Annotated in this window: 118 protein-coding genes, 1 tRNA gene and 2 pseudogenes (2 of these 121 cut by a window edge); 60 read left to right on the top strand and 61 right to left on the bottom strand. The window is 66.7% G+C overall.

Annotated features, from left to right (window positions below; genetic code table 11):
* The 8 genes and pseudogenes from AWC31_RS02725 to AWC31_RS02690 all read right to left on the bottom strand — a co-directional run.
* Nucleotides 1-1,187, bottom strand: partial view of a site-specific integrase gene (locus AWC31_RS02725; protein ID WP_085142440.1) — the 5' portion only. It extends 952 nt beyond the left edge of the window; 1,187 of the gene's 2,139 nt are visible here — the first part of the coding sequence; its start codon is at nt 1,185-1,187; its stop codon lies beyond the left edge, outside the window.
* Entirely contained in the window at nt 1,184-2,752 is a 1,569-nt protein-coding gene (locus AWC31_RS02720; RefSeq protein ID WP_234816687.1) for a hypothetical protein, read from the bottom strand. Before AWC31_RS02720 ends, AWC31_RS02725 begins: the two co-directional genes overlap by 4 nt.
* Nucleotides 2,753-3,042: 290 nt before the next feature.
* On the bottom strand, nt 3,043-4,494 hold the full coding sequence (locus tag AWC31_RS02715; RefSeq protein WP_085142438.1) for a site-specific integrase: 1,452 nt from the start codon (nt 4,492-4,494) through the stop codon (nt 3,043-3,045).
* Nucleotides 4,495-4,563: 69 nt separating this feature from the next.
* Nucleotides 4,564-5,187 (bottom strand): annotated as a pseudogene (gene pstA / locus AWC31_RS02710) (phosphate ABC transporter permease PstA); the annotation flags it as partial.
* Nucleotides 5,184-6,242, bottom strand: coding sequence for a phosphate ABC transporter permease subunit PstC (gene pstC / locus AWC31_RS02705; protein ID WP_085142436.1), 1,059 nt, complete (start codon nt 6,240-6,242; stop codon nt 5,184-5,186). The gene pstC and the pseudogene pstA, both read right to left, overlap by 4 nt.
* 48 nt (nt 6,243-6,290) lie before the next feature.
* Entirely contained in the window at nt 6,291-7,415 is a 1,125-nt protein-coding gene (pstS, locus tag AWC31_RS02700) for a phosphate ABC transporter substrate-binding protein PstS (protein ID WP_085142434.1), read from the bottom strand.
* A 121-nt stretch (nt 7,416-7,536) separates the two neighbouring features.
* Complete coding sequence (mshD, locus tag AWC31_RS02695; protein WP_085142432.1) at nt 7,537-8,427, bottom strand: mycothiol synthase; 891 nt, start codon at nt 8,425-8,427, stop codon at nt 7,537-7,539.
* Entirely contained in the window at nt 8,424-9,230 is an 807-nt protein-coding gene (locus tag AWC31_RS02690) for a winged helix-turn-helix transcriptional regulator (protein WP_085142817.1), read from the bottom strand. Before AWC31_RS02690 ends, mshD begins: the two co-directional genes overlap by 4 nt.
* Before the next feature lie 164 nt (nt 9,231-9,394).
* Between AWC31_RS02690 and lmeA the strand changes: the two genes are divergently transcribed.
* From lmeA to AWC31_RS02650, 9 genes are all read left to right on the top strand, one after another.
* Complete coding sequence (gene lmeA / locus AWC31_RS02685) at nt 9,395-10,210, top strand: mannan chain length control protein LmeA (RefSeq protein ID WP_067846500.1); 816 nt, start codon at nt 9,395-9,397, stop codon at nt 10,208-10,210.
* A complete protein-coding gene (locus AWC31_RS02680) occupies nt 10,207-10,629 on the top strand; it encodes a thioredoxin family protein (protein WP_067846503.1) in 423 nt (140 codons plus the stop codon). The genes lmeA and AWC31_RS02680 overlap by 4 nt, the downstream gene beginning before the upstream one ends.
* A 29-nt stretch (nt 10,630-10,658) precedes the next feature.
* On the top strand, nt 10,659-10,748 hold the full coding sequence (locus AWC31_RS38235) for an Ms5788A family Cys-rich leader peptide (protein WP_350222965.1): 90 nt from the start codon (nt 10,659-10,661) through the stop codon (nt 10,746-10,748).
* A gap of 91 nt (nt 10,749-10,839) precedes the next feature.
* Nucleotides 10,840-11,322 (top strand): DUF4395 domain-containing protein, encoded by a 483-nt coding sequence (locus tag AWC31_RS02675; RefSeq protein WP_067846506.1) that lies wholly within the window; start codon nt 10,840-10,842, stop codon nt 11,320-11,322.
* Nucleotides 11,323-11,370: 48 nt separating this feature from the next.
* Entirely contained in the window at nt 11,371-12,204 is an 834-nt protein-coding gene (locus AWC31_RS02670) for a sulfurtransferase (RefSeq protein WP_067846509.1), read from the top strand.
* Between the two features lies 1 nt (nt 12,205).
* Nucleotides 12,206-12,508 carry a DUF1416 domain-containing protein gene (locus AWC31_RS02665; protein ID WP_003884652.1) on the top strand — a complete coding sequence of 101 codons (303 nt, stop codon included), beginning with the start codon at nt 12,206-12,208 and terminating at the stop codon, nt 12,506-12,508.
* A 184-nt stretch (nt 12,509-12,692) separates the two neighbouring features.
* Nucleotides 12,693-13,040, top strand: a complete 348-nt coding sequence (locus AWC31_RS02660) for a DUF732 domain-containing protein (protein WP_165765887.1) — start codon at nt 12,693-12,695, stop codon at nt 13,038-13,040.
* Nucleotides 13,041-13,145: 105 nt separating this feature from the next.
* A complete protein-coding gene (locus AWC31_RS02655) occupies nt 13,146-13,802 on the top strand; it encodes a heme-binding beta-barrel domain-containing protein (RefSeq protein ID WP_067846512.1) in 657 nt (218 codons plus the stop codon).
* Nucleotides 13,802-14,053 (top strand): hypothetical protein, encoded by a 252-nt coding sequence (locus AWC31_RS02650; RefSeq protein WP_085142428.1) that lies wholly within the window; start codon nt 13,802-13,804, stop codon nt 14,051-14,053. The genes AWC31_RS02655 and AWC31_RS02650 overlap by 1 nt, the downstream gene beginning before the upstream one ends.
* A 296-nt stretch (nt 14,054-14,349) precedes the next feature.
* On the opposite strand, the gene AWC31_RS02645 is transcribed toward AWC31_RS02650, so the two are convergent.
* Nucleotides 14,350-15,225, bottom strand: a complete 876-nt coding sequence (locus tag AWC31_RS02645; RefSeq protein WP_085142426.1) for an aminodeoxychorismate lyase — start codon at nt 15,223-15,225, stop codon at nt 14,350-14,352.
* A 33-nt stretch (nt 15,226-15,258) separates the two neighbouring features.
* Between AWC31_RS02645 and ygfZ the strand changes: the two genes are divergently transcribed.
* On the top strand, nt 15,259-16,326 hold the full coding sequence (gene ygfZ, locus AWC31_RS02640) for a CAF17-like 4Fe-4S cluster assembly/insertion protein YgfZ (protein WP_085142424.1): 1,068 nt from the start codon (nt 15,259-15,261) through the stop codon (nt 16,324-16,326).
* A gap of 307 nt (nt 16,327-16,633) precedes the next feature.
* Nucleotides 16,634-16,807: a DUF3073 domain-containing protein gene (locus AWC31_RS02635; protein WP_084356514.1), complete on the top strand. Its 174-nt coding sequence runs from the start codon at nt 16,634-16,636 to the stop codon at nt 16,805-16,807.
* 30 nt (nt 16,808-16,837) lie between these two features.
* On the opposite strand, the gene purM is transcribed toward AWC31_RS02635, so the two are convergent.
* Nucleotides 16,838-17,911, bottom strand: a complete 1,074-nt coding sequence (purM, locus tag AWC31_RS02630) for a phosphoribosylformylglycinamidine cyclo-ligase (RefSeq protein WP_067846522.1) — start codon at nt 17,909-17,911, stop codon at nt 16,838-16,840.
* Nucleotides 17,912-18,008: 97 nt separating this feature from the next.
* Here purM and AWC31_RS02625 point away from each other — a divergent pair, with 97 nt between their 5' ends.
* The gene (locus AWC31_RS02625; protein ID WP_085142422.1) at nt 18,009-18,989 is read left to right on the top strand and encodes an NAD(P)H-binding protein; all 981 of its coding nucleotides are present in this window, start codon (nt 18,009-18,011) and stop codon (nt 18,987-18,989) included.
* 6 nt (nt 18,990-18,995) lie between these two features.
* On the opposite strand, the gene purF is transcribed toward AWC31_RS02625, so the two are convergent.
* Complete coding sequence (gene purF, locus AWC31_RS02620) at nt 18,996-20,528, bottom strand: amidophosphoribosyltransferase (RefSeq protein ID WP_067846528.1); 1,533 nt, start codon at nt 20,526-20,528, stop codon at nt 18,996-18,998.
* 207 nt (nt 20,529-20,735) lie between these two features.
* On the opposite strand from purF, the gene AWC31_RS02615 reads away from it, so the two are divergent.
* Nucleotides 20,736-22,070 carry a DoxX family protein gene (locus tag AWC31_RS02615; protein ID WP_085142815.1) on the top strand — a complete coding sequence of 445 codons (1,335 nt, stop codon included), beginning with the start codon at nt 20,736-20,738 and terminating at the stop codon, nt 22,068-22,070.
* Between the two features lies 1 nt (nt 22,071).
* On the opposite strand, the gene AWC31_RS02610 is transcribed toward AWC31_RS02615, so the two are convergent.
* Nucleotides 22,072-22,458, bottom strand: coding sequence for a sterol carrier family protein (locus AWC31_RS02610; protein WP_067846531.1), 387 nt, complete (start codon nt 22,456-22,458; stop codon nt 22,072-22,074).
* Between the two features lie 16 nt (nt 22,459-22,474).
* On the opposite strand from AWC31_RS02610, the gene AWC31_RS02605 reads away from it, so the two are divergent.
* From AWC31_RS02605 to AWC31_RS02590, 4 genes are read left to right on the top strand one after another with little or no spacing between them, the layout of a single operon-like run.
* On the top strand, nt 22,475-23,677 hold the full coding sequence (locus AWC31_RS02605; RefSeq protein WP_085142420.1) for an MCE family protein: 1,203 nt from the start codon (nt 22,475-22,477) through the stop codon (nt 23,675-23,677).
* Between the two features lie 39 nt (nt 23,678-23,716).
* The gene (locus AWC31_RS02600) at nt 23,717-24,139 is read left to right on the top strand and encodes a PPOX class F420-dependent oxidoreductase (RefSeq protein WP_085142418.1); all 423 of its coding nucleotides are present in this window, start codon (nt 23,717-23,719) and stop codon (nt 24,137-24,139) included.
* Nucleotides 24,140-24,159: 20 nt separating this feature from the next.
* Nucleotides 24,160-24,591 carry a hypothetical protein gene (locus AWC31_RS02595; RefSeq protein ID WP_085142417.1) on the top strand — a complete coding sequence of 144 codons (432 nt, stop codon included), beginning with the start codon at nt 24,160-24,162 and terminating at the stop codon, nt 24,589-24,591.
* On the top strand, nt 24,584-25,846 hold the full coding sequence (locus AWC31_RS02590; protein WP_085142415.1) for a hypothetical protein: 1,263 nt from the start codon (nt 24,584-24,586) through the stop codon (nt 25,844-25,846). Before AWC31_RS02595 ends, AWC31_RS02590 begins: the two co-directional genes overlap by 8 nt.
* On the opposite strand, the gene AWC31_RS02585 is transcribed toward AWC31_RS02590, so the two are convergent.
* The 4 genes from AWC31_RS02585 to AWC31_RS02570 are packed head-to-tail and all read right to left on the bottom strand — an operon-like array spanning nt 25,767 to nt 31,640.
* The gene (locus AWC31_RS02585) at nt 25,767-26,414 is read right to left on the bottom strand and encodes an Rv0804 family intramembrane glutamic endopeptidase (protein WP_085142413.1); all 648 of its coding nucleotides are present in this window, start codon (nt 26,412-26,414) and stop codon (nt 25,767-25,769) included. The genes AWC31_RS02590 and AWC31_RS02585 overlap by 80 nt on opposite strands.
* A complete protein-coding gene (locus AWC31_RS02580; RefSeq protein WP_085142411.1) occupies nt 26,414-28,141 on the bottom strand; it encodes an alpha/beta hydrolase in 1,728 nt (575 codons plus the stop codon). The genes AWC31_RS02585 and AWC31_RS02580 overlap by 1 nt, the downstream gene beginning before the upstream one ends.
* A complete protein-coding gene (gene purL, locus AWC31_RS02575; RefSeq protein ID WP_085142410.1) occupies nt 28,138-30,435 on the bottom strand; it encodes a phosphoribosylformylglycinamidine synthase subunit PurL in 2,298 nt (765 codons plus the stop codon). Before purL ends, AWC31_RS02580 begins: the two co-directional genes overlap by 4 nt.
* Nucleotides 30,432-31,640: a cation:proton antiporter domain-containing protein gene (locus AWC31_RS02570; protein ID WP_085142813.1), complete on the bottom strand. Its 1,209-nt coding sequence runs from the start codon at nt 31,638-31,640 to the stop codon at nt 30,432-30,434. Before AWC31_RS02570 ends, purL begins: the two co-directional genes overlap by 4 nt.
* Before the next feature lie 62 nt (nt 31,641-31,702).
* Here AWC31_RS02570 and AWC31_RS02565 point away from each other — a divergent pair, with 62 nt between their 5' ends.
* Nucleotides 31,703-33,517 (top strand): thiamine pyrophosphate-requiring protein, encoded by a 1,815-nt coding sequence (locus AWC31_RS02565; RefSeq protein WP_085142408.1) that lies wholly within the window; start codon nt 31,703-31,705, stop codon nt 33,515-33,517.
* Nucleotides 33,518-33,567: 50 nt separating this feature from the next.
* Nucleotides 33,568-33,798, top strand: a complete 231-nt coding sequence (locus tag AWC31_RS02560; RefSeq protein ID WP_067846554.1) for a hypothetical protein — start codon at nt 33,568-33,570, stop codon at nt 33,796-33,798.
* Here AWC31_RS02560 and AWC31_RS02555 read toward each other — a convergent pair.
* A complete protein-coding gene (locus AWC31_RS02555) occupies nt 33,791-34,150 on the bottom strand; it encodes a VOC family protein (protein ID WP_067846557.1) in 360 nt (119 codons plus the stop codon). The two genes, AWC31_RS02560 and AWC31_RS02555, sit on opposite strands and share 8 nt — an antisense overlap.
* 15 nt (nt 34,151-34,165) lie before the next feature.
* Nucleotides 34,166-35,413: a M18 family aminopeptidase gene (locus AWC31_RS02550; protein ID WP_085142406.1), complete on the bottom strand. Its 1,248-nt coding sequence runs from the start codon at nt 35,411-35,413 to the stop codon at nt 34,166-34,168.
* Between the two features lie 49 nt (nt 35,414-35,462).
* On the opposite strand from AWC31_RS02550, the gene AWC31_RS02545 reads away from it, so the two are divergent.
* Both AWC31_RS02545 and AWC31_RS02540 read left to right on the top strand, forming a co-directional pair.
* Nucleotides 35,463-36,488 (top strand): Dyp-type peroxidase, encoded by a 1,026-nt coding sequence (locus AWC31_RS02545; protein ID WP_085142404.1) that lies wholly within the window; start codon nt 35,463-35,465, stop codon nt 36,486-36,488.
* Nucleotides 36,488-37,285: a family 1 encapsulin nanocompartment shell protein gene (locus AWC31_RS02540; RefSeq protein ID WP_085142402.1), complete on the top strand. Its 798-nt coding sequence runs from the start codon at nt 36,488-36,490 to the stop codon at nt 37,283-37,285. Before AWC31_RS02545 ends, AWC31_RS02540 begins: the two co-directional genes overlap by 1 nt.
* A gap of 121 nt (nt 37,286-37,406) precedes the next feature.
* On the opposite strand, the gene purQ is transcribed toward AWC31_RS02540, so the two are convergent.
* The 3 genes from purQ to AWC31_RS02525 are packed head-to-tail and all read right to left on the bottom strand — an operon-like array spanning nt 37,407 to nt 38,993.
* On the bottom strand, nt 37,407-38,084 hold the full coding sequence (purQ, locus tag AWC31_RS02535; protein WP_085142400.1) for a phosphoribosylformylglycinamidine synthase subunit PurQ: 678 nt from the start codon (nt 38,082-38,084) through the stop codon (nt 37,407-37,409).
* Nucleotides 38,081-38,320: a phosphoribosylformylglycinamidine synthase subunit PurS gene (purS, locus tag AWC31_RS02530; protein WP_085142811.1), complete on the bottom strand. Its 240-nt coding sequence runs from the start codon at nt 38,318-38,320 to the stop codon at nt 38,081-38,083. The genes purQ and purS overlap by 4 nt, the downstream gene beginning before the upstream one ends.
* 10 nt (nt 38,321-38,330) lie before the next feature.
* On the bottom strand, nt 38,331-38,993 hold the full coding sequence (locus tag AWC31_RS02525) for an ATPase (protein WP_067846979.1): 663 nt from the start codon (nt 38,991-38,993) through the stop codon (nt 38,331-38,333).
* Nucleotides 38,994-39,024: 31 nt separating this feature from the next.
* Between AWC31_RS02525 and AWC31_RS02520 the strand changes: the two genes are divergently transcribed.
* Nucleotides 39,025-39,663, top strand: coding sequence for an MBL fold metallo-hydrolase (locus tag AWC31_RS02520; RefSeq protein WP_085142399.1), 639 nt, complete (start codon nt 39,025-39,027; stop codon nt 39,661-39,663).
* On the opposite strand, the gene AWC31_RS02515 is transcribed toward AWC31_RS02520, so the two are convergent.
* The 4 genes from AWC31_RS02515 to AWC31_RS02500 all read right to left on the bottom strand — a co-directional run bounded on the left by AWC31_RS02515 (nt 39,664) and on the right by AWC31_RS02500 (nt 43,165).
* Nucleotides 39,664-41,307 carry an FAD-binding dehydrogenase gene (locus tag AWC31_RS02515; RefSeq protein ID WP_085142397.1) on the bottom strand — a complete coding sequence of 548 codons (1,644 nt, stop codon included), beginning with the start codon at nt 41,305-41,307 and terminating at the stop codon, nt 39,664-39,666.
* 21 nt (nt 41,308-41,328) lie between these two features.
* Nucleotides 41,329-42,033, bottom strand: coding sequence for a DUF2334 domain-containing protein (locus tag AWC31_RS02510; protein ID WP_067846982.1), 705 nt, complete (start codon nt 42,031-42,033; stop codon nt 41,329-41,331).
* Nucleotides 42,034-42,111: 78 nt separating this feature from the next.
* Nucleotides 42,112-42,600 carry a glutathione peroxidase gene (locus AWC31_RS02505; RefSeq protein ID WP_085142395.1) on the bottom strand — a complete coding sequence of 163 codons (489 nt, stop codon included), beginning with the start codon at nt 42,598-42,600 and terminating at the stop codon, nt 42,112-42,114.
* Between the two features lie 19 nt (nt 42,601-42,619).
* Nucleotides 42,620-43,165, bottom strand: coding sequence for a TetR/AcrR family transcriptional regulator (locus AWC31_RS02500; protein ID WP_085142393.1), 546 nt, complete (start codon nt 43,163-43,165; stop codon nt 42,620-42,622).
* 83 nt (nt 43,166-43,248) lie between these two features.
* On the opposite strand from AWC31_RS02500, the gene AWC31_RS02495 reads away from it, so the two are divergent.
* Nucleotides 43,249-43,698, top strand: coding sequence for a DoxX family protein (locus AWC31_RS02495; protein WP_085142809.1), 450 nt, complete (start codon nt 43,249-43,251; stop codon nt 43,696-43,698).
* On the opposite strand, the gene AWC31_RS02490 is transcribed toward AWC31_RS02495, so the two are convergent.
* Both AWC31_RS02490 and AWC31_RS02485 read right to left on the bottom strand, forming a co-directional pair.
* On the bottom strand, nt 43,624-45,768 hold the full coding sequence (locus AWC31_RS02490) for a S9 family peptidase (RefSeq protein WP_085142391.1): 2,145 nt from the start codon (nt 45,766-45,768) through the stop codon (nt 43,624-43,626). The two genes, AWC31_RS02495 and AWC31_RS02490, sit on opposite strands and share 75 nt — an antisense overlap.
* Complete coding sequence (locus tag AWC31_RS02485) at nt 45,765-46,652, bottom strand: phosphoribosylaminoimidazolesuccinocarboxamide synthase (protein WP_067846585.1); 888 nt, start codon at nt 46,650-46,652, stop codon at nt 45,765-45,767. Before AWC31_RS02485 ends, AWC31_RS02490 begins: the two co-directional genes overlap by 4 nt.
* 30 nt (nt 46,653-46,682) lie before the next feature.
* On the opposite strand from AWC31_RS02485, the gene AWC31_RS02480 reads away from it, so the two are divergent.
* Together AWC31_RS02480 and AWC31_RS02475 are read left to right on the top strand one after the other, a co-directional pair.
* Nucleotides 46,683-47,306, top strand: a complete 624-nt coding sequence (locus tag AWC31_RS02480) for a hypothetical protein (protein ID WP_067846587.1) — start codon at nt 46,683-46,685, stop codon at nt 47,304-47,306.
* 92 nt (nt 47,307-47,398) lie between these two features.
* Nucleotides 47,399-48,298 carry a type IV toxin-antitoxin system AbiEi family antitoxin domain-containing protein gene (locus tag AWC31_RS02475; protein WP_085142389.1) on the top strand — a complete coding sequence of 300 codons (900 nt, stop codon included), beginning with the start codon at nt 47,399-47,401 and terminating at the stop codon, nt 48,296-48,298.
* Here AWC31_RS02475 and AWC31_RS02470 read toward each other — a convergent pair.
* The 3 genes from AWC31_RS02470 to purB all read right to left on the bottom strand — a co-directional run bounded on the left by AWC31_RS02470 (nt 48,243) and on the right by purB (nt 51,558).
* Entirely contained in the window at nt 48,243-48,839 is a 597-nt protein-coding gene (locus AWC31_RS02470; protein ID WP_085142387.1) for a DUF1707 SHOCT-like domain-containing protein, read from the bottom strand. The two genes, AWC31_RS02475 and AWC31_RS02470, sit on opposite strands and share 56 nt — an antisense overlap.
* 87 nt (nt 48,840-48,926) lie before the next feature.
* Complete coding sequence (locus tag AWC31_RS02465; protein WP_085142385.1) at nt 48,927-50,132, bottom strand: cytochrome P450; 1,206 nt, start codon at nt 50,130-50,132, stop codon at nt 48,927-48,929.
* Between the two features lie 7 nt (nt 50,133-50,139).
* A complete protein-coding gene (gene purB, locus AWC31_RS02460; protein WP_085142807.1) occupies nt 50,140-51,558 on the bottom strand; it encodes an adenylosuccinate lyase in 1,419 nt (472 codons plus the stop codon).
* Between the two features lie 41 nt (nt 51,559-51,599).
* Between purB and relZ the strand changes: the two genes are divergently transcribed.
* On the top strand, nt 51,600-53,297 hold the full coding sequence (gene relZ, locus AWC31_RS02455) for a bifunctional ribonuclease/(p)ppGpp synthase (protein WP_085142384.1): 1,698 nt from the start codon (nt 51,600-51,602) through the stop codon (nt 53,295-53,297).
* On the opposite strand, the gene AWC31_RS02450 is transcribed toward relZ, so the two are convergent.
* Both AWC31_RS02450 and AWC31_RS02445 read right to left on the bottom strand, forming a co-directional pair.
* The gene (locus tag AWC31_RS02450; protein WP_085142382.1) at nt 53,294-54,733 is read right to left on the bottom strand and encodes an APC family permease; all 1,440 of its coding nucleotides are present in this window, start codon (nt 54,731-54,733) and stop codon (nt 53,294-53,296) included. The genes relZ and AWC31_RS02450 overlap by 4 nt on opposite strands.
* An 18-nt stretch (nt 54,734-54,751) precedes the next feature.
* Nucleotides 54,752-55,381 (bottom strand): TetR/AcrR family transcriptional regulator, encoded by a 630-nt coding sequence (locus AWC31_RS02445; protein ID WP_085142381.1) that lies wholly within the window; start codon nt 55,379-55,381, stop codon nt 54,752-54,754.
* Nucleotides 55,382-55,492: 111 nt separating this feature from the next.
* On the opposite strand from AWC31_RS02445, the gene AWC31_RS02440 reads away from it, so the two are divergent.
* Entirely contained in the window at nt 55,493-56,311 is an 819-nt protein-coding gene (locus AWC31_RS02440; protein ID WP_067846608.1) for an alpha/beta hydrolase, read from the top strand.
* On the opposite strand, the gene purD is transcribed toward AWC31_RS02440, so the two are convergent.
* Nucleotides 56,308-57,576, bottom strand: a complete 1,269-nt coding sequence (gene purD, locus AWC31_RS02435; protein WP_085142379.1) for a phosphoribosylamine--glycine ligase — start codon at nt 57,574-57,576, stop codon at nt 56,308-56,310. The two genes, AWC31_RS02440 and purD, sit on opposite strands and share 4 nt — an antisense overlap.
* Before the next feature lie 62 nt (nt 57,577-57,638).
* Here purD and AWC31_RS02430 point away from each other — a divergent pair, with 62 nt between their 5' ends.
* From AWC31_RS02430 to AWC31_RS02415, 4 genes are all read left to right on the top strand, one after another.
* A complete protein-coding gene (locus AWC31_RS02430) occupies nt 57,639-58,868 on the top strand; it encodes a cytochrome P450 (protein ID WP_085142377.1) in 1,230 nt (409 codons plus the stop codon).
* Between the two features lie 18 nt (nt 58,869-58,886).
* Nucleotides 58,887-59,501, top strand: a complete 615-nt coding sequence (locus tag AWC31_RS02425; RefSeq protein ID WP_085142375.1) for a TetR/AcrR family transcriptional regulator — start codon at nt 58,887-58,889, stop codon at nt 59,499-59,501.
* Nucleotides 59,502-59,579: 78 nt separating this feature from the next.
* Nucleotides 59,580-60,797 carry a DUF6973 domain-containing protein gene (locus AWC31_RS02420; RefSeq protein WP_085142373.1) on the top strand — a complete coding sequence of 406 codons (1,218 nt, stop codon included), beginning with the start codon at nt 59,580-59,582 and terminating at the stop codon, nt 60,795-60,797.
* Nucleotides 60,798-60,892: 95 nt separating this feature from the next.
* Nucleotides 60,893-61,249 carry a hypothetical protein gene (locus AWC31_RS02415; RefSeq protein WP_067846619.1) on the top strand — a complete coding sequence of 119 codons (357 nt, stop codon included), beginning with the start codon at nt 60,893-60,895 and terminating at the stop codon, nt 61,247-61,249.
* A gap of 91 nt (nt 61,250-61,340) precedes the next feature.
* On the opposite strand, the gene AWC31_RS02410 is transcribed toward AWC31_RS02415, so the two are convergent.
* Genes AWC31_RS02410 through AWC31_RS02390 form a run of 5 tightly spaced genes read right to left on the bottom strand, consistent with a single transcriptional unit; the run spans nt 61,341 to nt 66,117 of the window.
* Nucleotides 61,341-62,567, bottom strand: a complete 1,227-nt coding sequence (locus AWC31_RS02410) for a hypothetical protein (protein ID WP_067846622.1) — start codon at nt 62,565-62,567, stop codon at nt 61,341-61,343.
* On the bottom strand, nt 62,557-63,000 hold the full coding sequence (locus tag AWC31_RS02405; protein ID WP_067846625.1) for a carboxymuconolactone decarboxylase family protein: 444 nt from the start codon (nt 62,998-63,000) through the stop codon (nt 62,557-62,559). Before AWC31_RS02405 ends, AWC31_RS02410 begins: the two co-directional genes overlap by 11 nt.
* Before the next feature lie 6 nt (nt 63,001-63,006).
* Complete coding sequence (locus tag AWC31_RS02400) at nt 63,007-63,855, bottom strand: NAD(P)-dependent oxidoreductase (RefSeq protein WP_067846628.1); 849 nt, start codon at nt 63,853-63,855, stop codon at nt 63,007-63,009.
* 31 nt (nt 63,856-63,886) lie between these two features.
* On the bottom strand, nt 63,887-64,636 hold the full coding sequence (locus tag AWC31_RS02395; protein ID WP_085142372.1) for an SDR family oxidoreductase: 750 nt from the start codon (nt 64,634-64,636) through the stop codon (nt 63,887-63,889).
* A gap of 11 nt (nt 64,637-64,647) precedes the next feature.
* Nucleotides 64,648-66,117 (bottom strand): aldehyde dehydrogenase, encoded by a 1,470-nt coding sequence (locus AWC31_RS02390; RefSeq protein WP_085142370.1) that lies wholly within the window; start codon nt 66,115-66,117, stop codon nt 64,648-64,650.
* Between the two features lie 189 nt (nt 66,118-66,306).
* On the opposite strand from AWC31_RS02390, the gene AWC31_RS02385 reads away from it, so the two are divergent.
* From AWC31_RS02385 to AWC31_RS02345, 9 genes are all read left to right on the top strand, one after another.
* Nucleotides 66,307-66,912: a TetR family transcriptional regulator gene (locus tag AWC31_RS02385; RefSeq protein WP_085142368.1), complete on the top strand. Its 606-nt coding sequence runs from the start codon at nt 66,307-66,309 to the stop codon at nt 66,910-66,912.
* Between the two features lie 16 nt (nt 66,913-66,928).
* Nucleotides 66,929-68,131 carry a cytochrome P450 gene (locus AWC31_RS02380; RefSeq protein ID WP_085142366.1) on the top strand — a complete coding sequence of 401 codons (1,203 nt, stop codon included), beginning with the start codon at nt 66,929-66,931 and terminating at the stop codon, nt 68,129-68,131.
* Nucleotides 68,132-68,959, top strand: a complete 828-nt coding sequence (locus AWC31_RS02375; RefSeq protein WP_067846642.1) for an SDR family oxidoreductase — start codon at nt 68,132-68,134, stop codon at nt 68,957-68,959.
* Entirely contained in the window at nt 68,956-70,314 is a 1,359-nt protein-coding gene (locus AWC31_RS02370; protein ID WP_067846645.1) for a lanosterol 14-alpha demethylase, read from the top strand. The genes AWC31_RS02375 and AWC31_RS02370 overlap by 4 nt, the downstream gene beginning before the upstream one ends.
* Nucleotides 70,315-70,319: 5 nt before the next feature.
* Nucleotides 70,320-70,526 carry a ferredoxin gene (locus AWC31_RS02365; protein WP_085142364.1) on the top strand — a complete coding sequence of 69 codons (207 nt, stop codon included), beginning with the start codon at nt 70,320-70,322 and terminating at the stop codon, nt 70,524-70,526.
* A 2-nt stretch (nt 70,527-70,528) separates the two neighbouring features.
* Nucleotides 70,529-71,104, top strand: coding sequence for a Cif family virulence factor (locus AWC31_RS02360; protein ID WP_085142362.1), 576 nt, complete (start codon nt 70,529-70,531; stop codon nt 71,102-71,104).
* Between the two features lie 92 nt (nt 71,105-71,196).
* Nucleotides 71,197-72,324: an NDMA-dependent alcohol dehydrogenase gene (locus AWC31_RS02355; RefSeq protein WP_085142360.1), complete on the top strand. Its 1,128-nt coding sequence runs from the start codon at nt 71,197-71,199 to the stop codon at nt 72,322-72,324.
* Nucleotides 72,325-72,330: 6 nt separating this feature from the next.
* Nucleotides 72,331-72,759: a nuclear transport factor 2 family protein gene (locus AWC31_RS02350; RefSeq protein ID WP_085142358.1), complete on the top strand. Its 429-nt coding sequence runs from the start codon at nt 72,331-72,333 to the stop codon at nt 72,757-72,759.
* 4 nt (nt 72,760-72,763) lie between these two features.
* Nucleotides 72,764-73,606 (top strand): SDR family NAD(P)-dependent oxidoreductase, encoded by an 843-nt coding sequence (locus AWC31_RS02345; RefSeq protein WP_085142356.1) that lies wholly within the window; start codon nt 72,764-72,766, stop codon nt 73,604-73,606.
* A gap of 7 nt (nt 73,607-73,613) precedes the next feature.
* Here the strand turns inward: AWC31_RS02345 and AWC31_RS02340 are convergent, their stop codons facing one another.
* Nucleotides 73,614-73,919 (bottom strand): hypothetical protein, encoded by a 306-nt coding sequence (locus AWC31_RS02340; RefSeq protein WP_067846664.1) that lies wholly within the window; start codon nt 73,917-73,919, stop codon nt 73,614-73,616.
* A gap of 110 nt (nt 73,920-74,029) precedes the next feature.
* On the opposite strand from AWC31_RS02340, the gene AWC31_RS02335 reads away from it, so the two are divergent.
* Entirely contained in the window at nt 74,030-74,446 is a 417-nt protein-coding gene (locus AWC31_RS02335; RefSeq protein ID WP_067846993.1) for an HIT family protein, read from the top strand.
* On the opposite strand, the gene AWC31_RS02330 is transcribed toward AWC31_RS02335, so the two are convergent.
* Both AWC31_RS02330 and AWC31_RS02325 read right to left on the bottom strand, forming a co-directional pair.
* On the bottom strand, nt 74,406-75,845 hold the full coding sequence (locus AWC31_RS02330) for a sensor histidine kinase (RefSeq protein ID WP_234790783.1): 1,440 nt from the start codon (nt 75,843-75,845) through the stop codon (nt 74,406-74,408). The genes AWC31_RS02335 and AWC31_RS02330 overlap by 41 nt on opposite strands.
* Before the next feature lie 30 nt (nt 75,846-75,875).
* Nucleotides 75,876-76,595 carry a response regulator transcription factor gene (locus AWC31_RS02325; RefSeq protein WP_067846670.1) on the bottom strand — a complete coding sequence of 240 codons (720 nt, stop codon included), beginning with the start codon at nt 76,593-76,595 and terminating at the stop codon, nt 75,876-75,878.
* A gap of 96 nt (nt 76,596-76,691) precedes the next feature.
* On the opposite strand from AWC31_RS02325, the gene AWC31_RS02320 reads away from it, so the two are divergent.
* The 3 genes from AWC31_RS02320 (at nt 76,692) to AWC31_RS02310 (ending at nt 78,055) form a co-directional block, all read left to right on the top strand.
* Nucleotides 76,692-77,507 carry a hypothetical protein gene (locus AWC31_RS02320; RefSeq protein ID WP_085142354.1) on the top strand — a complete coding sequence of 272 codons (816 nt, stop codon included), beginning with the start codon at nt 76,692-76,694 and terminating at the stop codon, nt 77,505-77,507.
* A 27-nt stretch (nt 77,508-77,534) separates the two neighbouring features.
* Nucleotides 77,535-77,609 (top strand) — tRNA-Thr (locus tag AWC31_RS02315).
* A gap of 41 nt (nt 77,610-77,650) precedes the next feature.
* On the top strand, nt 77,651-78,055 hold the full coding sequence (locus AWC31_RS02310; RefSeq protein WP_085142353.1) for an HNH endonuclease: 405 nt from the start codon (nt 77,651-77,653) through the stop codon (nt 78,053-78,055).
* A 10-nt stretch (nt 78,056-78,065) separates the two neighbouring features.
* On the opposite strand, the gene AWC31_RS37255 is transcribed toward AWC31_RS02310, so the two are convergent.
* The 3 genes from AWC31_RS37255 to AWC31_RS02300 form a co-directional block, all read right to left on the bottom strand.
* Nucleotides 78,066-78,221 carry a hypothetical protein gene (locus AWC31_RS37255; RefSeq protein WP_165765886.1) on the bottom strand — a complete coding sequence of 52 codons (156 nt, stop codon included), beginning with the start codon at nt 78,219-78,221 and terminating at the stop codon, nt 78,066-78,068.
* A 29-nt stretch (nt 78,222-78,250) separates the two neighbouring features.
* Nucleotides 78,251-79,387, bottom strand: a complete 1,137-nt coding sequence (locus tag AWC31_RS02305; protein WP_067846676.1) for a glycoside hydrolase 5 family protein — start codon at nt 79,385-79,387, stop codon at nt 78,251-78,253.
* Nucleotides 79,388-79,475: 88 nt separating this feature from the next.
* Nucleotides 79,476-80,177, bottom strand: a complete 702-nt coding sequence (locus AWC31_RS02300; RefSeq protein WP_085142351.1) for a cutinase family protein — start codon at nt 80,175-80,177, stop codon at nt 79,476-79,478.
* 267 nt (nt 80,178-80,444) lie between these two features.
* Between AWC31_RS02300 and AWC31_RS02295 the strand changes: the two genes are divergently transcribed.
* From AWC31_RS02295 to AWC31_RS02275, 5 genes are read left to right on the top strand one after another with little or no spacing between them, the layout of a single operon-like run.
* Complete coding sequence (locus AWC31_RS02295) at nt 80,445-82,829, top strand: xanthine dehydrogenase family protein molybdopterin-binding subunit (protein WP_085142349.1); 2,385 nt, start codon at nt 80,445-80,447, stop codon at nt 82,827-82,829.
* A 2-nt stretch (nt 82,830-82,831) separates the two neighbouring features.
* Nucleotides 82,832-83,524 carry an SRPBCC family protein gene (locus AWC31_RS02290; protein WP_085142347.1) on the top strand — a complete coding sequence of 231 codons (693 nt, stop codon included), beginning with the start codon at nt 82,832-82,834 and terminating at the stop codon, nt 83,522-83,524.
* Nucleotides 83,521-84,396, top strand: a complete 876-nt coding sequence (locus AWC31_RS02285; protein WP_067846690.1) for an FAD binding domain-containing protein — start codon at nt 83,521-83,523, stop codon at nt 84,394-84,396. Before AWC31_RS02290 ends, AWC31_RS02285 begins: the two co-directional genes overlap by 4 nt.
* On the top strand, nt 84,389-84,880 hold the full coding sequence (locus tag AWC31_RS02280) for a (2Fe-2S)-binding protein (RefSeq protein WP_067846693.1): 492 nt from the start codon (nt 84,389-84,391) through the stop codon (nt 84,878-84,880). Before AWC31_RS02285 ends, AWC31_RS02280 begins: the two co-directional genes overlap by 8 nt.
* Nucleotides 84,877-85,767 carry an NAD(P)-dependent oxidoreductase gene (locus AWC31_RS02275; RefSeq protein ID WP_085142346.1) on the top strand — a complete coding sequence of 297 codons (891 nt, stop codon included), beginning with the start codon at nt 84,877-84,879 and terminating at the stop codon, nt 85,765-85,767. The genes AWC31_RS02280 and AWC31_RS02275 overlap by 4 nt, the downstream gene beginning before the upstream one ends.
* A 14-nt stretch (nt 85,768-85,781) precedes the next feature.
* Here AWC31_RS02275 and AWC31_RS02270 read toward each other — a convergent pair whose 3' ends face one another.
* On the bottom strand, nt 85,782-86,618 hold the full coding sequence (locus tag AWC31_RS02270; protein WP_067846699.1) for an SDR family oxidoreductase: 837 nt from the start codon (nt 86,616-86,618) through the stop codon (nt 85,782-85,784).
* A 44-nt stretch (nt 86,619-86,662) separates the two neighbouring features.
* Nucleotides 86,663-87,571, bottom strand: coding sequence for an enoyl-CoA hydratase (locus tag AWC31_RS02265; protein ID WP_085142345.1), 909 nt, complete (start codon nt 87,569-87,571; stop codon nt 86,663-86,665).
* Nucleotides 87,572-87,837: 266 nt separating this feature from the next.
* Here AWC31_RS02265 and AWC31_RS02260 point away from each other — a divergent pair, with 266 nt between their 5' ends.
* The 5 genes from AWC31_RS02260 to AWC31_RS02245 all read left to right on the top strand — a co-directional run bounded on the left by AWC31_RS02260 (nt 87,838) and on the right by AWC31_RS02245 (nt 90,736).
* On the top strand, nt 87,838-88,194 hold the full coding sequence (locus tag AWC31_RS02260; RefSeq protein ID WP_085142344.1) for an intersectin-EH binding protein Ibp1: 357 nt from the start codon (nt 87,838-87,840) through the stop codon (nt 88,192-88,194).
* Nucleotides 88,195-88,259: 65 nt separating this feature from the next.
* Nucleotides 88,260-88,589: a hypothetical protein gene (locus tag AWC31_RS02255; RefSeq protein WP_085142342.1), complete on the top strand. Its 330-nt coding sequence runs from the start codon at nt 88,260-88,262 to the stop codon at nt 88,587-88,589.
* A 94-nt stretch (nt 88,590-88,683) separates the two neighbouring features.
* Entirely contained in the window at nt 88,684-89,073 is a 390-nt protein-coding gene (locus AWC31_RS02250; protein WP_084356517.1) for an intersectin-EH binding protein Ibp1, read from the top strand.
* 46 nt (nt 89,074-89,119) lie between these two features.
* Nucleotides 89,120-89,284 carry a hypothetical protein gene (locus AWC31_RS36675; protein ID WP_110774878.1) on the top strand — a complete coding sequence of 55 codons (165 nt, stop codon included), beginning with the start codon at nt 89,120-89,122 and terminating at the stop codon, nt 89,282-89,284.
* A complete protein-coding gene (locus AWC31_RS02245) occupies nt 89,285-90,736 on the top strand; it encodes an alpha,alpha-trehalose-phosphate synthase (UDP-forming) (RefSeq protein ID WP_067846708.1) in 1,452 nt (483 codons plus the stop codon).
* Here AWC31_RS02245 and AWC31_RS02240 read toward each other — a convergent pair.
* The 12 genes and pseudogenes from AWC31_RS02240 to AWC31_RS02185 form a co-directional block, all read right to left on the bottom strand.
* Nucleotides 90,723-91,208 (bottom strand): mammalian cell entry protein, encoded by a 486-nt coding sequence (locus AWC31_RS02240; protein WP_067846711.1) that lies wholly within the window; start codon nt 91,206-91,208, stop codon nt 90,723-90,725. The genes AWC31_RS02245 and AWC31_RS02240 overlap by 14 nt on opposite strands.
* Nucleotides 91,208-91,897, bottom strand: coding sequence for an Rv1363c family protein (locus AWC31_RS02235; protein ID WP_067846715.1), 690 nt, complete (start codon nt 91,895-91,897; stop codon nt 91,208-91,210). The genes AWC31_RS02240 and AWC31_RS02235 overlap by 1 nt, the downstream gene beginning before the upstream one ends.
* A complete protein-coding gene (locus AWC31_RS02230) occupies nt 91,897-93,621 on the bottom strand; it encodes an MCE family protein (RefSeq protein ID WP_085142340.1) in 1,725 nt (574 codons plus the stop codon). Before AWC31_RS02230 ends, AWC31_RS02235 begins: the two co-directional genes overlap by 1 nt.
* The gene (locus AWC31_RS02225; RefSeq protein ID WP_085142805.1) at nt 93,621-94,742 is read right to left on the bottom strand and encodes an MCE family protein; all 1,122 of its coding nucleotides are present in this window, start codon (nt 94,740-94,742) and stop codon (nt 93,621-93,623) included. The genes AWC31_RS02230 and AWC31_RS02225 overlap by 1 nt, the downstream gene beginning before the upstream one ends.
* 83 nt (nt 94,743-94,825) lie before the next feature.
* The gene (locus AWC31_RS02220; RefSeq protein WP_085142338.1) at nt 94,826-96,250 is read right to left on the bottom strand and encodes an MCE family protein; all 1,425 of its coding nucleotides are present in this window, start codon (nt 96,248-96,250) and stop codon (nt 94,826-94,828) included.
* Nucleotides 96,247-97,305 carry a virulence factor Mce family protein gene (locus AWC31_RS02215; RefSeq protein ID WP_085142336.1) on the bottom strand — a complete coding sequence of 353 codons (1,059 nt, stop codon included), beginning with the start codon at nt 97,303-97,305 and terminating at the stop codon, nt 96,247-96,249. The genes AWC31_RS02220 and AWC31_RS02215 overlap by 4 nt, the downstream gene beginning before the upstream one ends.
* A complete protein-coding gene (locus AWC31_RS02210; protein WP_067846727.1) occupies nt 97,298-98,335 on the bottom strand; it encodes an MCE family protein in 1,038 nt (345 codons plus the stop codon). The genes AWC31_RS02215 and AWC31_RS02210 overlap by 8 nt, the downstream gene beginning before the upstream one ends.
* Entirely contained in the window at nt 98,335-99,537 is a 1,203-nt protein-coding gene (locus AWC31_RS02205) for an MCE family protein (RefSeq protein WP_085142334.1), read from the bottom strand. The genes AWC31_RS02210 and AWC31_RS02205 overlap by 1 nt, the downstream gene beginning before the upstream one ends.
* 6 nt (nt 99,538-99,543) lie before the next feature.
* Nucleotides 99,544-100,369, bottom strand: a pseudogene (locus tag AWC31_RS02200) (MlaE family ABC transporter permease).
* Between the two features lie 28 nt (nt 100,370-100,397).
* Nucleotides 100,398-101,162, bottom strand: a complete 765-nt coding sequence (locus AWC31_RS02195) for an MlaE family ABC transporter permease (protein ID WP_067846736.1) — start codon at nt 101,160-101,162, stop codon at nt 100,398-100,400.
* 285 nt (nt 101,163-101,447) lie between these two features.
* The gene (locus tag AWC31_RS02190) at nt 101,448-102,377 is read right to left on the bottom strand and encodes a 3-oxoacyl-ACP reductase (RefSeq protein WP_085142332.1); all 930 of its coding nucleotides are present in this window, start codon (nt 102,375-102,377) and stop codon (nt 101,448-101,450) included.
* A gap of 13 nt (nt 102,378-102,390) precedes the next feature.
* The gene (locus AWC31_RS02185) at nt 102,391-102,582 is read right to left on the bottom strand and encodes a ferredoxin (protein WP_067846743.1); all 192 of its coding nucleotides are present in this window, start codon (nt 102,580-102,582) and stop codon (nt 102,391-102,393) included.
* A gap of 164 nt (nt 102,583-102,746) precedes the next feature.
* Here AWC31_RS02185 and AWC31_RS02180 point away from each other — a divergent pair, with 164 nt between their 5' ends.
* Genes AWC31_RS02180 through fadD17 form a run of 3 tightly spaced genes read left to right on the top strand, consistent with a single transcriptional unit; the run spans nt 102,747 to nt 106,555 of the window.
* Complete coding sequence (locus tag AWC31_RS02180) at nt 102,747-103,928, top strand: acyl-CoA dehydrogenase family protein (protein ID WP_067846747.1); 1,182 nt, start codon at nt 102,747-102,749, stop codon at nt 103,926-103,928.
* A gap of 13 nt (nt 103,929-103,941) precedes the next feature.
* Nucleotides 103,942-105,027: an acyl-CoA dehydrogenase family protein gene (locus AWC31_RS02175; RefSeq protein ID WP_085142330.1), complete on the top strand. Its 1,086-nt coding sequence runs from the start codon at nt 103,942-103,944 to the stop codon at nt 105,025-105,027.
* Nucleotides 105,002-106,555 carry a long-chain-fatty-acid--CoA ligase FadD17 gene (gene fadD17 / locus AWC31_RS02170; RefSeq protein ID WP_234816686.1) on the top strand — a complete coding sequence of 518 codons (1,554 nt, stop codon included), beginning with the start codon at nt 105,002-105,004 and terminating at the stop codon, nt 106,553-106,555. The genes AWC31_RS02175 and fadD17 overlap by 26 nt, the downstream gene beginning before the upstream one ends.
* On the opposite strand, the gene AWC31_RS02165 is transcribed toward fadD17, so the two are convergent.
* Complete coding sequence (locus tag AWC31_RS02165; protein ID WP_110774875.1) at nt 106,552-107,745, bottom strand: NADH:flavin oxidoreductase; 1,194 nt, start codon at nt 107,743-107,745, stop codon at nt 106,552-106,554. The genes fadD17 and AWC31_RS02165 overlap by 4 nt on opposite strands.
* Before the next feature lie 33 nt (nt 107,746-107,778).
* Here AWC31_RS02165 and AWC31_RS02160 point away from each other — a divergent pair, with 33 nt between their 5' ends.
* The gene (locus AWC31_RS02160) at nt 107,779-108,750 is read left to right on the top strand and encodes an NAD-dependent epimerase/dehydratase family protein (RefSeq protein WP_234816685.1); all 972 of its coding nucleotides are present in this window, start codon (nt 107,779-107,781) and stop codon (nt 108,748-108,750) included.
* Here AWC31_RS02160 and AWC31_RS02155 read toward each other — a convergent pair.
* Nucleotides 108,736-109,290 (bottom strand): TetR/AcrR family transcriptional regulator, encoded by a 555-nt coding sequence (locus AWC31_RS02155; protein WP_084356518.1) that lies wholly within the window; start codon nt 109,288-109,290, stop codon nt 108,736-108,738. The genes AWC31_RS02160 and AWC31_RS02155 overlap by 15 nt on opposite strands.
* 42 nt (nt 109,291-109,332) lie before the next feature.
* On the opposite strand from AWC31_RS02155, the gene AWC31_RS02150 reads away from it, so the two are divergent.
* Entirely contained in the window at nt 109,333-110,049 is a 717-nt protein-coding gene (locus tag AWC31_RS02150) for a helix-turn-helix domain-containing protein (RefSeq protein WP_085142326.1), read from the top strand.
* Here the strand turns inward: AWC31_RS02150 and AWC31_RS02145 are convergent.
* A complete protein-coding gene (locus tag AWC31_RS02145; RefSeq protein ID WP_085142324.1) occupies nt 109,986-110,381 on the bottom strand; it encodes a VOC family protein in 396 nt (131 codons plus the stop codon). The genes AWC31_RS02150 and AWC31_RS02145 overlap by 64 nt on opposite strands.
* 127 nt (nt 110,382-110,508) lie before the next feature.
* Here AWC31_RS02145 and AWC31_RS02140 point away from each other — a divergent pair, with 127 nt between their 5' ends.
* Nucleotides 110,509-111,551, top strand: partial view of a succinic semialdehyde dehydrogenase gene (locus tag AWC31_RS02140; RefSeq protein ID WP_085142322.1) — the 5' portion only. 511 nt of this gene lie beyond the right edge of the window; the window shows 1,043 of its 1,554 coding nt (coding positions 1-1,043); its start codon is at nt 110,509-110,511; its stop codon lies beyond the right edge, outside the window.

Raw genomic sequence — 111,551 nt, 5'->3', positions numbered from 1 at the left:
GCTGTGCCGTCGCGATCTATGCATCCGCGCCGAAGATTGAGGACTTCACCTGGCCGGGCGCCCGAAAGGTAGGTGATCACGATCATGGCCGCAGTGCTGAGGTGGTTGGCCAACGTGCGCGCTTCTTCGTAGGCGATGGGGCGGTCCCGCCAGGGACGTCCGTCGAGGGTTGCGGTGATCGGGGTGTCGAGATAGGCGGCGTCGGCAATTGGGAGGTCTGACTGCACAATCAGCGCACCGGCGGGGTAGGTCAATGTTTTCTGATTGATGACCATCTCCAGCTGCCTCTGCAGATGTTGCAGGTCAAGCTGTATCGTGCCAGTCGCATCGACTTTCCCAGGTAGGGCTCCGCCGATTTCCTGCAGACGGGCCAGGTAGGTCTCTACCCGGCGCTCCATCTCGTCGCCGCGGCTTCGCCCGAGACGTCCGCCGTTGCGATCGCGCCGGGCTTGCGGGGAAAGACCTTTGAGGCGTAGGTGTTCGTCGTGCGCACTGACGATGTCGACTGAGAATTCCTCTACGAATCGCAACGCCCAGTGCAGCAGGGCCTGCATGCTGGCTTCCGCGATGCGGGGCGTGCGGTTTTCCCTGCGCGACAGCGACTTCCCCAGAAGCTCGTGCAGGGGATCATCATTCCAGGGCGGCGGGAGGGGAAGTCGCATCGATTCGGGCAGGATTGAGCGGTAGCTCCACAGTCGTCGTACCTCGAGCGCACGGCGATGCTTGATGTCGAGGGTGGTTTCGGAGTCCGCAAGATGGGACAGATAGCGGTCGAGGACATCGTCGTCGACCGCACCGAAAGACTCGATGTTTCGCTGGTTTAACCACACGGTGAAGGCTTTGAAGCTCGGCCAGGCACTCATCACGGTACGTATCGATGCCTTCCCCACCGCCTGTTGGTGGAACGGCGTGGGGACGTCGTGGTTGATCAGCTGCCAGATGTAGTGCTTGGACGCCGTTCGTAGTGGCGCCGGTATCGCAGTAAAGTTGAGCTTGAGCGTATATGCGTGTTCTTCGAAGACGGCCTCGGTCAAACTCCAGTGATCATCGCCAAAACGGCTCAGCGCGGCGATGTCTACCCCTGAGACAAGCTCGCGGTTGATCAGGACCAGCGTGTGATCGTGCGGCCAGTGCACACCGACTGGTAGGGGGCAATCCCATGCAACGGAAGGTTGCGGCGCGGTCATCGAATGTCCATTTCCCGGTTGACGAACCGGTCCACCATCGCGTGTTGCTGCGACGTGGCATCCGCACGCGCCTGTGCGACATCGGCGGCGTCGTGGCGACTGAGTAAGTCAGTCAGCTGAGTGTGGGCGCGCGCGAACCGCTGCGCCCAGGCCAGCGGAGTCATATCGGCTTTTCGTGCTTGCAGCCGGTCGAAGACGAGGACTTGGACCGGCAGATGGTGGGGCAACGCGCGGGCGCACGGGCACTCCAGGCACTTCATGAACGACGCACGGCACGGTTGCCCCGGCGTCCCGAACGGACTGTTGTCGTTATCGATACAGGCGCTCATCACCGTATCGAGTTCGCCCGCGAGCATGCGTTTGAAGATTGCCAGCTCGATGCCGTGTTTGGCGGCAAGCTCGCCGGCATCGGACTGGACAAGCTCCTCGCGACTCAGGGATTCCATGACACTGCGACTTCGGGCTTTGGCGACCTCCTCGGTGAGCGCGGCCGCAACGACCTGGCGGTACTGGCCGAGATTGCCTCGATCACGACTGAGATAGTCCCTGACCAACGTGGCCTCGGTGTGCGCGACGGGTTTCTGGTGCAACGTGACGTAGGTCAGACGGATCCGGTCCAATGTCACCGACAGGTACCCGTGCGCGTTGATCTCGGAGACATCGGGCTGAATCTTGTGGCGAGCCGACCACATGCGGAACGGTTCAGTGCCGCCAAGCGCCCGAATACCGCGACTGTTTGGTCCGTTGGCGTGATAGCCGATCAGGAGCCGGTCAGTATCGGCGAGTTCGCGCGAGCGTGACGTCAGGTCAAGCAACAAGGCATACAGACCGAACGGGGTGTGCAGCTCGTCGCGAGCTGTCGGCGAAGCCAACGTCGAGGGGACGGTGATCCAGTCGGGGATCTCGGCCAACGCCAGGTTCATGTAGGCCCGGGATCCTCGACGCGCCTTGTACGTGTCGAGGATGGCGATGGACTTCTGTCCATCGATGTAGCCATCGGCTCGATGGTGGGCGGTCGTGAGGCTCAGGATGACGCTGCGATTCTGGCCTGCCATGATTCCCAGCAGCAGTGCTGCGGCCACGAGCTCGGTACAGGTTAGGTGCAACCAGCCGACGACCTCGGCAACCGAGCCGAATCCCGAGTCTCGCACCCAGGTCTTGGGCGCGAATTTTCCATTAGGTGTCTGGCGAGAGTAGCGGGGCACGTCAGCGTGCTGGTCAACGAACTCCAGGAGTTCGAAACGACGGTCGGGGTCAGTCAGCTTCCCGGCTCGGTACTGGCGCAACAGCTCGCGGTTCTTGCGGATTCTGGAGGCCGCGGCACGCAAGTCCGACCGTGCTAGTCGAGCGATCTGGGTGAACTCGGCGCGACTGTAACTAGTCTTCCTGCTGGCTGCTGGGGTTTGCGGAGTCAGTTCGCAAGCCTTGGCAAGTGTGGCGGGAGTAAGTTCACTGCTGTTGCGCAGCAACGACTTTAGTTCCGACACTTCGCGATGTGCCGATGTTGTGGTGGCGCGGCGATGCTCATGAAAGTCTTCGATGTGGACATCGGCCAGATCGGCCATGGAAGTCGGTGGGTTCATGAGTCCGCCAAGAAAACCACCGAAGACTTGCGCAGCGCGGAATGCGTACTTGAATCCCTCCATCCTGGTCAGCCTGCTGCCTGGCGCCGTTCGTCGCGCAAAGGCCCTCGCCAATCCTCGCTGGAGCTCCGGGTCAACCGGAATTCGGGAGAAATCGAAGTCGTGAACCGAGTCCCCGCCCTGGTCAAAGCAGCGCACCGTCAAGCCGTCTGGCTGCAATCCATGCGAAGTCTGCCCATCGCTGGGCAACGTTGCCCGCCGGCCGCGAGGGCTCACGAACCAGTCCCGACCGGGTCACTGGCGACGTTAGGATGCTGACGAAACACTTGGGCAAGAAACTCTTTCAACGGAAAGCCGTCGGCATGAGCCAGCAAAATCTCGACGTCGAGGTTCCGGAATGGTTCCAGGTACACGTTTTTCGTCGTCTCCACGCGTGCGTGACCAAGCATCGTTTGAACGAGATGCCAGGTATCTCCGAACTGAGAGCGAAAGTCGTTCGCGCTCTCCTCACCGACAGAACCAAGCCGGGCCATATACACCAACTTGCCGATCGAAAACCATTTGAGAGCAAACGAGTGCCGGTGCATGTGTGGAGTGCAGCTGAAGTTGGACAGACCGAGAGCTTCGATCCGTCGGTTGGCATTTTCGAAAGTGTGGTGCCATCCATGTGGATCTCGTGGCATTCCAGTCTCATTCAGCCACAACACCATGGGCTCAAGACCTTGGGCGGTCGAGTAGAAGAGCCGTCGCCGCAGCTCTGGATCGATGAGATTCCATGGCCGCTGCACATCCTGGCCATTCTCTGACACAAGGACAACGTGGCTCCCACGTCCGGCCGGACGCGCAATCTGGCGTGCGTCGATCGTGTCATAGCGATGCGCGGCTTGCGCCTCTCGAACCGCCCGTGCGCGGGCACCCTCGATGTAGGCGCGCACCGCTCGCAGGACAGCAACTGGCATCCAGTAGGGATGCCCGTATCCACCTTTGGCGCACTTGTCGGCTAACCGGCACGTATAGAAGGATCTGCCTGATGCAAGGCGCGGGAGCTCTGGCAGGACCACCGAGCCCCACTCGGTGAGGCGTAATCCCGTACCGTACAGTCCGTCGACAAAAGCACTGTCTCGCTGCTCATTTCGCCCTCGCCATGACTGGTCACGCCGGCCATCAAGGCCCCTGCCGCGTAGGCCCACGTCGCGCCACCTCACGATTGCCGCAGGATCCAACCATTTGACACCGGCCGTGCGCTTCGCGCGGGGTGGCCCCACATCTGCGAAGACGTCTACTACATCGGGATAACGAGATGCCGCCCACCGATAGAACTTTTTGCACGCGGCGATATCCTTAGAAAACGTCGATGCAGCAACCTTTTCGGGGTTCGCAGGGTCCGTCAGGCGCCAGAACTGAAACTCCTCAACATCATCGACAGATGCCGTGAACCACTCCTGCCCACGCGTCGACAGAAAGTTCAGCCACAAGGCTAGGGAGGTGGCATAGTCTCGATTGCTCGTCTGCGCCATATTCCTCATCCGCGCAGAACCGAGAAAATCGTTCACACGGAGATCAGGAAAGCCATTCGGGCCCAGCAAGAATCGTTGACCGTCTCGGCCGCCAACTGCCTTGATCAGCTCCGGTAGTGTCTCGGACCTGCTCGCCAACACCGCTGGAACGTCACCATCCGGCAGGTCAAATCTGTATCGGTGGATCCGCCAACGCGCAGCACTCATGATCGGCCCTCATTCTCGGTGGGTCTGATCAGTCAACCACAACAGTTCAGCTGGCTATAGAACGCCGCGCGCCGTCGGGATCACGATGCGCACAATCGTCTTCCACTTCGGCACACCCAGCGCGTAGCTCGCCTCACGCAGATCCATCGGGACGATGCGCAGCATCTCCTCGGTGGCGCGCACGATGACCGGAATCATCAGCAGCACCAACGACAGTGACACCGCGAAGCCGGACCGCTCGAAACCGAGGGTCGCCACCCACAGCGCGTAGATGAACAGCGCCGCCACGATCGAGGGCACACCGGTCAGGATGTCGACCATGAACGTGGTGATCTTGCCCAGCCGCGTACCGCCGCCGTACTCGACGAGGTACACCGCCACCATGACGCCGATCGGAATCGAGATCAGCGAGCAGACGATGCCCTGCAGCAGAGTTCCGACGATCGCGTGGTACACACCGCCGCCGGGTGAGAACGCCGTCATACCGGCCTGCGAGTTGGTGAACCACACCGGTGACGTGATCGCCGCGAATCCCTTGGTGATCACCGAGTACAGCACCCACAGCAGCGGCACGAGCGCAATCAGCACCGACACCGAGACAAGCACCGTTGCGAAGTTGTTGGTCAGCTTGCGGCGTACGCTCACGCCCTGGAATGCGGGCGCCTTGACCGGCTGTTCGAGCGTGGATGTCATGATTTCGCGCCCCTTCCGGCGACCGCGGCGCGGGCCAGCGAGTTCACTATGAAGGTGAGGATGAACAGCACCAGGCCCGCGGCAATGTAGGCGCCTGCCTTGTACTGATCGTTGAATTCGCTTGCGGTGGCCGCGATCTTGCTCGCGAAGGTGTAACCACCGTCGAACAGTGACCAACTGAACGCGGTCTGCGTGCCGCGCAGGATGATCAGCAGCGCGATCGTCTCACCGAGCGCACGGCCCAGGCCGAGCATGGCGCCGCTGATGTAGCCCGACATGCCGAACGGAAGGACCGTGGTGCGTACGACTTCCCAGCGCGTGGCGCCCAGCGCCAGCGCCGCCTCGATCTGGCCGCGCGGCGTCTGGATGAAGACCTCACGGGTCACCGCGGTGATGATCGGAAGGATCATCACGGCGAGCACGATGCCTGCGGTGAAGATTGTGCCGCCACCTGCCACCGAGGCATTGCCCGTCTTGAACAAGAACAGCCACGACATGTTCTCGTTGAGCCACACCGCGAACGGCTTGATCACCGGCGCCAAGACGTACAGGCCCCACACGCCATAGACGATCGACGGCACCGCCGCCAGCAGGTCCACCATGTAGGCCAACGGGCCCGACAGGCGCTTTGGTGCGTACTGCGTCAAGAAGATCGCGATGCCCAGCGCCACCGGCATCGCCAGCAGCAGCGCGAACACCGAGACGAACACCGTCACCTGCAGCAGGTCGAGGATGCCGAAGTGCATCGCCGAGGTGTCGGTGGTGATCCAGTTGCCGCCGTAGAGGAAGAAGTTCTCCTCGTTTCGGGCGAGCGCCGGAATCGCACGCCAGAGCAGGAACACCCCGATCGCCGCGATGAGCGCGACGATCAGGATGCCCGAGCCCTCGGCAAGCCCTCGGAAGATCCGGTCCGCCGGGCGGACCTTGGCTCCTTTGGAGGGGTTGGTGGAGATGGGTTCCGGCTCAGGGAACGGTGAAGCGAGCGCTTCGCCCGACCCTGAGTCGGCTGGGTTAGGTGTGGTCACTGTTATCCCGTCGGGGACCCTGTCGGTCATATGGTCCGAAATCCATCCTCACCAGATTCGTTCTGCTACGCCAGCTGACTAGCTGATTGCATCGACGGAGGTCAGCAGACGCTCCTTGAAGGCGTCCGGCAGCGGCACGTAGCCGGCGGCGGACAGGTTGGCCTGGCCCTCGTTGGCCGCGACCGTCAGGAACGACTTCACCGCGGCGGCGGTGTCGGCGTCGTAACCCTTCGAGCACACGATGTTGTAGGTCGCCAGGACCAGCGGGTAGGCGCCGGCTTCCTTGGTGCCGTACAGCGAGTTCAGGTCCAGCGTCAGGTCGTTGCCCTCGGCGGCGAACTTGGCGGCGTCGATGGCCTTGGCAGCCGACTCGTCGGTCAGCTCGACCGCACCGGCGCCGCTGTCGATCTGGGCGAACGGCAGCTGAGCCTGCTCGGCGAAGCCCTTCTCCACGTAGCCGATGGCACCCGGAGTGGCCTGCACGGCCTGCACAACACCGGACGACTTCTGAGCACCCTCACCCGCACCGCCGTTGAACTCGCTGCCATCACCCTTGGTCCACGCCTGCGGGGCGGCGGCGGCCAGATACTTCTGGAAGTTGTCGGTGGTGCCCGAGGAGTCCGACCGGTAGATCGGTTTGATGTCGGCGTCGGGCAGGTTGGTGCCGGCGTTGAGCGCCGCGATGGCCGGATCGTTCCACTTCGTGATCTGGCCCTGGAAGATCTTCGCGAGGAGGTCGCCGTTGAGCACGAGCTTGTCGACGCCCTCGATGTTGTAGGCCATGGCGACCGGGCCGAACACCAGCGGCAGGTTCCACGCCGGGTTGCCACCGCAGCGGTCGGCGGCGGCCTTGACCTGATCACCCTTGAGCGCCGAGTCGGACCCAGCGAAGTCGACCTGCTTCGCGATGAACTGCTCTCGGCCCGCGCCCGAACCGGTCGGGTTGTAGGACAGGTTCTTGCCGGGGCACGCCTGACCCCAGGCCTTGTTGAACTCCGCGATCGCGTTCTGCTGAGCCGTCGAACCCTCGGCGGTGATGGAGTTCTTGCCACCGCATTCCGCGGACGAGGCCGCGGCATCGCCGTTGGTGGGCGATGAGGTGCCGGCGTTGTTGTCGCTGCCGCATGCGGTCAGCGTGAGCGCCGCGATGGCCGTCGCCGAGAGCGCCGTGCCGATACCCCTGCCGATGCTGTAGAGCTTCACTTGTCCCACTTTCAGTTGACGGCTTCAGACTCCCCGGCAACGTATTCGCCCGCGGTGGACGGCTCGCGGACAGAAGATGAACGAGCGGTGAACAGGTTCAGGGATTTCACAGCTAGCCGGGTTAACCGGCGGCGTACGCGGCGTCTACGCCGAACACCTCGAAACCCAATTTTCGGTACGTGTTGACGGCCGCCGAGTTATCTGCCTCGACGTAAAGCATGACCGTCGGCTGTGAACTTGCTGTCAGACGGTCAGCAAGGTGGTGCAGGCCGACCAACGTCAGTGCCGCGCCGAGACCGCGCCCCTGCGCTTCGGGGTCGACACCGACGACGTAGACCTCGCCGACGTCGGCGTCGTGGACCTTCGTCCAGTGGAAGCCCAGAAGCCGGCCGGTCTGCTCGTCGAACGCCTCGAACAGGCCTTCGGGATCGAACCACGGCTCGTTGCGGCGCTCGTCGATCTCACGCTCGGTCCACCCACCCTGCTCGGGGTGCCAGGAGAACGCGGCGTTGTTCACTCGCAGGATTTCAGCATCGTCGTCCGGCCCGGAGTAGGTGGCGATCCGCACGGCGGGAAGCTCGCGCAGCGGCGGCAGGTCGACGAGCGGGCGGCGCATCTGCAGCAGCTCCCGGACGATCACCAAGCCGAGCGACGATGCCAGCGCCCGCGCCGGTTCCAGATTTCCGTGGGCCCAGATCCTGGCGCCCGCTCCCCCTTCGGCCAGCGCGGTGCGCGCCATCGCCGAGCCGATGCCGCGACGCCTGGCCTGCGGGTGCACCACCAACTCGGCCATCGCCGGATCATCCGCACCGGCCGGAGCGAGATTCAGATACCCGACCACGCGATCGTCTTCGGTGGCCAGTAGGTGCCGCGTGCGGTCGTGGGCGAGTTCTCGCAGCACCTGGTCACCGACGGGCGCGACCCCGTCGTGGGCGGCCGCCCCCGCGATGACCTCACGGACCTGCGCTTGATCGGCACCGGTGAGCCCGGTGCGCCAGTCGGTGGCCGTCACTGGGTGGGGAGCCGGCCGGCCAGCGGACCATCGACGCCGTCGAGCGTCGAGTCGTAGGTGGCGTCGTCGAGGTCGCCGTCGTCGCCCTCGTCGTCGACGGAGTCCTCGGGTCCCGCAGCCGCCGGCGTGCGGCCCCGCGACGGGCGGACCGCCTTGTAGCCGACGTTGCGGACGGTGCCGATCAACGACTCGTATTCGGTGCCGAGCTTGGCGCGCAGCCGTCGGACGTGGACGTCGACGGTACGGGTGCCGCCGAAGAAGTCGTAGCCCCACACCTCCTGCAGGAGCTGGGCCCGCGTGAAGACCCGCCCGGCGTGCTGCGCGAGGTATTTCAGGAGCTCGAACTCCTTGTAGGTGAGGTCGAGCGGGCGGCCGCGAAGCCGTGCGGTGTACGTGCCCTCGTCGATGACCAGTTCACCCAACGTGATCTTGCCGACATTCTCCTGGTTGGCGCTGCCGCCGCGGCGGCCGACCAGCAGCCGCAGCCTCGCGTCGATCTCGGCAGGCCCCGTGCTGGGCAGCAGGATCTCGTCCAGACCCCATTCGTGGTTGACGGCGACCAGGCCGCCCTCGTTGATCACCGCGACCACCGGGACGGAGGTGCCGGTGGTGCCGAGCAGGCGGCAAAGGCCGCGGGCGGCCGCCAGGTCCGTGCGCGCGTCGACGATGGCGACGTCCGCACTACCGGCCTCAAGCAGGGACGACACCTCTGTCGGAGCGGTCCGAACGGTGTGGGCCAGCAGCGACAGGGAGGGCAGGACCGACTCGGGATGCGGGTCGACGGTCAATAGCAGTAGATCCAAGGAGTCCTCCGGCGCGCCGGGAATCACGGCGGGAAACCACGGACGCCGGTGTCTAGTGATGTCCCAGATTCATGACTGACATGTAGCCGTTACCGGCCATTAGTCATCTAACGATAACGCCTCACCTGCTGATTAGCCGCGCCGAGCGGCTCATCCGCTGGGCGGTGGGGAACAATGTGCCGGTGCGCAAACTGCTGATCGGTGTTGTCGCAACCGTTGCCGCGCTCGTTGTGGGTGCGGTGGGCACCGATTTCGGCGCGGCCATCTACGCCGAATATCGGCTGGCCCGCAACGTACGCAGCGCCGCAGGCCTGAACTGGGACCCGGCCGTGGCGATCCTCGGCTTCCCCTTCATCACGCAGGCCCGCAACCATCAGTACAAGGAGATCGAGATCCGGGCCGGTGCCGTCGAGCACCCCGTCGTCGGCAAGGCCTCGCTCGAAGCCACCCTGCACGACATCGACATCACCGAGGCGTCGTGGCTGATCCGGCCGGATGCGCCGATGCACGTCAGCAAGGCCGAGAGCCGCATCATCATCGACTCCACCCACGTCGGTCGATTCATGGGAATCGACGACCTCCTGGTCGAGGCGCCCGCCCGCGAGACCAACGACGCGACAGGTGGCACCACCGAGTCGGGAATCTCGAGTAACAAGGGATTGGTGTTCACCGGCACCCCGAAGGCATCCGGCCTCGACGAGCGCGTCAGCGTCGCCGTGGACCTGTCGATCACCGGGCCGGACCAGACCACGCTCGTCCTGACCGCCACCGGCATCCTCACCGGGCCGGGCACCGCCGACGAGCCGGTGCCCGCCGACAAGACGGCCGCCGTGCTGGCCGAGTTCAGCAGCACGATCACGGGCCAGAAGCTGCCCTTCGGGATCGCGCCGACCAGTGCGGGTGCCCGCGGCTCCGACGTCATCATCGAGGGCATCGCCGAGGGTGTGACGATCGACCTCGAAGGGTTCAGACAGAGATGAGTTCGACGATGGTGGCGGTGATCGCGATCCTCATCGCGGTGCTGGGTCTGGGGTATGTGGTCGGCCGGTTGATGACCCTGCGCGCGGGCATGCTCAAGGCGGCCGCCGAGCCCATCGAGGTCGACACCACCGACCTCGGCCTGTCCACCACCGGACCGACCGTCGTGCACTTCAGCGCCGTCTGGTGCGGGCCATGCGCGGGGGTCCGGCGCGTGGTGAACCAGGTGTGTGCCGAACTGCCCGCGGTCGCGCACGTCGAGATCGACATGGACGCCAATCCGGCGGCGGCGCGGCGCCTTTCGGTCCTTTCGTTGCCGACGACGTTCATCTTCGACGCCGAAGGACGCCAGCGGTACCGCACCAGCGGGGTCCCCAGTGCCGCTGACCTGCGCTCGGCGCTGGAACCGCTGTTGGCTTGAGGCCCCGGTCATTGGGTAAGCTGTGGCACGTGTCAGCCCGCCTTGAGCTTGTGCTCACCAAGCGTCGCGCAGTCGATCTGTGCCGCGTTGCGGGTTGTTGCTGTTGTTGTTGCTGTTGAGCGCAGCCGCGCGTTCTGACGCGTCCGCTCGAGCCATGTGCTTCGAGGCTGCACACCACCAGACCTTCATCAACAACAGGAGTTTGTTCACATGTCATCGACATTCACCAGGTCGCCGGGTCCGACCCGGCCGGACCAGGTGGACGTGCGCGGCCCCCGCTTCACGGCCTGGGTCACCACCGGGGTGCTCGCCGGCATCCTGCTCGTGGCCGGGGTCGACGGCCCGGCCGCAGCGGTCCTGCTAGCCGCACAGGCCGTGGTGTTCGCCGTCGGCGCGGTCGCCGGTCCGCGCCTGCATCCCTACGGCAAGTTGTTCGCCACGTTCGTGGCGCCGCGGCTCGGCCCGGTCACGGAGCGCGAGCCCGTTCCGCCGCTGAAGTTCGCCCAGTTCGTCGGCTTCGTATTCGCCACCGTCGGTGCGGTCGGCTTCGCGTTCGGCATCACCGCACTGGGTCTGGTCGCCACGGCGTTCGCCTTGGCTGCCGCCTTTCTCAACGCGGCCTTCGGCATCTGCCTGGGTTGCCGGCTCTACCCGATCGTGGTGCGGTTACGCCGCACCCCAAGCCCCATCTGAAAACCGCCTTACCCGCTCAAAAAGCAAGCAACCGAAAGGATTTCGTACATGGCACGCTCCGACGTCCTGGTCACCACGGACTGGGCCGAGAGCAATCTCAAAGCGCCGAAGACCGTATTCGTGGAGGTCGACGAGGACACTTCCGCCTACGACACCGGCCACATCGAAGGTGCGGTGAAGCTGGACTGGAAGACCGATCTGCAGGATCCGGTCCGCCGCGACTTCGTCGACGCCCAGCAGTTTTCCAAGCTGCTCTCCGAGCGCGGCATCGCCAACGACGACACCGTGATCCTCTACGGCGGCAACAACAACTGGTTCGCGGCCTACGCCTACTGGTACTTCAAGCTGTACGGCCACAACGACGTCAAGCTGCTCGACGGTGGCCGCAAGAAGTGGGAACTCGACGCCCGCCCGCTGTCGACCGACAAGGTCGAGCGTCCGCAGACCAGCTACACCGCCAAGGACCCCGACAACAGCATCCGGGCGTTCCGCGACGAGGTGATCGCCGCGATCGGCGCCAAGAACCTGGTGGACGTGCGCTCGCCCGACGAGTTCTCCGGCAAGATCCTGGCGCCCGCGCACCTGCCGCAAGAGCAGAGCCAGCGTCCCGGGCATATCCCCGGCGCCATCAACGTTCCCTGGAGCAAGGCGGCCAACGAGGACGGCACCTTCAAGTCGGACGAGGATCTGGCCAAGATCTACGCCGACGCCGGCCTGGACGGCGAGAAGGAAACCATCGCCTACTGCCGGATCGGTGAGCGTTCCTCGCACACCTGGTTCGTGCTGCAGGAGCTGCTGGGACACAAGAACGTCAAGAACTACGACGGCAGTTGGACGGAATACGGCTCCCTCGTTGGGGCCCCGATCGAGTTGGGAAGTTGATATGTGCTCTGCACCCAAGCAAGGGCTGACGTTGCCGGCCGGCGTCGACCTGGAGAAGGAAACCGTGATCACCGGTCGTGTGGTCGACGGTTCGGGCCAGGCGGTCGGCGGCGCGTTCGTGCGTCTGCTGGACTCCAGCGACGAGTTCACCGCCGAGGTGGTGGCGTCGGCGACCGGTGACTTCCGGTTCTTCGCCGCGCCGGGCACCTGGACTCTTCGTGCGCTCTCGCCCGCCGGAAACGGTGACGCGAGCGTCGCGCCGACCGGCGCGGGGATCCACGAGGTCGACGTCAAGGTCGCCTAGCGACGATCAAGGCGAGGCACGAGCCGATGAGGAGCTCGGCCATGGATCGCGCCTAAGTCGACCTTCAGACAAAGCCCGCGGCGTTTTCGCTGTGAAAACGCTGCGGGCTTTGCTGTAGCGGCGAATGATGGACGCATCTCCCGCGCCAACCGGGCGCAGGGAATCTCTTCCATCAGGACCGGCAATGAAGATATCCATCGTCGGATTCGCCGCCACGACATTTGCGGTCGTTGCATTGGCAACGGCTGCTCCTGCGACGGCAGACTCCGACGAGCAATTCCTCGCCACGCTCGAAGCCGGGGGCTTCTCCTGGGCCGACGACGCGGCAGCGCAAACACTCATCGACGTCGCGCGCGGCATATGCGCGGATCTCGGAAACGGCGTTTCGGCGGCCGACGTGATCACCGAGGGAGTCAATGCCACCGGCTGGACTCCCACTCAGACCGGGTTCTTTCTCGGCGCCGCGGCCGCCGAGTATTGCCCGCAGCACTTGGAACGGGCCATAGCGGAAGCGGAGACGCTGGGCGGTTAGAATACGTGCCGTGGTGCTGTTCTTCGAGATCCTGCTTGTCGCGGCCGTCGTGGTCATCACGTGGTTCGCGTTGTACGCGGTGTACCGCCTCGTCACCGACGAGTCGTGACGTCCCCCGAGGACGGTCCTGAACTTGGCTCCGGCGATCGAGCCGTAGCCGCGGCTGCCGAACGCGCGAAAGCCACGGGCGCCCGCAACATCCCGGTGTTCGGCGATCTTCCCTTGCCCGCCGATACGGCGAATCTGCGCGACGGCGTCGGTCTCAACGACGCACTGCTGGCGCTGCTGCCCCTGGTCGGCGTGTGGCGCGGCGAGGGCGAGGGCCGTGACGCACATGGCGATTACCGATTCGGTCAGCAGATCGTGGTGTCCCACGACGGCGGGGACTACCTGAACTGGGAAGCCCGGTCCTGGCGGTTGAACGAATCCGGCGATTACGACTCCCCCGGCCTGCGCGAGACCGGCTTCTGGCGGTTCGTGAGCGATCCCGCCGACCCGTCTGAGACTCAGGCGATCGAGCTGTTGCTCGCCCATTCGGCCGGCTACGTCGAGCTGTTCTACGGCAGGCCGCTCAACCAGTCCTCGTGGGAACTGGTGACCGATGCGCTGGCCCGCAGCAAGTCCGGTGTCCTCGTCGGCGGCGCGAAACGGCTGTACGGCATCGTCGAAGGCGGGGACCTCGGCTACGTGGAGGAACGCGTCGACGCCGACGGCGGCCTCGTGCCACATCTGTCGGCCCGGCTGTCGAGGTTCGTCGGCTGATGCGGCGTATGTGGATGGCGGCTGCCACGCTGGCCGCCGCGGCCGCGCTGGCTTCGTGTTCGTCGGGTGAGCCCGAACCGGCACCGACCTCTGATGCTCCCGCCGAGCACGGCTCCTATGCACATTGTCTGAGTGAGCACGGCGTGCCCGCTCCTCCCGGCCCCGCCGCGGGCGCCCCGCCGGGCGTCGACCCGGGCGTCTGGCAGCAGGCCATGCAGGCGTGCTCGACGTTGGCACCGGGCCCCAGCTAGCCACGCAGGCTCACGGAATGCCTGCCGCACCACAAGGTTTCGGCAATCCACGGTCAGCCGACCCCAGATATGGGGCGGCCCCCGAGCCGTAGTTCCTGGGTGGACAGACCGAGGGGCTCGGGGGCCGGGTGGCTGCGGGGAATTCGCCAGCGCGCGCAGGCAATTCGCCCGGCGCTGCTAGCGGGCAGCCACCTCACATGTCCATAAATCAATCAATTTGTCGGACCACCTCCTTCCCTGTGTAGAGACGAAGCTACCACCGACCCGGAAAGTGCTGCCAGCGATTTTTTCCACGCTCAGCGATCGCTGAGAATCGCGGCGTCGACGAGCCCCGCGACGTCGGCCGCCGCCGTGGCGGCAGGCAACCGCGTGCCGTCGAGAGTGTGCACGCGGGCCGCGAGGGTGATGCTCGACACCAGCCAAATACCTTGTGCGGTAAGCAGATCGCCGGGGCGCAGGGCACGGTAGTCGCAATCCAGCCCCTTGCTGCGGGCCACCTCGAACAGCGCCTGCTGGGTGGTTCCACGCAGAATCGGGTACCAGGGCGGCGGCGTCAGCAGCACCGGTTCGCCGCCCTCCTCGGTCGCGATCACGACCGTCGAGCGCGGCCCTTCGAGCAGATAGCCGTCGGAGCTGACGAAGATTACATCGCCCGCGCCGTTGCGTTCGGCGTGCCGCAGCGCGGCCATGTTCACCGCATAGGACAGCGTCTTCGCGCCTGCCGCCAGCCACGGCATCTCGCTCGCACCAATCGGCAGCCCGCGGTCCAGGGTGATGGCGGCGAGCCCGTCGCGCCGGGCACCGGCCACGCGGTCGGCGAGCGCGCCGATCGTCGCGAACGCCGTGGGCGGTCCCCCGCTTTCGCGGCCCCGGCTGTACACGAGCCGCAGCACGCCTTCGCCGTCGTGGTCGGCCGCCCAGCGCCGCGTGCCGAGCGCGACGGCAGCACGCCAGGCTTCCAGGTCGGGCTCCGGCAGGTCGATCATCTTGGCCGACTGGGCGAGCCTGGCCAGGTGGGCCTCCAGCAGGCATGGCCTGCCGTCGCGAACCAGCAGCGTCTCGAACACCCCGTCGCCCCGCACGGCGGCCAGATCGTCGGCGTGCAGCAGCGGCAGGTTGGGATCGTGCAGTTGCCCGTCAAGGGTGACCAGCACTGCTGGTTGGCTCGCCATGGGCCCAAAGCGTAGCGCCGTAAAGTTGGAGGTATGTCAGCAGTTCCCGCGCCGGAGACGGGCCCGGACGCCGGTGCCGTGTGGCACTACGGCGATCCGCTGGGTGAGCAGCGCGCCGCCGCCGATGATGCCGTTCTCGTCGACCGATCGAACCGCGCAGTACTCACCTTGACGGGCAAGGACCGTCAGACCTGGCTGCACAGCATCTCCACGCAACACGTCAGCGCACTGCCCGACGGCGCGGTCACCGAGAACTTGAGCCTCGATCTGCAGGGCCGCGTCGAGGATCACTGGTTGCAGACCGAGCTCCGCGGCACGACGTATCTGGACACCGAACCGTGGCGGGGCGAGCCGCTGCTGGCATACCTGCGCAAGATGGTGTTCTGGGCGGACGTGCAGGTCGAGCCGGCCGATCTCGGGGTTCTGTCACTGCTCGGGCCGGGAGTCGCCAAAGATCCGGTGCTGAAGGCACTCGGCCTGGCCACACTGCCGGACGAGTTGACGGCTGCGGCACTGCCCGGCGGCGGGTTCGTCCGGCGGCTCGCGGGCGCGAGCACCGAGTTGGACCTGATCGTTCCGCGGGATCAGATCGAGGCGTGGCAGGCCCGGCTGGCCGAGGCCGGAGTCAGATCGGCAGGCGTCTGGGCGTACGAGGCGCACCGGGTCGCGGCGCGCCGGCCGCGGCTCGGAATGGACACCGACGAGCGCACCATCCCGCACGAGGTCGGCTGGATCGGCACGGCCGTCCACCTGGACAAAGGCTGCTACCGCGGCCAGGAGACCGTCGCCCGCGTGCACAACCTGGGCAAGCCACCCCGGATGCTGGTGCTGCTGCAATTGGACGGCGCGTCGGAACGGCCCGCGACCGGCGATCCGGTGCTCGCCGGCGGCCGCACGGTCGGACGGCTCGGCACAGTCGTCGATCACGTCGACGACGGCCCGATCGCCCTCGCACTGCTCAAGCGCGGCCTGCCCGCCGACACCGCACTGGTCACCGGCGGTGCCGTCGAGGTTTCGGCGGCCATCGATCCCGATTCCATGCCCCCGCCGGACACCGCGGGTGCCGGCCGGGTCGCCGTGGAGCGCCTGCGTGGCCGATAGGCCGCAGTTGACCGCGCCGCGACTCGCGGGCGCGTAAACTCACCCGGTCACCAGGCACGTGACGACGGTCACTGCGGAAGTCGACAGCCGATGCCCGCCGACCACGGCAATCCTGGTAATAGTCATGCCGCCGCGCAACGGGGCGCGGTGACAGGGCACATAGCCGATCGCCGCCGCCTACCTTGGGGCAGGGCCTGCCAGCACTTCGCGGGCGGGCACGGTAAAGTGTTGGCAGGACAATAAAGACACACAGATCGGAGCCGCCTAGTAATTGGGCCGCTCCGTTATTGCGCGAGGGGGTCCCCCCATGGGCCGCGGCCGGGCTAAGGCAAAGCAGACCAAGGTTGCACGTGAGCTCAAATACAGCTCACCGCAGACCGATTTCTCTCAGCTCCAGCGTGAGCTGTCGGGAGCTCCCGACGCCGATGATGTCAACGGCGCCGACGACGACTGGGCCAGCGAGGACGACTGGCGGCGCTGAGCCGACCAGTCTCCCCGCACCCCATTTCTCCTAGAACCGCGGGTGCTGGCCGACCAGCTGGGCGCGCACACTGTCCTTGCCGCCCTTCTTGACCGTGCCCAGCGTCCAGCAGTTCAGGTGCCGAGCGGTCAAGATGGCCAGCGCGCGGTCCGTGTCCTCGGGCGCGACGACGGCCACCATGCCGACACCCATGTTGAACGTCTTCTCCATCTCCGCGCGTTCGATACGTCCGCGCTGAGCGATCATCTGGAAGACGGGCGCCGGGGTCCACGTGCCGCGATCGAGTTCTGCGGTGAGCCCGTGCGGGATGACGCGTTCGAGGTTGCCCGCAAGGCCACCGCCGGTGACGTGGCAGAACGTCCGGACCTGGGTCTCGGCGGCCAGCGCCAGGCAGTCCTTGGCGTAGATCAGCGTGGGCTCCAGCAGCTCTTCGCCGAGCGTGCGGCCGAACTCCTCGACATGTCCGGCGAGGTTCATCCGGTCGATCTCCAGCAGCACCTTGCGGGCCAGCGAATAGCCGTTGGAGTGCAGCCCGGACGACGCCATGGCGATGATCACGTCGCCCGGTTTGACGCGGTCCGGCCCGAGCACGTCGTCGGCTTCGACGACGCCGACACCGGTCGCGGAGATGTCGTAGTGGTCGGGCTCCATGAGCCCCGGGTGCTCGGCGGTCTCGCCGCCCAGCAACGCACAGCCGGCCCGAACACAGCCTTCGGCGATGCCGGAGACGATCGCGCTCACACGTTCCGGGACGGTACGCCCGACGGCGATGTAGTCCTGCAGGAACAGCGGCTCGGCACCGCACACCACGAGGTCATCGACCACCATCGCGACCAGGTCCAGCCCGACGGTGTCGTGCTTGTCCATGGCCTGGGCCACCGCCAGCTTGGTACCCACGCCGTCGGTCGACGAAGCCAGGACGGGCTCACGGTAGCCACCGCGTAAGGCGAAGAGTCCGGCAAACCCGCCAAGGCCGCCGCGCACCTCGGGACGGGTCGCTTTCGCGGCGAGTGGTTTGAAGAGTTCGACGGCGCGGTCGCCTGCTTCGATGTCTACCCCGGCCGATGCATAAGAAATGCCGTGTTGTTCGGCGCGCTCGTTCATCGCCTGCAAGGCTACCTCTCCCCTTCCCGGCCGACGTCGCTCACCGTCGGGTTGCGGAGCCGGTTTGCCCGGCCACCGAAACGGTCATCCGTGCCTGGTGCCCGCTGAAACTCTCCGTTGTCTGGTCACCGGCGCCACCGGCTATATCGGGGGTCGGCTCGTACCCGAATTGCTCGAAGCCGGTCATGCCGTCCGGGCGATGGCCCGCACCCCCGCCAAGCTCGACGATGCGACGTGGCGCGACCGCGTCGAGGTGGTCCGCGGGGATCTCACCGAACCGGAGTCGCTGACCTCCGCGTTCGACGGGATGGACGTCGTGTACTACCTCGTGCACTCGATGGGCACGTCCAAGGACTTCGTCGCCGACGAGAAGCGGTCGGCGCGCAACGTGGTCGAGGCTGCCCGCACCGCCGGTGTCGGGCGCCTGGTGTATCTCGGTGGGCTGCACCCGCACGGCGCCGAGCTCTCCCGCCACCTCGAGTCACGCGTCGAGGTCGGCCGCGTCCTGCTGGCATCCGGTATCGAGACCGTCGTGCTGCAGGCGGGCATCGTCGTCGGTTCGGGTTCGGCGTCGTTCGAGATGATCCGCCACCTCACCGATCGACTGCCCGCGATGACGGCGCCCAAGTGGGTGCACAACAGGATCCAGCCGATCGCCGTGGACGATGTGCTGCACTACCTCACCGCGGCGGCCTGTGCATCGGTACCGGGCTCGCGGACCTGGGACGTCGGCGGACCCGACGTGATGGAGTACGGCGAGGCGATGCAGGTGTACGCCGACATCGCCGGTCTGCGCAGGCGGTTGATCGTGGTGCTGCCGTTTCTCACCCCGGCGATCGCGAGCTGGTGGGTCGGGTTGGTGACGCCGATACCGTCCGGGCTCGCGCGGCCGCTCGTCGAATCGCTGGAATGTGACGCGGTCATGGGTGAACACGACATCGACGACGTAATCGCGCCGCCGTCCGGCGGGCCGACCGGCTACCGCGATGCGGTGATGCAGTCACTGCGGGGCGACGGCACCGCGGCAGATTCCGGCCGGCGACGCCTGTTGCGGTTCAGTTCGACTGCACCGCAATGAGTTTCGCTACGGGCGACGCAATGCCGACGCGTTGTCGTTGTCGGCCTGAACCGGGATGCCGCTGCGCGCGGCACTGGCCAGCATGTGCTCGATGACGTTCTTGCCCAGCGCGTTCTCGCCCGGCAGTTCGATCGGGTAGTTGCCGTCGAAGCACGCCGAGCACAGCCGCGTGGCCGGCTGCTCGGTGGCCGCGATCATGCCCTGCTGCGAGATGTAGCCGAGGGTGTCGGCGCCGATGGCGTGCCGCACGGCCTCCAGCATCTCGCCCTCGTGCTCCTGGGGCGCGGCGTTGGCGATCAGCTCGGCCGGGGTGGCGAAGTCGATGCCGTAGAAGCACGGCCATTTCACGGGCGGTGACGCGATCCGGACGTGCACCTCGACGGCGCCCGCCTCGCGCAACATCCGGATCAGCGCACGCTGGGTGTTGCCGCGCACGATCGAATCGTCCACCACGATGAGCCGCTTGCCGCGGATCACCTCTCTGAGCGGGTTGAGCTTGAGCCGGATGCCGAGCTGGCGAATGGTCTGCGACGGCTGAATGAAGGTGCGCCCCACGTAGGCGTTCTTCATCAGGCCCTGCCCGAACGGGATGCCGGACTCCTGCGCATATCCGACCGCGGCCGGGGTGCCCGATTCCGGAACCCCGATCACCAGGTCGGCGTCGATCGGGTGTTCGCGCGCCAGGCGCCTGCCGATGTCGACGCGGGTGGCGTGCACCGAGCGGCCGACAAGGGTGCTGTCGGGCCGGGCCAGGTAGACGTACTCGAAGACACAGCCCTTGGGCTCGGGGTTGGCGAAGCGCGTGGAGCGGACGCCGTCGGCGTCGATCGCGAGCAGCTCGCCGGGCTCGATGTCGCGGACGAACGACGCGCCGACGATGTCGAGCGCCGCGGTCTCGGATGCGACCACCCAGCCGCGGTCCAGGCGGCCGAGCGACAGCGGCCGCACGCCGTGCGGGTCACGAGCCGCGTACAGCGTGTTCTCGTCCATGAAGGTCAGGCAGAACGCGCCGCGCACCGTCGGCAGCAGTTCGAGGGCAGCCTGCTCGAGGGTGGCGTCGGCAGCGCCGTGGGCCAGCAGCGCGCCCAGGATGTCGGAGTCGGTGGTCGCGGCAGGCGCGCCCTTCATGTCGATCAGCCCGGCGTCGCGGGCCCGTGCGGCCAGCTCGGCGGTGTTCACGAGGTTGCCGTTGTGGCCGAGCGCGACGCCCGTGCCCGCGGCGGTGTTGCGGAACACCGGCTGCGCGTTTTCCCAGGTCGTAGAGCCGGTCGTGGAGTAGCGGCAGTGCCCGACGGCGACGTGGCCGGGCATGGCGGCCAAGGTCTGCTCGTCGAACACCTGGCTGACCAGGCCGAGATCTTTGAACACCAGCACCTGCGAACCGTCGGCGACCGCGATGCCCGCGGCTTCCTGCCCGCGGTGTTGCAGTGCGTACAGGCCGTAGTAGGTGAGCTTGGCGACTTCCTCACCCGGCGCCCAGACCCCGAATACGCCGCATTCTTCACGTGGTTCGTTTTCGTCGAGCTGGTGACCAGTCACGATAGGGCTGCTCCCGGGGCGGCGGTTGGTGACATAACCGAGTCTACGGTCAAGGTACGGCTACGACGGAATCGAACGCCCCGTCGCTGCCGAACTTTTGCAACAACCGACAGCGTCATCTCATTTCCGGCGGTAGGGCTGGCCGTACCACGATCCGGCGGGATAACCCCATCGACTCAACACATTCGGCGCGGCAACGATGACGTGGTGACGCGCCAACTCTCGGAGAAACCGACCACCGAACCCCTCGAATCCACCCCGACCGCACCGTGGGGCAGCGTGACCAAGATCGCATTCCGGTTCTGCTTCGTCTACTTCGGGCTGTTCTGTCTACTGTTCGCACAGATCTTGTTCGTGTTCACCGGGATCATCGGCCAGTGGCTGCCCGAGCAGGCGGTGATGGGGCAGATGCTGCTGGCCGACCCGGTGCTCGGCTGGGTGGGCCGCACGGTCTTCGGCGTCGACGCCGAGCTCCGGCGCGATTCGGGCAGCGGCGATCAGGCCGCGATCTGGATTTTCGTGTTCTGTCTGCTGGTGGTCGCGGTGGTCGCGACCGCGGTCTGGTCGGTGGCCGACCGGCGGCGGGCCGAGTACTCGCGGCTGTGGGCGTGGTTCTTGACGGGTCTGCGCCTTTGCGTGGCCGGGCAGATGCTGTTCTACGGGTTTGCGAAACTGATCCCCACCCAGATGCCCGCCCCGCCGCTGGCCGCACTGCTGCGCCCGTACGGCGACTTCAGTCCGGCCTCGGTGCTGTGGTTGCAGGTCGGCACGTCCTACCCGTACGAGATCATGCTCGGCGCGGTCGAGGTGCTCGCCGGCGTGCTGTTGTTCCTGCCGCGCACCGCGACGCTCGGCGCGCTTCTCGGCCTGGCGAGCATGGTGCAGGTGTTCCTGCTGAACATGACGTTCGACGTGCCGGTCAAGATATTGTCCGGGCATCTGCTGTTGATGAGCCTCGTACTACTCACACCACAGGTCAGGCGCCTGGCGAATATCCTTGTGCTGCAACGTCCGTCGGATCCGGCGAGCCAGCCCGAGCTGTTCACCGACGCGCGTGCGAACACGAGGTCGGCCCGCGTACAGGCGCTGCTGGGCGTCTGGGCACTGATCGGCTGCGCCTGGATCAGCTGGCAGGCGTGGGGTGAGTATGGCGGCGGCCGGGTGAAACCCGAGTTGTACGGCATCTGGGCGGTACGCGAGTTCCAGGTCGACGGGACGGCGCTGCCGCCACTGACCACCGATGAAACGCGATGGCAGCGGTTGGTTTTCGACGAGCCAGGGGTGGTCAGCTATCAACGGATGAACGGCGAGCTCGTACCGGCGCAGGCCGAGATGACCGATGGCAGAATCGCCCTGTCGGCCCCCGACGGATCCGCGCTGGCCGATTTCACGGTGTCCCGACCGGATCCCCAGCGGCTGGAACTGGCGGGCCAACTCGACGGTCGTGCGGTGCGGATTGCGCTGGAGCAGGTCGACCTCAACCAGTTCACCCTCCGCAACAGGGGCTTTCACTGGGTGCAGGATTATCCGTACTTCCGCTGAGTCAGCGCTCCAGCGGCACCAGCGGCAGCCACTTGGCGATCTCGGCCGCCCGCGAGCCCGACATCTGCACCGCGCCACCCGCGCCCGCGACATCGAGCAGGCCCGTGGCCAGCAGCAACCAGGTACGCGGGTCGGTTTCGACGACGTTGGGCGGGTTGCCACGGGTGTGCCGGGGGCCCGAGATGCATTGCACGGCAACGAACGGTGGCACGCGGACTTCGACGCTGGCACCGGGCGCGAGCGCCGCGAGGGTGCGGGCCGTCAACCGCACCGCTTCGGCGAGGTCGGTGCGGCTGGGCTCGGGGCTGTCGGCGTCGCGCAACCAGCCGGCCACGGCCGTGACCGCCGCACGCGTCTTCGCCGGATCGGCACTACGACGGGCTGCCATACCTTAGTGTCTCAAAGTGTTTGTCGATCGCCACAATCCGCCGTACAAGGCGGCCGGTGCGGTGTTCCTGGTGGTCGTGACACTCGTTCTGGCGTTCATCGCGCTGCTGTTCCGCGGCACGCTCGAGCCGAAGGTCCAGCTGACCCTGCTGACCGCGCGGGCCGGGCTCGTGCTCGATCCCGGCTCCAAGGTGACGTACAACGGGGTACCGATCGGCCGGGTGGCGTCCGTCGGCACCGTGTCCGACGACAACCTCAAGGCCAGGGTGCTTCTCGACGTCGAGCCGCGCTATCTGAGCCTGCTGCCGGCCAACGTGGAAACCTCGATCCAGGCCACCACGGTGTTCGGCAACAAATACGTGTCCTTCCGGTCGCCGGAAAGGCCGAGTGCACAACGACTTTCGCCGACCACCCCGATCGACGTGTCGACGGTGACGACCGAGTTCAACTCGCTGTTCGAGACCATCACCAAGATCACCGAGCAGGTCGACCCGGTCAAACTCAACCAGACGCTGTCGGCCACCGCGCAGGCGCTGACCGGCCTCGGTGACAAGTTCGGCGCATCGCTCGTCGACGGAAACGCGATTCTCGACGACCTCAACGCACGGATGGCCCCGCTGCGCCGCGATGTCAGCGGGCTTGCCGATCTGGGCGAGATCTATGCCGCGGCCGCGCCCGACCTATTCGCCGGGCTCGACGACGCGGCACGCAGCGCCGCCACGGTGTACGACCAGCGCAGCGACGTCGACGCCGCGCTGATCGCCGCGATCGGGTTCGCCGGCACCGGTTCCGACATCTTCGAACGCGGCGGCCCCTACCTGCAGCGGGGCGCCGAGGACCTGATACCGACGTCGAAGCTGCTCGACGACTACCGCGGCATGATCTTCTGCACCATCCGCAACTATCACGACGCCGCCCCGGGCCTGAAGGCCGCGCTCGGCGGCGACAACGGCTACTCCCTGGAGTCGTACGGAACGCCCATGGGCGCCGGCAACCCGTACGTCTATCCGGACAACCTGCCCCGGGTCAACGCCAAGGGTGGCCCGGAAGGGCGGCCGGGCTGCTGGCAACCGATCACCCGCGATCTGTGGCCCGCGCCGTACCTGGTCATGGACACGGGCCTGTCGATCGCGCCCTACAACCATGTCGAGTTCGGTTCGCCTCTGTTCGTCGACTACGTGTGGGGCCGCCAGATCGGCGAACCGACCATCAATCCGTGACGTTGACATCAACGTTCGTTGAGGTTCTACGTTGGCGGTATGACATTCAAACCGCATGAGATCGCGTTCCTGAACGAGGCCGATCTGGGCCGGCTGGCCACCGTCCAGCCCGACGGCACGCTGCAGAACAGCCCGGTCGGGTTCAGCTACAACGAGCAGCTGGGCACCATCGACGTCGCCGGCTACCGCATGTCGCACAGCCAGAAGTACCGCAACATCGCCCACAACAACCGAGTGGCCTTCGTCGTCGACGACATCACCTCGCGTGACCCGTGGCGGGTCCGCTGCCTGGAGATCCGGGGTACGGCCGAGCAGGCCCAGGTGCCGGTAACCACCGGCAAAGGCGGCGACGAGCTGGATTCCGCCATCATCCGGATCACACCGCAACGCATCATCAGCTTCGGCATCGACGACCAGGAATCCGAACCGCACCAGCTCGTACCTGACATCAGATCGGTCTGATCGGCTCTACCATCACAACCGTGGGGGGAAATCAGCGGTCGGCCGGCGGTATCGCGCTGGTGGCGGCCCTTGCACTGTCCGGCTGCGCATGGTTCGGCGGTGACGGTGAGCGGGACCGTTTCGTCCAACCAGGTTCGCCGAAGGTGTCGCCGTCGGGGCACTACACCGCGGCGGTCGACACCAGGGCCGCCCGGAGCGGCGTCGGTACCTGGGTCGCGGTGATCATCGATGAGTCGGGGGCTGAGGTGTTCCGCGACGACTACGCCTACAGCACGCGGCACGGAGCCGGCATCACCTGGCTGTCGACCGACGACCAATTGTGGTTGCTGTCAGGCGATGTCGGTGTGGCACACGTCGACCGCGGTAGCGATGGCCGGTGGAGCAAGACGGCCGTCACCCCCGAAACACGCGGCAGCGTGCCCGCCGAGATCCGGGAATTGATCGATGCCTAAGCGCGCGGTGTCCGGCCCCGAACAATCAGGATACGTTCCCGCCCCGCTACAACCGTGGCGCGCGACGGGCCTGTCGCTCGCCGTGATCGCGAGCGCGGCCTTCAACGGGATCGGCACGCTGTGCGCAGCGATCGTCGCGGCGGTCGTGATCTGGGCGCTGGTGCGGCTGCACCGCCAGGCACCGCGTTCGGCGTCGACCGGTGACCTGGTCGCGTCGACACTGGGCGCGATGGCCGGGAGGTTCACGAGCCTCATCCAATTGGTCGCCTACGCCGTGCTGGGGGTCGGGGCCGCCGCCGCCCTCGGATTGCAGCCGTTGACCGGTGTGGCCGATCCCGCAACCGCATTGGCGAGCTGGTGGTGGCCGGCCTGGTCGGTCACCGCGGTCATCGCCGCGGCCGCGATCGTGACGCAGGTGCCGACGAGGGCAGTGGGTGCGGTGGCCGCGGTGCTGGCCGGGGCGGGTTTGCTCGTGTATTTCTATCTCGCACTGGCGGTCATGGCGAAGGTGGCGTCGGGTACCTCGCCGAACGTGTACGGGCCGGCCGGCTTCCCGACGCCGTTGCTGATGGTGGGCGCGGTGATCCCGCTGGCACTCGGGCTCGCCGGATTCGAAGCCGCGACGGCGGCCAGCGGCCGGCTGTCGTCGGTCGGCCGTCCGCTCGGCGCGGCGGTGGCCGTGACGGCGTTGGGTGCGGCGACGCTGCTGGTCGCCACGAACATCAGCACGCTGCGCGGATTCCATTACGACGCCGCCTATCTGTCGCTGATCGTCGTCGAACTTTTCGGAGAACTCGGCCGCTACTGCCTGATCGCCGGCAGCGTCTGCCTCAGCGCGGCCGCGGCGCTGGCGGCCATGTGGGCGGCGATGTACGTGAACCGCCGGCTGTTCGGCGCCGGCCTGGTGCCCGCCGTGCTGCTGCCCGCGGCGATGTGCGTGCTCGCCGTCGCCGTCTGCCGATTCCAGACCGCGACCGGCAGCGTCGCGCTGATCACCGCGGCACTCCTGCTGCTGGTGGTCTACCTTCTTGTGGCCGAGGCGAATTCGCGGACCGAGGGCGATGGGCTGGCCACTCAGGCCCCCCGGGTGCTGATGGTGGTCGTCCTGGCCGGCGCGGTGTTGATCCCGCTGCGCGCAGGCGATTTCGAGGCGCCCGCCCTGTGGCCGGTCGCCGTCACGGCTGTCGTCGTAGCCGTTGCAGCGCTGCTGGCCCGCGTTGGCACGCAAACGCAGCGATCGCCCCTGCCTCATTGATCGCCAGATGCGCCAGTATGGGCGCAGCCAGGCTGCCGGACCGCCGTGCGAGCCAACCCAGACCCCACCCGGCCACACCGGTCACCAGCACCGTCCCGATGACGGGTTCGCCGGTCGCGCGGGCATCGGCGATGTGGGACAACCCGAATGCCGTCGCCTGCAGAAGCTGGCCGCCCTCGGGGCCGAACGCCGTTGCGCCCACGGCGCTCAGGGCGGCTCGGAACGCGGCCTCCTCCGACCAGACGGTGCCGACCGGGATCCGCAGCAGCAGCCAAGCAGCGGCGGGTGGCAGTTCGCGGAGCACCATCTCCGCCCGTACCGCGGGGACGGCGGTGGTCGCCGCGACCCCCGCGGTCAGTACACCGGCCGCCGCGACGCCCAGCTGAAGCCCGGACCACAGCGCGGGCGGGCGCAGTCCCGGCCGTGACCCGGTCAGCACCAGCAGCCCGGTTCCGGTCAGCGCCCGCACCCACGGTTGCCAACGGGCCGGCAGGCGCGGATCCACCAGACCGTTCCACGCCACCAGGCCTGCGGCGAGCGCAACCGCCCGTAACTTCCTGCCCCGCATCAGTATTCGGGACCGTCGTTGCCTGCGCTCTTCTGCAGCGCGACGCGGATGCGCTCGGTGTCCTCCGGCGTCCAGCCCGGCGGCGGCGCGACCGCGGCCCATCCGTCGAGAACCCACTCGCCGTAGTTGTGTCCGTGCCCGGCGGGCACGCTCGAGGCGTTCGTCATGTCGGCCGCCACCTGCCAGAAGGTGATGATGGGGTACCACCGCATGGACGCCGTGCGGTCTCCGCCGGGCGGCTCGACCAGCCAATCCGGCTGGGAGAAAAGCAGATCCGTCGACCACCAGACGATCGGATCGGACGGATGCTGCATGAACAGCACGCGCGTGCCCTCCCACGGTTCGGCCGCGTCGCGAGCGATCTCTTCGGCATCGGCGGCTTCGGAGAACCGAACGGTGCGGCCGTTGTCGTAACGCGGCCGGACCTCCGGGGTGCCCGGGTCCCGCCGCACCGTCAGCCCTCGCCACAGCGGGCTGGCGTTCGGTGGGCCGACCCACAGCACCGACGAGAAACCCATTCGGGAGATGTCGGGCAGCCAACCGAAGGCACCCTGTCCGGCCATCGATCCGAGGCTTTCGCCGTACAACACCAGCTTCGGCCGATGCTCGGGCGGCAGCCGCTGCCAACGTGCTTGTATGGCATCGATCATCATCCGGCCCGTGTGCATGGATCTCTGCCGGTCACCCATGAACGAAATCCAGCTCGGCAGATACGAATACTGCATGCCGACCATCGCGGTGTCGCCGTTGTACATCAACTCGATCGCACGGGCCGCGATGGGGTTGACCCAGCCGGTGCCCGTGGTCGGGACGATGACCAGCACCTCGCGATCCCACGCATCGGTGCGTTCGAGTTCGCTCAACAGCACCGCGATCCGCTGCTCATCCGTGTCGGCGGTCTGCAGGCCGGCATAGACCCGGATCGGTTCTCGCGCCGGGCGTCCGTTGACCTGTTCGAGTTCGTCGGGCCGCGGGCCGGTCGCGACGAAGTTGCGTCCTTGGAAGCCGAGCGTGTCCCAGGCGGCGAAAGACTCTGGGCTGCCCGACCTTTCCGGTTCCGTTGGCTGAGCCACGCCCTCACGTGTGGTGGTGTTCTGCGGCTGGAACACCCGGCTGGCTCCGGCGAGAAAACCACGGTAGATCACGCCGTTGACGAGCATGACGACGAGCACCACCACGATGGCGGTGCCGATGAACTGGGCGACTTCGCGGTGCAGATGCCAGCGCCGGATGAGCACCTTGGCGAGCAGGCGAACCGTGTCGCGCAGTACGCGCGCGGTGGCGATCAGCGCACCCGCGACGGCCACGGCGATGATCAGTGTCCGCAGGTACCCGAGAGTGGCCGGGCCCTCGATGCCCATGAGCCGGGACACCTGCCGTTGCCACGCCGCTGCCGGGATCAACATCAGCACACACGCCGCAGCGGCACCGCCGACGACAAGCGTCTTGGCCCACAACAACAACCACTTGCGGGGCGGCCACCATGACCGGTTCCATAACACGAAGCGGTACAGGGCTTTTCCGATAAGAACACCGAGCCCGTAGCCGATGGCCGCGTTGATCCCGCCGATCAGGCCGGCGAACAACCAGTCGCGCGGCAGCAGCGACGGGGTCAGCGAAAGGCAGAAGAACAGCGCGCCGACGGCGATGCCGACGAAGTCGAGTCTGACCAGGCTCCAGGCCCAGAGCAGCAGAGGGTGACGTTCGGTGTGGTTTTCGACCCTCACCCGAACAGCCCGGGCAGCACGCCCTCCGACGTGCTCCGCAGCTCCGAAAGGGTGATGCTGAACTGGCCTTGCACTTCGACCGAATCGCTGCCCTGGTCGACGACGCCGATCCGGGTGACCGGCAGGCCTCTGGCCTCGCACATCGACCGGAACCGGCTCTCCTCGGTGCGGGGCACCGCGACCAGTACGCGGCCCGCCGACTCCGAGAACAGCGTCACGAAGGGATCGGCCCCTTCGGGAATGATGACGCGGCAACCGGTTTCACCGGCCAGGGCGGCCTCGACGACCGCCTGGATCAGTCCGCCCTCCGAGAGGTCGTGTGCGGCGGAGAGCAGCCCGTCGCGCGACGCCGCGGTCAGCACCTCGGCCAGCAGCTTCTCGCGGGCCAGATCCACCTTCGGCGGCACGCCGCCGAGGTGGTCGGCCGTGACCTGCGCCCAGATCGACCCGTCGAACTCGTCGTGGGTGTCACCGAGCAGCAGCAGCGTCTCGCCGGGTTCGGTGCCCAATCCGGTTGGGATGCGGCGCTTCACATCGTCGATGACGCCGAGCACGCCGACCACCGGGGTCGGCAGGATCGCGGTGGTGCCGGTCTGGTTGTAGAAGCTCACGTTGCCGCCGGTCACCGGAATGCCAAGGGCCGCACAGCCATCGGCCAGGCCACGCACGGCCTGGCTGAACTGCCACATCACGCCCGGGTCTTCGGGGGATCCGAAGTTGAGGCAGTTGGTCACCGCGACCGGGGTGGCCCCGGTGACCGCGACGTTGCGGTAGGCCTCGGCCAGTGCCAGCTGTGCACCGGCGTACGGATCGAGCTGGGTGTAGCGACCCGACGCGTCGGTGGAGACCGCGATCCCGCGGCCCGTGGTCTCGTCGATGCGCAGCACCCCACCGTCGGCGTGCTCGGCGAGAACGGTGTTGCCGCGCACGTAGCGGTCGTACTGCTCGGTGATGAACGCCCGGCTGCACAGGTGCGGGCTGCCCACCATGGCGAGCAGGGTCGCTTTGAGCTCGTCGCCGGTCTGCGGTCGCGGCAGCTTGGCGGAGGTGTCGGCGATCAGCGCGTCCTGCGTGTCGGGACGGGCCACGGGCCGCTGGTAGACCGGCCCCTCGTGGGCGACCGTGCGGGGCGGGACGTCGACGACGGTTTCGCCGTGCCACGTGATCTGCAACCGGTCGCCGTCGGTGACCTCACCGATCACGGTGGCCAGCACATCCCACTTACGGCACACCGCCATGAACTTGTCGACGTTGTCCGGGGTGACCACCGCGCACATGCGTTCCTGCGATTCGCTCGACAGGATCTCGGCGGGGGTCATGTTGGCGGCGCGCAGCGGCACGGTGTCGAGCTCGACCCGCATACCGCCGTCCCCGGCGGAGGCGAGTTCGGATGTCGCACAGGACAACCCGGCACCGCCGAGATCCTGGATACCGACCACCAGGCCGGCCGCGTAGAGCTCGAGGCAGCACTCGATGAGGACCTTTTCGGTGAACGGGTCGCCCACCTGAACGCTCGGCAGCTTTTTGCGGCCGGGTCCGGACCCTTCGTCTCCACCGAACGTGTCGGAGGCCAGCACCGAGACACCGCCGATGCCGTCGAGACCGGTGCGGGCGCCGAACAGGATGATCTTGTTACCGGTGCCCGAGGCGAATGCGAGGTGCAGGTCTTCCTTGCGCAGCGCGCCGACACACAGCGCGTTGACCAACGGGTTGCCCGCGTACGACGGGTCGAACACCGTCTCGCCGCCGATGTTGGGCAGGCCCAGCGAGTTGCCGTAGCCGCCGACACCCCGCACGACGCCGTCGAGCACGCGCCGGGTGTCGGGGGCGTCGGCAGCACCGAACCGCAGCTGGTCCATGACCGCCACCGGCCGCGCGCCCATCGCCATGATGTCGCGGACGATGCCGCCGACACCGGTGGCCGCACCCTGGTAGGGCTCGACGTAGGACGGGTGGTTGTGCGATTCGACCTTGAACGTGACTGCCCAGCCGTCGCCGATGTCGACGACGCCGGCGTTCTCGCCGATGCCGGCCAGCATGCCGGCGCGCATCTCATCGGTGGTCGTCTCGCCGAAATAGCGCAGATGCACCTTGGAGGATTTGTAGGAGCAGTGCTCACTCCACATCACCGAGTACATCGCCAGCTCGGCGTCGGTGGGGCGACGGCCGAGAATCTCGCGTATCCGCTGGTACTCGTCGTCTTTGAGACCGAGTTCGCGGTAGGGCTGGGGGTGATCGGGGGTGGCGGCTGCCCGCTGCACCGAGTCGATGTCGTGGGTGAGCTCAGACGTCACGGAGCCAGTTTAGTTTGTGTTCGCTGGTAGGCGCGGGCAGCCGCGGGTGCGCCAACGCCGTGGATGATCACACTGCCCAGAACCGCGACCACCAGGACGAGCGCGACTGTGTGCTCGGCCACTCCACCGAGCGCGTTGAACGCCAGCAACCCGAACACGATCGACGTCACACCCCGCGGGCCCAGCCAGCCCAGCAGCAGCCGCTCGCGCCAGCTCACGCGTGATCCCAGCATCGCCACGAGTACCGGCAGAATCCGCACGACGGTCAGCGCGAGCAGGCAGAACACCACAAGCCCGAGCGGCACGCCCGTGCTCAGCGCGACCACGGCCGTCAGCCCGAACACGAACCACATCACCGCGGCCAGCAGGAATCCGACGTCGTCGACGAGCTCGAGTTCGGCCCGGAACGTCGGCGAAGACCGCAGGTAGTTGAACGCGATGCCGCAGACGAAGGCCGATACGAACCCGTTGCCGTCGACGCCGAGGCTCAGGCCGAACGACAGGAGCGGCGCCACCACCAGGATCAGGCGGTTGGCCTGGTCGGTCATGAGCGCGCGCCGTTCGGCGGCATTGGTCAGAACCGCGAGTGCCGCGCCGACGACGACACCGACGAGCAGCGCCTTGACGGCGGGCGGCACCGCGGCCGCCAGTGCGTCCAGCGGGGTTCTGGCGCGCGTGTGCTCGGCCGCCAGCACCACCGCGAACAGGAAGACGGGTGAGACGATGCCGTCGTTGTAGCCGGCCTCGACGTTGAGCAGCCCGCGCACGCGCTCGGGTATCCGCTCGTCGCGCAGCAAGGTCGACGTCGGCGCGAAGTCGATCGGCACCACGATGCACGCGATCACCAACAGCACCGCCCAGGACAGGCCCGGCAGCAGCCACAGCCCCAGCAGCACCGAGAGCGCCAGGCCGATCGGCATCGCGATGAACAGCATCCGCAGCGCCGATCGCGGGTCGGAGCCGAGGAATCCGCCGCGGACCTCGGTCGCATCGACGAACAACAGCACCGCCAGGATGATCTCGGCGACGTGCTCGGCAGTGTCGGTGTTGAGGGTCTCGGCCAGCACGTCCTGCGTGGTGAACCCGACCGCCACGCCGGCCAGCACGAGGATCATCGCCGCGGTCAGCCGCAGCCGTTCCAGCTTCTGCGACAGCAGCGCCCATGCGACCAGCACAACCGACACCGCGACGAGCGACAGCACCACGGACGTGATCATTCCAGCGTCACGGCCGGTTATTCCGGTGGCGACACGGGTAGCCCCGGCACATGAGCCAAACAGTCGCCGAACATGTTCTTGACCGTCTCCGCCAGTGGCAGGTCGAGCAGGTCTTCGGCTATCCGGGCGACGGAATCAACGGTCTCGTGGCCGCTTTCGGGAAAGACGAGTCGGCCGGGCCGAAATTCGTGCAGACCCGGCACGAGGAGATGGCCGCGCTCGCGGCGACCGGCTATGCCAAGTTCTCCGGCAATGTCGGCGTGTGCCTCGCCACGTCGGGTCCCGGCGCCATCCACCTGCTCAACGGCCTCTACGACGCCAAGCTCGACCACACCCCGGTGGTCGCGATCGTGGGCCAGACCGCCCGCAGCGCGATGGGCGGCAGCTATCAGCAGGAGGTCGACCTGCAGGGGCTGTTCTCCGATGTCGCCAGCGATTACCTCGTCGAGGTCAACGTCGCGAGCCAGCTACCGAACGCGCTCGACCGGGCCTTCCGCACGGCCCGCGCCCGGCGGGCGCCCACCGCGGTCGTGATCCCCTCGGATCTGCAGGAGCAGCCGTACGAGCCGCCCGGCCATGCGTTCAAACAGGTGCCGTCCAGCGGACCGCACGACGCGCAACCTGTGCTCGCCCCGGACCCGACGGCCCTGCAGGCCGCGGCCGACATCCTCAACGACGGGTCGAAAGTGGCGATCCTCGTGAGGCAGGGCGCCCGCGGCGCGGCCGACGAGCTTGCCCAGATCGCCGAGCTCACCGGGGCCGGGATCGCCAAGGCGCTGCTCGGCAAGGACGTGCTGGCCGACGACCTGCCCTATGTCACCGGATCGATCGGGCTGCTCGGGACCCGACCCAGCTACGAGCTCATGCGCGACTGCGACACCCTGCTCATCGTCGGCTCGAATTTCCCGTACAGCCAGTTCCTCCCCGACTACGGCCAGGCCCGTGCGGTCGAGATCGACATCGACGGCGCCAACATCGGCATGCGCTACCCCACCGAGGTCAACATCGTCGCCGATGCGAAAACCACGCTCGCTCAACTCGTGCCGCTACTGACCGCGAAATCCGACCGCGGCTGGCGCGAAACCGTGCAACGCAATGTCGCGCGCTGGTGGGAGACCGTCGAACGGCAGTCCATGCTTTCGGCGAACCCGGTCAACCCGATGCGGGTGGTGTGGGAGCTCTCGGCCCGACTGCCGGACTACGCGATCGTCACCGGCGATTCCGGATCCTCGACCAATTGGTACGCGCGCTGCCTGCGCTTCGGGCCGACGACCAACGGATCGCTGTCGGGCACGCTCGCCACCATGGGCTCGGCCGTGCCCTACGCGATCGGCGCGAAGTTCGCCCAGCCCGACCGCCCGGTGATCGCCCTCGTCGGCGACGGCGCGATGCAGATGAACGGGCTGGCCGAGTTGATGACCATCCGCCGGTATCACCGGTTGTGGGCGGATCCGCGGCTCGTGGTGTGCGTGTTCCACAACAACGATCTCGCGCACGTCACGTGGGAACTGCGCGCGATGGGCGGGGCGCCGAAGTTCGAGGAGTCGCAGAACCTGCCCGAGGTGTCCTACGCCGACGTGGCGACGACGATGGGCATCCGGTCGATCACCGTCGACGATCCCGACCAACTCGGGCCGGCGTGGGATGCGGCACTCGCCGCCGACGAGCCCGTCGTGCTCGACGTGCACACCGACCCGGAGGTGCCGCCGATCCCGCCGCACGCCACGTACGAACAGATGAAGGCCACCGCCGAGGCCGTCGTCAAAGGCGATCCGAACGGCTGGCACCTGTTCGCCGAGATCGCCAAGAACAAAGCGGCCGAACTGCTTACGCATACGGGTTTGCCTTCTCGGAGCCAGGGGTAGGCCCACGACGTCACCCAAAATCAAGGATCGAAGGAGAGTGACCCAAACCCATGAGCGCAACCACTGAAACCGGCCATGTGACCGGAACCAAGGACAAGAACTACAACCTCATCTGGTACACCGAGCAGTGCCTGGAGAACGCCCTGCGGATGGAAACCTTCATCGCCGATGCCGAGCGTGACGGCGACAACGAAGTCGTCGAACTGTTCCGCAAGGCGCAGGCCGACAGCCGCAAGGGTGCCGAGATGGCCAAGCACATGCTGGCCAGCCGGATCAAGTAGAGGCCTGCTCGGCCGCAATACAGAATGCGTTGCCCTCGGGGTCGGCAAGGACCACCCAGCTGAACTCAGGACCGAAGCTGTGCCGTCCGGTTTCGCTGGCCCCGAGCGACACCAACCGTCCCACCTCGGCCTCGACGTCCGCGGCGGCGAGGTCGAGGTGCACCCGATTCTTGCCCGGCGTCGGATCCTCGACTCTCTGGAAACCGAGCCGTGGCCCGTTCGGCCGCACCAGAGCCACGAATTCTCCTGGTGCAAAAGCAGTTACGTCGCCGCCGACGGCTCCCGCCCACCATTGGGCGAGCGCGTCGGGATCGGTGCAGTCGAAGGTGATCATCTCCACGCTGAGGGTCATGGAGCCGACCCTAGATCAAGCCGGTGACAAGAACGCCCGTAAAGCCGACGAGTAGGCCGCCACATCGTGGGCGCCCATGAACTCCCGCGCCGAGTGCATCGCGAGCTGGGCGGCTCCGACGTCGACCGTGGGGATGCCGGTGCGCGCCGAGGTCATCGGCCCGATGGTCGATCCGCACGGCAGGTCGGCGCGGTGCTCGTAGCGTTGCAGCGGCACACCGGCCTGATCGCACGCCAGGGCGAAAGCAGCCGCGGTGCGCCCGTCGGTCGCGTAGCGCAGGTTCGGCTGCACCTTGAGGACCGGCCCGGCGTTCACCGCGATCTGGTGGCCCGGCTCATGGCGGTCGGGATAGTTCGGGTGCGTCGCGTGTGCCATGTCCCCCGAGGCCACCATCGAGCCGGCGACCCGCCGCAGGAAGTCCTCGCGCGTGCCCCCGGCCGACAGCGTGATCCGCTCCAACACCGTCGGCAGCAGCTCCGATTGCGCGCCGTGATCGGAGGTCGACCCGACCTCCTCGTGGTCGAACAGCGCCAGCACCGGGACGTGGCCGTCGGCGTCTGCCGCGAGGAACGCCTCGAGCCCGGCGTAGCACGTCGCCTGGTTGTCGAGGCGCGGCGCACTGACGAACTCGCCGCCGGCGCCCGTGACCGCCGACGGGGCGAGGTCATGCGTCATCAGGTCGAAGCCCAGCACGTCGCCCTCGGCCACACCGGCGCACTCGGCGACGAAGCCGACGAACGAGCGCGGCCGCTCCCCCAGGCCCCACACCGCGTTGACGTGACGCTGCGGGTCGGGGCTGACGCCCTTGCGGTCCTCGGACAGGTGGATGGCCAGCTGGGGAACCCGCAGAATCGGGTCGTCGATCCGGACCAGCTTGTGCTCGATGCCCGTGCCGCGACGGACCGAGAGCCGCCCGCTGATGCCGAGGTCGCGGTCGAGCCACGAGTTCAGCCACGCGCCGCCGTAGGGCTGCAGCGCGACGACCTGCCAGCCCGCGACGACCCGGTCCGGGTGCTGTTTGACCCGCAGGTTGGGGCTGTCGGTGTGACCGCCGACAACCCGGAAGGGGCCGTCGCCGGTCTTCCAGGCCACCAGCGAGCCCGCGCGCACCGTGAAGAAGTTCCCGGTTGCCTGCCAGCGGTCCGTCTCGTCCACTTCGGTGAAACCGGCGTCGAGCAGCCGCCGCGCTGCGGTGGCGCACACATGGAACGGCGACGGTGAGGCGTCGATGAATTCACACAAGCTCTGGGGGCTAGCTGCCATATCTCTATCTTGACCGGGATTTCGGCGCGCTCCGCGTTAGGGTCTCGATGTGCCCGCACCACAACCCCAACCGGTACTCGCCCCGTTGACGCCCGCCGCCGTCTTCATGGTCGCGACGATCGACGAGGGGCAGGAGGCGGCGGTTCACGATGCGTTGCCCGATATCTCGGGCCTGGTACGCGCCATCGGGTTCCGTGACCCGGCCAAACGCCTCTCGGCGATCGTGTCGATCGGCTCCGACGCGTGGGACCGACTGTTCTCCGGACCCCGGCCCGCCGAGCTGCATCCGTTCGTCGAACTGCAGGGCCCGCGCCATCACGCCCCGGCGACGCCCGGCGACTTGTTGTTCCACTTGCGGGCGGAGTCGATGGACGTGTGTTTCGAGCTCGCCACCAAACTCGTCGAGGCGATGTCGGGGGCGATCACGATCGTCGACGAGGTGCACGGGTTCAAGTTCTTCGACAACCGCGACCTGATGGGTTTCGTCGACGGCACCGAGAACCCGGACGGGCCCGTCGCGGTCAACGCGACCCAGATCGCCGATGAGGACCCCGATTTCGCCGGCGGCTGTTATGTGCACGTGCAGAAGTATTTGCACGACATGGGTTCGTGGAACTCGTTGTCCACCGAGGAGCAGGAGCGCGTGATCGGCCGCACCAAGCTCGACGACATCGAGCTCGACGATGCGGTGAAACCCGCCAATTCCCATGTCGCGCTGAACGTCATCGAGGACGAGGACGGCAACGAGCTCAAGATCGTGCGGCACAACATGCCGTTCGGCGAGATCGGCAAGGGCGAATTCGGAACGTACTACATCGGATACTCGCGCACCCCCGCGGTCACCGAGCGGATGCTGGACAACATGTTCATCGGCGATCCGCCCGGCAACACCGACCGCATCCTCGATTTCTCGACCGCGGTCACGGGTGGGCTGTTCTTCACGCCCACCATCGACTTTCTCGATGATCCACCGCCCCTCCCGTCGGAAGACAACCAACGACCCCAGGTGGCGGTGGCCACCCCGGTCAGCTATGACGGCTCGCTCGGCATCGGCAGTCTGAAAGGAACCCGTTGATGAACAACCTGTACCGCGAACTTGCCCCGATCACCGAATCCGCTTGGGCCGAGATCGAATTGGAGGCCACGCGGACGTTCAAGCGCCACATCGCCGGGCGGCGCGTTGTCGACGTCAGCGAGCCCGGCGGCCCCGTCACCGCCGCCGTCAGCACCGGGCACCTGCTCGACGTCAACCCGCCCGGCGACGGCGTGATCGCCCACCTGCGCGACGCCAAACCGCTCGTGCGGCTGCGCGTGCCGTTCACGGTGGCCCGCAGGGACATCGACGACGTCGAACGCGGATCGCAGGACTCCGACTGGGATCCGGTCAAGGACGCCGCCAAGAAGCTCGCGTTCGTCGAGGACCGCGCGATCTTCGAGGGGTACGAGGCCGCGTCGATCGAAGGCATCCGCAGCTCAAGCTCCAACCCCGCGCTCGCCCTGCCCGACGACGCCCGCGAGATTCCCGACGTGATCGCCCAGGCCCTGTCGGAGCTGCGGCTCGCCGGCGTCGACGGTCCGTACTCGGTGCTGCTCTCGGCCGAGACCTACACCAAGGTCAGCGAGACCACCGCACACGGCTATCCGATCCGCGAACACATCAACCGGCTCGTCGACGGTGAGATCATCTGGGCGCCCGCGATCGACGGCGCCTTCGTACTGTCCACCCGCGGTGGCGATTTCGATCTGCAGCTCGGCACCGACGTGTCGATCGGCTACCTGTCCCACGACGCCGAGGTCGTCCACCTGTACATGCAGGAGACCATGACGTTCCTCTGCTACACCGCCGAGGCGTCCGTCGCCCTGACCGCCTGAGTTCCCCGCCCGCACCGCGAGCGACCGTGTCTGTACGCCGACACGCCGTAAGTAGGCGTGCATTCGCGGTCGCTCGTGGCGCAGGCGGCCGTGCAGAAGCGCACCAAACGGACGTCTGGCGTCAGGACACGGACAGCACCGCGTCGAGCGCGGAGTAGAACAACCCGAGCCCGTCGTCGGACGGACCGGTCAGTGCCTCGGTGGCGTGTTCGGGGTGGGGCATGAGTCCGACGACGCGTCGGTTGGCCGAGCAGATGCCTGCGATGTCGCGCATCGACCCGTTGAGGTTCTCGCGGTAGCGGAAGACCACGCGGTCCTCGCCCTCGAGCTCGTCGAGCACGTCTTCGGACGCGACGTAGCGGCCCTCGCCCGATTTCAGCGGCACCAGGAGATCGGCCCCGGCGTCGTAGCGGGTGGTCCATGCCGTGGTGTTGGACGCGACCTGAAGCCACACGTCGCGGCAGATGAAATGCAGCCCGGCGTTGCGGGTCAGCGCGCCCGGCAGCAAACCGGCCTCGCACAGGACCTGAAAGCCGTTGCAGATGCCGAGGACCGGCATGCCCTTGCCGGCCGCCTCGATCACCGAGCCCATCACCGGGGCGAACTTCGCGATCGCGCCGCAGCGCAGGTAGTCACCGTAGGAGAAACCACCGGGGACGACGACCGCGTCCACGCCATGCAGATCCGCGTCGGCATGCCACAGGTTCACCGGCTCGGCTCCGGCCAGGCGAACGGCACGGACGGCGTCGACGTCGTCGAGCGTTCCCGGGAAGGTGATGACCCCGACCCGCGCGGTCATGAGTCCTCCCGGCTCACCGAGAAGTCCTCGATGACCGTGTTGGCCAGCAAGGATTCGGCGATCTCGGCCAACGTTTCGTCAGCTACGGAATCGTCGACCTCGAGCTCGAATCGCTTGCCCTGCCGGACGTCTGAAATACCGGCATGCCCGAGACGACCGAGCGCCCCGACGATGGCCTGACCCTGCGGGTCGAGGATCTCAGCCTTCGGCATGACGTGCACAACCACCTTTGCCACGGCGCTCACTCTACCGGCACGATCCAACGTAAGCGCTGCACAGTGGCCTGGCCATCGCATCGAGCACCTGGCTATCGGCCACTGTGGGCCACGCCACGGCAGGCGGCGTCGTCGACCACATCGCGAGCTCGACCACCGTGCTGTTGTCCGGATCGGCCAGCAAATACTGGCGCAGCACCCGCTCGCCGCCGAAGGTGATCACCGCGGCCAGCCGGCCCGGCTCGTCGGTGGTGATCGACGGTGAGCTTCCCGGTCTTGTCAGCTGGCAGGCGCGCAGCGCCCCGGCTGCCACACTCACAGCCGACATCGCCGTCTCACCGCCCCGCCAGGTCTCCCCGCGCCAGTGCATCACCTGAACCTGCAACTGCCATTGCCCCTCGGGCTGGCTCACCGCGGCGCGGGCGGTCACCGCGTACTCACGGGAGTCGCCCGGCAGCAGCGGCAATCCGCAGTCTTCCTCGAACCGGAACCGCGGCGATGTCGTCGTGACCGCCAGGCCGGCCAAGCCCGGCCAGCGGTATTCGCGGTTCAGCGGGACATCGGACGATGCGATCCAGGCCGACGCGGGAATTCGATCGCACATCGGCGGGCAGTCGATGGGTTCCGACCACGCCAAACCGGGCGCGGCAGCCCATGCGAGGGCTGCGAGCGACATCGCCCAAATCAACCGCAAGAATCCACCCACTGAGCGCCACAATATAGCCATGCAATTGACGCATTTCGGACATTCTTGCCTTCTGGCCAGCATTTCGGACACCACGGTGTTGTTCGACCCGGGCAACTTCTCACACGGATTCGAGGGCATCACGGGGTTGTCGGCGATCCTGATCACCCATCAGCATCCCGATCACGCCGACACCACCCGGCTGCCCGCGCTGCTCGACGCCAACCCACAGGCGGCGCTGTATGCCGACCCGCAGACGGCCGCGCAACTGGGCGATCCGTGGAAAGCCGTCCATGTCGGCGACGAGTTCCGGATCGGCTCCCTCAACGTTCGCGGCGTTGGCGGCAGACATGCCGTGATCCACCCGGAAATCCCTGTCATAGACAATATTTCGTATCTGTTGGGCGATGACGAGCATCCTGCCCGGCTGATGCATCCGGGCGACGCGCTGTTCGTGCCGGGGGAACCGGTCGACGTGCTGGCCACGCCCGCGGCCGCCCCGTGGATGAAAATCTCTGAGGCCGTTGACTTTTTGCGTGCCGTGGCACCGGCGCGCGCCGTACCGATCCACCAGGGCATCATCGACCCGGGTGCGCGCGGCATCTACTACGGCCGCCTCGCGGAGATGACCTCGACCGACTTCCAGGTGCTCGACCCGGAGAACGGCACGGAGTTCTAGCTAGGCGATGTCGGCCGCGGCACCACGTCCGGCCGCCCGGCCGGAGAAGATGCAGCCACCGAGGAAGGTGCCTTCCAACGACCGGTAGCCGTGCACGCCACCGCCGCCGAACCCGGCTGCCTCACCGGCCGCGTACAGCCCGCCGAATGCCGTGCCGTCCTGTTTGAGCACGCGCGAACTCAGATCGGTTTCCATGCCGCCCAACGACTTTCGGGTCAGGATGTGCAGCTTCACCGCGATGAGCGGGCCGGCCTTCGGGTCGGTGAGGCGGTGCGGGGCGACGACGCGTCCGAACCGGTCGCCCAGATAGCTGCGCGCGCCGTGGATCGCGGTGATCTGGCCGTCCTTCGTGAACTTGTTGGCGACCTCGCGGTCGCGCGCCGTCACCTCGGCCGCCACCGCGGCATAGTCCAGCGGCACGACGTCGGGAATGTCGTTCATCGCCGACACCAGCTCGCGCAGCGTGTTCGCGCTCACGAAGTCGACGCCACGGTCGACGAACGCCTGCACCGGGGCCGGGGCGCCCGGCCGGATCCGCGACAGCACGTCCCGCACGCTGCGGGACGTGAGATCCGGGTTCTGCTCCTGGCCGGACAACGCGAACTCCTTGGCGATGATGCGCGCGTTGAGGATGAACCACGTGTAGTCCTGCCCCGTCCGACAGATGTGCTCAAGTGTGCCGAGGGTGTCGAAACCCGGGTACAGCGGCACCGGGAGCCGATTTCCATTGGCGTCCAACCACAGTGACGAGGGGCCCGGGAGAATCCGGATGCCGTGCGCCGGCCAGATCGGATCGTAGTTGGTGATCCCCTCGGTGTAGTGCCACATCCGGTCGCTGTTGATGACGTGTGCGCCCGCGTTCTGCGAGATCTCGATCATCCGGCCGTCGACGTGGGCGGGCACACCGCTCAGCAGTTGCTCGGGCACCCGACCCATCCGAGGTGGCCAGTTCTTGCGCACGAGCTCGTGATTGCCGCCGATGCCGCCGCTCGCCACGATCACCGCCGACGCGCGAAACTCGAACTCACCGATGATGTTTCGAGATGTCGCCACCCCGCGCGGCGCGCTGGTGGGTTCCAGCACCGAGCCTCGCACCCCGGCCACCAGGCCTTCGTTGACGATCAGCTCGTCGACGCGGTGTCGGTGGGCGAACCGGACCCGCACGCTGTTGCGGATCCGGCGCGCAAACATGTCGACGAGCGCCGGGCCCGTCCCCCAGGTGATGTGAAATCGGGGCACCGAATTGCCGTGGCCGAGTGCGTCGTACCCGCCCCGCTCGGCCCAGCCGACCAACGGGAAGGTCTGCAAACCGCGCGCCCGCAGCCAACTACGCTTCTCCCCCGCGGCGAAGTCGACGTAGGCGTGTGCCCACTCCCGCGGCCAGTGGTCCTCGGGCCGGTCGAAGCCCGCCGTGCCCAGCCAGTCCTGCAGGGCCAGTTCCTGGCTGTCCCGGATACCGAGCCTGCGCTGCTCAGGACTGTCGACGAAGAACAGGCCACCAAAAGACCAGTAGGCCTGGCCACCCAGGTTGGCCGCGTTCTCCTGGTCCACGATGAGCACGCGGTGCCCACGCTCGACCAACTCGCACGCGGCGACCAGCCCGGCCAGACCCGCTCCCACGACAATGACATCGGCGTCTGCCATGAGACGCAAGAGTAGCGCGAGTCAGGCGGCGTCGGTCAGTACTGGATAGGGCCGCCACCGGTAGACCCCGGGGACGCTGCGGTGCAGCAAAGCCAGGTCGATCGCGTCGAGCATGGCTTGGCGCGGCCCGGGCCTGCGCAGGTGCCGTGCGGCGACGGCAACCCGCACCACGCCCTCGCGGCGCGCGGTGCGCTCCGCCGAGAGCACGAGCGTCCGGCACCACCACGGCTCGGTCAAGAAGCCCTCGCCGATGCCGAGCACGCGCGCCCGCACGGTGGTCCGGCGCACCAGGTCGGTGACGCCGTTGAGCTCGGCCAGCAGCCGAAAGCCGTTGCGCGGCAACGCGGCGACGGTACCTTGTGACGCGTTCCAACCGGGCGCGGCGAACAGCCTGGTGCGCAGCCCGAGGTGCTCGAGCACGCGGTCGGCTCCCATGAGCCGCAGGTTCGCCTCGTGGGCGGGCAGGCTCGCGAACTCGCCGCGGCGCTTCTTCGTGGCGGCTTCGTCATATCCGTGCAGTACAACGGCATCACCACCGACGCGTCGCGCGGTGAGCCATTCGACGGTCGGTGCGTCGCGATCCAGCCGGTAACCGCCCTTGAGCCGCGGCGCAACCAGCAGGGAGGCCGGCACACCACGGGCGTCGAGTTCCGCGCAGAACGACGCGACGTCGTCCAGCGTGCGGTCACTGATCTGTGAGATCGAGACGATGAGTTGTCCGGTCACGTACACCAGTGTGGCAACGTCAGATGTCGCAACGGTTTCGAACACTCTGACGCAGAGTGTCCATTAGGCGATGCCCGCTCAGTTCGGCAATACGGCTTCGATGGCCGCGACGACCTCGGGGGCATCCGGCTCGGTGCGCGGCCGGAATCGGTTGGCCACCGTACCGTCGGGCGTCAGCAGGAACTTCTCGAAATTCCACTGGATGTCGCCGGCTTCCCCGCTGCCGTCAGCGGTTTTGGTCAGTTCGGCGTACAGCGGATGGCGGTCGGGACCGTTGACGTCGGTCTTGGCCAGCAGCGGGAACGTGACGCCGTAAGTGGTCGAGCAGAACGCCTGGATTTCCTCGGCGGTGCCGGGTTCCTGGCCCATGAACTGGTTGCACGGCACGCCGATCACCGTGAGGCCGCGATCGCCGTACTCCTGCGCGAGCTTCTCCAGCGCGGTGTACTGCGGCGTCAGGCCGCATTTCGAGGCCACGTTCACCACGAGCGCGGCGCCGGGCGCCAACTCGGCCAGCGTGGTGGCGTTACCGTCAAGGGTCGTCAGCGCAATGTCGTTGAGGCTCACGGGTTCGACGCTACCGGAGCTATCCGTCGAACAGAATTTTCCCCATCTTCTCGACGGTCCCGATCGGGTCGCCGGAGGTGTCGATCGCGTCATTGAGCCACAACAGTGAGAAGCCGTGCACCATCGACCATGCCGCGAGCGCGGCAGCGTCAGGATCGGCCTTGGCCTTCGGATCGGCGAGTGTTCCGACGCCGCGGTTGAGCTCGAAACCCGCGGCCGCGGCGGCCTCGACCAGTTCGGCGTCGGAGTCGTCGTACAACGACTTGTCGAACATCACCTCGTAGTGGCCCGGATGATCAAGGGCGAAGCGCACATACGCCTTCGCGGCGTCGATGAACTGCGGCCTGGCCCCGTTCAGCGCCTCGGCCAGCAACCGGAATCCCTCGGCCGCGAGTGCGGTGAACAACCCGCGCCGGTCGGTGAAGTGATGTGCCGGCGCAGCGTGGGAGACACCGGCGGCGCGCGCCAGTTCCCGCAGCGAGATGCCGTCGGCTCCACGTTCGGCCACCAAGGCGGCGGCTTGCTCGAGGATCACGGCCTTGAGATCGCCGTGGTGATAACCCATGCGGCCATTCTAAGCCCACATCTTGACAATGCCAAGATCGAGGCTACTGTCAATCTAGACACTGACAAGTTGCGGAGGGCGTGGTGGCGGTATTCCTGACGTTGATGCTGGGCACACTGGCCGCACGAGGCCTCGGCCTGTGGGGCGTGGACTATGTCGACACCTGGCCCGAGGCGATCGCCGTCGGCCTGGCCGCGATGTTCGCGCTCACTGGTGTCGCGCACTTCGTGAACCCGTTGCGGCGCGACATGATCGCGATCGTGCCGCCGCGATTGCCCGCTCCTGCCGCGCTCGTCACGATCACCGGCGTGCTGGAACTCGCGGGTGCGATCGGCCTGCTGTACCCGCCGACGCGCGTCGCGGCAGCGGTGTGCCTGTTCCTGTTGATGCTGGCCATGTTCCCGGCCAACGTCTATGCGGCCCGGATGCCCGACCCGCCGAAGTCGATGACCGCGCGGCTAGGTGTCCGGACCGCCGAAGAGGCTGTCTACCTGGCCGCTGCCGTAATTGTCGGGATCGGCGGCAGCCAGTAACCAGGCGTACTGGAACGCGGCTTCCTTCCAGCGTTCGTAGCGTCCGCTGATACCGCCGTGGCCGGCCGTCATCTCCGTCTTCAACAGCACCGGATGTCCGTCGGTCTTGATATGGCGGAGTGCGGCAACCCATTTGGCCGGTTCGACGTAATACACCCTGGTGTCGTTGAGCGATGTCATCGCCAGGATCGCCGGATAGTCCTGCGCCGTGACGTTCTCGTACGGCGTGTAGGACTTCATGTACCGGTAAACCTCGGGGTCCTCCAAGGGATTTCCCCATTCGTCCCATTCGGTGACGGTCAACGGCAGCGACGGGTCCAGGATCGTGGTGAGCGCGTCGACGAACGGCACCTGCGCCAAGATCCCGGCGAACAGGTCCGGAGCCATGTTGGCGACCGCGCCCATCAACAGCCCGCCCGCACTTCCACCGAGCGCCACGAGGTTTTGCGGCCGCGTGATGTCACCAGCGATGAGATGCTGTGCCACCGCGATGAAATCGGTGAAGGTGTTCCGCTTCTCCAGCATCTTCCCGTGTTCGTACCACGGCCGGCCCAGCTCGCCGCCGCCGCGGACGTGGGCGATCGCGAACACCATGCCCCGGTCGAGCAGCGACAGGCGCGCGATGGAGAATCGCGGATCCTCACAAGCTTCGTAGGCGCCGTACCCGTACAGCAGGGTCGGCGCCGGGAATTGCAGCCCGGCCCGATGGATGACCGAGATCGGCACCCGGGCGCCGTCGGGTGCGATGGCCCAATCCCGGCGTTCCACATACTCTTCGGGCCGGTAGTCACCGAGCACCGGCTGCTCGCGCAGCAAGGTCCGTTCGCCGGTGACGACGTCGAGGTCGTACACGCGGGCCGGGATGACGAACGACGTGGCGGCGATGCGCAGCTTCGGCGTCGACCAGTTGGGGTTGCCCCCGAGCCCAGCTGCCGTGAGCTCGGACTCGAATGTCAGCTCCTCGGCACGGCCATAGCCGCCATTGGCGTTGATCGGCCAGAGCTGGATCTTCGGCAACGCATCACTGCGGTAGCTGACCACCAGGAACCCGTCGAACGCGTCGACCGCATCGAGGCGCACATCGTCACGGTGCGCGATGAGCGGACGAAAATCGTTGGGGTCGTTGACCGGAGCATCCACGAGCGCGAAGTTCTCCGCACCGTCGTTGTGCAGGATGAGGAACCGGTCCTCACCGCCCACCACGGCGTGCTCGACGGAGTACTCCACCAGGTCACGGCGCCCCCACACCGTGGTGAACTCGGCGTGCGGATCGGTCGCGTCGGCATACCTGACCTCGGTCGTGACGGCGCTGCCCGACGCGATGAACAGATACTTGTTGCTCCGGCTGCGGCCGATGCCGATCCAGAACCGCTCATCGGCCTCGTGATACACCCGCTCGGCGGGCAGACCCGAGCCGAGGCGGTGGCGCCACACCGTGTCGGGCCGCCAGGCGTCGTCGACGGTGGTGTAGTACAGCGTGCGGTTGTCGGCTGCCCAGGTGGCGCCCGCGCCGATACCGGTGATCGTGTCCTCGTAGAGCTTGCCGGTCCGTAAATCCTTGAACCGCAGCGTGTATCGCTCGTCGCCCTTGGTGTCGACCGAGTAGGCGAGGACGCTGCCGTCCAACGTGACGGTGGCCGCCCCGAGCGCGAAGTAGTCGTGGCCATCGGCCTCGACGTTCTCGTCGAGCAACACCTGCTCGCCCGGTATCTCGGTGTGCTCGTCGAGCTGAGGCGGCGTCCAGTCATCGGGATCGGTGACCGGGCACCGGCAGTGAACCGCGTACTGCTTGCCCTCGAAACTGCGCGCGTAGTACCACCAGAGTTCGCGGCGCATTGGGACCGACAGGTCGGTCTCCTTCGTGCGGGCCTTGATCTCGTCGAAGATCTTCTGCCGCAAGGGCTCGAGGTGTGCGGTGGCTTCCGCGGTATAGGCGTTCTCGGCCTCGAGGTGCGCGATCACCTCGGGATCGTCCTTGTCGCGCAGCCACTCGTATGGATCAATGAATACGTCACCGTGGTGCTCACGGCGGTGGTTGGCCCGTTTGGCCACCGGAGGTTTCAGGCTCATGCACCGATCCAATCCGCGAACGAAAGGCCCGAAATCCGTTCGTAGGCCTCGATGTATCTGTCTCGTGTGGCAGTGACGATCTCGTCGGGCAGCGGTGGTGGCGGGGTGCCGCCGTGGCGGTCCCACCCGGATGCCGGGCTGGTCAGCCAGTTGCGGACGAACTGCTTGTCGAAGCTCTCCTGAACCACACCCTGGCGGTAAGACTCCGCGCGCCAGTACCGCGACGAGTCCGGTGTGAACACCTCGTCGGCCAGCACCACGTTGCCGTCCTGATCGACCCCGAACTCGAACTTGGTGTCGGCGATGATGATGCCTTTCGTCAGCGCGTGGTCGGCGCCCTGCAGATAGGTCTGCAGCGTGCGCTCGCGCAGCTGATTGGCCAGCACCGGGCCGACCAGATCGATCACCTTGTCGAACGAGATGTTCTCGTCGTGCTCGCCCAACTCGGCCTTGGTGGCCGGCGTGAACAGCGGTTCGGTGAACTTGCTCGCCTCCCCCAGGCCCGGCGGCAACGGAATGCCGCAGACCGACCCGGACTTCTCGTAGTCGATCAGGCCGGAGCCGGTCAGGTAACCGCGCGCCACGCACTCGACCGGCAGCATCTCAAGCTGGCGCACCACGAGAGCGCGGCCCAACACCTCTTCGGGGATGCGGGGATCGTCCGGCGGGCCACCCAGGTGATTGGGCACGTCGAGATAGTCGAAGAAGAACACGCTCATCGCGGTCAGGATCCGGCCCTTGTCGGGAATCTCGGAATCCAGGATGTAGTCGTACGCCGAGATACGGTCGCTTGCCACGAAGAGCAGGTGCTGGTCGTCGATGCGGTACAGCTCGCGGACTTTGCCGCTGGCCAGATGCTGGTAGTCGGACAGAGCAGGGCGCATCGGGCCAGCCTATGTGTTGGGATCGGTGCCATGAGATCGCGGTACCTGCCCTATGCGACCCGACCTGGCCGGTTGCTGGCCCAGCTGTTCAGCGATGTGGCGGTCATCATCTGGACCGCGGTGTGGGTGCTGGTCGGCATGGCCGTGTATTCGGCCGTCGCGACCATCGCCGAAGTGGGCAGGCAAGTCGAGACGGGCGCCAACGGGGTCGCCGACAACCTCAGCTCGGCCGGCGACAACACCGACGACTTTCCGCTGGTCGGCGACACCCTGAGCAAGCCATTGCGGGCCGCCAGCGATGCCGCGCTCGACATCGCGGGCGCCGGCCACAACCTCGACACGACTGCGAGCTGGCTCGCGTGGGTGCTTGCGCTGGCCGTGGCCGGGGCGCCGATCCTCTTCGTCGCGATGCCGTGGCTGTATCTGCGGGTGCGCTTCTTCCGGCGGAAGTGGACGGCGATCACCCTGGCGTCGACGGCGGCCGGCGAACAACTCCTGGCCCTGCGCGCCCTGGCCAACCGGCCGCTGGCCAAGCTCACCGCGGTGTCCGACGACCCGGTCGGGGCGTGGCGCAGCCAAGACCCGACCGCGATCCGCGGCCTGGCCGCCCTCGAACTCCGCTCAGCCGGCATGAGCCTGCGCCGCATCCAGTGATTTGTGCACCGCAAGCGGCGGTGAGCGCCGGTCGCGGTGCACAAATCGCAGGGGTGGGAACCGTTTGAGGGGTGCACACCGTCCAAACGTGCATGCTCGACGACTATTTGCGTGACAACGACGGCGTAATCACCTTGGCGCAGGCGCGGCAGGCGGGCTTGAGCCAAGATGCGGTGAACCGCAGAGTCAGGTCCGGGCGATGGCTCCGCTGCTCTCCAGGCGTGTATTTCGCCGATGACCGTCCGTTCACCGACGCCGCGCGCATCCGGGCCGCGGTGTGGTCGTTGGGACCCGCGGCAACGGCGAGCGGGCTGGCTGCCGCCTGGTGGCACGACGTCACGAAATACCCGCCGGAGTCGGTCGAGATCACCGTGCCGAGAGTCAGCAGTCACCGGCCGAGGTTCGGCACCCGGATACGCCGCCGTGATCTCGGGCCCGCTGACATCGTGGAACGCCGAGGCCTGCGGGTGACGTCGCTACCGCTGACCGTCGTGGAAGCCGCCGCCAGGAAAGGTGGCGGCGCCAAGCTCATGGATTCCGCCCTGCAGCGCCATGTCGAGCTGCGGGAGCTGTGGCGGGCCCATTTGCGCAACAAGGGCAGGCATGGTTCGCCTGCCGCGCGCCGGCTGCTCATCGCGGCGGCCGACGGCGCCCGGTCGGCGGCCGAGCGTCTACTGGTCAAACTTCTGCGCGAGGCGAAGATCACCGGCTGGAAGGCGAACCGTCGTGTCGGCCGCTACGTGGTCGACGTCGCGTTCCCCGGCTTGAAGATCGCGATCGAAACCGACGGCTGGGCGTTCCACAGTGATCAGGAGGATTTCCAGCGTGACCGCGTCAAGCAGAACGAGCTCGCCCTGCTGGGCTGGCAGGTTCTGCGGTTCACGTGGCTGGACCTGACCGAGTATCCGCAGCGGGTCGTCGCCGAGATCGCGTTCGCTATCCAGTCCCGTGCAGGCGCCGCAGCCAGCTTCCGAAGGGATGACGCACGGTGACCGAACCCATGCGGACCCGACCGCGCACCACCAAGTGCAGCTGATTCGACGGCGGGCTGGTACGCACCTTGACCGTGGCGCTGCCCGCCATGGCGTTGACCCCGTTGAGGTCGGCGGTCGCCGCAGTGGGCACGATGAACTCGGTCGAGCTGCAGTAGTCGTCGATCACGATCTCGACGACAGGCCCCGGCAGGACCGCAGCGGTGAAGTCCAGCGTGGTGCTGCACATGCGCGTGGTCAGGTGCAGAGACGGCGCCACCGTCCACTGGCCACGCCGCACGATCGAGGACATCCAGCCGCGCAGTTCCTCGGGCGTGCCGGAGCGCTGGGCCATTGGAGGCGTCGTGGGCACGGCCATCGGCAGATCGGCGACGACGGCACTCAGCTCGCCGCGAGTGCGTGCTGCCAACGCGGAGTCGTAGCGCTCACTGAACTCGTCGAGTGTGAGCATGCCTTCAGCGACCGCCCGCTCGAGGAGTTGTCCCACCTTCGCCCGCTCGGCGTCTGAGACTCGGAGATGGTCATTTCGGCCTGAGTCCATGTTCTGAGATTAGGCGAACACCCTGTCGCGTTTGCGCCGCGACGGACACGATGCCGGTCGCCATGACCGCCGCGAACGCTTCCGGTTTCACAAGCCGAACTCGACCACCAGGTGCCGGATACCGGTGTGGCGGTTACTCCGGGTCCACTCGACGGGCTTGACCAGGCGCGCGGCGCCGAACCTGGCCAGCAGCTCCTCGAACAGCACCCGCAACTCGAGCCTGGCGAGGTTCGCACCGAGGCAGTAGTGCACGCCCTGGCCGAAACCCAAGTGGGGATTCGGTTTTCGTGTGATGTCGAATACGTCGGCGTCGACGAAGACGAGGGCGTCCCGGTTGGCCGAGCCCTCCCAGATCTGGACCTTCTGCCCGGCCTCGATCTCGCAGCCGCCCAAGGTCACCGAGCGGGTTGCGGTGCGCCGCTTGGACGGTGACGGCGACGTCCAGCGCACCATCTCCTCGATCGCGGTCGGCAGCAACGACATGTCCGCACGCAACAACGCGAGCTGTGCCGGGTTCTCGATCAACGCCAACAGCCCGCCGGCCACCGAATTGCGGGTGGTCTCGGCGCCCGCGCTGAACAGCAGGCTGAAGAACAGATACAGCTCCAGGTCGGACATGTCCGCGTCGGTGGCATTGGCGACCACCGACAGCATGTCGTCGGTGGGCTCGGCGCGTTTGGCCGCGATGAGTTCCTGCCCATAGGCATACATCCGCGAGCCGGCTTCCTCGGCCGACATCTGCCCCACCGACGCCGTCCGCGAACCGCCGAAGTCGAACTGCGGCTCGATCGCCTGGAACAGCCAATGCCGTTCGGATTCCGGCACTCCCAGCAGTATGCAGATCATCTGCATGGGCAGTTCGGCGGCCACGTCGACCAGGAAGTCGAACGGTTCGCCGGGCACGACGCCGTCCAGCAGACGACGCGCGCGGGCCCGCAGATCGTCCTCGACCCGTTTGATCATGCGCGGGGTCAGACCGGAGCTGACGAGGCGGCGGATCTGGGAGTGCCGCGGATCGTCCATCATGTTGAGCACCTGGCCCGCGATGGCCAGATCCTGAAGCAGCGTTCCGCCGTAGGGCCTCGAGCCGCCGGTCACCGACGAGTACGTCGCCGGGTCCCGCAGTACCGCAAGGGTTTCGGCGTACGTCGCTACCGACCAGAAGCCTTCGCCGTCCGGGGTGTGCTCGGTGGGCTCGTGCCAATACACCGGAGCCTGCTGCCGGTGCACCGCGAACAACGCATGCGGAAAACCGTCGGCGAAGTTGTCCAGATCGGTGAGGTCGGCAAGCATCACAACGTCACAAGATCGCACCCGACGTGTACTTGGCGGCCTCGGGATAGCGACTCACGAGATCGTCGACGGCCGACACGACGCCGTCGACCTGGGCGCCCGCCGCGCCGGTGAACGCCTGCTTGTCGGCCAGCGCGGCTTCGAGCGCGGCGCGATCCAGCGGCAGCCGCGGATCGGCGGCGAGCCGGTCGAGCAGATCGGGTTCCTGGCCTTTCTCCCGCATCGCCAGGGCCACCGCGACGGCATGCTCTTTGATGACCTCGTGCGCGGCTTCGCGCCCGACGCCTGCGCGAACGGCCGCGATCAGGATGCGCGTGGTGGCCAGGAACGGCAGGTAGCGGTCGAGTTCACGCTGGATCACCGCCGGGTAGGCACCGAACTCGTCGAGCACCGTCAGGAACGTCTCGGTCTGCCCATCGATCGCGAAGAACGCGTCGGGCAGGGCGACGCGGCGCACCACCGAGCAGAACACGTCGCCCTCATTCCATTGCGCCCCAGTCAGTTCGGCGGCCATCGACGCATATCCGCGCAGTACCACCTGGAGGCCGTTGACCCGTTCGCACGAGCGCGTGTTCATTTTGTGCGGCATGGCCGACGAGCCGACCTGTCCGGGCGCGAAGCCCTCGGTCACCAGCTCGTGCCCGGCCATCAGCCGGATGGTGTGCGCAAGCGACGACGGGCCCGCGCCCAACTGCACCAGCGCCGACACCACATCGTGGTCGAGTGACCGCGGATAGACCTGGCCGACGCTCGTGAAAACCTCGGTGAAGCCGAGGAATTCAGCGACCCGCCGCTCCAGTTCGGCGAGCCGGCCGACATCCCCGTCGAACAGGTCGAGCATGTCCTGCGCCGTACCCATCGGCCCCTTGATGCCACGCAGCGGGTACCGGTCGATCAGCTCGCGCACGCGCGTGAGCGCGATCAGTGTCTCTTCGGCCGCCGACGCGAATCGCTTGCCCAGCGTGGTGGCCTGCGCGGCCACATTGTGCGAACGGCCGGCCATCACCAGATCGCGGTAGACCACCGAGCGCTCGGCAAGCCTGGCGACCACCGCGACACCGTGCGAGAACACCAGCTCCAGCGAGCGGCGAATCTGTAGTTGCTCGACGTTCTCGGTGAGGTCGCGGCTCGTCATGCCCTTGTGCACCTGCTCGTGGCCGGCCAGCGCATTGAACTCCTCGATGCGCGCCTTCACGTCGTGGCGCGTGACGCGCTCGCGCGCGGCGATCGAGGCCAGGTCGACGTTCTCGAGTACACGTTCGTAGTCTTCGACCACACCGTCGGGCACCGCGACCCCGAGTTCGGCCTGTGCGCGCAGGACGGCGAGCCACAGGCGGCGCTCGGCGATGATCTTGGCCTCGGGCGACCAGATCGCGACCATCTCGTCGCTGGCGTAGCGGTTGGCCAGAACATTCGGAATCGTCACGAACACACAGCTTACGGGGCCGAGTGAGGCAGGCTTGAGACATGCACTTCATTGGCCTGGACCTCGCCTGGGGCGAGCGCAAGCCCACCGGCGTCGCCGTCGTCGACGAGGAGGGCCTGCTCGTGCACGTGTCGGCCCAGACCGACGACACCAGCATCCTGGCCGCGGTCAAGCCGTTCACCAGCGATGATTGCGTGGTCGGCATCGACGCGCCGCTGATCGTGACCAATCCGACCGGGAACCGGCCTGGCGAGGCCGCGCTCAATCGCGATTTCCGCGCGTTCGAAGCGGGCGCGCATCCGTCGAACACCGGCAAGCCCGAATTCGCCGACACCCCGCGCGGGGCCCGGCTCGCGACGGCGCTCGACCTGGACCTCGATCCCCGCACCGCGCGGACCAGGCGGGCGCTGGAGGTCTATCCCCACGCGGCCTCGGTTTCCTTGTTCCACCTGGGCCGGACGTTGAAGTACAAGTCGAAGCCGGGCCGCACGTTCGAGCAGATGCGGTCGGAGCTGTTGCGCCTGATGGAGCTGATCGCCGGGCTGCGTCATGCCGACGTTGCGCTGCACGTGGCGGGCAACGAGCAGTGGCAGCAGCTGTATCAATCCGTCGAGGGTGCGACGACCAAGAGCGAGCTGCGGCGCGCGGAGGATCCCGTCGACGCCGTGTTGTGCGCGTACGTCGCCCTCTATGCGTTCCGCAGGCCCGACGACGTCACGATTTACGGCGACGTCGACACGGGCTACATCTTGACGCCGACGCTGCCTCCGGATCTGACGCCGCACTCCGCGATGCCGCCCGTGGTCGCCGAGTACGCGGCGCGCCGCCCGGCGCTCGTCACCGCCACCGCGCACTACCTCGAGCTGATCACGAGCCTGCTCGACGATGCGGGCATCAACTATCTGAGCATCACCGGACGGACCAAGAGCGTGGAGTCGTTCGCGGCCAAGGTCACCCGCACCGTCAACGGTCAGCCGATGTACACCGATCCGCTGGTGGAGATCACCGATCAGGTTGGCCTGCGGGTGATCACGTACCTGCGTGAGGATGTCGACGCGGTCGCCAATCTGCTCGCCGAGGAGATGCGCCTGCTCGACGACCGCGACATGGGCGCCGAGACCGCCAGGGAGGGCCGATGGGGTTATGCCAGTAGGCATCTGCTGATCGGTGTCGAAGGTGAGCAGCAGCCCGCCTCGATCCAGGTCCGCACGGTCCTGCAGCATGCCTGGGCGGAGTTCGAGCACGACGTGCGTTACAAGGGATCGATCCCGGCCGAACACGTCACCGAGCTCGACCGGCGATTCACCCTGGCTGCCGGGCTGCTCGAGCTGGCCGACCGCGAGTTCACCGAGATCCGGGAACGCCTGCGCACCACCATGACCGAGGACGAGACCGACTTCTCGACGGATTCGCGTATCCCGACTCCCGTGCTGGCCACCTACCTGGGCAACCGCTACACCGACGCCGGCTGGTCGCGCACCGATCACTACGGCTGGATCTCGGGGCTGCTGCTCGAGCTCGGCATCACGTCACTGGATGCGTTGACGGCCGTGCTCGACTCCGTCGACGCCGACGAGATCAACCGCGTCATGGACTACCGGTATCCGCCGGGCGCCGTGCGCCGCCTCGACGACGCACTGCTGGCCGTGTTCGGCGAACGCTACCTCGGCCTGCAGGGCAACGCTCATCGAATCGCTATGCTGCAGAACAGGATCGAACGCTTACGCGGCAAGCCCTAGGGTGCGTCGCTCAGGTGCGTCGGGTCGATCATGCCGGGCCCGCGGATCCCGAGTTGCCGGTTGATCGCCATGGTGATGAGGAACAGCACGACACCGATGACGATCAACGCGATCGCGAGGAAGTACTGCTGCGCCGGGCGGCCCGAGGTCGGCAACACCAGGTACAGCGACGCGATGAAGCCGATGACCGGCAGAATCGTCGGGGTCTTGAAGTGGCTGCCGTCCTCACGCACGTCGCGGCGCAGCACCAGCACCGCGACGTTGACGGTCGCGAACACCGCGAGCAGCAGCAGCGACGTGGTGCCGCCCAGTACGGAGATGGCGTTGCTGCTCGCGAACGCCGACACGTAGAAGATCAGCCCGAAGGCGATCAGAGTGGTGAATACGATTGCCACCCAGGGGGTGCGGCGCCGCGGCGCCACCGTCCCGAGCACCGGCGGCAGCACGTGCTGACGGGCCATACCGTAGATGAGCCGGCTCGCCATCAACATGTTGATCAGCGCGGTGTTGGACACCGCGAACATCGAGATGATCGGCAGGATCTGCTGGAACGGCAATCCGGGCGCGGCCGTTTCGACCACCTTGACCAGTGGCGAATTGGCGGCGGCGAGTTCACCGACCGGCACAAGGGCGACCGCGATGACGGCGACGACGACGTAGACGACTCCGGCGATTCCCAGGCCCGACAGCAGCACCTTGGGGAAGATCCGCACCGGATCCTTGGTTTCCTCGGCCATATTGACGGAGTCTTCAAAACCCACCATGGCGAAGAACGCCAACGACGTGGCGGCGGTGACCGCGAGGAAGGCGTTCTTCTCCTCGGCGGTTTCGAATGCGACGACCCGCCCGAAGTCGACGTCGGCACCGCTGAGAATCGCCCACAGCCCGACCAGGATGACGATCGCGAGACCGGTGATCTCGATGATCGTGAGAATGACGTTGAGCACGACGCTTTCGGTGACGCCACGCAGGTTGACCGCCGCGATCACCGCCATGAACAGCAGCGCGATCAGTACGACGCCGATCTTCTCCCAGGTGAAGACATGATTGAAGATCTGTTCGATGGCATCGAAGAAGCTGACCGCGAAGAACCGCGAAGCCGTTGAGGCAGAGGTGATTCCGGAGCACATCACCACGAACGCCACCAGGAACGTCACGAACTGGATGCCGAAAGCCTTGTGCGCGTACAGCGCCGCACCGGCGGCCTGCGGATACTTGGTGACGAGCTCGAGGTAGCTGAACGCCGTGATGGTCGCGATCAGGAACGCCACGAGGAACGGAAGCCACGCTGCGCCACCGACTTCCTTGGCAACCTGACCCGTCAGGGCGTACACACCCGTACCGAGAATGTCTCCGACGACGAACAACAGCAACAGGCCCGGGCCCATCACGCGCCGCAACTGCGGCTGCTGCTCAACGGTTTCGGGTCGAGACATGCCCCCTCCTTCGCTCGGTCAGACGCGTACCGCCCGTTCGTCGACGGGCGCAAGCACGTCGATCACATCGATCAGCGTCGCACGGGCACTGGCTCGTGGCCCGTCCCCGTCGTCCACCAGCGATGCAACCACGGCTCCGTCGACCGCGCACACCAAAGCGGTGACGAGCTCGGCCCGGACCGACCGCCCCGACCGTTCCACCACCTCCACGACCGCGTCAGTACGCTGCTGCAGAATACGGCGCTGGATGTCGCGTAGGCCGGGTTGACGCGCGCACGCGATGTACCGCTCGTACCGGGAGATCAATTGCTCGGTGATGCGTGATTCGGGGGACTCGCCGACCAACAAGTCCACCAGGATGTCGGCCGTCGACTCGGCCCCGCGGCGGCGCCTCGACAAGGCGGCAACCCCGGCTTGCAGTTGCTCGGCTTCGCGCGTCCCGATGTACTCGACCGCCTTGGCGATGAGGTCGTCCAGCGAGGAGAAGTAGTACGTCGTCGATGCCAGCGGCAGACCCGCGCGCCGTGCCACCGCACGGTGGCGAACGGCGTCGAAGCCGCCCTCGCACAGTAAGTCTGCGGCCGCCTTGACGAGGGCGTACCGCCGACGCTCCCCCTTAGGAGTGACCGCTGCCGTCACCTCGCTCATGCTGCCAGGATGACCCGCGTCACATGAGGTTTTCGGCCAATCATCAGGCTTTACTCAGGTTTTGCACCGCGGATTGTGCCATCGGGCGCTGCGGTTCTCGACGATGGCAAGATGGCCCGCATGCCTACCTTGACCCGTCGTGCCGTGCTGCGCCTCGGCGTCGGTGCGGCCGCCGGTGCCGCAGGCGCCTTGGCCCTCGGTTCGGTTCCCGCCGCGGCCGCGCCGACGTATGTCACGGGCTCGTTCGTGTCGGCTGCACGTGGCGGGGTCGACACGAATTGGGCCATCGCACGCCCGCCGGGCCAGACCGGTGCCCTACGTCCCGTCATCGCGCTGCACGGCAAGGGGCAGGACGCCGCAGGCGTGATGGCCGGCGGCGTGGAACAGGGGTTGGCCGAAGCGGTCGCCGCCGGCCTGCCGCCGTTTGCCGTCGTCGCGGTCGACGGCGGCGGAAGTTATTGGCACAAGCGGGCATCCGGCGAAGACTCTGGCGCGATGGTGTTGAACGAGCTGATCCCGATGCTCGGTGAGCAGGGGCTGGACACTTCGCGCGTGGCGTTCCTCGGCTGGTCGATGGGTGGCTACGGCGCGCTGCTGCTCGGATCGCGGCTCGGCCCTTCACGCACCGCCGCGATCTGCGCCGTCAGCCCGGCGCTGTGGACGTCGTCCGGCGCGGCCGCGCCAGGCGCCTTCGACAGCGCCGAGGATTACGCGGCCAACAGTGTGTGGGGTGCGCCTGCGCTCGGGTCCATCCCGATCCGGATCGACTGCGGCAACAGCGATCCGTTCTATTCGGCGACCAAGCAGTTCGTCGCACAGCTGCCCAATCCGCCGGCAGGCGGCTTCTCGCCGGGTGGGCACGACGGCGCGTTCTGGAGTTCCCAGTTGCCCGCCGAGCTGACCTGGATGGCGCCGCTGCTCGTCGGTTAGACGCTGATTCGCCCCTCGGCCGCAGCCAGACCGATATCGGTACGGAAGTGACTGCCGGGCAACCGGATCGACTTGATGAGCGTGTAGGCGGCATCGCGCGCGGCCGGTAGGTCGGCACCGGTGCCGACCACCGACAGCACCCGGCCGCCGGAGGACACCACGGCCCCGTCGTCACGACGGGCGGTGCCGGCGTGCAGTACCCCGTCGGCCTCCGATCCGTGGATGACGTCACCGACGCGGGGACGGCCGGGGTAGTTCTCCGCGGCGAGCACCACCGTCACCGCGTACCCGTCGTGCCATTGCAGTTCACCGAACGATGCCAGCTCACCGCTCGCGGCCGCACGCAGGAGTTGCCCGAGCGGCGATTCCAGCAGCGCCAGCACCGACTGCGTCTCGGGATCGCCGAAGCGACAGTTGAATTCAACGACAGCGGGCCCATTGCTCGTGATCGCCAGACCGGCGTAGAGCAGTCCGGAGAACGAACTGCCTCGCGCAACAAGTTCGGCCGCAACGGGTTTGACGATCTCGTCGACGATCTGGGTGGTCACCGATTCCGGCAGCCAGGGCAGCGGCGCATATGCGCCCATACCGCCCGTGTTGGGCCCGGTGTCGCCGTCGCCCACGCGCTTGAAGTCCTGAGCCGCCAGCAGTGGCACCACGGTCTCACCGTCGACGACACAGAACAGCGACACCTCGGGGCCGTCCAGGAACGATTCCAGCAGCACGGGGTGGCCCGAGTCGAGCAGGCTCGCGGCGTGCGCCCGCGCGGCGTCGCGGTCGGCGGTGACCACCACGCCCTTGCCCGCCGCCAGGCCGTCGTCTTTGACCACCCAGGCGGCCTGCCCGGCAGGCGGCCCGAACCGGTCCAGCGCGGCGTCGAGGTGGGCCGGGTTGTCGACGATCTCGCTGCCCGCGGTCCGCACTCCGGCCGCGGCCATGACGTCCTTGGCGAATGCCTTCGAGCCTTCGATGCGCGCGGCGTCCTTGGTCGGGCCGAAGCAGGCGATTCCGGCGGCACGCACGGCGTCGGCGACCCCGAGCACCAGCGGCACCTCGGGGCCGACGACCACCAGGTCGCTACCGATGCGCTGCGCCAGTTTCACGACGGCCTCACCCGAGGTGATGTCGACGTCGTATTGGTCGGCGATGACCTCGGTGCCCGCGTTGCCGGGGGCGACGGCCAACTCCTCGACCTCCGGGTCCCGGCGCAGAGCCAGGAGCAGGGCGTGTTCACGGGCACCGGATCCGATTACGAGGACGCGCACGGAGCTAAAGCGTAGTCCCAAGCCGCGGGCATACACTTGACACCGAGGTGTATGGTCAAACTATGACGCAGAGCACATGCCCCTTCGGCCCGGGGTACGACTTCACCGACCCCGACGTCCTCCTGCAGGGCATCCCGGTCGCCGAGTTCGCACAGCTGCGTAAGACCGCCCCGGTGTGGTGGAACGAGCAGGGCGAATCGATCTTCGACGACGGCGGCTACTGGGTGATCAGCCGTCACGAGGACATCAAGACCATCTCCCGCAACAGCGGTGACGTGTGGTCGACCAACGCAAAAGGCGCTGTCATGCGACTGCCCGAAGGCGTGACCGCCGAACAGCTCGACCTCACCAAGGCACTGCTGATCAACCACGACGCGCCCGAACACACGCGACTGCGCAAGCTCGTGTCGCGACTGTTCACGCCACGCTCGGTGGCCGCGTTGGAGGAGAAGCTGGCCGTGGCCGCACGCGACATCGTGGCCGCGGCCAAGGAGAAGGACAGCGGCAACTTCGTCGACGACATCGCGATGAACCTGCCGCTGCTCGCGATCGCCGACCTGATCGGCGTCCCGGAGGCAGACCGCGAGAAGCTCTTCCACTGGACCAACGCCATCATGAACACCGACGATCCGGATTTCGACAGCGATCCGACGATGGCCAATGCCGAGCTCATGGGCTACGCGTACAACATGGCCGAGGAGCGCCGCCGCTGCCCGGCCGATGACATCGTGACGCGGCTCGTGCAAGCCGATATCGATGGCGAGTCACTCCAGGATGTCGAGTTCGCGTTCTTCGTGATCCTGCTGGCGGTGGCGGGCAACGAGACCACCCGCAACGCGATGACGCACGGCATGAACGCGTTCTTCGAAAACCCCGATCAGTGGGAGCTTTTCAAACGCGAGCGGCCGGCCACCACGGTCGAGGAGATCGTCCGCTGGGCCACCCCGGTGCACTGTTTCCAGCGCACGGCGATGGTCGACACCGAGATCGGCGGCGCCACGGTGCGTGCCGGGCAGCGGGTCGGTTTGTTCTACAGTTCGGCGAACTACGACGAAGACGTGTTCGAGAACCCGTTCCAGTTCAACATCTTGCGCGACCCCAATCCGCATCTGGGATTCGGCGGCAACGGCGCGCACTACTGCATCGGCGCCAACCTGGCCCGGATGGAAATCAAGCTCATGTTCAACGAGATCGCCGATCAGATCCCCGACATCGCCAAACTCGGCGAGCCGCAACGCCTTCGGTCGGGCTGGATCAACGGCGTCAAGGACCTGCAGGTTTCTTACCGGTAGCTGGACTACGATGCCGGGATGCGCACTCACGGCTGGGCCGGCTCAGCACCGGCCACCGACGACGAGGCCGTCGCGCGCATCCTGACCGCCGCGAGCAAGGCGATCGATGAGCGGGGCGCCGAGTTCTCGATCGCCGACATCGCGCGCACGCTGGGTGTCACGCGCCAAACGGTTTACCGCTATTTCCCCAGCACAGAAGCGCTTTTGGTGGCTGCCGCCGTACACGCGGCCAGCGATTTCCTCGACCGCCTTGCCACACATCTGCAGGGCATCACCGATCCCGTTGACGCGGTGGCCGAGGCGATCGCCACCGCGCTCGAATGGCTGCCCAAGGACAAACACATCGGTCTGCTCATCGCTCCGGGCCGCCCCAACGCGCACACCGAATCCGTGACGTCGGACGTCGCCGTGGACTTCGCGCGGGCGATGCTGCGCAAATTCGACGTGGACTGGTCCGGCCTCGGCTACCGCGACGCCGACCTCGACGAACTCGCCGAACACCTGCTGCGGATCATCCAGTCATTCGTCATCGACCCCGGCCGGCCACCGCGTACGGCCGAGGCGCTACGCAGTTATCTGCGGCGCTGGGTGGGGGCGGCGGTCGTGGCCACGGATCCCGCGAGCAGCCGCTGAATTCGTGCCCTGAATTCGTGCGCGGTGGCCCCTTCCACCGGATTTAGACTCATGAGCGGTTGACTGGCGGGAGGGGCAGTGGGCGCGCTCGACGGGTTCTACACGACGCTGTCGCGAGCGCGCGCGACGTTCGGTGAGGGCGTTCCGGCGACCGGCGAGGAGTTCGACGGCAGCGCCCGCCTGCGGGAAATGGAAGCCGCGGTAAAGGCCGCGGCCCCCGACGACCGCTGGCAGGGTTCGGCGGCCGACGCCTACGCCGCCAAGAACGAGAAACACGCCGCGACGTACGGGAGACTCGCCGACCTCGACAAACGCATGGGTGCCGAAGTCACAAACTCTGCGGCCGTGGTGGCTGCCGGCCGACACAGCCTCGACAGCCTGTCGAACTGGGTGAGCGACATGGACACCTCAATCCCCCGCGACCAGTCCGGCGACCGAATGCGTCTGATCCTGGCCGCCAAAGGTATCGGCCAGATCAATGACGTCATCCAACAGTCCACTGATGACATGGACGCCATCGCCCGCCGCATCGAGGACATTCGCAAGCAGTACGACGAGATCGCGGGGAAAGAAGAGGGCGCTCAAGCACTGGACCATCCGCTGGGCAATCCTCCGCCAGTAGATCCGCTTGAGGAGATCAAGCGGAAGTACCAGGTCGACGAAGACCCCGACGGTGCACTTGATTGGGAGCCTGGATGGCCATGGAATCACTTGACCAGCCCGAAACATGTGACCGCGACTGAAGCGCGGATCTTGGACAGTCTCGCGCCGTGGGAACTACAAGACCTCAATCAGACCAAAGAAGCTGCCGAGGTGGAATCGAAGGTAAGGTTCCCGCCGCAGAACGGTGCTAACGACACTGCCGATAACCACACCGATGCATTCCGGCACGCATATTGGAATGCATTGATGACACAACGTTTTGGCGAGCAATGGACCCGCGACTTCGCGGAGGCACATGAACGGCTGCCGGGTAACCCCGCCACTGCCGAAGCGATGGACCTGTACAACAACGAAGTCGGCAGGAACATCGCCATGGCCAATCCTGATGCGACGCCTGCGGAGCTTGCAGACCTTGTCGAACAGGCCGTCAATAGAGGCGACACGGTGGTGGTCGCACCCAACAGCGATGGCGAGAAACTTGCCTGGAGCAATACGGTCCCGGAAGGCGAGGCAGGCACCACGTCGAAATCCACCGTGCCCGGGCAGGCACCGAACCCGGCGGGTGCTGGGCCAGGTGGTGTCTATGACCCCGGCCAGCCAGGCGGGTACGGAACGTCAGCGGGAGGATATTGATCGTGGCGGCGAGAACGGCGCGTGCAACCCTAGGCGTCCTACTGTGCTTTTTCTTGACCAGTTGCGGTCTGATATCTCAAGCAACGAGGCCATCAATGGACATCGACTACAACGATCAACGGCTCAACGACGGTTTGGCCAATCTTGTAGACCAGCAGAAGGCGGGCAAGCTCAGCGACTTCACCAGCTGGGATTGGGATGAGGTGCATTTGTTCCACGAGTCTGTCGAACGCGAGTTCATCGAAGAAACCGTGGGGGCGCCGGTGATCAAGAGCAGATTCTATGATTCCAAGGCGAGCCTGCTGGTTTTCGAACTCAACGGTGAACCCGTCAAAGCCGCCGGCATCAGCGGCGACTATCTGCGCGGGGAGAATCACCGCGTCACCTTCCCCGCCGATGTCATGCTGGATCCGCAGGGCGGCGGCTATTTGATGCTGACGCTCCCTGAATAGAGCGATATCACCCGCGATATCGCAGTTGAAAACCGTGTCCGCACTTCCGGACAGGTACGGATGTGGCGGATGTGACGCCGGGGCACCACAATCACACCACGGTCAACGGCAACGACTTCCTGGGCTCGAACTGGAACGTCGCACCGCCGCTCACCTTCGCCACCGCCACCTCGCCGAATTCTTTTGCCGGAGTGTCGGTTTCGAACACGCGCGCCGTCCAGTCGGACTCCGAGCCGACAACCTCGACGTTCAGACGAGGGTCGACGCCCGCGACGATGGCCTGCAGCGGACGTGTCTCGGCGGGCGTCACGAGCGACACCCAGGCCCCGTCCTCATGGGCGGGGGAACGACGCACCGCGACTGTGTCGGGCCCGAATTCGGCGGTGACATAGGCCGCCGGATTCAGCAGCGGGTGTAGTTCAAGCACCCGGACCGCGCCCTCGATACCGCCGGGCAGTTCCAGCGCCTTGCGGATGCGCTCCGCACCGAGACCGGCCACGCCGATCAGCTGTTTGGTGCAGATGTCGGTCGCGAGCGCGGTGTCCGAACCGGCACGTGCACCGACGGCGATGACGTACGACAGGTTGAGCAGATGCATCTGCAGGCACACCTCGTCGGCGATTCGGACCAGCGCCGAATGTGAGAACGCCGCGAAGTCGAAGTCCGATAGCAGCGGGCCGGAGTAGTCGGCCTGACCCTCGTCGGAGGGATCGATCGGATCGAGTTCGGTTCGGGCAGCCCGGGTCCGGCGGATCACGTCGAGAGCCGGAAGATCGGGAACCTCGGGGTAGGACTCGTCGATGATCACCGTCCACGCGCAGTGCGGGTGCCGGTCGGCCGGGACGCGCGGCGGCCGGTGGATCGGCCGGATCTGGGCTTTGCGGTTGGTGGCCAGCGCGGTTGCGTCGAACGTGGGGTCCTCGATGTCGTGGCACATGCCGCGCACATAGTCCTCGCCCATCGGCTCGACATCGAGCAGGGCGCCGCAATGGTCGAGGTGGAACTCACCGTGCCAGCGATCGTGCACGGTGTAGCGGAAATCCATGAACTGCGGCGGCGCACCGATGTCGAGCTGCAGACCCTTGAAGATCGTGATGACGTCGACACCCTCGTACTTGAGCGCCTGCTGCATGCGCTTGGTGTAGACGGGGCTGGCCGCCATCCACTCCTCGATCGCGATCTGCAGCATCTCTTCACGGCCGAAACTGCTGATGCACCAAGCCATTCCGGACCTGTCGATCATCTGGCCCATGAGCAGCAGCTCAGGCACCAGCTTGACCAACTGGTCGTGCGTCAGCGCCGCGTACCTACTTGTCATCGAGCGTCGTCCCCGTATTCATCTTGACCGCGGCATTGACGTTGGCCAGCCGGTCCTCGGCCTCACCTTTCTCGGCTGCCTTGCGGCGCTTCGCCGCAACCTTCGACACGGTTCCATTGAGCGCAGAGCCGAGGGGGAAGCCGAGGTACTGGGTGAGGAAGATCGCGATGTCCTTGAGCTCTTCCTCGGTGAACTCACCGTTGAGCAACGCGGCATTGACCTGGATCTCAGCGAGGTCCTGCGATCCGACGGCGGTCACCGCGGACAACGTCATGAGCCGCTTCTCGCGCATGGACAGCCCGGGCTTGGTCCAGATGGTGCCAAAGAGGTGGTCGACCGTGAGATCGAAGTACGGATCGCCTTCGATGTTGGGCATCTCCCAGCCGTAGACCTCGTTCATCTTCTCGAGGCCCTTGCGGCGCAGTTCATCCATTACCTGTCACTCCTTCGTGTGCGGTACGCCGAGGCCGTCGGCCAGCCGCTGCAGGGCCACCTGAGCCAGCGGAAGGTCCACACCGACAGCGTCACCCAGTCCCAGTGCCAGACTCAGGTCCTTCTCCCCCAGCCCGCGTGCGTGCGTGAAGGAGTCGTAGAGGAAGTTGTCGGGCGTCAGCTCGGCCATGTTGTCGCGCACCATGATGGCCCCCGGACCGCTGGTGAGCGCGTCGGTGTGCCGCACCACCCGGCCGAGCTGCTGCAGGTTGATCCCACTGGCTTCGGCAAGCTTCATCGCCTCGCACGCCGCCGCGTAGCCGACGAACGTCAACATGTTGCGGGCCAGCTTCATTCGCGTGCCCGCGCCCGGCTCGCCGGCATGGATCACCATCGACGCGAACTGCTTGAACGCGGGCTTGATGCGTTCGTAGACCTCGCGATCGGCACCCACCATGACGGCGAGCTCACCTTTCTCCGCGGCCGCCCCGCCGCCCGACACCGGCGCGTCGACGATGTGGATGTCCTTCGGCCGCAACTGGTCTGCGAGCTCGACCGCGGTCTCGGGGCTGATCGTCGAATGGATCGCGATGACGGTGCCCGGCTTGACGTGCTCGGAGAGCTGCCCCACCACGTCACGCACCTGCTCGTCGTTGAGGACGGTGATGCTGATGATGTCGGCCTGCGCGACGTCGCCGACGTCGTCGGCCACCGTCGCGCCGAGTTCCACCAGCGGCGTCATCGCCTCGGTGCGAACATCGAAAACCGTGAGCCCGCCGGGCCACTCGACGAGCCGTTTGGCCATCGGCGCACCCATGTTGCCGAGGCCGATGTAGCCATATTTCGGGTCGCTCATGAGCCGTGCCCGCTGCTCTTCGCGCAAGCGCTCATCGGATGATCTGTCCGCCGTCGACATTGAAGATCTGGCCGGTGATCCACTTCGCCTGGTCGCTGAGCAAAAACAGGCACATGCCGACCAGGTCTTCGGGTTGGCCCATGCGGGACAACGGGATTCCCTTGACGATGTCGTCCACCATCTCCTTGGGCGTGGTGGTGCGGTTGGCCTCGGTGTCGATCGGCCCGGGCGCGATCGCATTGATGCGGATGTTCTGCCCGCCCAGTTCACGTGAAAGCTGTTGGGTCAGGCCGTTGATCCCGACCTTCGCCAGGCCGTAGTAGTTGGCGTACAACCATGCCGCGGTCGACGACTGGTTGACGATCGCACCGCCGCCGCGCTTGGCCATCTTGCGGTACACCGCGCGTGTGCAGACGAGCGCGCCGTCGAGGTTCACACTCATGAACTTCTTGTAGTAGTCCCAGTCGACCGTGAGCAGGAAGTCGAGCTTCATGCCGCCGAAGATCGCGGCGTTGTTGACCAGGTAGTCGATCCCGCCGAACTCCGAAAGCGTCTGGGCCGCCATGTCCTTGGCCGAGTCGATGTCGGACACGTCCACGCGTACCGCGAGCGCGTTGCCGCCCTCGCCCTTGATGCCGTCGGCGACCTTCTGCGCGCCTTCGGTGTTGATGTCGGCCACGACGACGGCCGCGCCTTCACGTGCGAGTGCTTCGGCGTAGGCCTGCCCGATTCCGCCGCCGGCACCGGTGACGATGGCCACCTTGTCATCGAACTGTCCCATTCACGTTCTCCTTACTGTGCCAGCGTGGCGATGGTCTTGATTTCGGTGTATTCCTCGAAGCCGGCCAGGCCCATCTCCCGTCCGACACCGGATTGCTTGTACCCGCCGAACGGGGCATCGGCCGAGTACCAGATGCCGCCGTTGACGTTCACCGTGCCGACCCGCATCCGTGCCGCCACGGCCTGGGCACGCTCGTCGTCACCGCTGAACACGGTGCCCGACAGGCCGTACGGCGAGTCGTTGGCGATCCGCACGGCATCGTCGTCGCCGTCGTGGGCGATCACGGTCAGCACGGGTCCGAAAATCTCTTCGCGCGCCACGCGGGCGTTGTTGTTGAGCCCGGCGATCACGGTCGGCTCGATGTAGAACCCGGTGTCGAGATCGGCGGGGCGTCCGCCGCCGCAGGCGAAGCGGCCGCCCTCATCGATCGCGAGGTCGAGATAGGACTGCACCCGGTCACGTTGGCGTGCCGAGATGAGCGGTCCACACACCGTCCGCTTGCTGTTCGGATCCCCTGGCTTGATCGAGCCCAAGGTCGCCGCAGCGGCCTCGACGGCCTCGTCGTAGCGAGCCCGGGGCACCACCAGGCGGGTGGTGATCGCGCAGCCCTGCCCGGCATGCATCGCGACCGTGAACGCCGCCATCGAGCACGCACCGGCCAGATCGGCGTCGTCGAGCACCAGGAACGCCGACTTGCCGCCGAGTTCCAGGAACACCTTCTTGATCGTCAGTGCCGCGTCGGTCATCACCGCGCGCCCGGTCGCCGTGGATCCGGTGAACGAAACCATGTCCACCCGTGGGTCTTTCGACAGCAGTGCGCCGACGGAGTGGTCACTGGAGGTGACGATGTTGACCACGCCCGGCGGGAAATCGGTCTGCTCGGCGATGATCTGGCCGACGGCGGCCGCCGCCCACGGCGTGTCCGGGGCCGGCTTGAGGATCAGCGTGTTACCGGCAGCCAGCGCCGGGCCGACCTTCGCCAGGTTGATCTGGTGCGGAAAGTTCCACGGCGTGATCGCGCCGACGACACCGACCGCTTCGCGCGCCACCACCCGGTTCGTCGGGATGCCCTGCGGTGTCGCATCGCCAAGATCAGTTCGCCACTCGTACTTCTCGGCGGTGTCGGCCGAGAACGCGAGGTCATCGATCGGGCCTTCGAGCTGCGCGCCCGCGGTGAGCATGCGCGGTGCGCCGACCTCGGCGATCGTCAGTTCGCGGAGCTCTTCGATGTTCTCGCGCAACGCATCTCGCAACTGACGCAGGCACCGCACCCGCAGTTCGGTGTTCGTCGACCAGTCGGTGTCGTCGAATGCGCGCCGCGCGGCCTCGATGGCGTTGCCCATGTCCTCGGCGTTGGCGTCGGCCGCGACGCCGAGCACCTCTTCGGTCGCGGGGTTGACGGTGTCGAACACGCCCCCGCCGCCCGCGACGAGCTTGCCGTCGATGAGCAGTTGACTCTGGCGATCGGCCAGTACCGGCATCGGTGAACTCCACTTCACGAATTCTGGACAACTGTCCGGCTGTCTCGTTTCGAACGATAGCCTCCGACGATGTCGAGCCGCAAGGGTGTCCCGGGCGGGCGGCCGATCTCGGTCCGAAAAGACCGCCCTGGCCTGGCTTTTACGACGCCACACTTGCCCATCGCACACATCGTCGGATAACTTGGACATGTGTCCAGCGATGCAGTGGCCGCAGTCACAGGGCCAGTAAGCGAGACGCCGCGCAAACGACGCCAGGAGGAGACCTTCCGAAAGGTCCTCACCGCGGGGATCGAGATGCTGCGGGAATCGTCGTATGCCGATCTCACGGTGCGTGCCGTCGCGGCCCGCGCGAAGGTCGCGCCGGCCACGGCCTACACCTACTTCTCGTCGAAGAACCACCTGATCGCCGAGGTCTACCTGGATCTGGTGCGCCAGGTCCCCTACTTCACCGACGTCAACGACTCCATGACCACGCGGGTCGACAAGGCGGTCCGCGCCCTGACGCTGGTTGTCGCGGATGAACCGGAGGTCGCCGCCGCCTGCACCACGGCGCTACTCGGCGGCGGCAGCGATCCGGCGGTACGTGCCGTCCGCGATCGCATCGGCGCCGAGATCCACAAGCGAATCCGCTCGGCAGTGGGCCCCGACGCGGATCCGCGCATCGTGTCGGCATTGGAAATGACGTTCTTCGGCGCGCTGGTCAATGCCGGCAGCGGAGCCTTCACCTATCACCAGATCGCCGACCGCCTCACCTACGTGGTGGGCCTGCTCCTCGGAGATGAGAACACCCCATGAACTTCGGAGACGACCGATGACCCTACCCACGGTCGAGCTGATACTCGACCCGTACGACTATCACTTCCACGAGGATCCGTACCCCTACTACAAGCGTCTGCGCGACGAGGCGCCGCTGTACCGCAACGAGGACCTCAAGTTCTGGGCACTGTCGCGGCACAAGGATGTGGTCCAGGGATTCCGCAACAGCACCGCGCTGTCCAACAAGCACGGCGTATCGCTGGATCCGGTGTCGCGCAACGACGAAGCCCATCGGGTCATGTCCTTCCTGGCCCTCGACGATCCGGCCCACCTGCGGTTGCGCACCCTGGTGTCCAAGGGTTTCACCCCGCGGCGCATCCGTGAGCTGGAAGGCCGGGTCACCGAGATCGCCGTACAGCATCTCGATGCCGCACTCGAATCCGACAGCTTCGACTACGTCGACGACTTCGCGGGCAAGCTCCCCATGGACGTCATCTCCGAGCTCATGGGTGTTCCGGAGGAGGACCGGGTCCGCATCCGGGCGCTTGCGGACGGCGTCATGCACCGCGAAGACGGGGTCGCCGACGTGCCTGCATCCGCCATCGCGGCATCCGGCGAGCTGCTGGTCTACTACGCCGACATGGTCAAGCAACGCCGCCGCAATCTCACCGACGATCTGACTTCGGCGCTCGTGGAAGCCGAGATCGACGGGGACAAGCTCACCGATGACGAGATCATGGCGTTCCTGTTCCTCATGGTGGTGGCCGGCAACGAGACCACGACGAAACTCCTTGCCAACGCCGCCTATTGGGGTTACAAGAACGCCGATCAGCTCGCGCCGGTGTTCGACGACCACGACCTCATCACGCCGTGGGTCGAGGAGACGCTGCGCTACGACACCTCCAGCCAGATCCTGGCCCGCGCGGTGGTCGAGGACCTGACGTTCTACGACACCACCATTCCCGCGGGCGATGTGCTGGTGCTGCTGGCCGGTTCGGCCAACCGTGACGAGCGTGCGTTCGAGAATCCCGACGAATACCGCATCGGCCGTGACATCGGTTCGAAGCTCGTGAGTTTCGGCAGCGGTGCACACTTCTGCCTCGGCGCACACCTGGCGCGCATGGAGGCCAGGGTGGCGTTGACCGAGTTGTTCAAGCGAATCCGCGGATACGAAGTGGATGAATCCGCCGCCGTGCGGGTGCATTCCAGCAGCGTCCGCGGGTTCGCGCACCTTCCGATCACAGTGGAGAAACGTTAAATGCCCCGTTTTGAACCGCTTCCTGATCGCCGTCCCGCGCTCGTCGCCGGCGCGTCCTCCGGCATCGGCGAGGCGACCGCGATCAAGCTCGCCGCCAACGGGTTTCCGGTGGCGCTCGGCGCTCGCCGGATGGAGAAGCTCGAGGAGATCGTCGGCAAGATCCGCGCCGACGGCGGCGAGGCCATCGCGGTGCATCTCGACGTCACCGATCCGGACTCGGTCAAAGCCGCGGTCGAGCAGACGACGTCGGAACTCGGCGACATCGAGGTGCTCGTCGCCGGCGCGGGTGACACCTACTTCGGCAAACTCGACTCGATCAGCACCGAGCAGTTCGAATCGCAGGTGCAGATCCATCTGATCGGCGCCAACCGCGTCGCGACGGCCGTCCTGCCGGGCATGATCGAGCGCAGGCGCGGAGACCTGATCTTCGTGGGATCCGATGTGGCGCTTCGCCAACGGCCGCACATGGGCGCCTACGGCGCGGCCAAGGCGGCCCTCGTGGCAATGGTCACCAATTACCAGATGGAGCTCGAGGGCACCGGTGTGCGGGCGTCCATCGTGCACCCCGGTCCGACGAAGACCTCGATGGGCTGGAGCCTGCCCGCCGAGCTGATCGGCCCCGCGCTCGAAGACTGGGCCAAGTGGGGCCAGGCACGCCACGACTACTTCCTGCGCGCGGCCGACCTGGCCCGCGCGATCACGTTCGTCGCCGAGACTCCGCGCGGCGGGTTCATCGCCAACATGGAGCTTCAGCCCGAGGCCCCGCTGGCCGAGGTCAAGGACCGCCAGAAGCTGGCTCTGGGTGAAGAAGGGATGCCGGACCAGTGACCATCACAAAAGAAGTACAACGGGTTTCCGGTGGCGAGGACGAGCACGGCCACCTCGAAGAGTTCCGCACCGATCCGATCGGGCTGATGAAGCGTGTCCGCGAGGAATGCGGTGACGCCGGCTGGTTCCAGCTCGCCGACAAGCAGGTGGTGCTGCTGTCCGGTGCAGAAGCCAACGAGTTCTTCTTCCGGTCCACCGACAGCGAGCTCAACCAGGCCGAGGCGTACCCGTTCATGACGCCGATCTTCGGCGAGGGCGTGGTGTTCGACGCCGACCCGGAGCGCCGGGCCGAGATGCTGCACAACACCGCACTGCGCGGCGAGCAGATGAAGGGTCACGCGGCGACCATCGAGAACGAAGTCCGCAGGATGACCGAGAACTGGGGCGACTCAGGCGAGATCGACCTGCTGGAGTTCTTCGCCGAGCTGACCATCTACACCTCGACTGCCTGCCTGATCGGGCTGAAGTTCCGCAACCAGCTGGATTCTCGGTTCGCGAACTACTACCACCTGCTCGAGCGCGGCACCGATCCGCTGTGCTACGTCGACCCCTACCTGCCCATCGAGAGTTTCCGCGTCCGCGACGAGGCCAGGGCCAACCTCGTGGAGTTGGTGCAGGAGGTCATGAACGGCCGAATCGCCAACCCGCCCAAGGACAAGAGCGATCGCGACCTGCTCGACGTGCTGGTGTCGATCAAGGACGAGGAGGGCAATCCCCGCTTCTCGGCCAACGAGGTGACGGGCATGTTCATCTCGCTGATGTTCGCGGGTCATCACACGAGCTCGGGCACGTCGTCGTGGACGATGATCGAGCTGCTGCGCCATCCGGAGTACTACGCCAAGGTGCAGCAGGAGCTCGACGATCTCTACGCCGATGGCCAAGAGGTGAGCTTCCATGCGCTGCGCCAAATCCCGCACCTGGACAACGCACTCAAGGAGACCCTGCGGCTGCATCCGCCGCTGATCATCCTCATGCGGGTCGCTCAGGACGAATTCGAGGTGGAGGGCTTCCCGATCCACAAGGGTCAGATGGTGGCGGCCTCGCCGGCGATCTCCAATCGCATTCCCGAGGACTTCCCCGACCCGGATGCCTTCGACCCCGACCGCTATGTGAAGCCGCGGCAGGAGGACCTGATCAACCGCTGGACCTGGATTCCGTTCGGGGCGGGCCGGCACCGCTGTGTGGGTGCGGCCTTTGCACAGATGCAGATCAAGGCGATCTTCTCGGTGCTGTTGCGTGAGTACGAGTTCGAGATGTCGCAGCCGCCCGAGAGCTACCGCAACGACCACTCGAAGATGGTCGTTCAGCTGGCCCGTCCGGCCAAGGTCCGTTACCGCAGGCGCGTGAAGGACTGACGCGTATGGGTTGTTACCGCGTGGAACTCGACGAGGACCTGTGCCAGGGCCATGCCATGTGCGAACTGGAGGCTCCGGATGTCTTCAAGGTGCCCAAGCGCGGCGTCGTCGAGATCGTCGACCCCGAACCACCCGACGATCTCCGTGAGGATGTCGAGCGGGCCGTTGAAATGTGTCCCACCCAGGCAATTTCCATCAAAGAAAAGGACTGACAATGGCGTCATTCGAGCGTGCCCAATTAGAGGACTGGGTCGAGCGCTGGCTTCAGGTCAACCGCGATGCCGAGAAGGCCGGCGACTGGAAACCGTTGGCGGACTTCTACACCGATGACGCCACTTATGGCTGGAACATCGGGCCGAAGGAAGATGTCATGTGCGTCGGCATCGACGAGATCCGCGACATCGCATTGGGTCTGGAGATGGAGGGCCTGGGCAACTGGACCTACCCGTACCAGAAGGTCATCATCGACGACAAGCAGGGCGAGGTCGTCGGGTTCTGGAAGCAGGTCGTCGGCGGAGCCGACAAAGCGGATGGAGACACCGACGCCGACGCACTGGAGGTCTATGGCATCGGCGGGAGCTGGTTCCGACTGGCGGACGTCGACGGCGAACCCAAGATCGAGTGGCAGCGCGACTTCTTCGACTTCGGCCACGTGCAGAAGCTTTATCTGAAGCTCATGGAGAACGGCAGGCTCTCCGAAGGTATGCAGAAGCGGATCGAGCGCGCCCTCGCGGGCGAGAAGCTGCCCGGCTACTACCCGCTCGGCGAGGCCCCGGTTCCCATCTGGTGATCCCGGCCAAGCAGTTGATTGGGGGTGCGTGTGACGCACGTAACTAATGGCTCTAGTCTGTGGTCACCGGCACTAGTGGAAGGCACGCGTGGATGAAGACAAAAGGCGCTCTCATCTGGGAGTTCAATCAACCGTGGTCCATCGAGGAGATCGAGATCGGCGACCCCGTCAAGGACGAGGTCAAGATCCAGATGGAAGCGTCGGGCATGTGCCACTCCGACCACCACCTGGTGACCGGCGGCATCCCGATGGCGGGCTTCCCGGTGCTCGGCGGCCATGAAGGGGCCGGCATCGTCACCGAGGTCGGCCCCGGGGTCGAGGGCATCGAGCCCGGCGACCATGTGGTGCTGTCGTTCATCCCGTCGTGCGGTGTGTGTCCGTCGTGTCAGGCCGGCCTGCGCAACTTGTGCGACCTCGGCGCGGGCCTGCTCGGTGGGCTCGCCGTCTCGGACGGCACCAACCGCATCCACGCGAAGGGGCAGCCGGTCTTCCCGATGACCCTGCTGGGCACCTTCTCGCCGTACATGGTGGTGCACAAGAGCTCGGTCGTGAAGATCGACAAGTCGATCCCGTTCGAGGTCGCCTGCCTCGTTGGCTGCGGCGTCACCACCGGCTACGGCTCGGCCGTGCGCGCGGGCGACATCCGCCCCGGCGATGACGTCGCGGTCATCGGCGTCGGCGGTGTCGGGATGGCCGCGTTGCAGGGCGCGGTGAATGCCGGCGCCCGCCACATTTTCGTCGTCGACCCCGTCGAGTGGAAGCGCGACCAGGCGCTGAAATTCGGTGCCACGCACGTCTATCCCGACATCAACGCCGCGATGGCCGGCGTGGCCGAGGTGACCTGGGGTCTGATGGCCAAGAAGGTCATCGTCACCGTCGGTGAGTTGCACGGCGCCGACGTCGACAACTACCTCAACCTCACCAGCAAGGGCGGCACGTGTGTGGTGACGGCAATCGGCAGCCTGCTCGACACCAGTGCCAACATCAACCTCGCGATGCTGACGCTGTTGCAGAAGAACTTGCAGGGCACCATCTTCGGCGGCGGCAACCCGCACTTCGACATCCCGCAGCTGCTGTCGATGTACAAGGCGGGCAAGCTCAACCTCGACGACATGGTCACCCGGCAGTACAAGCTGGAGCAGATCAACGACGGCTACAAGGACATGCTGGAGGGCCGCAACATCCGTGGCGTCATCCGGTTCACCGACGAGGACCGCTGAACCGTCATGACTGAGACGCAGGAGATCTCACCGGCGCGCGCAGCGTCACTCGCCTCGTGGCGCTGCGTGCAGTCCGGTGACAAGGACGGCTGGCTGGCCTTGATGGCCGACGACGTCGTGATAGAAGACCCGATCGGCGAAGCCGTCACCAACCCGGACGGCACCGGCGTGCGCGGCAAGGAGGCGGTGTCGGCGTTCTACGACACCAACATCGGCCCGAACGAGCTGACGGTCACGTGCGAGGAGACGTTCCCGTCGAGCTCGCCGTCCGAGATCGCCTACATTCTGGTGCTGCACACCAAGTTTCCGAACGGGTTCACCGCGACCGTGCGCGGGGTCTTCACCTACAAGGTGAACGACGCCGGGCTCATCACGAACCTGCGCGGCTACTGGAATATGGACGCCATGAAGTTCGGGCAGGAAGAAGCTGAGTAGCCCCTTGGCCGGCCGCGGTGCCGTCGTCGTCGGCGGCACCCGCGGCATCGGCCTCGCGGTCGCCGAACTACTCGCCGGGCAAGGCGCGGGCGTCGTGGTCAACGGCCGCGACGACGCCGCTACCAAAGCCGCGGCGGAACGGATTTCCGGTGTGGCACATACCGGTTCACCCGCCGACGCGGACGTCGCCGACGCGCTGATCGACACCTGCGTGTGTGAGTTCGGGCGCATCGACATCCTGGTCAACTGCGCCGGGACCGCCGAGCCGGTGGGGTCGTCGATTCTCAATGTGAGCAGCGCCGCGTTCAAAGAGTTGCTCGACGCACACCTGCTGACCGCGTTCGAAACCTGCCGCGCGGCCGCACCGAAGATGGTCGCCCAGGGCGGCGGAGCCATCGTCAACACCAGTTCGTTCGCCTTCCTCGGCGATTACGGCGGCACCGGTTACCCGGCGGGCAAGGGCGCGGTCAACGGACTGACGCTCGCGATCGCCGCCGAGCTCAAGGAACATGGCGTGCGGGCCAACGTGGTGTGCCCGGGCGCCAAGACCCGCCTGTCCACCGGATCCGACTACGAGCAGCACATCGCCGAACTCAACCGGCGAGGACTGCTCGACGACGTGAGCATGCAGGGCGCGCTCGACGCGGCACCGCCCGAATATGTCGCTCCCACCTACGGATATCTCGTCAGCGACAAGGCGCGCGACGTCACCGGCAGGATCTTCATCGCAGCGGGCGGGTTCATCGGCGAATTCGCCCGGCCCTCACCGGGTTTCATCGGTTACCGCGACCACCACGCATCACCGCCGTGGACGATCGAGGAACTGCACGAGCTGATCGGCGGCTAGCAGGCAATCAGCGCCTGCCGCACACCCCGCGCTCGAAGCGACGGCCCCGGCGGCTCGGCCTGGCGCCGTGCAGCACAGGCAGTTTGAGCGCCCGGTAGTACGTCAGGACCACGCGATCGTCACCGTGCGGTGACGGCGTGCAGGAGTGGAACGTCCAGCCGTCCAGCCCGCGATCGACGAGCACCGGGTCATCGACCACTTCCCACCAGTTGTCGGCAGGGACATCGAGATCGATCCACTCGTACCGAGCATCACGTTCGTCCGGGGCAGCTGGGTCGTCGCCGTTGGCTTCCCACTTCACCGCGTCGGTCACGAGCGGCTCACTCCTTCGCACAAATTTAATAAGCCTTACTAGTTAACCGCGCGATTCTTCCCTGCGCAACGAGATGGGCGTCTCATTGGCGGCTCACTATGCTCATGACCATGGCGTCCGTCTTCACGAAGATCATCAATGGTGAACTGCCCGGCCGATTTGTCTACGAGGACGACGAGAACGTGGCGTTCCTGACCATCGCGCCGATGACCCAGGGCCACACCCTGGTGGTGCCCCGCGCGGAGATCGACAACTGGCAGGACGTCGAGCCTGCGGTGTTCGGCCGCGTGATGGAGGTGTCACAGCTCATCGGCAAGGCGGTGTGCAAGGCGTTCGGTGCGCAGCGCGCCGGGGTGATCATCGCCGGCCTGGAGGTCCCGCACCTGCACGTGCACGTGTTCCCGGCCTACAACCTGACGGACTTCGGGTTCGCCAACGTCGACAACAACCCGTCGGCCGAGTCTCTCGACGAGGCGCAGGCCAAGATCAAAGCCGCGCTGGCAGATCTGCAATCCGCGGCAAGTTGACCGTGAAGCGGCACCCCCGCCCCGGCGCGGTGGTGACCTTCACCGTGCCGCCGTGTGCATAGACCAGGGAATCGACGATCGACAACCCCAGGCCGGTGCCGCCGCTGGCTCGGGTGCGCGATGAGTCGGCCCGGTAGAACCGTTCGAAGACACGACGGGCGTCCTCCTGGCTCATGCCCGGCCCCTCGTCGCACACCTCCAGCACGGCGTTGTCGCCTTCGGTGCCGACGCGCACGGTGATGCCCGCGTTCTCCGGTGTGTGCTGCACCGCGTTCGCGACGAGGTTGCCCAGCACCTGACGAAGCCGCGCCTCGTCCCCGAGCACCTCGGGCGTGCCAGGACCGTCGAAGACCTCCATCGTCACGTTTCGCTTCGGCGCGATCGACTGGGCATCGTGCACGGCGTCGGTGGCCAGCGCCAGCAGGTCGACGCGGTGCTGGTCGAGTGGCCGCTGCGCATCCAGTCGCGCCAGCAACAGCAGGTCCTCGACGAGCAGGCCCATCCGCCGGGACTCGCTTTCGATCCGGCCCATCAACATCTCAATGTCGCGGGCCGCACCCTGGCGATAGAGCTCGGCGAACCCGCGGATCGTGGTCAGCGGGGTCCGCAGCTCGTGGCTGGCGTCGGTGATGAACCGCCGCATGCGTTCCTCAGAGGTCCGCGCCTGCTCGGCGGAGGCCTCCGACGAAGCCACGGCCCGCTGGATCTGTGCGAGCATGCCGTTGAGCGCCGAGGACAGCCGGCCCACCTCGGTGCGCGGATCCCGTTCTGGCACACGGCGATCGAGCTGGCCGGCGGCGATGGCCGCGGCCGTCCGTTCGACCTCGACGAGCGGACGCAGGCTGCGGTGCACCACCGCATATCCGACGACGCCGAGCACCAGCAGCACCGCCGCGCCGATCCCGACCTGCGACCAGACCAGCGCGCGCACCGACGACTGCACTTCCGACAGATCGATCGCGACGGTGGTGAGCCCGCCGGACGCGCCGCGAACAGTCATCGCCCGCCACTGCACGCTCGAATTGTCGATCGACCCGACGGTCACCGGCTCGGGGCCGACATCGTTGTCGTCGGGCAGCGCGGGTTCGGCCTCCCGGTCGTTGACCGCGATCCAGGTGCGGCCGTCCTCATCCACGCCGCGGACATAGAAATTCGACGGCGGCCGAGCTGGGTTGGGACCCTCCAGCGGCGTCGTCGGCATGCGCCGCGGCTCCTGCGCCCAGCTGCGGGACGCATCAAGCAGCGTCTGATCGATTCGGCTGACCTCGGTGTGACGCATGATCGACGTGACCGCCACGCCCGAGGCGAGCAGGCCGCAGGCCACCAGCACGAGTGCGGCGGCCACCAGCCCGACGCGCAGCGGCACTCCACGCCGCCCACGGTTCACGCGGTCAAACACCTCAAAAGTATGCCGCCGACGAGCAGGGCGTCAGCGCGGCTCGCGCAAAACATAGCCCACACCGCGCAGCGTGTGCAGCAGGCGCTTCTCGCCGGTGTCGATCTTGCGGCGCAGGTAGGAGACATAGGACTCGACGACATTGACGTCGCCGCCGAAGTCGTAGCGCCACACGTGGTCGAGGATCTTGGGCTTCGACAGCACGGTGCCTGCGTTGATGATGAAGTAGCGCAGCAGCGTGAACTCGGTCGGCGACAACGAGACCGGCTCGCCCGCCTTCCACACCTCGTGGGTGTCCTCGTCGAGCTCGATGTCGGCGAAGGACAACCGGGCATTGCGGGGTTCTTCGACGCCTCGGCCCGACCGCCGCAGGATGACCCGCAGCCGGGCCACCACTTCTTCGAGACTGAACGGTTTGGTGACGTAGTCGTCACCGCCCAGCGTGAGCCCGGCGATCTTGTCCTGCAGGCTGTCTCGCGCGGTGAGGAACAGCGCGGGCGCATCGATGCCGTCGGCGCGCAGGCGGCGCAGCAGACCGAAGCCGTCCATGCCCGGCATCATCACGTCGAGGATGACCGCGTCGGGGCGAACCTCACGCGCCTTGTCCAGCGCCGCGGCACCGTTGGATGCGGTGTGCACCTCGAACCCCTGGAACTTGAGGCTCACCGACAACAGCTCCACGATGTTGGCCTCGTCGTCCACGACGAGGATCCGGGCTTCCGGAACGCTTTCAGGCAGTGCAGGCATGGCCATTCCGCAATGTTGACGCTGTCGCTTGGAGTAATCCTGCACGCCAGCTGTGTACTTCCTGTGAGTTTGAGTGTGATCGCTCTCACCTAGACTGGCCCCATGAACCTCGGCAAGACGCTGGTCCAGTTTGCCACTGCCCCGGTACGCATAGGACTCGCAGTAGCCGACGCCGGCCTCGGTATCGCCGGCGAGACGCTCAACGCCGTACAGCGTGGCATCACCGATGCGAACCCGCTGAACGGCAGGTCATCGGTAGCGCATATGTTCGGTCTCGACGACGCCGTCGAGCGCGCGAACCGGCTCGCGCGACTCATGGACGACGACGCGCCACTGGGCCGGGCCCTCGCCCCCAACGGGCCGGTCGACCGGTTGCTGCGCCCGGGCGGCCTCGTCGACCAACTGACCGCCGAGGGCGGGCTCCTGGACCGGCTTACCGCCGAGAACGGCCCCGTCGCGCGGGCCGTCGCACCCGGCGGGCTGATCGACCAGGTGACGATGGAAGGCGGCTTCCTCGACCGCATGACCACCGAGGACGGTGCGCTGTCGCGGGTCATCGCGCCGGGTGGATTGGCCGATCAACTCCTCGCCAACGACGGGCTCATCGAACGCGTCCTGCGCGAAGACGGCGTCGCCGACCGGCTCCTCGCCGAAGGCGGCCTGCTCGACACCCTGACCGATCCCGACGGGCCCCTCCTCAAACTCGCCGACGTCGCCGACACCCTCAACCGACTGGCACCCGGCCTCGAGGCACTGGCACCGACCATCGACGCCCTGCACGACGCCGTCGTGACCCTGAGCCAGGTCGTCAACCCGCTCAGCAACATCGCCGACCGGATCCCGCTGCCTCGCCGTTACGGCAAGCGAACCGCACCACGGCCCGTCACATCCCAGCGAATTATCGACGCCGACGAGTGACCCGTTAAGCTAGGGCGCGTTCCACCCGCCTCCTTAGCTCAGTGGTAGAGCAACGCTCTTGTAAAGCGTAGGTCGTCAGTTCAATCCTGACAGGGGGCTCCACGCGGCATTCGCTTGTCGGTGCCCGCCCGTAACTTCCACCCATGAGAGTTTGTCTCGGCTGCGGTTCGCCACTCTCGAAGCGCAGTCAGAAGGTCTACTGCGGTAATGCATGTCAGGCGCTGGCCCGGCGCGATGCAAGTACAAAGCAGTGGCTGGAATCCGGCGCAGCGCGCATCGATGGCCACCAGGGCCACTACATTCGGCAGTACCTTGCCGCCGCTCAATCTCACTGCTGCGCGATCTGCAGCACGGCCAGCACGTGGCAAGGCCTGCCGCTCGCATTTGTCTTGGACCACATCGACGGAGACCCGACGAACAATCGTCGCGAGAACCTGCGACTTGTCTGCCCGAACTGCGACTCGCAGCTCCCGACGTACAAGAGCCGGAACCGAGGCAACGGGCGCCACTACCGCCGACAGCGCTATGCCGACGGCCAGTCGTACTAGTGGCGCAGAGTCAATTCTCGTCGGCGATCTGTTCCCTGCTCTCGTGTTGCCCGGGAGCCTCGGGATCCTGGCCCTGGCGGTCGAATTCGTCCTGTTGCTTCTGCTGCCGTTCGGTCGCCTCGCGTGCGTCCTTCGGTACCGGCCGACCACCATCGCTTTGATCCATGGATCGTGAATCGCCCGCTGTCACGACAGCTAAACCCGCGCGGTCAGTTTCCGCAGCGTCTGATATTCAGCGTCGCGGTACGGCCGGCCGTCGGGCCGGAGTAGATCGCTGAACCAGACCTTCGGCACCTCGGTGTAGGGCTTGTCCCAGGAATCCCACGGAAAATAGGTCTGGGTCTTGCCCGCCACCAGACCCCAGCTGTACGCACCGACGTTGTGCCGCTTGGCAATTGGTAGCACCCCTTCGATCGTGCTGCCCTCGTTGCGGGCCAGATATTCGGTGCACAGGATGGGTCGCCCGTAGGGCGCGAGTTCGGCGATGCGGGCTTCGAAGTCGCTCGGCCCGCCGTAGGAGTGAAAGGAGATGACGTCGGAGTTGTCGAGCTGGAAGTTGTCCATTTCGCTGCGACTGCCCGGGCCCCAACTCCCCTGCCATACGCCACTCGTCAGCGGCTGCACCGGATCGACCGACCGCGCCCATCCGAACACCTGCGGAAGCAGACCCCCGACGAGGTCGATCTTGTCCTTGCGTTCGACACTGCGGTACTGCTTGGCGGGGTTGTCCGGCTCGTTCCACAGGTCCCAGCCGAGGACGCGATTGTCGGTGCGGAACTGGCTCATCACACCGATGACGTAGTCGCGCAGCAGCGGGCGGTAGCGGGGATCGTCGATGCGCTCAGCGCCGGGGCTCTGCACCCAGCCCGAGTTGTGGACGCCGGGTGTCGGCGCGCGCTGGGCGCCGAGTTTGGGGTTCGGGTCCCAGCACGAGTCGAAGAAGACGAACAACGGTTTGATGCCCTGGCGCGCCGCGATCGAGACGAACTGCGCGAGCCGGCGTTGAAAGCCGCCGCGGTCCTGCGCCCACAACAGATCGTGCAGGAACACCCGCACGGTGTTGAACCCGAGCAGCCGGCACGCCCCGAGCTCACTGTCGATGCGCCGGGGGTCGTAGGTGCCCGGCGCAAACATCTCGAGTTGGTTGATGGCGTTCGAGGTGATGAAGTTCGTGCCGACGAGCCAGCCCTGCGCCTGATACCACGCGTTCGCCCGCTCGACCGGCCATTGGCCTGGTGCGGCGCTCGCGCGAGGAAGGGTGGACAGCGCCTGGGGAAGAGCCATGGATGCTGCGAGTACCAGCGGAATTTTCAGGGCTGTTCGACGGTGCACTTAGTGAACATAGTGTGCCCCAGCAAAATACCGAGCCTCACGTATCACATTGCAACCATTGAGGTTTCAAATTGTTATCCGCGGCTTGTCACAGGCGGCCCACCACATAGGACGCGGCTTCGGCCGTCATCCCGTTCACGCCGTACATCGCATGCGCGAAGCTCGGACCACCGACGGGCGCCCCATCGCAGATCGTGTCACCCGGTGCGCACAGGTCGATTGTCTTGTCGGCGTAGCGTGGCCCGATCACCACCGGCGGCGCGCCTACGTCGCGCATGAACTGGTCCGACGGCTTACCTATCAGGACCACGGCCGCGACATGGTCGGACACCTCGGGCGGCATCGGATCGGGGATGTACTGCTCGTACTCGGTGGGCACGGAATCCGGGATGGCAGCCGAGGTCACGAAGCCCGCCACGACAGCGCCCTGTGAGTAGCCTCCGAGCACGACCCTGGTGTTGGGACAACTCGTCGCGGTGGCCTCGACATGGTTTGCGGCGTCGCGGATTCCGTCGACGACGGTCTTGGCGAATTCGATTCGGTCGCCGAAGTTGCCGCTCGCCGGGTAGTTCACCGGGTACACGTTGACCGACTTGCCGACGGCTTGCGCACGCAGCGCATCGACGAAGGCCTGGCCGGTTCCGCCGACGCCGGGTGGCTCATAGGTGCCCCGCGCGAATATCACTTCGACGTCCGGACACGGTTCGGCCGCCGCGACCGGGGCGGGGGCGATCGGCAGTACACACGCGGCTAACAGCGCAGCACCCTGGACAAGCTTGGCGACCTTCATGAGAACTCCACGTGCATCGGACGAATGAGACCGTTGCCGTTCCCCATGCTGGCACATCGCAAACCCCGTCAACGCAGGTCTAGCAAATCTGGACGAGTTCTAGTTGCGGTGCGAGCCAGGGTCGAGTCTCAAACTCTATGGAAATGACGCTCTCATCTTCAGGCACGTTGCTTTCCGTTGTACGATAACGGCACTCTTGACGATGGCGTCGGCTGCCCGGCGGCCTCTACTTACGCGCAGAAGTAACCGACGGATTGGAGCGATCCTATGGCCCCAGCAGCACCGGAAACCGTCGCCACCCGCTACGCAGGCCGACGCGTCGAGCGGGTCGAGGACACCCGGCTGCTGACCGGTCGCGGCACGTTCGTCGACGACATCACGCGTCCCGGCATGCTGCACGCGTGCTTCGTCCGCAGCCCGTATGCGCACGCAAAGATCAAAGGCATCGACGCCGCGGCCGCCCTCGCCCTGCCCGGCGTCCACGCGGTCTTCACGGCCGACGACATCAACCCGGACGTGAAGGAGGCCTGGCACGCCGTCGCAGGCAAGGACGTCCCCGATACGCCTCGCCCGCCTCTGGCCGACGGTGAGGCGAAGTTCGTCGGCGACCCGGTGGCGATCGTCGTCGCAGACAGCCGCCGCCTCGCCGAAGACGCCGTCGACCTCGTCGACGTGAGTTACGAACCGCTGCCCGCGGTCGCCGACTTCCGGAAGGCGGTCGGCGGATCCGATGCCGGTGTTCCGGTCGTCCACGAGGCCTACCCCGACAACGTCGCAGGCGGTATGGGTGGCGCACCGCCGGACGAAGAAGTCTTCGCCAACGCCGCCCACGTCGTGAAAGAGCACATCTATCAACAGATGTATGTGCCGGTCCCGATGGAGACCCGCGGCCTGGTCGTCGAATGGACCGCCGGCACTGAGGAACTCACCATCTGGGGTTCGACGCAGACACCGCACGAGCTTCGCGCGTTCGCGGCGCGCCTGCTGGGCATCCCCGCGCAGGGAGTCCGGGTCATTGTGCGCGACACCGGCGGCGGGTTCGGCCAGAAGGTCGTGCCGATGCGCGAGGACATGTGCATCCTGCTGGCCGCGCGCAAGGTGCCCGCCGCGCTGAAGTGGATCGAGGACCGACGCGAAAACCTCATGTCGGCCGGGCAGTCCCGCCACGTCGACGGCACCGTCCGGATGGCATTCGACGAAGACGGCAAGATCCTGGCCGCCGACATCGACTTCGTGCAGGACATCGGTTCATACCCGACGCCATATCCGGTGTTGACCACCGCGGCCATCGGGATGTTCTTCCCGGGCCCGTACCGGATTCCCAAGGCAAGCTTCAACTACAAGACGGTGTTCTCCAACACCGCCGGGCTGCACGCCTACCGCGGTCCATGGCAGTACGAAACCCTCACCCGCGAAATGCTTCTCGACATCGCCGCGCGCAAGATCGGCATGGATCCCGTTGAGCTCCGGCGCATCAACATCCTGCGCGGTGACGAGATGCCGTTCTTCAATCCCAACGGCATGCCATACGACAACTGCGCACCCGCCGACACATTCGAACAGGCCGTCAAGATCCTCGATCACGAGGGATTCCGCAAGGAGCAGGCCGATGCGCTGGCCGAGGGCCGCTACATCGGTCTGGGTTTCTCGGCGTACATCGAACCCACCGGCGCGGCGACGGGGCACCTCGCGACCGAAGGCGCGACGATCCGGATGGAGCCGACCGGAAAGATCAACGTCTATGTCAACGGCGGCTCGAGCGGCAACAGCATCGAGACCACCGTCGTGCAGCTCACCGCAGATGCGTTGGGCGCCAACATCGATGACGTGTCGACCATCCAGGGTGACACCGCCGTGACGCCCTACGGCGCGGGCACTCAGGGCAGCCGCAGCGGGCCGATGACGGCGGGCGCGGTCAGCGAGGCAGGCACGATCCTGCGCAACCAGATCGTCGCGATCGCGGCCCAGATGCTCGGCGCCGAACAGGCCGACATCGAACTCAGCGGGTCGAAGGCCACCGTCCGCGACAATCCCGACAAGTCGGTGAGCTTCGCTGACATCGCCTACCGCTCGTACTACGAGCCCGCACAGCTCGGCGGCACATCCCCCACGCTGGAGGCCACCGCGCGGTTCAACTCACAGGCAATGATCCACTGGGCCAACGCCACCCACGCCTGTACGTGTGAGGTCGACGTCGACACCGGACACGTCACGCTGACGCGCTACATCGTGAGCGAGGACGTCGGCCCGATGATCAACCCGAACGTCGTGGAAGGCCAGGTCGCCGGCGGCACAGTGCAGGGCATCGGCGGCGCACTGCTCGAGCAACTGGCCTACGACGAGGACGGAAACCCGCTGTCGTCGACGTTTGTCGACTACCTTCTGCCCACCGCGACCGAGGTGCCGCCGATCGAGTTCGGCCATGTCGAGATTCCCGGCCCGGGCGTCGGTGGTTACAAGGGTGCCGGCGAGGGCGGTGCGATCGGATCACCGCCCGCCGTCATCAACGCGATCAACGATGCGCTCGCCCCGCTGGGCGTCACCATCACCGAACTTCCCGCCAGCCCTTCGAAGATCGTCGAGCTCATCGAGCAATCTGGCGGGCAGGAGCGAAGCGACCGGGGAATCAACCCATCCCGAAAGGACTCCTAACCGTGGAACTCAACAACGAATTCCGGGTCGCGGTGCCCGCCGCCAAGACCTGGGAGGTGCTCACCGATGTCGAGCGGGTCGCGCCCTGCCTGCCGGGCGCGACGCTGCTGAGCGTGAACGGCGACGAGTTCACCGGCGCGGTCAAGGTGAAAGTCGGTCCGATCACGGTGTCCTACCAGGGTGAGGCCGCGTTCCAGGAGAAGGACGCCAAAGCACAGCGGGTCGTGCTCAAGGCCAACGGCAAGGAAACCCGGGGCAACGGAACGGCATCCGCACTCGTCACCGCGCAACTGAAGGACGAGGGCGACGCGACGACCGTCGTCGTCACGACCGACCTCGCGATCTCCGGCAAGGCCGCCCAGTTCGGCCGCGGTGTCCTCGCGGACGTCGCGGGAAACCTGATCGGCCAGTTCGCCAAGAGCCTCGAAGCCGAGCTGATCGGAAGCGCCGCGCCGGCCGCCGGAACCTCTTCGGCGGCAACCGAATCCGGCCCGCAAGAGGCCGCCCCGATCAACGCGCTCGCACTCGCCAAGGTGATGGCGGTGCCGATGGCGAAGCGGTTCGCGCCCGCGATCGGCGCGGTCGCGGCCGCCGGCGCGGTCGGGTTCCTACTGGGCCGGCGCCGCGCGAAGCCGGCTCCGAGCCGGCTGCGGCCCGAAGACCTGCAGGCCGCTCTGTTGCGGTTGGTGTCGTGAAAGCCGCCGCGTTCGCCTACCACCGCCCCGCGACCGTGGCCGAGGCCGTGCACATGCTGGGCGAGTTCGGCGATGACGCGAAAATCCTCGCGGGCGGGCAGAGCCTGGTTCCGATGCTCGCGATGCGGTTGACGCACTTCGACAACCTCATCGACATTTCCCGCGTCACCGAACTCAACGACATCGACCGTCAGGACGACACCGTCCGAATCGGCGCGGCGACACCGCATGCACTGGTCGGGATGGACGACGAGGTCGCGGAATCGGTACCGCTGCTGACGATGGCCACCCCGCACATCGGGCACTTCCAGATCCGCACCCGCGGAACCCTCGGCGGTGCCATCGCCCACGCGGACCCGGCGGCCGAGTACGCCGCGGTGGCGCTCGCGCTCGACGCCACCATCGAAGCCACCTCACCACGCGGTACCCGGGAGATCGGCGCAGCGGAATTCTTCACCGGGCTGTGGGAGACCGCGCTGGCCCCCGACGAGATCCTGACGGCGGTGCGGTTCCCGGTGTGGTCCGGTCGCTGCGGTTTCGGGGTTCAGGAATTCGCCCGGCGCCATGGCGATTTCGCGATCGCCGGGGCCGTCGTGGGTATCGAGCTCGACGACGACAACCGGGTGAGCCGCTGCGGCATCGGCCTGTTGGGGCTCGGATCCACCCCGAAACGGGCCACCCCCGCCGAAGCCGCCGTGACCGGCACCCCGATCGGCAATGTGACGGCCGAGGAGATCGGCCGGCTCGCGATGTCCCAGCTCACCGACGTACCCGCCGACCTGCAAGGTTCGGCGTCCTACCGCACTCGGGTCGGAGCCGCGATGGTGGCAAGGGCCTGGACACAAGCAAGCGTGGAGGCGCTCAATGCATGAACTGCCGGTGCAGGTTTCGGTCAACGGGCGCACCCATCAAGCCGTGGTCGAACCACGGGTGACGCTCGCCGACTTCCTGCGTGAACAGTGCGGTCTGACCGGTACCCACCTCGGCTGTGAACACGGCGCGTGCGGCGCCTGCACGGTGCTGCTGGACGGCCAGGCCGTGCGCTCATGCCTCATCTTCGCCGTACAGGTCGAGGGCCAGGAGGTGACGACCGTCGAAGGTATCGCCGAACCGGACGGCGGGCTGTCACCCGTGCAGGCCGCGCTCAAGGAATGCCACGGCCTGCAGTGTGGCTTCTGCACACCGGGTTTCGTCACATCGATCACCGCGCTGCTGCGTGACAATCCGACGCCCACCGACGAGGAGATCCGCGAAGGCCTGTCCGGCAACTTCTGCCGCTGCACGGGCTACCAAGGCATTGTCAACGCCGTGCACCGCGCAGCGGGTTCGCCCGCCCCCGCCACAATGGAGGCATGAGGATCGGATTCATCGGCCTGGGCAACATGGGCGCGGCCATGGCCGCCAACCTGCTCAAGGCCGGACACGAGGTCACTGCGTACAACAGATCACCCGACAAGGTGGCCGACCTGGCGAACCAGGGCGCGCTGCCTGCGGCGTCGGTCGCCGACGCCTGTCGCGGCGACGTGGTGATCACCATGCTCGCCAACGACGCCGCGGTCGAGGCCGCGACGTTCGGCGACGACGGCATCCTGGGCGCCCTGCCGGAGGGCAGTGTGCACATCTCGTCGTCGACCATCAGCGTCGCGCTCGCCGAGCGGCTCACCGAAGCCCACACCGGCGCCGGGCAGCGGTTCGTCAGCGCGCCGGTGTTCGGCAGGCCCGAAGCTGCGGCCGCCGCCAAGTTGTTCGTCGTGGCGGCAGGCGAGGCGAGCGACATGACGACGGTGTCCCCGATTTTTGATGCGATCGGGCAACGCACGTTCGTGCTCGGCGACGATCCCAAGACCGCGAGCCTGGTCAAGATCAGCGGTAACTTCTTGATCGCATCGGTGATCGAATCCCTCGGTGAGGCAATGGCATTGGTCGGCAAGGCCGGCGTCGACAAGCAGCAGTATCTCGACCTGCTTACCTCGACGTTGTTCGACGCCCCGGCCTACCGGACCTACGGCGGGCTGCTCGCCCGCGAGGAGTTCACGCCCGCGGGCTTCGCCGCGCGGCTCGGCCTCAAAGACGTCAAGCTCGCGCTCAGTGCGGGCGAGGATCTGCAGGTGCCACTGCCGGTGGCGAGCCTGTTACGCGACCGGTTCCTGACGCTCATGGCCACCGGCGGCGGCGAGCTCGACTGGTCGGCGGTCGGCGCGCTGAGCGCCTGGGAGGCCGGCGGAGCAAGCCCGGCTCAGTAACCCCGACAGGTGACCTACTCGGTCGGCACGACCCCGCGTAGTCCGTCGGCGCCGAACAGCGGTTCGAGCATGCCCGAGATGTCGGGGCCGCGGCGCAACCCGTGGCCGCCGTCGACGTTGATGGCCTGCCCGGTGATCCAGCCCGAGGCGTCACTGAGGAGGAATACCGCGAGGTTGGCGATGTCTTCGACCTCGCCGAACCGGGGCAGCGGCGTACAGGCCTTGTAGTCGTCGGTCACGGCGGGCACATCCATGATGGGGCCGACCATCTCGGTGCGGGTCAAGCCGGGCCGGATGCTGTTGACCCGTACCCACGACGGGCCGAGTTCGTCGGCGGCCAGCATCAGGAGGTGGTCGAGCGCGGCCTTGCTGACACCGTAGGCACCGAACCAGCGGTGGACGTTGCTCGACGCGATCGAGGAGATGCCGACGAACGACCCGCCGCCGCCGCGCACCATCTCCCGGCCCGCGTGCTTGAGCAGGTACATGGTGCCGTTGACGTTGAGATCGACCGTGCGCCGCCACAGTTCCGAGTCGATCTGGGTGATCGGGCCGATGGTTTCGGATCCGCCCGCGCTGTGCACGACCCCGTGCAAGCGACCATGCCACGCCGTCGCGGCGTCGACCGCTCGGCTGACCTCGTCCTCGTTGGTCACATCGGCCGGTTCATAGCGGACCGAACCCGGCCCCTGCGCGCTGAGTTCGTCGGCGGCCGCACTCAGCTTGTCGGCGTTGCGGCCGATGAGCATCGCGTTGCCGCCCGATGCGACGATCGCCGCGGCAGCACCCTTGCCGATGCCGCTCCCACCACCGGTGACCAGATACGTACGATCCGCCAAGGACAGCTGCACTGCTGTGACCCCTTTACCCGAAACTGAAACAGGTTCTTGTTTGGTCAAGGTGTATCACGCCGGGCCGGCTTGGGTGCACCCAATGTGCGCCAATCCGGGACATCCGGTGGCAGGCCCACCGGAAACCGGTTCTCGTTGGCCGCGGCCCAGTGCGCATGTCCGAGTTCGTGGATGTGGAATGCGTGCCGCAACGCCTCGGTGAAGCCCATCGCGTCGCTGGCCGCGTTGACCGAGTCTTTGATCAGCAGCGCTGCCATGGTCGGCCGTTCGGCGATCCGGCGCGCGAATTCCAGTGTCCTGTCCTCGAGTTCGTCGCGCGGGAAGATCTTCGACACCATCCCGAGCCGGTGCGCCTCATCTGCGTCGATCGAATCACCGGTCAGCAGAAGCTCTTTGGCCTTACGCGGGCCGAATTCCCACGGGTGCGCGTAGTATTCGACGCCCGGCATCCCCATGCGTACGCCGACCACGTCGCTGAACTTGGCGTCGTCGGCGGCCACGATGAGGTCGCAGGCCCAGATCAGCATCAGGCCGGCCGAGATCGCGTTTCCCTGCACCTGCGCGATGGTGATCTTGCGCAGATCCCGCCAGCGCCGGGTGTTCTCGAAGTAGAAATGCCACTCCTGCAGATAGGTTCGCTCGGCGACGCCTGCGGCGGTCGCGCCGTGCGAACGAAAAGTCGGGTGCTGGTCCGGGCCGGGTTGGCGTTCGACGAGCGCCTCCTCGGAACCCAGATCGTGGCCGGCCGAGAAGTTCTTGCCGCGCGCGGCGAGGATCACCACGCGGACCTGGTCGTCTGCCTCGGCCCGGCCGAACGCTTCGTCCAGTTGCACGAGCAGCGTTCGCGATTGCGCGTTCTGCGCGGCAGGGCGGTTCAGCCAGATCCGTGCGATACGCCCGTCGTCGAGGGTCTCGTAAGCCACCTGGTTGGACGCGTCGTCTGAACTGACCATGTCGAAACCACCTCGCTGCGGGACCGGCACTTAACAAACTGCACCTTACGTGTATCACGGCCACTGGCTCACACCGGGATCACAGCAATCTGGCAGTGGCCTCACAGCCAGCTGCAAGCTGCATGAGGACCATCGGATCATCGAGCGTATTTATGTTGCGGCACGTAGGATGTCGTCACCAGGCGATTTCGCGGCGGACGATGGACGAGCCATCACTGCCAAACAGTCAGCAAACTGGGCAGGCACTCCAGAAAAGGGCATGACGAATGACCATCTCCCAGCTCTCAGCACGACGGCTGATCGTTGTGGGCAGCCTTGCCGCGGCGATCGCCGCGGCACCGGCGATCACGGCATTCACCATTCCGGCGACCGCGCTCGCCGCGTGCCCCAGCGGCGAGACCGAAGACACCTTCACCGGTGTCTGCGTACCCGACCTCGTTCCCAACTCCCCCGAGTTCACGTCCGCTCCCGGGCAGCTTCCGCAGATCGACGGCATCCCGTGCACGGGCGCCAACTCCGGGCAGTGCATCGGCCTCGCCGAGGAGCAGGAGGCGCAGGGGCCGCAGCCCGTTCCGCAGTCGACGGTCGGCAGCAGCCCGACCGCCACCGGCCACATCGGCTGATCCGGCAACCACAGGGAGTTAGCAGACCCCATACAGCCGAACCCCAGCAGTCCTAGACTGTTGGGGTGACGTCACGTCTGCTGTTCGGAGCAGGATTCGCCGCCACCGTGGCCGGTGCCGCGGCGTTGTCCTTGCTGCCCGGCGTGACGCCGGCGGCGTCGGCATCGTGCGCACCGGGCGAAGAATCCGACGTCTTCACGACGGTTTGTACACCTTTTATGGTGCCTAATTCACCCTCGCCGTTCACCTCGATACCGGGTAATCCCGATATCCCCGCCATCGACGGCATACCGTGCACCGGCCGCAATGCCGGACAGTGCATAGGCCTGGCCGAGGACGCCGAGGCTGCTGGACCGCAACCGATTCCGCGGTCGACCATCAGCGCGAGCCCTTAGTTTCCCAGGCAACTAGTAGAACTAATGCAGATTCCTCTCAGGTTCCATAGAATCCTCCCGACGAAACAGTCGAATAACTACAGAAAGCGTGACGATGGCGACCTTCCCGTACTCGATGCGACGACTGATCCTTGCCGGCGGATTTGTGGTTGCAGCGGCCGCCGCTCCGGCGATCACCGTCTTCGCCGTTCCGATGTCGTCCGCTCCCGCGGTGGCATGCCCCTCGGGCGAAGAAGAAGACCTCTACACCGGGGTGTGCGTCCCGCACACAGTGCCGAACTCGGGCGGCGCGTTCAGCCCCATTCCCGGTAACCCCAGCCTTCCCGCGGTGAACCTGCCCGGTGGCGGCGGTGCCATCCCGTGCACCGGCGCGAACTCCGGTCAGTGCATCGGCCTGGCCGAGGAGGCCCAGGCAGCCGGACCTCAGGCCGTGCCGGAGTCGACCGTCGGCAGCAGCCCGACAGTTCACGGTTCGATCGGCTGATCCAGCGGTAGGCGACCGGGTTTTCCCGGTCGCCTACAGTTGTTCTATGCCTGCAAAATCTGATCCCGCCGATATCGGCGATGTTGAACCCTTAGCCGACAGCACTGCCAGCCAGGCCCGACGCGTCGTGGCCACCTACGCGGTCGATGCTGACGAATGCCGGATGTTCCTCTCGATGCTCGGCATTGGACCGTCGAAAATCGAGGCCTAGATGTCTCCGGAGGGCGGCCGCAATTCCGTCTCCGGAAATTCCGACTTTGTCGTGGTGGCCAATCGGCTGCCGATCGACATGGAGCGGTTGCCGGACGGCAGCACGACGTGGAAGCGGAGCCCGGGCGGTCTGGTGACCGCCCTGGAGCCATTGCTGCGCAAACGCCGTGGCGCGTGGATCGGCTGGGCCGGTATCCCCGACAGCGACGAAGAGCCGATCGTCGAGGACGGTCTGCAGCTCTTTCCCGTTTCGCTGTCCGCCGAGGACGTGGCGAGTTACTACGAGGGATTCTCCAACGCAACCCTGTGGCCGCTCTACCACGATCTGATCGTCAAACCCGAATACCACCGCGAATGGTGGGACAGCTACGTCGACGTGAACCGCCGGTTCGCCGAGGCCACCGCACGGGCCGCGGCCCAGGGCGCGACGGTCTGGATCCAGGATTACCAGCTGCAACTGGTGCCGAAGATGCTGCGCATGCTGCGTCCCGACGTCACCATCGGCTTCTTCCTGCACATCCCGTTCCCGCCCGTCGAGCTGTTCATGCAGATGCCGTGGCGCACGGAGATCGTCGAGGGCCTGCTCGGGGCGGACCTGGTCGGCTTCCATCTGCCCGGCGGAGCGCAGAACTTCCTGGTGCTGTCGCGACGGCTGGTCGGCGCCAATGCCTCCCGGGCCTCGGTCGGAGTGCGTTCGCGCTTCGGTGAGGTGCACGTCGGTTTCCGCACCGTCAAAGTCGGGGCCTTCCCGATCTCGATCGACTCGGCCGAACTCGACAGCAAGGCCCGCAACCGCAGCATCCGGCAGCGGGCGCGCCAGATCCGTGCCGAGCTCGGCAACCCACGCAAGATCCTGCTCGGGGTCGACCGGCTCGATTACACCAAGGGCATCGACGTCCGACTACGGGCCTTCTCCGAACTACTCGAGGAAAGCCGCGTCAAACGCGACGACACCGTTCTGGTGCAGCTGGCGACACCCAGCCGTGAGCGCGTCGAGAGCTACATCGCGATGCGCGAGGACATCGAGCGTCAGGTCGGCCACATCAACGGCGAGTACGGCGAAGTCGGCCATCCGCTCGTGCACTACATCCACCGGCCGGTGCCGCGCGATGAGCTCATCGCGTTCTTCGTGGCCGCCGACGTCATGCTGGTAACCCCGTTGCGGGACGGCATGAATCTCGTGGCCAAGGAGTACGTCGCCTGCCGCAGCGATCTCGGCGGCGCGCTGGTGCTCAGTGAATTCACCGGCGCGGCAGCGGAATTGCGTCAGGCGTATCTCGCGAACCCGCACGACCTCGAAGGCGTCAAGGATGCCATCGAGGCTGCGCTCACCCAGATCCCAGAGGAGGGCAAGCGCCGGATGCGCGCACTGCGCAGGCAGGTGCTCGCCCACGATGTCGATCGGTGGGCCCGGTCGTTCCTCGAAGCGCTGGCGTCGACTAAATCGGATTGATCGCGTCGATCAGCCATTTGCCGTCGACCTTGCGGTACTCGACGCGCAGCCGGCTGCCGTCGTAGAGCGGCTGGCGGGACTGGTCGGTGACCGTGCGGTTCATGTACACGAGCACCGAACCGGACTCCCGCTGCGCGGCCATGACACCGACGCCGACGACGTTGATCTGCACGACGAGCTGACGCTTGCGCGCCTCGGGGATCACCGTCTTGGTCGCGTCCTCCTCGAACTTCTGCCGGAAGTCGGGAGTGAGCAGCGGATAGGTCTCGATGAGGCTGCGCTCGACGGTCTGGTAGTCGTAGCCGAACATCTTCGGGATCTGGTCGGCCGCCAGCGGAGCCAACTCGGCGCGGGTGGCTTGCTGCCCGTGCTGCTGCACGCGGTTCCAGTACAGCACTCCCCCGGCACCCGACAGCGCGACGAACGCCACCGCCAGCAGGCCGATCAGCAGCCCGGCGACTTTCGACCGCATCAGTTGCCCCCGTCGGGATACTTGAGGTCGTAGCCGGTCATGTGACCGTTGTCGTCCTCGTGCACGATGACGCGCAGCCGGTACGGACGCGTGGGCGAGTTCACCCCGTCGAGGTCGGTGACCGTCACCCACACCGACACCAGCACCGAGGCGTTGTTCGCGATCTCGTCGACCTTCTCCAGCGCGGCCCCGTTGACCACGGCCTCGGAGCTGGCATTGGTGTCGCGGAACAGCGCCTTGAGATTGTCGACGTTGTTGCCCTGGCTCATCATGTCGCGCAGGGGCCCGCTGGTCCCGTCGACGAATCGGTTCACGCTCTCGTCGATGGTTTCCTGCGTGTAGCTGAACATGTTGACCACGGTCTGCTTGGCCGTGTCGACGAAGCGCTCGTCGCGGGCCTGTGCGGCATCGACCGTGCGCTGTTGATCGACCATCACATAGGTCAGGACACCCATGCCCACTGTCGCGACTGCCAACACCGCGGCCGCGACGATCGCCACCAGCCGGCCGTTGGGCCGACGCCGCGGCGGCGCCTTGACGGGTTTGGCCACCCGGACCTTGGTCACGGGCGGCTCGACCCGCACCTCTGCCGTCGTCGTCGCCGTTGCCTCACCGGCGGCCGGGCCGGCCGCCCGGGACGCACGGCGGCGCACCGGCCTCGAGGTTTCTAAGGCCGTGTCTTCGCTCATCAAGCCTGCCTTGGATCCAGCATCAGGTCTACCCAGGTCTCCGCGGGTGCCAGGTTGTCGGCTCCGGGTGCGTACACACCGGTGCCGCCGTCGCCGGCCGCGAAGACCCCACTGTGCTGATCGTAGGTGCCGATACCTTGCGGGCTGGCCAGTGGTGCCTCGGCGGGCAGCGGACCGTCCCCCGCGGGAGGCGGGATCGGGGCCCCGGCGGGCGGCGCCGGCGGCGGTACCGCAGGCGGAACACCCGCCGGCGGCGGGGCCGTGCGGCCGTATGGCGGCACGATCTGATCCGGCGGCGCGTAGTACGGCAACGGCGGCGGAGGCGGGCCCACCTGGTTCGGCGGCACCGGCAGCGGGAACGGCGCGTGCGGCGCGGGCCCCGGCCCCGGCTGCACACCCGGCGGCAGTTGCACCACCGGTGGCCCAGGATCCGGATCCACCTGCGGCGGGATCATCGGGAACTTGTTGGGCGGCAGAATGTTTCGCCCGTCCTCGATCGGGGTCCCGTACGGCACCGGCGGACCACGCCACGGGTTGCTGCCGATCGGCACATAACCGTTGGGATCGCGGCACAGCTGGATCGTGGGCGCCCGCTTGCCGGGGAACTCCATGCACGGATAGTTACGCGCCCCACGCACGACCGCCGGATCGTTCTGTGCGGTCTTGCAGTACAGGTCGGGGGGAAGCTCGCGCAGCGTCTCGTCGGCAGGCGACCGGATCTCGGTCGCCGGGATGAAGCCCACCGAACACGGCGGTGGATCGCCGAGGTCGACCTTGAAGTCGAGCTTGCCGCCCTCATCGGTGGGGACGCCGCCGGCCACCGTGTTGAGTGCCGACATCAAGGCCGGGAAGATCACCAACGCCTGCTCGAGCGACTTGCTGTAGATCACGCCGATGCGCCCGAAGTTGGCCAGGTTGGCCGCAAGGATCGGGAACGTCGGCCGGATCCCGCTGAACGCGGTGTTGGCCTCGGCCGTCGCGCCGGGCACGGTCTTGAGCGTCGTGCGCAGCTGCGGATCGGCGTTGGAGACCTCCCCGGTGAACCGCGCCAGGCCCTCGGCCAGGGACCGGATGTCGTCGCCACCACGGATCTGGGCATCCAGGAACGGACCGGCCTGGTCGATGAGCTTGGTGGTCTGGTCGTAATTGGCGTTGGCCTCGTCCACCAGCAGCCGCGACGATTCGATCAACCGCGCGAGTTCGGGCCCGGAGCCGTTGAACGCCTTGAACGTTTCGCGCAGCAGGTCCTGCAGCCGGCTGTCCCCGATGCTGCTGACCAGATTGTCGGCCTCTTGCAGGAGGCCGGCGATGTCCTGGCCGACGCGGGTGTTCTGCTGGTCGATGGTGGCGCCGTTGCGCAGTTTGTCCGCCGACGGATCGTCGGGCGGGATCAGGTCGATGTACTGCTCGCCGACGGCCGAGACACTCTTGACGGTGGCGGTGACATTCTCCGGGATGGCGGTGCTGCTGTTCAGCCGCATCTTGGCGACGACGCCGTCGGGCGCCAGCCCCACCGACTCGACGCGCCCCACGGTGACGCCGCGGTAGGTCACGTTGGCGTTCTGGTAGATACCGCCGCCGGCAACGAAGTTGGCGTTCACGTTGTAGGTGCCGATGCCGACCGCGGCGGGCAGGTGCAGATAGAAGATCGAGATCGCGCCCACGGTCAGCACCGTGACGATCCCGAAGATCATCAATTGCATCCGAGTCAGCCGGTCGATCATTACGGCGTCCCCTCGTGCTGTGTCGCGGTACCCGGTGGGATCTTGAACGGGTCGGCGGCCTGTCCGGACAGGTTCGCCATCGCACCGGTCAGGAAGTCCGGCGGATTGATGACCTCGCTCATGTGCTTCATGTTCGGATCGAAGCCCGAGGTGGTGAACATCGACTCGCCGAACCGCCGCAATGTGAGGTCGAACGTCACGAACACGTTCAGATAGTCACCGCGGACCGCTTGGCGCAGGTACTTGTAGTGGAACGGGAACGTCGGCAGGAACTCCAGGTCCTTGATGAAGTCATCGACGTTGTCGTTGAACGCCTTGATCACCGGATAGAGGTCCTTGAGATCCGCCGCGAAATCGTCCTTCGTCTGCGACAGGATGCGCGAGCCCACCTCGGCGAAGCTGCGCAGTGCGGTGAACGCCTCGACGATGTTCGTGCGGTTGTCGTTGAGCACCTTGAGCGCCGCGGGCAACGTGTCGAGCGTGCGGCCCAGATTGTCCTTGCTGCGAGCCAAGATCGACGCGAACCGGTTGAGACCGTCGGCAGCGGCGATGATGTCGTTGGTTTGGCGGTCCAGCGACGACGTCAGCTCGGCCAGGCGGGGAATCAGGTCGGTGAAACTGCCCGCGCGGCCGGCCACGGCCGCATACGCCTCATCGGTGATGTCCTGCAGGGCTCCGAGATTGCCCTTGTTGACCACCATCCCGAGCGAGGACAGCACCTCCTCGGTGGTCGGATATCGGCCGGATTCGGCCAACGCGATGTTGGAGCCCTCGCGCAGCTCGCCCTCCCCCGGCTCGTCGGCCGGCGCGGCCAGTTCGACGTGCTGGGAGCCGAGCAGCGATGTCTGTGCCACCCGCGCGGTGGCGTTGGCCGGGAGTTTGACGTTGCCGTCGAGCGACAACTCGACGGCCGCGTAGAACGTTCCGTCCGGACGCTGCACCGCGTCGAGGCCGGACACGCTGCCGACAGTCACGTCGTCGACCATCACCGGCGAGTTCTGCGGCAGCGTCGCCACATCCGGCAGCTGCACCGTGACGGTGTAGGAGCCGGGACCGTGCCCTGCGGTGCCGGGCATGTTGAGCGAATTGAGGCCGCCGAACTGGCATCCCGCCAACAGCATCGCGCCGCTGCCGAAGGCCACCGTCCGGCAGGTGAGCCGTGATGCCTTGCTTCCCAACGCTTTACCTCTTGTGATCGATGAGGTCATCCGCCGGCTCCTGCCTGCGGGGGCAGCGGTGCGGCCGGATCGGGGGCGGGGCCAGGGGCCGGCGCCTCAGGTCCGCCCATGTGCGAGCTCGTCGGTGGCGGAAGGGCAGGCGCACCCGGCGCCGCCGCAGCCGGGTCGGGCGGCAGGATCAGCGAGCTCAGCGACGCGTCCGGCGGGATCTGCGGCGGCGTCACACCAGGGGCGTTCTGCCACTGCAGGTACGGCACCGGCGTCTCCGACTTGGCCTCGGTCTCCGGGGTGTCGTAGATGATCTGGCCCTTGTAGGCCGTGATGCTGTTGATCGGGTGGAACAGCAACGGCGGGTAGTTCATCGTGATGCGCTTGAGCACCGGACCCATGCGCTGCCTACAGATCTCGGCCCGCTTGTAGTTGTCCGGGTTGGCACCGGTGTCGAACGTGCCGCCGCAGATGAACTGCACCGGGTTCGCGAAGTTGGGCAGTGAGAGCAGACCACCGACGGTGCCCTGGGCCGGGTTGTAGATGTTGTAGAAGTTCGCCAGGCCGTTGGGCGTGATGTGCAGGATCTGCTCGATGTCGTCGCTGTGGTCGGTGAGTATCTGGGTGAAGTCGGCGAGCTTGCCCACCTGCGCGATGAGCGCGTCGTTGCTCTCGTCGAGGAAGCCACGGACATCGCTGAGCGCCTGATTGAGCGTGGCCAGCGTCGAGTCCAGCCCACTGGAGCTGTCGGCCAGCACCTGCGACACCGACGCCACATGGTTGGTGAACTGCACGATCTGCTCGTTGCTGTTGGACAGCGCGTCGACCAGAACCTGCAGATTCCTGATCGTGCCGAACAGATCCGCACGCGAATCGCCCAGTCGCCCAGCCGTTTGGGACAGCTCGCGCAACGCATTGCGGAACGAGTCGCCGTTGCCGTCGAACGTGTCGGCGGCCTGGTTGACGAACTGCGAAAGCGGGCCCTGAACCGAGCCCTGCTGCGGGCCGAGCTGCGTGCTGAGCTGGGTCAGCTGCTCTTTGACCTCGTCCCACTCGACCGGAACGCCCGTGCGGTCCAGGCCGATCGACGCGCCCTCGGCCATGACGTCGCCCTCGGTGTAGGCCGGGGTGAGCTGAATGAACCTGGCCGACACCAGGTTCGGTGCGATGATCAAGGCCTTGGCGTCGGCGGGCACCTTGACGCCGTCGTCGATGGTCATCGTGATCTTGACGTCGGACGGCCTCGGCTCGATCGAGTCGATCTTGCCGACCGGCACGCCGACCACGCGCACCTCGTCGCCCGGATACAGCCCGACCGCGTTGGTGAAGTAGGCGGTCAGCTTGTGACCGACCCGCGACGGCCACACCTGGAACACCCCGACCGCCAGGGTCACCAGCAGCAGGGCGGCCAGTCCGATACGAAGCCAGCGACTGCGGCTGGACACCGAATTGTCTTGGGTCATGGCGATTTCGGCCTAATGATCGTCCGCTCGGAGATATAACCGCGCAACATGTCGGCGAGGCTGTCCGGCAGTTTGCCCGGTTGGAAGTAGGTGTCCAGCAGTACCTCGGACATCGCCGCGGGCGGCAAACCGTACAGGTTGATCTGGAAGCCGGGCCCCGAGCCGACGACCTCGCCGAGTGCGGTCGCGTACGGCGGCAAGCGCTTGAGCGCCTCGCCGATGTGCTCGCGACGTTCCAGCAGGTTGTCCATCACCAGGTTCAGCTTCTCCAGGGCCGGCTTGAACTCGCGGCGGTTGTCGGCGACGAATCCCGAAAGCTGTTTGGACACATCGTCGATGCCGGCGATCAGGTTGCTCAGCGCCTGCCTGCGTTCGTCGAGCGCGGCGAACAGCATGTTGCCGTCGGTGACGAGCTGGTTGACCTGCCCGGCGCGCTGCGCCAGCAGATCCGACACGCGCTTCGCGTGCATCAGCAGCTGCTCGAGCGCCTCGTCGCGCTTGTTGATGCTCCGCGACAGGTTGGCCACACCGTCGAGCGCGCCCCGCAACTGTGGCGTGGCGTCGCGCAGCGTGTCGGTGAGGGTCTGCAGGGCCTGCTCGAACTTCGGCTTGTCGAGATCGCTGACGTTCTGTCCGAGATCTTGCAGAGCCGTGTTGAGGGTGTAGGGAGTCGTGGTGCGCCCCAACGGGATGACGGTCTGCGAGCCGGAACCCTTCGGGGTGACCGCGAGCGACTTCTCGCCGAGCACGGTGTCGGTCTTGATGGCGACCAGTGACTGGTCGCCGACCTTGATGTTGCGGTCGACGGTGAAACTGACCTTGGCGGCATCACCGGCCAACGCCACTCCGGTGACCTTGCCGACGGTGATGCCCGAGACGTTCACGTCGTTGCCGGGGTTGATGCCGCCGGCGTCGCTGAAGTACGCCTCGTACGGCTTGCCCTGCGGGTAGAAGGGCAGCCCGGTGTACCCGAACGACACCAGCACCAGGCACGTCACCACGAAGATGCCGAGGACCCCGGTGCGCAAGGGATTCGACTCACGTGAGTTAGCCATCTTTCGGTGCACACCTCCCCTTGGACGGGTCCGGCGGGCCGCCGAACGGAATCAGAATGTCGCTGCCTGCCGGTCCGTTGACCTTCATCCGGATCGAGCAGTAGTAGATGTTGAAGAACGAGCCGTACGCACCGAGTGCGTTGAGCCGCAGGTAGTTCTCCGCAAGCGGTTCGATGACCTTGTTGATGTCGCCCTTGCGCTCGTCCATGCGCTGCGCGAGCGGCCGGGCGTTCTCGATGACACCCTGGATCGGCCGGCGCGAGGCCTCCAGCATTGCGGTCAGGTCGTTCTCGGCCGACGCCAGTGGCGCGATCGCCCCGGCGATGGGATCGCGCCCTTCGGCCAACCCCGTGATGAGCTTCTGCAGTTCGTCGACGCTGGCGTCGAACTGGGCGCCCTTCTCGTCGACGGTGCCGAGCACGGTGTTGAGGTTGGTGATCACGTCACCGATCAGCTGATCGCGCGCGGCCAGGTTCTGGGTGAACGCGCTCGTGCTCGTCAGCAGATTCGACAACGCACCGCCCTGCCCCTGCAGCAGTTCGATCACGGCGTTGGAGACCTCGTTGACCTTGTTGCCGTCGAGCCCTTTGAGGACCGGTCGCAGACCGCCGAGCAGCGCGTCCAGATCCAGGGCGGGCTGGGTGTTCTGCAGCGCGATCGTGCCGCCCGGTGGCAGCTTGCGCAGTTCACCCGGTCCGGACGTGATCTCCAGATACCGGTCGCCGACCAGGTTTTCGTAACGCACCACGGCCCGGCTGGAGGTGTAGAGCTGATAGCGCTTGTTGACGTCGAACTCGATGTCGACGGTGTTGTCCGGGTTGAGCTTCACCGCGTTGACCGTGCCGACCGGCACCCCGGCGATGCGGACGTCCTGGCCGGCCTTGAGGCGCGACGCCTCGCTGAACGTGGCGTGATAGCCGTTGCCCGCGGCGAAGCGGAACTCGCCGAACACCACGACCAGCATCGCCGCCACCAGCAGCATGGCGACGGTGAAGACGCTGACCTTGAGCATGGTCCGATCGCGACGCATCAGAAGTCATCCCTTTCCGCGAACGCGCCGTTGAACAGGAACTGCAACGTCGCCGGTGCGTCGAACTGCAGTTCGGTGTTCGGCTGGAACGGAACGTAGGCGTTGTCGGTGACCAGGAAGGGAGCGTGATACCAGCTGCCGCCGAACTGCTTGGACGGAATGTTCGGCAGGCCACGGCAGTTCGGGCCGCCGGAGGCGTTCACGATCGGCAGGCTCTCGGGGTAGGTGTAGGCCGGTGCACCGGGCAGGAAGTTGGACGCCACGAACAGACCGGGCCGGATGCCGCCGATGATCGGCGCGAACCGGTCGACACCGATCGAAACACCCTGCAGGATGCAGCCGAACTCCGGCGAGTAGTCGCCGGCGACCTTCAGCGGGGCACGCAACCGCTGGATCGCGGCGATGTAGTCGTCGGCGGCCGGTTCCAGCGTCGCGGTGCCGTTGTTGGCCAGCCCGGTCGCGGCCAGCAGCGTGGCGTTGAGGTTGGCCTGCTCGTCGATGATCGTGCGGTTCAGCGCGGGCACGTTGTCGATCACGCGGGCGATGTCGGGCCCGGCGTCGCCGTAGATGTTGGCCACCACGGCGGTCTTGGCCAGGTCGTCCTGCAGCGTGGGCAACTTCGGATTGAGTTGCTGCAGGTAGTAATTCAGCCCGCTCATGGCCGCGCCGAGGTCGTCGCCGTTGCCGCGCAACCCTTCGCCGAGTGCGGTGAACGTCGCGTTGAGGCTGACCGGATCGATCTTGTTGAGCACATCCGACAGCGTCTGGAACAGCGTGTTGACCTCGAGCTGGACGTCCTTGGCCGCGACGTTGGTGCCCGGTCGGAGCGAGGTTTCCTTCGGCTCATCGGGCGGCAGGAACTCGACCGACTTGGCGCCGAAGACCGTGTTACCCGCGATCCGCACGGTGGCGTTGGACGGGATGTAGCGCAGCTCGTTGCGGTTCATCGACAGCGTCAGCTTGGCTTCGTTGCCGGCGTATTCGATGTCGGAGACCTTGCCCACCTGGATACCGCGGTACTTGACCTTGGCGTCGCGGTCCATCACCAGACCGGCGCGCTGCGAGGTCACGGTCACGGTGTCGGTCGGCGTGAACGCCGCGGTATAGGACAGGTAGGTGAAGACCACCGCGGCCAGCACGATGGCGGCCAGGATCGCGGCGGCGATCCTGACGTGGCTGCGTTTCGCGCTTCCGTTCGACATCCCGCCCTACCCGGAAAGATTGAAGTTGCCGGACGCGCCATAGACGGCCAGGGAGATGAGCAAGGTGATGGTGACCACGACGATGAGCGAGGTCCGCACGGCCTGACCGACCGCGATGCCGACGCCGACCGGGCCGCCGGTAGGTGTGTACGAGCATGACCGCAATCGACATGACGATGGCTTGCAGGAAGGACCACAACAGGTCACTGGGGATCAAGAACGTGTTGAAGTAGTGGTCATAGAGGCCCGCGGACTGTCCGTTGATGAAGACCGTGGTGAAGCGTGCGGCGAAGAACGCGGCCAGCACCGACAGCGAGTACAGCGGCACGATCGCGATCAGGCCGGCCATCAACCGCGTGGACACCAGATAGGACACCGCGTGGACGGCCATCGATTCGACGGCGTCGATCTCCTCGGCCACCCGCATCGCGCCGAGTTGCGCGGTCGCGCCCGCGCCGATGGTCGCGGCGAGCGCGATTCCGGCGATGACGGGCGCGACGATGCGGACGTTGAGGAACGCCGACAGGAAGCCGGTCAGTGCCTCGATGCCGATGTTGCCCAGCGACGAGTAACCCTGCACCGCGATCACACCGCCGGAGGCCAGGGTCATGAACGCGGCGACGCCGACGGTTCCGCCGATCATGATCAGCGCGCCCGTGCCGAGGGTCATCTCGGCGATCAGGCGGATGGTCTCCTTGCGGTAGCGAGTGACCGCGTTGGGGATGTAGCGCATCGTCTCGCCGTAGAACAGCGCCTGCTCACCGACGGTGTCGACGACCTTGGGCACGCCGCGGAACAGGCGGCGGAAGCGAAGAGTGGCGTCATAACTCATAGTTGTCTCTTCTTCGCGCAAGCGCTCATCAGCGGACCAGCACTCTCACCCCGATGGCCGTCATGATGACGTTGATGACGAACAGGCAGATGAATGCGTAGACCACCGTCTCGTTGACGGCATTGCCGACACCCTTCGGACCGCCCTTCACGGTCAACCCTCGATAGCAGCCGACCAGACCGGCGACCACCCCGAACAGCAAGGCCTTGATCTCGGCAAGCACCAGCTCACCGAGGCCGGTCAGCACGGTCAGCCCGTTGATGAAGGCGCCGGGGTTGACGCCCTGCAGGAACACCGAGAAGACATAGCCACCGGACAGACCGATCGCGCACACCAGACCGTTGAGCAGAAGGGCGACGAACGTCGACGCCAGCACCCGCGGCACCACGAGACGCTGGATCGGGTCGATGCCGAGCACCCGCATGGCGTCGATTTCCTCACGAATCGTGCGCGCACCGAGGTCGGCGCAGATGGCCGTCGCGCCGGCACCCGCGACCACGAGCACGGTCACGACCGGGCCGAGCTGGGTGATGGTGCCGAACGCGGTGCCTGCGCCCGACAGGTCGGCGGCACCGATCTCACGCAGCAGGATGTTGAGGGTGAACGCCACCAGAACGGTGAACGGGATCGCAACCAGCAGCGTCGGCACGAGCGACACGCGCGCGATCATCCACGTTTGATCCAGGAATTCCTTGAGCTGGAACGGTCGGCGGAAGATCTTGGCGAAGGTGTCCAAGGACATCTCGACGAAACCGCCCACGGCCCGGGCCGGAGCCGCAAGCTGTTCGATCAACCTCAGCTCCGTTCTCAGGTGGGCGGGGTGGTCGTTCGACTGACCGCCAACTTTGCACAGTTTGCGTTGGCGAAAGTTCGGTGACCGCGCGCCGTGGCGGCCCTCCCACCCCTTGGTCTTACGTGGCTCGTAGTGAGCCGGATCATACTAACTAGAACACGTTCGCAGTGTCAAAGAACAGCAAATCATAGGAAAACTACATTGTTTTCCCAGTTCAGAGCACGTTGCCCAGCGCACGTTCTAGAACGTGTTCTAACGGCCGCCGAGCCCTGACAACCGAGACTGTCAGTCTCGCGACATCATCAGCTCGGTCGCCGAGAATCCACGCTCCGGGTCACGATCAGCAAAGTACTCGTGCAACGTCGCACCGAGGTCCGCCGGAGCCCACGCGTCGGCGTTCGCGGTGAAGTGCTTTTCCGCCGTGGGCGCCGCGACCAAGGTGACAGTTGGACCATAAACGATGAACAGCTGACCGTTCACTGCTTCCGACGCCGGGGAGCACAGGAACCGCACGAGCGTCACCACATGGTCGGTCGACAATGGGTCGACCTGCCCGTCGGCGAGCTCGGGCTCGTCCCCGAACACGTCGGCCGTCATCGCGGTCCTGGCCCGCGGCGCGATGGCATTGGCCCGCACCCCGAACCGCTCGAGCGCCCTGGCCGCCGACAGCGTCAACGCCGTGATGCCCGCCTTCGCGGCGCCGTAGTTCGGCTGGCCGACCGGACCGGACAGGCCGGCCTCCGACGAGGTGTTGACGATGCGGCCGTACACCGTCCCGTCGCCGGCCTTGGCCTGCGCGCGCCAATAGGTCGCGGCATTGCGGGTGAGCAGGAAATGGCCGCGCAGGTGGACCGCGATGACGGCGTCCCACTCTTCGTCGGTCATGTTGAACAGGATCCGGTCGCGAGTGATACCGGCATTGTTGACGACGATGTTGAGCCCGCCGAGACCGTCGGCGGTCGCGACGAGCTCGTCGGCGGTCGAGCGCTGGCTGATGTCGCCTGCCACGGCGACACCCTTCGAGCCGGCCGAGGCGATCTCGTCGAGCACGTCGGATTTGTCGAGCGCGCCGGCCACGTCGTTGACCACCACGGTCGCGCCCGCCTGGGCGAGCCCGATCGCCTCCGCCCGGCCCAGCCCGGCGGCCGCACCGGTCACCACGGCGACCTTTCCGGACAGATCGATCTGGGCGTCAGCGCTGCTGTTCGTCGTCAATTTATGAATACCTCTAGTCTTTCCGGATCAGGGCTGCCCGCGGGCATTCGGCGACAGACTGCTCGGCCAGTTCCTCCTGGTCGGCAGGGACCGGGTCGGCTTTGACCACGGCGTAGTCCTCGTCATCGAGATCGAACAGATCAGGGGCGATTCCCACGCACACCGCGTTACCTTCACAGCGATCACGGTCAACTTCAACTCGCATGACGACCTCCTCACGACGTGTGCGTGCGCCGGGCTGGGGGCACGCAGCCACAGAATACGACCCGGCATGAACACCACCGGCCCAATACCGGCCTGGACCCCAAGACTAGAACGTGTTACAACCGGGTGGGAAGTCAGGTCTAACAAGCAGTGAGGATGCAGCGGATGCGGATCGGTTACACCCCCGAGCAGGAGGAGCTGCGCCGCGAGCTGCGCGCCTACTTCTCCCAACTGATGACCCCCGACCGGGTCGAAGCGCTGAACTCGTCGGAGGGCGAGATGGGCCGGGGCAATGTCTACCGCGACACGGTCGCACAGATGGGCAAGGACGGCTGGCTGACCCTGTCGTGGCCCAAGGAGTTCGGCGGTCAGGCCCGCCCGCCCATGGACGGGCTGATCTTCACCGACGAGGCGGCCATCGCGGGCGCGCCGGTGCCGTTCCTGACCATCAACAGCGTCGCGCCGACGATCATGCACTTCGGCACCGAGGAGCAGAAGAAGTTCTTCCTGCCCAAGATCGCCGCGGGCGAGCTGCACTTCTCGATCGGCTATTCCGAACCCGGCGCGGGTACCGACCTCGCGGCCTTGCGCACGACCGCGGTCCGCGATGGTGACGATTACGTCATCAACGGTCAGAAGATGTGGACGAGCCTGATCGCGTATGCCGACTACGTGTGGCTGGCGGTGCGCACCAACCCCGAGGCCAAGAAGCACCGCGGCATCTCGATGCTGATCGTGCCGACCACCGCCGAGGGCTTCTCGTGGACGCCCGTACACACGATGTCCGGCGTAGACACCAGCGCCACCTATTACCAGGACGTGCGCGTGCCGGTCAGCAACCTGGTCGGCGAGGAGAACGCCGGCTGGAAGCTCGTCACCAACCAGCTCAACCACGAACGCGTCGCGCTGGTCTCGGCCCAGCCGATCTACGTCGCGCTCAACGGTGTGCGCGAATGGGCGCAGAACACCAAGGACGTGCACGGCAAGCGCCTGATCGACTCCGAGTGGGTGCAGCTCAACCTGGCTCGGGTGCACGCCAAGGCCGAGGTGCTCAAGCTCATCAACTGGGAACTGGCTTCGGCGCAGGACGCGGCCCCCTCCCCCGCCGACGCGTCGGCGGCCAAGGTGTACGGCACCGAACTCGCGACCGAGGCGTACCGCCTGCTGATGGAGGTGCTCGGCACATCGGCGACGCTGCGCGCCGACAGCCGCGGCGCACTGCTGCGCGGGCGGATCGAACGGTTCCACCGGTCCGCGCTGATCCTCACATTCGGCGGCGGCACCAACGAGATTCAGCGTGACATCATCGGCATGGTCGCGCTCGGCCTGCCCCGAGTGAACCGGTAAGGACGGCACACCAATGGATTTCAAGACCACGGAAGCGGCCACCGACCTCGGCGGCCTGGTGCGCACGATCACCGAGTCAGTGTGCACGCCCGAACACCAGCGCAAGCTCGACGGTCTGGAGCAACGATTCGACCGTGACCTGTGGGCCAAACTCGTCGAGGCCGACGTGCTCTCGGCCGCTGCCCCCGAATCCGTCGGCGGCGGCGGCTTCGGCGTGCTGGAGCAGACCGCGGTGCTGACCGCGCTCGGCCGCCAGCTCGCCGCCGTGCCGTATCTGGATTCGGTGATCCTCGGCGCGGGCGCGCTCGCGGCGTTCGGTTCCGACGAGCTGCGCACGCAGTGGGCAGTCCCTGCGGTGGCCGGCGAGAAGATCCTCGCGGTGGCGCTCGACGGCGAGATGGGCCAGGGCCCGGTGCAGGCCACAGACGGCCGGCTCACCGGTACCCGCACGCTCGTGGGTTTCGGCCCGGTCGCCGACGCGTTCCTCGTCCCGGCCGAAACCGGTTCGGGGATGAGCGTTTTCGTGGTCGCCGCCGATGACCCGGGAGTTACCGTCAGCGCGCTCGACACGACCGGGCGCGGCAGCGTCGGGCTTCTCGAATTGGAAGGCACCCCGGTCGGCGACGGCCGGGTCGTCGGCGGCGCGGAGGTCACGGACTGGCTGACGACGCACGCGGCGCTGGGCCGGACCGCGTATCAACTCGGGGTTCTCGAGCGGGCATTGGAGCTCACCGCCGAGTACGCGCGCGAGCGTGAGCAGTTCGACCGTCCGATCGGCAGCTTCCAGGCGGTGTCGTCGCGGCTGGCCGACGGGTACATCGACATCAAGGGGCTGCGGCTCACGCTCACCCAGGCCGCGTGGCGGCTGTCGGAGGACCTTCCGGCCGACATCGATGTCGCCAGCGCCGCCTTCTGGGCCGCCGAGGCAGGCCACCGGGTCGCCCACACCACGGTGCACGTGCACGGCGGGGTCGGCATCGACATGGATCACCCGGTGCACCGGTACTTCCTGGCCGCCAAGCAGACCGAGTTCGCGCTCGGCGGGGCCACCGGTCAGCTTCTGCGCATCGGACGTGAACTCGCCGACACGCCTGCCTGAAGTGACCGGCCCGACCGTCACCGAACTGTTGGCCCCGCTGGCCGACGTCACCGACCGCGGTATCCACGAAGGTGATTCGTTCGTCAGCTGGGCCGACCACATCTCGGCAGGCGCGCAGGTGGCCGCGGCGCTCCGGGCCCGGCTGGACTCCCGCACGCGAGGAGGACAACAGGCTGAAGCCCGGCCACCGCACGTCGGGGTGCTGCTCGGCAACACGCCGTTCTTCTCCAGCCTGCTGGTGGCGGCCGGGTTGACCGGATTGGTGCCCGTGGGGCTCAACCCCACCCGGCGCGGCGATGCGCTGATCCGCGACATCGAACGGGCCGATTGCCAGCTCGTGCTGGCCGACGATGCCGGCCTCGTACCGCCGGGTGTCGACTACATCGACGTCGAATCGGAAGGCTGGGCAGCCGAACTCGCGTCACATGCGGGCACCCCGGTGGCCTTCGCCGACCCGTCGCCCGACGACCTGTTCATGCTGATCTTCACGTCCGGCACGAGCGGTGAGCCCAAAGCGGTCCGGGTGACCCACGACAAGGTGGCGTTTCCCGGCCGCATGCTGGCCGACCGGTTCGGACTCGGCCCCGCCGACACCGCCTATCTGTCGATGCCACTGTTCCATTCCAACGCGATCATGGCGGGTTGGGCCGTCGCGGTCGCGGCGGGCGCCTCGATCGCGTTGCGGCGCAAGTTCTCCGCGTCGGGATTCATCGACGACGTGCGCCGGTACGGTGCGACGTACGCGAACTATGTCGGCAAACCACTGTCCTACATCCTGGCGACCGAACCGCGGCCGGACGACGCCGACAATCCGCTGAAGATCCTGTACGGCAACGAGGGTGCGCCGCGAGACCTGGACCGGTTCGCGAAGCGATTCGGCGTCGTGGTGGTCGACGGCTTCGGTTCGACCGAAGGCGGTGTGGCAATCGCCCGGGCCCCGGGCACCCCGGAGGGTTCACTGGGCCCGCTGACCGATGAGGTCGCCATCGTCGATGTGGAGACCGGCGAGCCGTGCCCACCCGGGGTCGTCGGGGAGCTCGTGAATCCCACTGGGCGCGGCTGGTTTCGGGGCTACTACAACGATCCCGACGCCGAGGCGCAGCGAATGGCAGGCGGCGTCTACCACACCGGCGACCTCGCGTACCGCGACGAGGACGGCTACGTGTACTTCGCAGGCAGGCTCGGCGACTGGATGCGCGTCGACGGCGAAAACCTTGGCACCGCACCGATCGAACGTATTCTGATGCGCTATCCCGACGTCGTGGAAGCCGCGGTGTACCCGATCCCCGACCCGGCAGTCGGTGATCGGGTGATGGCCGCGCTCGTGCTCGCCGCAGGCACGGAGTTCGATCCGGACAAGTTCCGGCAGTTTCTGCATGAGCAGACCGACCTCGGGCCCAAGCAGTGGCCGTCCTACGTGCGGGTCGGTACCGCACTGCCCCGCACGGAGACCTTCAAGGTGATCAAGCGCCAGCTGTCAGCCGAGGGCACCGAATGCCCCGACCCGGTGTGGGCGATCGCGCGCTAGCCGCGCACCACGCAGCGGGTGCCGCTGTATACCGTGGGCATGCATTTCATGCAGTGCACGCACAGGCCCGAGGTGGCCTCGTGCCCGCGAAAGCGGTTGACCAGCTGAGGGTCTCGCAGGAGCGCACGGGCCATCGCGACGAATTCGAATCCGTCGGCGACCGCGTCGCGCGCCGTCGCCAACGCGTTGACCCCGCCGAGCAGCATCAGCGGCATCGTCAAGGCCTCCCGGAACTGGCGCGCCAGCGGCAGGAAGAACGCCTCTTCGAACGGGTACTCCCGGAACAGCCGCCGGCCGAGCACCCGCAAACCCAGTCCGACCACGGCAGGCTGGGAGGCGATGAACTCGTCGAGGGGTACCGGGCCGCGGAAGTAATACATCGGGTTGAGCAGGGAGCTACCGCCGGTCAACTGCAGCGCATCCAGGTGACCGTCGGCCTCCAAGAACTGGGCGGTCGGCAGGCTGTCGGTGAGCCAGAATCCGCCGCCGACGCCGTCGTCCATGTTGAATTTGGCTGTCACGGCGACGCTTTCGCCGACGGCGGTGCGGACCTCTTCGGCCACCCGCCGGGCCAGCTCGGCCCGCCGCGCGGTGGTTCCGCCGTAGGCGTCGGTCCGCTTGTTGAGATTGGGGCTGAAGAACGAACTCAGCAGATAGCCGTGGCCCATGTGGATTTCGATGGCATCGAACCCGGCCTCGACGGCGTTGCGGGCCGCGATTCCGAACTGTCCCACAACCTTCTCGAGTTGTTCGGGCGTGGCGGCCCGCACCAGGCCCATCGCGGGCGCGCTGACCCGGGTGCTCGGTGCGAGCGAGGGCGTGCGGTTGGACAGGGTGTTGGCCACCAGGCCGGCGTGCCCGATCTGCGCACAGGCCAGGGCGCCTTCGCGGTGTACCGCGTCGGTGAGCCGGCGCAGCGCCCGGGCGCGCTCGGCGTCCAGCACGATCGTGTCGCGATGCACCCGGCCGCCGGGCGATATCGCGCAGTATGCGACGGTCGTCATCGCCGCACCGCCCTTGGCGACCTCGACGTGGAAGTCGACGAGCGCATCGGTGACCTGCCCGAGCGGCATCACGCCTTCGAATGTCGCGGCCTTGACGAATCGGTTCTTGAGCGTCAACGGACCAAGGGCCATCGGCGTGAAAGGCCCCGCTGCCACCGAGTTTTCCACTTTCGATACCATTGGCATCGAAATATAGCAGGCCGCGACGAGAGGTGAATCGTGCGAATCGCCATGACCGGTGGAACCGGTTATCTGGGGGCCCACATCGTCCGAGGCCTGCTCGAAGCCGGGCACGAGGTGCGTCTGCTGGCGATCCCGGGGGTCGACGACGCGGTGATCGAGCGCCTCGCCGATGCCGGAGACATCACGGTGATCGAGGGCGACATCCGCGACACCGCCACCGTCGACGTGCTGCTGTCCTGCTGCGATGCCGTGATCCATGCCGCGGGCGTGGTCGGCACCGACCGCCGTCGCACCGAATTGATGTGGCAGATCAACGCTTACGCGACCGAGGCGGTGCTGACGCGCGCCGTCGCGGCCGGGCTGGATCCCATTGTCTCGGTGAGCAGCTACAGCGCACTGTTCCCGCCGCCGGACGGCGTGATCTCGCGCGACACCCCCACCGCACCGGGACGAAGCCCGTACGCGCAGACGAAGGCATACGCCGACCGGGTCGCGCGGCGGTTGCAGCGCGCAGGCGCGCCCGTCGTCGTCACGTATCCGTCCAGCGTGGTGGGCCCGGCCTATTGGACCGCCCCGGGCGTGACGGAGCGGGGTTGGGCACCGATCGTGCGCGCGCGGGTCGCGCCTCGGCTGCGGGGCGGGATGCAGATGATCGACGTGCGCGACGTCGCCGACGTCCACATCAGGCTCATGCAACCCGGACGCGGCCCACGGCGCTATGTGTGCGGCGGCACCATGGTGAGCTTCGACGACATGATCGACACCCTGCAGCAGGGATCGGGTTTACGGATCCGGCGAATCCCGCTGTCGCCAAAGGCTTTCCGGGCGATTGGCTGGTGTTCGGATCTCATCGGCGGGGCGTTGCCGCTCGGTGACGGTCTCAGCCATGAGGCGGCGATGCTGTTGACCGCCGCGACCCCGACCGATGACGGCCACACCCGCGCTGAACTCTCGATCGACAGCTGGCGCTCACCGCAGGCGGCGATCCTGGAGTCAATCGGGGGGTGAGGCGCCCAGCGCGGAACACAGCAACCGCACCAGGTGGCCTTGCAGCGCGGGCGAATCGTCGTCTACGGCAACCGTGGTGACGAACAACGCCGCCCCGGCCGCCATTGCCAGCGCGGCCCGCGCGTCCGCTTCACTTCCGTATCCCTGCTCGGCGAACATCGTGATCGCCGGGCCGCTGAACTCGCGCCACAGCGCGGTGCGCAACTCGTGGTTCTCGCGCAGCGCCAACAGCAATCCCGGCACCGCCTCGTAGAGGTCGGGCCTGCTGAACAGTTCGTGACTGCCGCGCACCACCCACTCGATCCAGCCGGTGAGATCGGTGCCCTCGAACGGCGACATGTCCGGCGACTCGCCGAATATGGCGTGCAGCACCAGTTCTGCCTTCGACGACCAGCGCCGGTTCAGGCTCGAACGCCCGACACCCGCGCGGGCGGCGACCAGCCGGACACTCAGATCGTCCCAGCCGACCTCGACGAGCAACTCCCGCGTCGCGGCCAGCACCCGTTCGTCGATCGACGTGTCGCGTGGACGCCCGGTCATGCCCCGATTCAACCGCATGGCCACGCGGGTACCGTCGGGTCTGTGGGCTACCGCGAGCAGTCTCCGCCGCCTGAGCTGGCCGCCCTCGTGGAATGCAGCTGGACCCGCACCGGGCGCGTCGAGCCCGGCCGGGTGCTGCCCGACGGCTGCATGGACTTGATCCGTTCCGGTGACCAGACCATCGTGGCAGGCCCCGATACCACCGCCTACCTCGCCGCGGGCAGCCCGCATCCCATACAGGGCCTGCGGTTCCGGCCAGGCGTGTTGCCACGGCTGCTCGGCGTCCCGGCTGCCGAGGTGCGAAACATCCGGGTGCCACTGCACGACCTCCGCACGGTCCGCGGCGACCGCTCACTGTACGAACTCACGGCCGACCTCGCGTCCGGCAGGCAAGGCACCGCGACCGCGCCGTGGTCGTTGCCGACGCTGCGCGAGGTGACGAACCGGCTCGCCGACGGGGCGGCTGTCGGCGACATCGCGCGTGCGACCGGCTGGTCGAATCGCACACTGCAACGCCAGTGTGCGGCGGTCTACGGCTACGGGCCGGCGATGCTGCGGCGCGTGTTGCGGTTTCGGCGGGCCGTGCGGCTGCTGAGCACCGGACTGCCTGCCGCCGATGTCGCGGCGCAGGCCGGCTACGCCGATCAGCCGCACCTGCACCGCGAGGTTCGCGATCTGGCCGGCGTTCCGCTGCGTCAGCTCGCCAGCGGCGCGTACAGATCGACCGATGTGCCGTCGGGATCCTCGACAGTCGCGTAGCGCTGCCCCCACGGCGCGTCAAACGGTTTGAGCGTGCCGGGATGGCCGGCCGCGGTGAGGCGTTCGTAGAGTTCGTCGACATCGGACGGCGTGTTCAGGCCGAACGCGATCGCGACGCGTCCGGAACTGGTCGGCGGAGTCCAGCCGGGGTGCATACCCGCGATCACCTCCTCGGTGTCGAACGCGAGTTTGTTGCCGCCCGGCAGCACCACCTCGACGTGCGGACCGTCGGGATCGGGCACGTCCAGGCCGAGAAGCCGGTAGAACTCGACGGCGCGGGACAGGTCTCTGGCGACGATCTCAACGACCGCCGATATCGGTTGGATAGCCATATCCGCAGGCTATGACGCGAGAAGCCCGATGTCGTGAACAGATCGGACAGGCGGCCCTTGGTCGACCGGCGGTTCCCGAGTAGGTTGACCGTAACCGCTAGTTACTCGCCAGTAGGGAGGGTCAGCCATGCCCGCTCCGTCCGCCGCGGACTTCGCCCGGCTCCGCAAGCTCGTCGCGATCGAAGACGTCGATGCCCGCCAGTCGAGATCGATCGAGGAGGTCTTCACCGGCCGCGAGCTGACCACCATCCCGGTCGGCACCGCCGAGGACGTCACGGCCGCCTTCGCCAAGGCCCGCGCCGCTCAGGTGGCCTGGGCCAAGCGGCCGGTCAGGGAGCGGTGCGCGATCATCGAGCGGTTCCGCGAACTCGTCGCCAAGAATCGCGACTTCCTGATGGACGTGGCCCAGGCCGAGACCGGCAAGGCCCGCTCGGCCGCGCAGGAAGAGCTCGTCGACATCATGCTGAACTCGCGCTACTACGCGCGGCAGGCCGCAAAGCTGCTGGCACCCAAGCGGGTTCAGGGCCTGCTCCCGGGCGTGGTCAAGACCGTCGTCAACCACCACCCCAAAGGCGTGGTCGGCGTCATCTCACCGTGGAACTACCCCATGACTCTGTCGATCTCGGATTCGATTCCGGCCCTGCTCGCCGGCAACGCCGTCGTCGTGAAGCCCGACAGCCAGACGCCGTACTGCACCCTCGCCAATGCCGAACTGCTGTATGAGGCGGGTCTACCCCGCGACCTGTTCGCGGTCGTCCCCGGTCCGGGGTCGGTCGTGGGCACCGCGATCGTGGAGAACTGCGATTACCTGATGTTCACCGGCTCCACGGCCACCGGACGGTCACTGGCCGAGCAGTGCGGGCGCCGGCTGATCGGCTTCTCCGCCGAGCTCGGCGGCAAGAACCCGATGATCGTCGCGAAGGGCGCCAACCTCGATGTCGCCGCGAAAGCCGCGACCCGGGCGTGCTTCTCCAACGCCGGCCAGCTGTGCATCTCGATCGAACGCATCTACGTCGAGCGCGACATCGCCGACGAGTTCACCGCGAAGTTCGGCGAGCAGGTCCGCAACATGAAGCTGTCGCCGGCCTATGACTTCACCGCCGACATGGGCAGCCTGATCTCCGAGGACCAGGTCAAGACCGTATCGGGGCATGTCGACGACGCAAAGGT

The organism is Mycolicibacterium wolinskyi (assembly GCF_002101965.1).
In the GTDB taxonomy this organism is placed as follows: domain Bacteria; phylum Actinomycetota; class Actinomycetes; order Mycobacteriales; family Mycobacteriaceae; genus Mycobacterium; species Mycobacterium wolinskyi.
This window is presented reverse-complemented; position numbering and strand designations above follow the sequence as displayed.

Bases quoted from the DNA above. Each gene is read 5' to 3' on its own strand.
- AWC31_RS02720 (WP_234816687.1), bottom strand. From the start codon at position 2,752: ATGGCCGATCTGGCCGATGTCCACATCGAAGACTTTCATGAGCATCGC.
- AWC31_RS02715 (WP_085142438.1), bottom strand. From the start codon at position 4,494: ATGAGTGCTGCGCGTTGGCGGATCCACCGATACAGATTTGACCTGCCG.
- pstC (WP_085142436.1), bottom strand. From the start codon at position 6,242: ATGACCGACAGGGTCCCCGACGGGATAACAGTGACCACACCTAACCCA.
- AWC31_RS02680 (WP_067846503.1), top strand. From the start codon at position 10,207: ATGAGTTCGACGATGGTGGCGGTGATCGCGATCCTCATCGCGGTGCTG.
- AWC31_RS02675 (WP_067846506.1), top strand. From the start codon at position 10,840: ATGTCATCGACATTCACCAGGTCGCCGGGTCCGACCCGGCCGGACCAG.
- AWC31_RS02670 (WP_067846509.1), top strand. From the start codon at position 11,371: ATGGCACGCTCCGACGTCCTGGTCACCACGGACTGGGCCGAGAGCAAT.
- AWC31_RS02665 (WP_003884652.1), top strand. From the start codon at position 12,206: ATGTGCTCTGCACCCAAGCAAGGGCTGACGTTGCCGGCCGGCGTCGAC.
- AWC31_RS02660 (WP_165765887.1), top strand. From the start codon at position 12,693: ATGAAGATATCCATCGTCGGATTCGCCGCCACGACATTTGCGGTCGTT.
- AWC31_RS02650 (WP_085142428.1), top strand. From the start codon at position 13,802: ATGCGGCGTATGTGGATGGCGGCTGCCACGCTGGCCGCCGCGGCCGCG.
- AWC31_RS02645 (WP_085142426.1), bottom strand. From the start codon at position 15,225: ATGGCGAGCCAACCAGCAGTGCTGGTCACCCTTGACGGGCAACTGCAC.
- ygfZ (WP_085142424.1), top strand. From the start codon at position 15,259: ATGTCAGCAGTTCCCGCGCCGGAGACGGGCCCGGACGCCGGTGCCGTG.
- AWC31_RS02635 (WP_084356514.1), top strand. From the start codon at position 16,634: ATGGGCCGCGGCCGGGCTAAGGCAAAGCAGACCAAGGTTGCACGTGAG.
- purM (WP_067846522.1), bottom strand. From the start codon at position 17,911: ATGAACGAGCGCGCCGAACAACACGGCATTTCTTATGCATCGGCCGGG.
- AWC31_RS02610 (WP_067846531.1), bottom strand. From the start codon at position 22,458: ATGGCAGCCCGTCGTAGTGCCGATCCGGCGAAGACGCGTGCGGCGGTC.
- AWC31_RS02600 (WP_085142418.1), top strand. From the start codon at position 23,717: ATGACATTCAAACCGCATGAGATCGCGTTCCTGAACGAGGCCGATCTG.
- AWC31_RS02590 (WP_085142415.1), top strand. From the start codon at position 24,584: ATGCCTAAGCGCGCGGTGTCCGGCCCCGAACAATCAGGATACGTTCCC.
- AWC31_RS02585 (WP_085142413.1), bottom strand. From the start codon at position 26,414: ATGCGGGGCAGGAAGTTACGGGCGGTTGCGCTCGCCGCAGGCCTGGTG.
- AWC31_RS02565 (WP_085142408.1), top strand. From the start codon at position 31,703: ATGAGCCAAACAGTCGCCGAACATGTTCTTGACCGTCTCCGCCAGTGG.
- AWC31_RS02560 (WP_067846554.1), top strand. From the start codon at position 33,568: ATGAGCGCAACCACTGAAACCGGCCATGTGACCGGAACCAAGGACAAG.
- AWC31_RS02555 (WP_067846557.1), bottom strand. From the start codon at position 34,150: ATGACCCTCAGCGTGGAGATGATCACCTTCGACTGCACCGATCCCGAC.
- AWC31_RS02550 (WP_085142406.1), bottom strand. From the start codon at position 35,413: ATGGCAGCTAGCCCCCAGAGCTTGTGTGAATTCATCGACGCCTCACCG.
- AWC31_RS02540 (WP_085142402.1), top strand. From the start codon at position 36,488: ATGAACAACCTGTACCGCGAACTTGCCCCGATCACCGAATCCGCTTGG.
- purQ (WP_085142400.1), bottom strand. From the start codon at position 38,084: ATGACCGCGCGGGTCGGGGTCATCACCTTCCCGGGAACGCTCGACGAC.
- AWC31_RS02520 (WP_085142399.1), top strand. From the start codon at position 39,025: ATGCAATTGACGCATTTCGGACATTCTTGCCTTCTGGCCAGCATTTCG.
- AWC31_RS02515 (WP_085142397.1), bottom strand. From the start codon at position 41,307: ATGGCAGACGCCGATGTCATTGTCGTGGGAGCGGGTCTGGCCGGGCTG.
- AWC31_RS02500 (WP_085142393.1), bottom strand. From the start codon at position 43,165: ATGGGTTATCACCACGGCGATCTCAAGGCCGTGATCCTCGAGCAAGCC.
- AWC31_RS02490 (WP_085142391.1), bottom strand. From the start codon at position 45,768: ATGAGCCTGAAACCTCCGGTGGCCAAACGGGCCAACCACCGCCGTGAG.
- AWC31_RS02485 (WP_067846585.1), bottom strand. From the start codon at position 46,652: ATGCGCCCTGCTCTGTCCGACTACCAGCATCTGGCCAGCGGCAAAGTC.
- AWC31_RS02480 (WP_067846587.1), top strand. From the start codon at position 46,683: ATGAGATCGCGGTACCTGCCCTATGCGACCCGACCTGGCCGGTTGCTG.
- AWC31_RS02475 (WP_085142389.1), top strand. From the start codon at position 47,399: ATGCTCGACGACTATTTGCGTGACAACGACGGCGTAATCACCTTGGCG.
- AWC31_RS02470 (WP_085142387.1), bottom strand. From the start codon at position 48,839: ATGGACTCAGGCCGAAATGACCATCTCCGAGTCTCAGACGCCGAGCGG.
- AWC31_RS02465 (WP_085142385.1), bottom strand. From the start codon at position 50,132: ATGCTTGCCGACCTCACCGATCTGGACAACTTCGCCGACGGTTTTCCG.
- relZ (WP_085142384.1), top strand. From the start codon at position 51,600: ATGCACTTCATTGGCCTGGACCTCGCCTGGGGCGAGCGCAAGCCCACC.
- AWC31_RS02450 (WP_085142382.1), bottom strand. From the start codon at position 54,733: ATGTCTCGACCCGAAACCGTTGAGCAGCAGCCGCAGTTGCGGCGCGTG.
- AWC31_RS02445 (WP_085142381.1), bottom strand. From the start codon at position 55,381: ATGAGCGAGGTGACGGCAGCGGTCACTCCTAAGGGGGAGCGTCGGCGG.
- AWC31_RS02440 (WP_067846608.1), top strand. From the start codon at position 55,493: ATGGCCCGCATGCCTACCTTGACCCGTCGTGCCGTGCTGCGCCTCGGC.
- AWC31_RS02430 (WP_085142377.1), top strand. From the start codon at position 57,639: ATGACGCAGAGCACATGCCCCTTCGGCCCGGGGTACGACTTCACCGAC.
- AWC31_RS02425 (WP_085142375.1), top strand. From the start codon at position 58,887: ATGCGCACTCACGGCTGGGCCGGCTCAGCACCGGCCACCGACGACGAG.
- AWC31_RS02415 (WP_067846619.1), top strand. From the start codon at position 60,893: ATGGACATCGACTACAACGATCAACGGCTCAACGACGGTTTGGCCAAT.
- AWC31_RS02410 (WP_067846622.1), bottom strand. From the start codon at position 62,567: ATGACAAGTAGGTACGCGGCGCTGACGCACGACCAGTTGGTCAAGCTG.
- AWC31_RS02405 (WP_067846625.1), bottom strand. From the start codon at position 63,000: ATGGATGAACTGCGCCGCAAGGGCCTCGAGAAGATGAACGAGGTCTAC.
- AWC31_RS02400 (WP_067846628.1), bottom strand. From the start codon at position 63,855: ATGAGCGACCCGAAATATGGCTACATCGGCCTCGGCAACATGGGTGCG.
- AWC31_RS02395 (WP_085142372.1), bottom strand. From the start codon at position 64,636: ATGGGACAGTTCGATGACAAGGTGGCCATCGTCACCGGTGCCGGCGGC.
- AWC31_RS02390 (WP_085142370.1), bottom strand. From the start codon at position 66,117: ATGCCGGTACTGGCCGATCGCCAGAGTCAACTGCTCATCGACGGCAAG.
- AWC31_RS02380 (WP_085142366.1), top strand. From the start codon at position 66,929: ATGACCCTACCCACGGTCGAGCTGATACTCGACCCGTACGACTATCAC.
- AWC31_RS02375 (WP_067846642.1), top strand. From the start codon at position 68,132: ATGCCCCGTTTTGAACCGCTTCCTGATCGCCGTCCCGCGCTCGTCGCC.
- AWC31_RS02365 (WP_085142364.1), top strand. From the start codon at position 70,320: ATGGGTTGTTACCGCGTGGAACTCGACGAGGACCTGTGCCAGGGCCAT.
- AWC31_RS02360 (WP_085142362.1), top strand. From the start codon at position 70,529: ATGGCGTCATTCGAGCGTGCCCAATTAGAGGACTGGGTCGAGCGCTGG.
- AWC31_RS02355 (WP_085142360.1), top strand. From the start codon at position 71,197: ATGAAGACAAAAGGCGCTCTCATCTGGGAGTTCAATCAACCGTGGTCC.
- AWC31_RS02350 (WP_085142358.1), top strand. From the start codon at position 72,331: ATGACTGAGACGCAGGAGATCTCACCGGCGCGCGCAGCGTCACTCGCC.
- AWC31_RS02335 (WP_067846993.1), top strand. From the start codon at position 74,030: ATGGCGTCCGTCTTCACGAAGATCATCAATGGTGAACTGCCCGGCCGA.
- AWC31_RS02325 (WP_067846670.1), bottom strand. From the start codon at position 76,595: ATGGCCATGCCTGCACTGCCTGAAAGCGTTCCGGAAGCCCGGATCCTC.
- AWC31_RS02320 (WP_085142354.1), top strand. From the start codon at position 76,692: ATGAACCTCGGCAAGACGCTGGTCCAGTTTGCCACTGCCCCGGTACGC.
- AWC31_RS02310 (WP_085142353.1), top strand. From the start codon at position 77,651: ATGAGAGTTTGTCTCGGCTGCGGTTCGCCACTCTCGAAGCGCAGTCAG.
- AWC31_RS37255 (WP_165765886.1), bottom strand. From the start codon at position 78,221: ATGGATCAAAGCGATGGTGGTCGGCCGGTACCGAAGGACGCACGCGAG.
- AWC31_RS02300 (WP_085142351.1), bottom strand. From the start codon at position 80,177: ATGAAGGTCGCCAAGCTTGTCCAGGGTGCTGCGCTGTTAGCCGCGTGT.
- AWC31_RS02295 (WP_085142349.1), top strand. From the start codon at position 80,445: ATGGCCCCAGCAGCACCGGAAACCGTCGCCACCCGCTACGCAGGCCGA.
- AWC31_RS02280 (WP_067846693.1), top strand. From the start codon at position 84,389: ATGCATGAACTGCCGGTGCAGGTTTCGGTCAACGGGCGCACCCATCAA.
- AWC31_RS02275 (WP_085142346.1), top strand. From the start codon at position 84,877: ATGAGGATCGGATTCATCGGCCTGGGCAACATGGGCGCGGCCATGGCC.
- AWC31_RS02265 (WP_085142345.1), bottom strand. From the start codon at position 87,571: ATGGTCAGTTCAGACGACGCGTCCAACCAGGTGGCTTACGAGACCCTC.
- AWC31_RS02260 (WP_085142344.1), top strand. From the start codon at position 87,838: ATGACCATCTCCCAGCTCTCAGCACGACGGCTGATCGTTGTGGGCAGC.
- AWC31_RS02250 (WP_084356517.1), top strand. From the start codon at position 88,684: ATGGCGACCTTCCCGTACTCGATGCGACGACTGATCCTTGCCGGCGGA.
- AWC31_RS36675 (WP_110774878.1), top strand. From the start codon at position 89,120: ATGCCTGCAAAATCTGATCCCGCCGATATCGGCGATGTTGAACCCTTA.
- AWC31_RS02245 (WP_067846708.1), top strand. From the start codon at position 89,285: ATGTCTCCGGAGGGCGGCCGCAATTCCGTCTCCGGAAATTCCGACTTT.
- AWC31_RS02240 (WP_067846711.1), bottom strand. From the start codon at position 91,208: ATGCGGTCGAAAGTCGCCGGGCTGCTGATCGGCCTGCTGGCGGTGGCG.
- AWC31_RS02235 (WP_067846715.1), bottom strand. From the start codon at position 91,897: ATGAGCGAAGACACGGCCTTAGAAACCTCGAGGCCGGTGCGCCGCCGT.
- AWC31_RS02230 (WP_085142340.1), bottom strand. From the start codon at position 93,621: ATGATCGACCGGCTGACTCGGATGCAATTGATGATCTTCGGGATCGTC.
- AWC31_RS02225 (WP_085142805.1), bottom strand. From the start codon at position 94,742: ATGCTGTTGGCGGGATGCCAGTTCGGCGGCCTCAATTCGCTCAACATG.
- AWC31_RS02220 (WP_085142338.1), bottom strand. From the start codon at position 96,250: ATGACCCAAGACAATTCGGTGTCCAGCCGCAGTCGCTGGCTTCGTATC.
- AWC31_RS02215 (WP_085142336.1), bottom strand. From the start codon at position 97,305: ATGGCTAACTCACGTGAGTCGAATCCCTTGCGCACCGGGGTCCTCGGC.
- AWC31_RS02210 (WP_067846727.1), bottom strand. From the start codon at position 98,335: ATGCGTCGCGATCGGACCATGCTCAAGGTCAGCGTCTTCACCGTCGCC.
- AWC31_RS02205 (WP_085142334.1), bottom strand. From the start codon at position 99,537: ATGTCGAACGGAAGCGCGAAACGCAGCCACGTCAGGATCGCCGCCGCG.
- AWC31_RS02185 (WP_067846743.1), bottom strand. From the start codon at position 102,582: ATGCGAGTTGAAGTTGACCGTGATCGCTGTGAAGGTAACGCGGTGTGC.
- AWC31_RS02180 (WP_067846747.1), top strand. From the start codon at position 102,747: ATGCGGATCGGTTACACCCCCGAGCAGGAGGAGCTGCGCCGCGAGCTG.
- AWC31_RS02175 (WP_085142330.1), top strand. From the start codon at position 103,942: ATGGATTTCAAGACCACGGAAGCGGCCACCGACCTCGGCGGCCTGGTG.
- AWC31_RS02165 (WP_110774875.1), bottom strand. From the start codon at position 107,745: ATGCCAATGGTATCGAAAGTGGAAAACTCGGTGGCAGCGGGGCCTTTC.
- AWC31_RS02155 (WP_084356518.1), bottom strand. From the start codon at position 109,290: ATGACCGGGCGTCCACGCGACACGTCGATCGACGAACGGGTGCTGGCC.
- AWC31_RS02145 (WP_085142324.1), bottom strand. From the start codon at position 110,381: ATGGCTATCCAACCGATATCGGCGGTCGTTGAGATCGTCGCCAGAGAC.